This is a genomic window from Prevotella sp. OH937_COT-195, from assembly GCF_003932845.1.
Classification (GTDB): Bacteria; Bacteroidota; Bacteroidia; order Bacteroidales; family Bacteroidaceae; genus Prevotella.
The window spans coordinates 1-115,343 of the sequence record NZ_RQZH01000002.1 but is presented as its reverse complement, the minus strand read 5'-3'; the positions used below and the strand labels follow the sequence as shown (position 1 = coordinate 115,343).

Sequence of the window (115,343 nt, the reverse complement as noted above, 5' to 3'; positions counted from 1 at the left end):
TCCAAATTCGTAAAAATCGTACTTGACAAGAACTCAAAATATGCAGATCCGGCATTCAACACATCGGTGTCATGGTTTTTCCACGGACTGCCAAGCAAGGGTACGGCAGACAAACCGTCCATTATGCTATACAACAGCAGTTTTGCAGACTTCGCTTCTGTATCGTTGCCGATGTACAACGTTGACATCACCGGTATCATAAAGCGATACAACAACAGTTGGGAAGTGATAATACGCGACATTAAAGATGTTGTTCCGTCAACAATAAAGGAATAACGAAAGAAGATACGAAAAAAGTAATAAGGAAATAAAAAAACATCATAACATGAAAAAAATCATTTATTCTGTGATAATGCTCGCCATTGCGACATTCACAATGACAAGTTGCGAGGATGTTCCTGCGCCCTACGGTTTCCCCGAGGAGAACGGCAATAACGCGGAAACTCCATTGGATGAACCCACCGGATCCGGAACAGAAGCCGACCCGTACAACGTGGCTGCTGCACTAAAAATGATAAAAGCGATGTCAAAAGACGACATCAGTCCGGAGGTTTTCGTAAAAGGAAAGATTTCGTCTATCGACGGAGTGAACCTCCAATTCGGAAACGCAACATACAGTATATCTGACAATGGTACGACAAACAACCAGTTGGTGGTGTTCCGCGGATTGTTCCTCGGAGGCGAAAAATTCAAGAAAGAAGACCAAATAAAGGTTGGCGACGAGGTTATCATAAAAGGAAAGTGCAAGAATTTCAAAGGCAACACACCGGAGTTCGATGCAGGAAGCGTCATATTCTCGCTCAACGGTGAAAAGGCACAAAAGCCGGAGAAACCCAACACTAAGTTCGACCCGACAGGAACAGGTAAGATAAACGACCCGTACAACGTGGCGGCAGTGCTGCAAACTTTCTATGAAATAGAGTCCGGACAAGAGAGCGAAAATGAAATATATGTAAAAGGAAAGATTGTAGGGACACCACAAATAGACATCGCTCAATACGGAAATGCCACCTACAAAATTGCACAAGACGGCTCGGAAGACGATGACAAACTTGTTGTTTTCCGCGGTTTGGACATAGACAAAAAGAAGTTTACCGATGCCGCAAAGATTAAAGAAGGCGATGAAGTGGTTGTTTGCGGAAAGGTAACAAAGTATAACGGTGCGATACAGTTGGCAAAGAACAACTACCTCGTATCCATAAACGGCAGCCAAGGCTCCGGCATCAAGAAAACCATAGAGGGAAACATTCTCACAATCGACGATACGAGTTTGTCGGAGTTGGAAAACACCACTCCCGTAACAATCGATCTCGGGACTCAGGGCTGGGCTGACAAGCAGAATACGAACCTCAATATCGAGAACAGCGACTTCAGCATAACATTCGAAAAAGGAAACGGAGATTTCCCTCCAACTTACTACGAATCAACCAAGGGAGTGCGCATGTATGCCAAAAATCTTTTCAATATTAATGAGAAAACCCACAAAATCAAAAAAATTGTTTTGGAATGTGAGGCTAAAGAAGATAAGATATATACAGGGAATACGCAACTGACAGCCGTCAAAAAAGATAAAAAGATGACAGTATGCAACGAATTCTCTTCTACAAAAGGAGGCGATCAGTTGAGAGTGAAAAAGATTACCATAACATACGGTAAATAACAATCAAGACTTTTGCAATAAATAAGACACCGCATAACTCTTAACATGCAATAACCGCCATTAAACGATATGGGTTACGTTTAATGGCGGTTATTATATGCCGAGTAGCAAACCGTTATATATTCAAAAACAACTTCTCAATCTTACAATGCCCCCAAGACTCAAAATCGAAGTACAAAAACATACTCGTTTATTCTTGTTTTTTTAACCATGAAAAACAACGCAAAGCATGTATAATAATAAAAAATAAGTTGTAACTTTGCAGGCAAATACACTCTGATGAGAAAGAACACGTTGATATTTCTGTTACTCGGTGCTTTCATTTTTATGATGGCAGACACAAACGTGGTCATGTTCAAGGGTGTGAAGAAAGCATTGCGAGGCGACACATTATCCGTGGGAAACGTAATATCGGACACGACAAACACCGATACCGCCGAAACAGACTCGCTGCGTCTCGCAATAATGATGCACAACAAAATCGTAGACGACTCAATACGCCTCGACAGCATCAACCGACGAAAATCCAACGGCATAGATGCGCCGGTGAAATACTCGGCAAAAGACTCCCTCGTATATTACGCAAACACGCGCACTGCCCACTTGTACGGCTCGGCAGAAGTTAAGTATTCCAACATGGATCTTGCAGGAGAGAGGGTTTATGTCAACATGGACAGCAACACGATACATGCCAACGGTGTTGTAGATACTACCGGAGAATTAGAAGGAAAGCCGGTATTCAAAATGGGAGCCGACAAGTATGAGAGCGAACAAATGTCGTTCAATTTCAAGACAAGAAAGGGATTTGTGAGCAATGTATATTCGCAACAAGAAGACGGTTTCCTAAGAAGCGAACACTCAAAGCACGACTCCACGGGTGTGATATATATAGAACACGGACGATATACAACGTGCGACGAAGAACACCCCGATTTTTATATAGCACTCTCGAGAGCAAAGGTTCGTCCGGGAAAAGACGTGGTGTTCGGACCGGCTCATCTCGTGGTGTGCGACGTGCCGCTGCCACTTGCCATACCATACGGTTTCTTCCCATTCTCAAAGAAATATTCGAGCGGTTTCATAATGCCATCCTACGGCGACGAGAAAGCACGCGGTTTTTACCTCCGCGATGGCGGATACTACTTTGCCATAAACGACAAATGGGACTTAAAACTGCTTGGTGAGATTTACACAAAAGGCTCGTGGGGTATCAGCGCGGCATCAAACTACAACAAGCGATACAAGTACAGTGGCTCGATTTTCGTCAGTTATCAAGACACTAAGAACGGAGACAAAGGCACACCCGATTTCATCGAGCAAGAAAGTTTCAAGATACAGTGGAACCACAGACAAAACCCGAAAGCGAATCCTTTCAGCAATCTGTCGGCAAGCGTCAATTTCGCGACATCAAGTTTCGAACGCAACAATCTCAACTCGATATATAACCCCCAAAGCATGACACAGAGCACGCGTACATCATCGGTAAGTTGGAGCACGACATTTTCAAGCATAGGCATGTCGTTGAGCAGTACGATGAACATCAACCAAAACATGCGTGACTCCATGATTGACATGACATTGCCCGACCTCAACATATCCATTTCTCGTTTCTATCCATTCAAGCGGAAACACGCCGCGGGCAAAGAGCGGTGGTACGAGAAAATATCGATGAGTTACACGGGACAGTTGCGCAACTCAATTTCGACCAAAGAGAACAGACTGCTGCACTCGAACCTGATGAAAGACTGGCGCAACGGAATGAATCACAGCATTCCCATACAAGGCAGTTTCACACTATTCGACTATATCAACTTAAACCCTTCGTTGCACATAACCGACCGAATGTACACCAACAAGATAATGCGTTCGTGGGACAATCTGGCGCAGAGGGAAGTATGCGACACCGTAAACGCTTTCAGCAACCTGTACAACTGGAATTTCAGCATCAGTGCATCTACAAAATTATACGGTATGTTCGTACCATCGAAAAAGATATTCGGTGACAAGATAGTGGCGGTGCGACATGTATTCACTCCTACCGTAAGTTTCAGTTATTCGCCCGATTTCAGTGCTTCGCGCTACGGATATTACAAGACATATCAGAAGACCGATGCCAACGGAAACGTGTCGCTCGTGGAGTATTCACCTTTCCAAAACAACGTATTCGGCGTACCGGGAAAAGGAAAGATGGGGAGCATTTCTTTATCATTGGGCAACAACATCGAGATGAAAGTACGTTCCGACAAAGACAGTACGGGATATAAAAAACTCAGCATCATAGACGACTTAAGTCTCAACATGTCGTACAACATGGCGGCAAAGGAAAAACCTTGGAGCGACCTCGGCATGAACGTACGATTGAAATGGTGGAAAAACTACACGTTCAACGTCAACGCGCGCTTCGCAACATACGCATACGAACTCGACAAAGACGGACGCCCGTATGTCGGCAACCATACCGAATGGGGATACGGACGCTTCGGACGCTTCCAAGGCATGTCACAAAATTTCTCGTTCACGCTGACTCCCGAGAAACTCAAGAAACTTTTCGGAGGAGGAGATGACAACGAACAAGATTCGCAGGAAAACGAAGAAGAAACAGACACCGACATCGAGAGCAACATTGACGATGACATGGAACGAGGCAAACGCGGGGCAAAAAAGAAGAACGCAGGAAAGGCAGAGACCGACACCGACGGATACATGGCATTCTCGATGCCATGGTCACTCACCATTGGCTACGGCATAACCATGAGCGAAAATACCGCCGGCAAGTTCAATACCAAAACAATGCGCTACCCGTATAAGTTCACACAGACACTGAACCTTAGCGGAAATGTGCGCATAAGCGACGGATGGAACATCAGTTTCGCAAGCGGATACGATTTCGAGGCACACAAAATAAGCATGACCACGGCATCGCTATCTCGCGACCTGCATTGTTTCAACATGTCGTGTTCGGTGGTTCTCACACCATACGCAAGTTACAATTTCACGTTCAGATGCAATGCCGCAACGCTCACCGATGCACTGAAATATGACAAACGCTCGGGATATTCAAATGCAGTGCAATGGTATTGACAAAAAGATAAACATACTACAAACTGAAAAAGAACAGTCTTGAACTCATCAATAAAAAAAATGATATGGAAACAACAACAAGTGACAGCATCGTTATCATTCCAACTTACAATGAGAAAGAGAACATTGAGAAAATAATAAGGGCAGTTGCCGACCTTGACAAAGTGTTCCATATACTTGTCATAGACGACGGCTCGCCGGACGGCACGGCGGCGATAGTAAACTCACTGATTGAGAACGAGTTCGCAGGAAGACTGTTCATTATAGAACGCACGGGCAAACTCGGACTGGGAACCGCATACATCACAGGATTCAAATGGGCAATAGAACACAGATACGAATATGTCTTCGAAATGGACGCCGATTTCAGTCACGACCCAAAGGATTTGCCACGCCTTTACAGTGCATGTGCCGATGAAGGCTACGACCTCGCCATCGGCTCGCGATACATCAGCGGTGTGAATGTCGTAAACTGGCCGATCGGACGTGTTTTGATGAGTTATTTCGCATCGAAATATGTGCGTATCGTGACAGGATTCAACGTTCACGATACCACCGCAGGCTTCAAATGTTACAAACGCAGAGTGCTTGAAACAATAGAACTCGACAAAATACGATTCAAAGGTTACGGCTTTCAGATAGAAATGAAATACACCGCCCACAAAATCGGATTCCGAATAAAGGAAGTTCCGGTAATTTTCGTGAACCGCAGAGAGGGGGTATCAAAGATGAGCGGAGGCATATTCGGCGAGGCTTTCTTCGGAGTAATGAGACTGAGATGGGACGGTTGGACAAGGAAATATCCGCCACTACCAAAGAATTGAAACTTACGAGAACAACGACATGCTACATATATTATACTGCATCTATCAGATTTTGGTCTTCATACCACTGTTGATTGTATCAACAATCGTTACCGCCATTATCGTGATCGTCGGAACAATGGTGGGCAATGCCGAATATTGGGGATATTATCCGGGCAAGTGGTGGGGACGATTCGTTCTGTGGACACTGTTAATTCCGGTGAAAGTGGAGGGACGCGAAAACCTTAAAAAAGGACAGAGTTACGTTTTCGTTTCGAACCATCAAGGTTCGTTCGACATATTCATTATTTTCGGATATCTGTGTCGTAACTTCAAATGGATGATGAAACGGCAACTGAAAAAGATGCCGTTCGTGGGTTATGCCTGCGCCAAGAGCAACCAAATTTTTGTTGACAAGAGCGGACCGAGCAAGATAAAACAAACCTACGACAAGGCTCGCGACATACTGCGACACGGTACAAGTGTGGTGGTTTTCCCCGAAGGGGCACGAACATTCACCGGTCACATGGGAAAATTCAGGCGAGGCGCATTCATGCTTGCCGACGAGTTGGGACTGCCGGTGGCTCCCATTACCATAAACGGTTCTTTCAACATAATGCCACGTACCAAAGACTGGCATTTCGTTCGCTGGCATCGCCTGTCGCTCACCATTCACAAACCGATAGACCCGATAGGAAGTGGAGCCGATAACATCAACAATGCAATGGAAAAGAGTTATGACGCAATAATGTCTGCACTCGTACCTGAATACCAAGGATATGTGGCCAATCCCGACCAATAACCCCAAATCGACAGTTATAACCTACCCTGAAAGAAAACATATAATGAAATGACAGGACATGTTACTAACATAAATGCCACCCGATACCTCTGCAAAAGTAACTGATTTTTGCCGAGGTATCAAACTATTTATGCCATTTCTTACCCCCAACCGTCATATTGTTTGTGCTTGATCGTAGTGCAATTTCGCCGAATTTGCCGACCAATTTCGGCGGTTTTACTCACCAATTTAGCCGAAATTGCCAAACAGTTCCCATCTAATAATAAAAATGCTCTTTATCAATTTGTAACAGAACGTGTGTCAATAAAAATATATACAGATGACATCTTGCAGTTTTTTTAAAAAACTCTGCAAAACCAAATCTTAATATTAAACCCAAATCTGTCATTAGACCGCATTTGCTTAGATTTGCCATTGCCTTTACGCTTCCCAACTGCTTTAGCCCGCTTGCTGACATCTGCGCAGCCGTTTCATCCCGACGCAGCCCGCTACGCCTTCGATGAAACGGCTGCACATCTGCTCAACAATCGAACAAAATCGGTTGAGGGTTCTAATGACCGATTTGGGTTAAAATTAAGAAAGTAACTTATAATCATCAGTCATGGCGTTTGTGGCGAGATTGGTTTTGCAGAAATTTCAACCCGTGAAACATCCATTGTCATATTTGTACACATTCATTTCTTGCATTGTTTTTTCCAAGCAAGCGGAGTTATGCCGACCATTCTTTTGAATATCCTGTAAAAAGAACTTTCACTCGAAAAACCGGATTGTTTCCAAATTTCCGACAACGTAAGACTGTTGCCATAATCCTTCATGAGAATTTGTGCATGACTTACACGATACTGATTTATGAAGTCAGAAAAAGAAAGATGCAATTCGTTGTTTATGTAATTGGAAACATAGGAACGATTACTTCCAAGACGGACAACGAAATCTGACAAAGAGAAATTCTGCTGTCTGAATATTTCTTGATTCTCCATCAAATCAAAGATTTGAGCTTTGAGCAATTCTTTGGTGTCATCATTCATTTTTACCTTATTGCCCTGCCCTTTTTGTCTTTCTCTTTCATCTGCTTCCCTTAGTTCTTTATAGTAGTCGGCAGCGGTAAACCTCTGCCTGTAACCAACAAATCCCACAGAAAAAAGTAATATGCTGAACAGAATGGAAGGAATACAAATCATCCACCATTCTTTTATGAAGAACTCTCTGCCGAGAAAATTGGCGGTTACGGAAACACAAGCAAATATCAGTAATGTTACCAGTAATACTCTTACCGGCCACAATGTCTTCTCATCCGTGTCAGTATAGAAATTGCGAATCTGCTCGTCAAAACGTTTCAGTTTCTTATAACCGAAATAACATGCCGGAATAACTTGCAAAACATACAGCACTTTCATAACATACACCCTGTATATCTGCGCTTTAACCACCCATGACAAATCATGCCCGTGGGGTTCGTGAGTATAAAACTCGTGTATGACAAAACAGCAACGTGTTTCTTCGTCCATGAGAACATAAAGAAACATTGCCACAACAGATAATATCGCCGATGGCAACAATACTAAAAAATTGTGCCATGCAGACGGCTTCTCATCTGTAAGATTTGAAATGTAAAGGTAATAAAGAGGATAGCCGGCCAAAGTACAAAACGCATAAACAGCCTCTATACGAGCAAACAAAGAGTATTGATAGTTGAAATAAACGGCATGTGCAACATAGAGAATGCTACATAAAAAGAAAAACAACACAAGCAATCTTTGTGCATAATAAATTTTTCTATATCTTGCCGTGAAAGCAACAAGCCAACCAATACTTATTGTCAATGGCAAGATTGAAAAAAAAGTGTTAATCATAAATAAGACTGATTCCTCTAAAGTTTTTTTTGAAAAGCATTGCAAAGATAAAGCATTTTCTTGAAAAGTCTGCAAAAAATGACAAAAACATCTGCTATCATTCCGAAGTTTCTTTTCGTTCCAAAACTTCATTTCGTTCAATTATCACTTCCTCCATATTACTTTTTCAACAACCACTTTATACTCGTAAATAGCCTGTCAACTTTACAATTTTAATTTATGGAGCCCAATTGTAAGTGTTTTTTACGATTTGAGAGTCAAAATTTACGATTTAAGAGCAATAGAGATTGCGTCTTTGATTATTCACGTTTTTTAACTCTAAAGGGTTGGTTTTATTTTTAGTTTTTTATAATTTTGTTAAAACAAATACTAGTTTTAAACAACAAATTACATTTTATTTACTTTAATCGTTAAACATTTAAAAATAAGAATTATGAAAAAGTTGGTAGTTATTTTGACAATGATTGGTTTGGGTATAACTCAAGGTCATGCACAGTTTTATGTCGGAGGTTCTTTCGGTTTTACCAATAGTAAACTTTCCTTAGGTGAAGGTAGTGACGATTTAAGCGGTTCTTCGTTCAAAATTCTGCCGGAAGTCGGTTATCAGTATAGTGATGATCTCGCATTCGGTATAAGTACCGGCTATGTTAAAGGTTATGCAGCTTTCGGCTCATTTGATGTTACCGACATTAAGGCTTTTGGAAATGCGTTATTGAGTACGGCCGCAGATATTAGTGCGGACAATGATTTAGTGAACATCAAATGTCTGCGCGTGGCTCCTTATCTCCGCTATACGGTTTACAGGAACGGAGCTTTCGAATTTTTCTTTGACGGAGTGGTTGGTCTGAACGCAATTACTTTCGGTCAGAAGATCAGATCTCTCGGAGGAGACGAAGATTATGACGTAACAGCCATAGAATTCGGGGTAAAACCCGGTGTGGCTTTAAACGTAAGCAAAAACGTGAAACTTCTTGCGAAAATAGGTTCGCTTGGATACCAACACTTGTCAGTTAAAGACAACGATATATCTATATCACGATTTGGTCTTGATGTTGACGGAAACAATATGCTTCTTGGTGCGGTGGTTTATTTCTAAACCCTTTACCCCGTGAACAAATAAAGGTCTGTTCTCTTATTAAATGAAAGATTTTGTGAGAACAGACCTTTATTTGTCAATAAAGTTGGAGATATGGCGGAGGTTTCACCTTAATTATATATATACTTTTTTTATGAAAGTAAAAAAACTTATTCTGTCACTGCTTGTATTCTGCTTTACCCTGTCTGCACATTCACAGTCGCTCTCTGCATACCAAATCATAGAGAAAACACACAAGAACCGTGATCTGCAATCGTTCAAGAGTCAAGGCAAGATGACAATTCTGCGCCCTACTTGGAAAAGAGTTGTCGGTATCAAGACTTGGGTTAAGACACGAGACATGACATTGGTATTAATAACTGCTCCCGTAAAAGAAAAAGGATTGGCTTTTCTGAAAAGAGGAAATAATCTTTGGAACTGGCAACCTTCCATAGGACGTACAATAAAAATTTCTGCATCGGCATCCAATCAATCATGGATGGGAAGTGATTTTACAACGGACGATATTCTGAAATATGTTTCATTCATTGACGATTTTACTCATAAATTATTGGGTAAAGAAACATTTGATGGTGAGATATGTTACAAAGTACAACTCACACCCAAACCTAACAGCAGGATGGTATGGGGAAAAATCATCTCATGGATAAGTACGAAAGATTTCGTTGAAAGGAGAATAGAATATTATGACGATACCGGAAAATTAATGAGGAGTTGCGTTATGAGAAATGTGAAGACATTCAACGGTCACAAGGTACCAATGCTGATTGAAATCACACCCGCAAACAAAAAGGGACACAAAAGTATTCTTGAAATCACCGAATATACCCTTGTCGCATCTATGCAAGAGAGTTTCTTTTCCATACAAAATATAAAACGGCTGCACTGATGTTGAAACTGGCTTGGTTAAACATAAACAGGAACACACACCGAACGTTGATTACCATGACTTCGGTGTTGGTTGCCGTATTTTTCTGTATTATGCTTAATTCTGTCCATAAAGGTATATGGAACTCTTCCATCAACAGCATGTTGAAAATGACAGGCGGACATGTCGAGATTCACAAGAAAGAATTTGTACAAAGCAAATCAATAGATGACATCATGACAATGAACCGTGCAGCCATTGATTCTATAACCTTAATTCCGCATGTGCAAGGGGTTTTTCCCTGTCTTGAATCGTTTGTATTGATTTCCCACTCATCAGGAAACACAAGCAAAGGGGTTGCTCTGGTGGGCGTCGTACCAAAAGCGGAAAAGCAACGTTTGGGATTAGTAACAAAAATCATTGAAGGAAAAGGACTCACAGAAACGAACCGAGGCATTCTCATTGGAAAAAATCTTAGCGGGCAAATGAAAATAGGAGTCGGTGACAGTGTTATCATCATCGGGAAAGGCTATCACGGAACAAGTGCCGTAGGCATGCTCCCCATTTTGGGAATATTGGAAATACCTGTGGCAAACATCGATAAGAGTACCATTTTCACAAATTTGGAAATCGCACAAGAATTGTTTGGGGCACATAACGGATACAGCAGCATATATATCATGGCAGATCAAACGGATAACGTAGATGCAATCAAACGTAATATTGGAAAGATATTGCCGGCTGAAGAATATGAAATAACCGATTGGAGAACCAGTCTTGGCGACTTTATAGACTATTCCGACCTTACAGAAGCATTAGGGTTTGTCATCAAGTTTTTTCTTTATCTGCTCGTCGGATCTAATATATTGGGAACAATTATCATGCAGACAAATGAGAGAAAGCAAGAATTTTCAATGATGATTGCTCTTGGAATTTCACGTAAACGACTGTGTCTTTCATTATTTTACGAACTAATTATTATTGTTATGAGCAGTGTTTTGGTTGCTTCAATAATTAGTTTCATCATTGTGTACTATTTCAGCGGACATCCGATAACATTGTCGGGGGAAAGTGCAGACATATTGTTAAAATACAGTATCTGTCCCAAGATAACTTTGGCAATCAGCAAAGAACTATTCATTAACCAAATCCTAATGGTACTTTGCATCTGCATGGCTGTTATTATGTATCCAATATCAGTTATCCGACATCTAAAAGTCGATATGTGTCAAAATAAATTGTGATGAAATGAACGTAATCATCAAATTGGCTTGGAAAAATATATGGCGGAAGAAATGGCGCAGTATCCTGATGATAGGGTTCATCAGTATCGGAGTTTTTGCCGGCACATTCGTTGTGACATTCATAAACGGCTGGATGGAAAGCGGTATTGATGAGCATTTGCGAATGCAGACTGCACATCTGCAAATACACGCAAAAGGATATGATGACACAAACGACATAGGCAGATTCATGTATGAGAATGAGGTGGGAAAAGCGGTAAACAGCATCGAAGAAATAGCAGGAGTCTCTCACAGACTGAAGACCAATGCTCTGCTTACTACGGCGGAAACGAGTGTGGGACTTGTCTTAATAGGTGTAGATGCCGATAAAGAGAAAGAGGTTTCGGATATCCATAAAACCATAGAAAGAAATTTCGGAACATTTCTCGGCAACAGTGCGAACCACCCTGTCGTCATAAGTCGTTACACGGCACGGAAACTTAACGCCAATATAAATTCTAAAATAATCGTGACGTTCCAAGACTCAAATGGCGACATGCAGGAAATAATGCTAAGAGTGGGAGGTATATTCCATACCAACAGCAAAAGGTTTGACAACAACACTGCCTATGTGCTAAAAGGAGACTTGCTTCCTTATCTTTCGCTTCCGAAAACTGCTGCCCACGAAACAGCCATAGTATTAAAAAACTTCGACAAATGTGCGGTGACAAAAGACAGTCTTATGATGACATTGAAAGATTTCCGTATACAAAAATGGGACGAGGTGTACCCTTTGATGGAAGTGTTGTCCGCTTGGCGGGAAATATCCAACATTATTCTTATGGGCATATTCTTCACTGCCTTGGCATTCGGCATAATGAACTTTATGCTTATGTCTGTAATGGAAAGGGAAGAAGAATTGAAAATGCTGGTAAACATCGGTGTGAGTCATCGGCGCATCATATATATGATTTGGACGGAGACTCTGGCACTCGTGTCCACCGGAACAATGGTAGGAATCGTATTGTGTTTGATAATGGTAGGATGTTTCTCGGAGTCCGGTTTAGACATCTCATTTCTGCTAAACGACAACGTAAACTATGGATTCAGTCCGATCATTCACCCACAAATAACAGTCAACAATTTCATGGAGATTGTCATATTCGTATTCATCTCATGTTTATTTGCCTCGACAACTCCAATAAAGAAAGCAACAAGCAACCATAAAAAAAAGCAATGATCATGAAAGAAAACAATATTGCCAAGCCGTCCGTCATCGTTCAAACGCAAAATCTCTGCAAGGTGTTTCGCAACGGACTATCGGAAATCAAGGCTGCGGATCATGTGAATATCAACCTCAGGCAAGGAGAGTTCTCCGCCATAGTTGGACCGTCAGGGTCGGGAAAGACCACCTTGCTCAACTTAATTGGCGGACTTACCTTACCCTCTTCTGGAAAGATCTTGGTTAATGGAAAAGACATCGGAACGTTGAAAGACAAAGACTTGGTGGATTTCCGTCTTCACAACATCGGTTTCGTTTTCCAATCGTTCAACTTGATTCCCGTACTTACCGTAGAGGAGAACATCTCGTTTATCATGGAATTGCAGGGCATTGAAAAAAACAAACGCAAGCAACGCACCAACGAATTATTGGAACTGATCGGATTGAAAGACCGTGCGAAATCTCATCCGGCAACTCTGTCCGGAGGTCAAAAACAACGTGTTGCCGTGGCAAGAGCATTGGCATCGAAACCACTTTTTGTGCTGGCAGACGAACCAACGGCAAGTTTAGACGTCAAGGCAGCAGGAAAACTGCTTGACACTATGCAACTATTGAACGAACAAGAACACATCACATTCTTGTTTTCGACTCACGATCCTCGCGTTATGGAGAGGGCAAGGCGCATCATCACTATTGAAGACGGCCGTATAATCAAAGACGAATAAATATATGATGAGAAAAATTATCATGGCATGCCTGTTTTTCTTGCTTTGTTGTATCAAAGGAAAAACACAAGGTTTCAACATATCGGGATATGTTGACAATTATACCATGATAGTTGAAACCGACCCCAAAATAACAGACAGAACCTTATGGCAAAATATTACCCGGAATAAATTGAACGCAGAATGGAGGTTTAACGAGCATTTGCAAATAGAAGTGGGAATGAGAAATCATCTCATTTGTGGAAATGATGATGTGACAAAAGTATTTAAACAAGTGTTAAGAAAGAACGAAAACCTATTAAATTTGTCATGGCAAGCCATTGACAAAAAGGGAGTCATGGCAAATCTCGCATTAGAACGTTGCGTTTTACAATGGTCTGCCAACCAATGGGAGGTAAAGGTTGGACGACAACGAATAAACTGGGGACAGACATTTGTATGGAATCCCAACGATGTCTTCAGAACTTCTCCATTCGTTACTTTATACTATCCGGAATATTCCGGCTGCGATGCAATCCGAACAACATATTACCACAACGAAACAGCAAGAAGCGAATTGGCTGCATCCGTAGATTGTAAGGGAAAACCAACCGTGGCATTTCTTCACAACAACCATCTCGGAGAAACGGATTTTCAAGTTATGGGCGGTGTATATAAAGGCAACAGCATGGTGTTAGGCGGGGGACTGTCCACTTCGCTGAAGAATAGCAACATACGCATGGAAAGTTCTTATTTCCACAACTTCAAAGCCAAAGGAAGGAAAACAGACATAGTACAAATTGTCTTGGGAGCAGACAGAATATTTCCAAACAGCCTGACATTGCAAGGAGAGGTACTTTATACAAATAATGTTGTTAAAATCAATACCGAAGACATCTGGGAGCGTTCATTTTTAAAATATTCCGCAAGACAGTTGACAATTTCACATTGGAGTTTTGCCGGTAGCATTTATTATCCTTTCACGGCACAATGCTCCATCAAAGCCATTACAGGATATTGGCTTGATCATAGAGCAATTTATGCCGATTTGGAACTGAAATATCAAATCACACAAAATTTGCAAGTTTCTGCCATTGCACACACAGCCGACTATAACGACGACCCATTAAGGGTTGATGCACGTATGGGCACACTTCGATTGAAATGGAACTTTTAAACTATATTTACCAATGAAAATGAAAATGAACAAGATTACATTTACTCTTTTTTACCGAAACCGTTTAACTAGATGGCATCTGACAATGATTGCTGTCATGTTCCTTTTTTCGTGCGAGAACGATTCTTATATACCTCCTTTTGAGAAAGTGGAATACAATAAATTCGCAGATCAGTTGTTCGAGAAAGAAGTTAACTTGAAAGAGGACATAGAAAGGAACTTGCATGAGTTTGGAATAGAATCATGGGAAGAATTGTTATCCGGAAAAGAGAACGAATATAAGGACTTTAAATCAGGTATTGAAAAACTCGACCTTTTTCTTAAACTTGTACCTAAATATACAATACACGGAATCACTTACCATACAATCGATCCCAACGGAAATCCGGTATTGGCATCGGGAGTAATATATTATCCCAAACGTATTAAACCGAAAGGAGTCATCCTAATTTCACCAACATTAAAGACAAAAGGAGGATGCGGAACCGACATGCAGTTGGCTTACGAAGCATTCCCCGGATTAATCGGATATGTATGTATCATTCCCGATGGTATAGGATTGGGAACTACTTCTCATCTACCCATTGCTTTCATGCAACACGATAATACGGTACGAATAAGCATTGACATGCAAATTGCCACAAAAGAATTTCTGCACAACCACTATCGGTACGACATGCCGCAAGAGACTTTTCTTTTGGGCTATTCACTCGGAGGTCATGGTATATGGGGTGTAGCAAGATACTATCAACAACACCCGGAGTTAGGTTTCAGGACTAACCACATATTTGTCGGAGGGGGAGCCTACCAACCCGAACTTGCCATGGAGACAATTCTTAAATTCGACCACACACCATATGCCGTTGCTCCTTATATTATATGGTCTTTCGATCAATATGAAAATCTCGGTCTTGATTTTACACGTATTTTCAAAGGAAAACTATTAGGAGGAATGCCCGGATTATGCAATGGAGATAAAAGCATCATTTGGACTACGTCTTATCTTGGAACGGATGTCCATGAATACATGGCAGATGATTTTCTAAGTAACAAAGAAGATCCGCAAAAACATCTTATATTGGAAGTCTTGAAAAAGAACACAATTCCAAACGATTGGAAACCCGGAGCAAAAATACATCTTTACCATAGTTCTAACGATAGTATAGTCCCAACCATCTGCGGAGACCGATTAAACGATTATTTGAAATCGGTAAATGCCAATGTCACATACCATAAACTCGATCAAAGTCATTATGATTGCTTCATAAGCATGACATTAGACTTCTTCAATTTTTTGCGTACAAAGAAATAATACATTCTCTATTTTGCCACTCCTTTACGCAGCGTTATTACCACTACTTCCGGTTTCATTCCCAAGCGGAACGGAACGAAACCGCCTATGCCGGTTGTTACGAACAATGCGCGTCCGCTGTCATCTAAATACATTCCGTCGTATTCGTCATATACGATTGCCGCAGGCGATAGTCCCGCTACGCAAATCTGCCCCCCGTGAGTATGACCGCTCAGCGTTAGATTTGCCGTGGTACGCGGAAGTATTGTGCGTTGCCACGATGTGGGATTATGTTCCAGCATTATCGAAAATGCCCCCCGAGGCACACCCGTCATCGCTTTCTCCGGATTTGCATCGTATGTATCAGCATCATCGTTATCCATTCCAACAACGAATATACTCTCGCCATGTCGTGTCAAAACCGCATTCTCGTTAATTAGCAAACGCCACCCCATCTGTCGCTGACGGTTACGTGTCAACCGCTCGTTGCGCCTGCCTGTTACCGAATCCGAACGCAGATATTTATCGTTGTCGTGATTTCCGAGAACCGAAAACACACCGTCTTTGGCTTCCAGTTTAACAAGTATTGGCATTGCCGGAAGTAATTCGTCGGGATGCATATTCTGCAAATCTCCTACAAAAGCAATCATGTCTGCCCGCTGCTCATTAAGCGAATCTGCGACAACCCGCAAATGGTCGGTAGTTCCCCATATATAACTTCCGACGTGTGCATCGCTGAAAAGAGCTATGCGGTATCCATCGAACGATGCCGGCAAATGTTCGGAGAAATAATCAACGCGACGCACTTTCACTCCTCCGGTTCCAAAAAAAGAACCGTATATCACCACGAAAACAACCATCACGCTTAACACCACCCCTGCGATGCGTCCGCGATTACGCCTTACAATTCCTTTTCTTGCAAGGAAATCGCCAACTGCCGAGCAAATAGAAAACACTGTCAACGGAGCGAATATCAGACCGATAATAAGCAAATAGAGGAATAATATCCACGTTTCAAGCGGTGCGAAACTTTTCAGAACAGACAACCAAACCGTATATGCCAACATAACGATACATGGCAACCACCATGCCATGCGCCACATTATACGGCCACGCCATCGGTTTCTCATCATACCAAGGTCTATATAAAGGAATGGCAACACTATGAGAATGACAATCAATACGAAAACTCGTGCTATCATATTAATATGATGAGATGATAAGAATTAATGGGATTAAGAAAAAAAGGTGTATGCAACTATCTGAAAAGGATTTCTTCGCCTCTGTAATCAGAATCAAACACTCCTTTATTATATATATGATGCCCGTTGCAGAAAGTGTGTTCTACATGCCACGAGAAATTGCGCCCCTCCATCGGACTCCAGCCGCACTTGCTCTGTATCAGGTCTTTCTTTACCTGCCACGGTTCTCCGCGCCTCACTATTGCCACGTCTGCTTTCATTCCCGGACGCAGAAAACCGCGGTCGCGCACTTCGAACAGGCGTGCAGGTGCATGACACATCAATTCGACCACACGCTCTATCGTAAGAACTCCTTCGTCAACAAGTTGCAACATCGAAACCAACGAAAACTGTATCATTGGCATCCCCGATGCCGCACGAGCACATCCCCCCTCTTTGTCTGTCAACAGATGTGGTGCATGATCGGTGCCTACAATGGTTATTCTGCCATCTGTCAATGCTTTTCGGAGCGCATCTCGGTCAGTGCGCGATTTCACCGCCGGGTTGCACTTTATTGCCGTACCGAGGTGTAAGTAATCCTCTTCGGTAAACATGAGGTGTGCAATAACCGCTTCGGCGGTAATCCACGGATAGTCGGGAGTGAAGAGCGATAGTTCGCGGGCTGTCGTAAGATGTGCCACATGCAGGTGTGTGCCGTAACATCGAGCCAGTTCCACGGCAAACGACGTAGATGAATAACACGCCTCTGCAGAACGTATCTCGGGATGAAATGTCATGTCAGGATCTTCCCCATACCGTTCTTTTGCCATCGACATGTTGTGTGAAATCATTTCCGAATTTTCACAGTGTACCATTACAGGAAGTCTCGCTGTACTGAAAATCTTTTCCAATGCCGCTCCGTTGTCAACAAGCATGTTTCCCGTACTTGCTCCCATGAACAGTTTTATGCCGGGCACATGATGTCGGTCAAGGCTGTCGAACAGTCCGGCATTTTTGTTCGTTGCTCCGAAGAAGAAAGCATAGTTCACATGACTTGCCTTTGCTGCCAATTCTCGTTTCTGTTGAAGAGTTTCGAGAGTGGTGGTCTGCGGCACGGTGTTGGGCATGTCGAAGAACGATGTTACCCCGCCATACGCCGCTGCACGGCTCTCGCTTTCCATGTCGGCCTTTTGCGTAAGTCCCGGTTCGCGGAAATGTACATGGTCGTCTATTATTCCCGGCAGAGCCTTTGCCCCGTTGCAGTCAATTACCTCTGCATCGCACATATCCGGTACGTCACCATAAAATATCTCCTCTATACGGTCATTATCAATAAGGATTGAACCGCGTCGGCTCAATCCTTCATTTATCACATCGACATTCTTTATCAGTGTTCTGTATGCCATAAGTTTTATTTTTCGTTCCCCTCGGTTGTCGCAGGGCGTGCAAGGTCGTTTGGCGTAGGTGTTACCGGCAGCACGTTGTTTTCCACGGGCGGTGCGGCATTTTCGGTTCTTTCCACAAGGTTCTGTTGTTCTTGGAAAGCCTTGTACAAGTTTGCCACCTCTGCGTCCTGTTTGAACTCAATCGGAGCCTTTGTCATTATGTATTCTATCCACGACGGCAGTCCTTCCATTGCCCGCGAGTATAGCAAATTGGTCATCCACGACGGATACGGGTAGTTGTACGGATCTGTCTCGTATGACACCCTATATACGAAAGCCCAGGGGCCTATTACATTCTCAAAATTATTTGTTACCACGTTCGTGAAGAGAGTGTCTTTCCTATCGCTCAGCCCAAGCAACTTCGTGTACAACCGTTTCATTGTTTCCTGCTCGTCGTATCCTTCCATGATGCTTTGGTTCTGCTCGTGTTCCACGTCCATTACCATATCTTGCAGTCGGAAGAACGACTTCATGAAATTATCAAGAATATGGTTCAGTTCGGTGCCGCCCACTGTTGTCTGCGAGTTGTCAATCTTTACCGTTATGTCTCCGCTTTCAAGTACCAATGGTGTCACATATACATCGTCTATGAACAAGTTTACGATTCTTACCGAATCAAGATTACCATAGAACTTGAACTGCCCGTGTACCACGTCGCACGAGTCGATGTTTTCCTTTTGGCTGTTTCTTACGTTCTTCAGGTAAAGTTTTTTCCCATCGAGCATCTGCACACTCGACGTTCCTGTGATGTTGTAAGAGTTGGCGCACGAAACAAGCAGTGCCGTTGTCATCAAAGCGTAAAGGATCTTGTTCATTTGTTGTTCGTTATGATAAGCACGGCAAAAATACAATGTATTATTGAAGTAAAGAAAAATTTTTATGCTATTTAAAACATTTAGGGTGGCTTTTATAATTTTTTTGCCTCTTTGTCGAGTTCCGATGATATTCTGTGTGTTGTGTATAGTTCTATTACGGCTCCGACGAGCAATGCCACCACCCAGTTGTTGTGTATGTAATGAACGTACGCGTTATAGCCGTTGATGCCGTTTTCCATGAATTTTGGCAGCAGGAATTGGTGTGCATTCTCAACCATCAGCAGTGCCGCCGTCACGAAGAATATATTGCCTATCGTCATTATAGAGCGCAGGCGGCGTATCGTGAGGTTGTTTCCATGGTATGTTTGTCTCATCTGCATTGCCACGAATGCCCCTGTACCCACGAGCATTGTCCATGCCGCCGGCTTACGTATGGCAAAGACGTATGCCACTGCTGCCACCGCCATCAGTACGGCTCCTGCCACCATTATGATGCTCTCCGCCTTAGTCAGTTGTCTCATTTTCTCGTGTAAATAGTTGTTTGTCGTCCGAAAGTACGAAAATGTCCTCGTCGTCTGCTTTCATAAAATATCTCTCTCGTGCAATCTTCTCTATGGCCTTTGGGTTTGTCTCCAATTCCCGCAGTTGGTTCATGTTCTTTTCATATTGTCCGTTATACTCGTCAACCTGTTCTTTCAGGTCGTTTATCTTGCTTTCCAATCTTATTCTTTTTAGAAAACTGTTCTCGTCGAGTATCCCGACAACGAGTATTCCCACAACAATTACAATCCAATATTTGTTGTGTCCGAAGAATGCCACCACTGAGTTCAGTCTGTTGTTCATATTCGTATTTTGGTGGTTAAATTTACCATGAGAGTGCGGTTACTCGTTTCCGGCAAAGCGTTGCCATGCCAGTTGTTCGTATTTCGTACCCGGTTTCCCGTAGTTTGCGAATGGGTATATGCTTATGCCTCCGCGCGGAGTGAACATTCCCTTTACCTCTATGTATTTCGGATCCATCAATTTTATGAGGTCTTTCATTATCACGTTCACACAATCTTCGTGGAAATCGCCGTGGTTACGGAAACTGAAAAGATACAATTTCAGACTTTTGCTTTCCACCATTTTTTTGTCCGGAATGTATGTTATTCTGAGTTCGGCAAAATCCGGCTGTCCCGTAATTGGGCACAGCGTTGTGAACTCCGGGCAGTTGAATCTTACCCAGTAATCGTTTTCGGGGTGCTTGTTCTCAAAAGTCTCAAGCACTTCCGGGGCATAGTCGTCACAGTAGTTCGTCTTTGCCCCGAGTGCTTGCAGTCCTTCCTCCTTACGCGTATCGTTACTCATTGTCTCCTTATTTTTGCGACAAAGTTACAAACTATTTTCCTTTTTGCAAAATAAAGGGCTGTATATCATTTCTTTTTTTTGCGAACGAGCCTTTGCTTCCGAATCTTCCCTTTATTGTCGAGACACTGTCTTTTATTTCCGGAGCCATTCTCTTTTGCGATGGCAGGTACTCACCGTAATACGGACTCCAATCGAAACTTTCCCTCAATGACAGGCGGAACACTATTTCTTTGTTGGTGCCGTCGTCCATATATCCGGAGAAAAAGTTGTCTGTAAGCGTATATTCGTAGATATATACGGGCATGAAGTCCGTGTCGGCATAGCGCAGTTCTATTACTCCGTCCTTTACCCTCCATTCGAAATCGCTGTACCAATAATTGCCATAAGGGTTGTGAATGTCATAGTCCACCTCCGAACCGGTACCTCTTGTCAGACTGTACGGGTTGCTGTTGAACTGCATAACCGTGTGATAATCATCACCCGTAAGTCCCCAGCGATCCTCGTAATATGTGCTTATCCGCCCCTCCCATATCTTACATATCGTTCCGGAGAGATTGTCGGCAATAAAAACGTCTTCGCAAGAAGAGAATATCATCGTAGTCATTGCCATCATTACCATTGCTGCCATAGAAATAATCTTTTTCATAAAATTATGGTTTTAATTGTTTATTTGCTGCAAAGATAGTGCATTTTCACAACTTGCATGAAATAAATTCCCGAAAAGCGAGTAGGAATATCCATATCCGATTGGGGGATAACCCTATCTGCGACACCCGTTCGGCACAAGTTTTTTCAATAATAATTACTACCGCATTGTGTTCCCGACATACGGTTGGACATTAAGAATCAATTACTTGTATCTTCACGTTTGTTCTCAATCAGTACGTTGTATGAAAGAAAGAGTAATCGGGCAGCACAACCTACAACAGCCGGAAGAATGACAAAAACAAACGTGAAGACGCGTGTATAAAGGCATGTGCAAAAGTAATTCCGCGCGGAACCGTCCGTATATATATACTGCCAACATACATTTCGTCGCGAGTTAATGATAAGCATGTTTGGCATTAAACTGAAATTACTCGTCAATTTCGCCGAAATTGGTGAGTAAAACCGCCGAAATTGGTAGGTAAATTCGGCGAAATTGCAGTACGATAAAACACAAACAAGATGCCGTTTCGAGGTAACAAACAGTGTTAACAGTTCGATTTCTGTGCGAAAGTAACCAATTTTGCAGATTTCTCGCGTAAAGAAAAGTCAGAACATGGATACATTGTTTAAAATCAATTTCGGATAATCGTTTGGTTAAAAAAATATTTCAGACGCTTTTGTTCCATTCTACATTTATAAAATTTCATTTCCTTAAAAAAACTAAAACTACCCGCGAAATTTATAGTTTAATGTTTTTTTTCTTATCTTTGCAATTACAATTATTATGTAATAAATTACATGAGATAAAATGAAAACAGTTTACGAGTTTTCTGTCAAGGACAGAAAGGGCGGCATGGTGTCGCTGAAAGAGTATTCCAACGAAGTGTTATTAATTGTCAACACGGCAACACAATGCGGTTTCACGCCGCAATACGAAGAGCTGGAAAAACTCTACGAAAAATATCACGGACAAGGATTCGAGATTCTCGATTTCCCGTGTAACCAGTTCGGACAACAGGCTCCTGGTACGGACGAGAGCATTCACAGTTTCTGCAAACTGACGTACGGCACAGAGTTCCCGCGCTTCAAGAAACTGAAAGTAAACGGAGAAGATGCCGCACCGTTGTACAAATTCCTCAAAGAACAAAAGGGTTTTGCAGGTTGGGACATGTCGCACCCCATCGCACCGGTTCTCGACAAGATGCTCGGCGATGCAGACCCCGACTACAAAGAGAAATCGGACATAAAGTGGAATTTCACAAAGTTCCTTGTCAACAAGAAAGGCCGGGTGGTGGCACGCTTCGAACCGACTGAGAAGATAGAGAACATTGAGAAACAAATCGTGGAACTTCTTTAAGACAGAGGCAGTAAATCTTTTTTTCGTAAAACACAATTTAATAAAAATACCCGTCGGCAAGTTGTCTGAAAAGACAGGCTAAGGCGGGAACATGGATATATGAAACATACAAAATGCTTGATAGTGGGTAGCGGACCGGCAGGATATACCGCTGCCATATATGCAGGAAGAGCGAACCTCAGCCCTGTATTAGTCTGCGGAATGCAGATGGGCGGACAGTTGACACAGACAACCATTGTTGAGAATTTCCCGGGCTATCCCGACGGTGTCGATGCCAATCAAATGATGATGGAAATGCAACAGCAGGCAGAACGCTTCGGTGCAGAACTCGTACAAGGAACCGTAACAGACGTGGATTTCGGCAACAAGCCGGCAATTGTCACACTCGACGACGGAGAAAAAATCGAAGCCGACACGGTAATCGTGGCAACGGGGGCATCGGCAAAGTATCTCGGCTTGTCCGATGAGGAGAAATACAACGGGCGCGGAGTGTCGGCATGTGCCACCTGCGACGGATTCTTCTATCGAAAAAAGGTAACGGCAGTAGTGGGAGGAGGAGACACCGCATGCGAAGATGCACTCTATCTGTCGCAACTCTGCAGCAAGGTATATCTCGTGGTTCGCAAGCCTTTCCTGCGCGCCTCCAAGATAATGCAGGAGCGTGTCATGGCTGCCGAAAACATCGAAATCCTTTTTGAACACAACGCAACCGGACTATACGGAGAGAACGGAGTGGAGGGCATGCACGTCGTAAAACGCAAAGGCGAGACCGACGAACAGCATTACGATGTTGCGATAGACGGATTCTTCCTCGCAATAGGTCACAAACCGAACAGCGAAGTGTTCGGAAAATGGGTCGATACCGATGAGATAGGATATATCAAGACCATAGGTACGACGCAGCAGACACGCACACCGGGACTATTTGCCGCAGGCGACGTGTGCGACCCGACCTACCGTCAGGCAGTAGTGGCTGCGGGAACCGGCTGCAAGGCCGCACTTGAGGCGGAACGTTATCTGCAAACTCTCTGAAACGTTTTAAACGTTAATGGCTTGAACTTAAACCGAACGTAAAACAACTCCGACGTTCGGTTTAAGTTCAAATATTTGACGTCCTGTCTTTAACGTTCGGATCTTTGCGGCAACATTGAAGAAATGGAGATAAAAGACTTATTGGCAGAATATGCCAAATCGCGGCAGGTTTCCGCGTTGGCTCATATATTGGAAGACAAATCCTCGGAGAACGTTTTCCTGCAAGGCTTAATGGCTTCCGCCGCTCCGGTAATGTTCGCGGCGGCGGCAACGAAAGTTGGGAAAACAGTGCTTTTCATACTGCAAGATGCCGACGAGGCGGCTTATTTCTATAACGACTTGAAACAGATGATGGGAGCAGATCAGGTGTTCTTTTTCCCATCGTCATACCGGAGACAGGTAAAATACGGACAACGCGACCCGGCAAACGAGATTCTTCGTACCGAGGTACTTACAAAACTGCAGACTGCAACCGATACGCTGTACATCGTATCCGAACCGTCTGCCGTGGCAGAATTAGTGGTTTCCAAAAGAATACTCGACGAAAGGAGCATATCTCTCGGCGTGGGACAAACCGTGGACACGATGCAACTGAGACGCGAGATGCGCAATTTCGGTTTCTCCGAGGTGGATTATGTATATGAGCCGGGGCAGTTCGCCACACGAGGAAGCATCGTAGATGTGTTCAGTTACAGCAGCGAATACCCGTTCCGCATAGACTTTTTCGGAGACGAGATCGACTCCATACGCACATTCGAGGTAAAGAGCCAACTGTCGCGAGAACGCAAAGAAAAGATCAGGATAGTGCCGGAGATGGCAACACTGACCGATGAGAAAACACCATTCCTGCAATTCCTGCCGGAAGACACGGTAATCGCCATGAAAGATTTCATGTATGTAAGGGAGACGACAGACCGCATATATCGAGAAGGATTCTCGCAACAGGCAATGGCAGAGCGCATGGAAGGACTCACCGAGATGGAACAGGAAAGGCTCACAAAACAGATGAAAGCAGAACACGTGCTGTGTTCGGGGACACAGTTCACGGACGACGCATTGCATTTCAGGCGCATAGAGTTCGGCACAAAGCCCACCGGGACACCGCAGGTGACAATAAAATTCGACATCTCGCCACAACCGTTGCTGCACAAAAACTTCGATTTGCTGAAACAGACACTCGAAGACTATACCCTGAAAGGATACAAACTGTTCATACTCTCGGACAGCACCAAACAGCAGGAGAGACTGAAAGAAATTGTTTCCGACACTTTCGAACCGGTAAGTCCGACAATACACGAGGGATTTGCCGACAACTCCTTTAAAGTATGTTTGTTCACAGACCATCAGATTTTCGACCGATTCCATCGATACAGCCTTAAATCTGACGCGGCAAGGGCGGGAAAAATGGCACTTACCATGAAAGAATTGCAGGAGATGGAGATTGGGGACTTCGTGGTACATGTGGATTTCGGCGTGGGAAAATTTGCAGGATTGGTGCGTACACCCGTGGGACAAAGTTATCAAGAGGCCATACGCATCGTTTATCAGAATAACGACAAGATAGACGTGTCGATACACTCGCTATACAAAATCAGCAAATACCGCCGTCACGACACCGACCGACCACCGCGACTTTCCAATCTCGGAACAGGGGCGTGGGACAGAATGAAGGAGCGTACCAAAAAGAAAATAAAGGATATTGCGCGAGACCTTATAAAACTATACGCCGCACGACGGAGAGAGCGAGGACATGCCTTCGCGGCAGACTCGTTCATGCAGCACGAACTGGAGGCGAGTTTCCTGTACGAAGATACGCCGGACCAACTTAAAGCCACGAACGATGTGAAAGCCGATATGGAGGACACACGACCAATGGATCGGCTCGTGTGCGGAGACGTGGGATTCGGAAAAACCGAGGTGGCGGTACGCGCTGCATTCAAAGCAGCGTGCGACTCGAAACAAGTGGCGGTAATGGTGCCTACAACGGTATTGGCATACCAGCATTACCAGACGTTCAAAAAACGACTCAAAGGGATGCCCGTGAGAGTCGATTATCTGTCGAGGGCACGGTCGGCAAAGCAGGTGAAACAAGTGCTCGATGACTTGGAACAAGGGAAAATTGACATCATTATCGGCACGCACAAACTGATAGGAAAGACCGTAAAGTTCAAAGATCTCGGACTTCTCATAATCGACGAGGAGCAGAAATTCGGAGTGTCGGTAAAGGAGAAACTGCGAAAGATGAAAACCAACGTTGACACACTGACAATGAGTGCCACACCGATACCGCGCACGCTGCAGTTCTCGCTCATGGGGGCAAGAGACATGAGCATCATACAGACACCGCCGCCAAACCGTTTCCCTGTACAGACAGAGGTACACGCATTCGACAAAGACATTATCATCGATGCGATAAACTTCGAGATGAGCCGCAACGGACAGGTATTCTTTGTCAGCGACCGCATCAACACCCTGCCGGAAATGGCAAACCTCATAAACAGAAACATACCGGACGCACGCATGGCCACAGGGCACGGACAGATGAAACCGGAGGAACTCGAAAAGACTATAATGGGATTCATGAACTACGATTACGACGTGCTGTTATCTACAACCATCGTGGAGAACGGTATCGACATATCGAACGCGAATACCATAATAATAAACGATGCACACAGATTCGGACTGTCCGACCTGCACCAAATGCGGGGACGAGTGGGCAGAAGCAACAAAAAAGCGTTCTGCTACCTGCTCGCACCGCCGCTGTCATCGCTGTCGCAAGATGCAAGACGACGACTCGAAGCTCTCGAAACTTTCTCCGAACTGGGAAGCGGATTCAACCTATCGATGCAGGATCTCGACATAAGGGGAGCGGGAAACTTGCTCGGGGCGGAACAGAGTGGATTTATGGAGGATCTCGGATACGAGACTTACCAGAAAATACTTACCGAGGCAATGGTGGAACTGAGAGAGGAAGAAACTGAAACGGCAATGAAAGAAGAGGCAGAAGAAAGAGATGCGGGAAAAGTAAAAAGTACACACCGAGACACGACAAACGTCAACGGTAACGAGGGATACTGGGTGGCGGATTGCGCAATAGAAAGCGACCTCGAGATGTATTTCCCCGACACTTATGTGCCGTCATCTTCGGAACGTATGCTGCTTTACAGAGAACTCGACTTGATAAAAAACAACGATGACCTGAAACGATACCGTGCAAACCTTATCGACCGATTCGGGCCAATGCCCCGCGAGGGAGAAGAATTACTGCAAGTAGTGGCACTGAGAAGAGTTGGCAGACGATTGGGATGTGAAAAGGTAATGATGAAAAACGGACAGATGACACTATATTTCCCCGGGAACACCATGAGTCGCTATTTCCAAAGCCGTACATTCGGAAGGGTGATTGACTACATGGCAGAAAACACGGAGAGATGCCGACTGCGCGAAACACCGAGACGGTCAATGATAATATCCGAAGTAAAATCTGTGGGAGAAGCGGTCGATACTCTGCGTAAAATAGTTTCAGCGGGATAACAGAAATGAAGTGTCACACCGTGGCAATATAGGCATTGACAATACCCACAATCCGTAAATAAACAATCCGGCAGGAGTCATATATGTTCTCATAAACCAAATTGCCCAATTTGCACTGCAATTCCGCTTGTTTTACATCTTCGGAAGGAAAGAACGGGAGATAAAACTCTGCCGTTTTAACTCAAATCGGTCATTAGAACCCTCAACCGATTTTGTTCGATTGTCGAGCAGATGTCAACCGTTTTCATCGAAGGCGTAGCGGGCTACGTCGAGATGTAATGGCTGCGCAGATGGCAGCAAGCGGGCTAAAGCGGTTGAGGGTTCTAATGACCGATTTGGGATAAACAACCACGGTTGTTGTTTGTCACCACAACATTGACACTCATCGCATGTTCCACTTTTCACAGCATGTCGCAACTTCAACCTTCAGGTTATGACATCTGATGCGACAATGGTTAATTAAACATTTCGTAATCATAATTTATATTAAAAACAAGAGGACGAAATCTATTTGTAAAACAATAATTATCAACTTTGCACATTCATAATATTTTTAAAAAGATGATTGGCAAATATCGGTATATAAATAATAAATACCATATTGACAAGGTCTTAATGCCAACAACAAATGCCCGAGCCTCTGTATAAGCATTCCTCAATCAATTTGAGGTAAAGGAGAGAGGCATAAACAATATGAGAAAGAAAATTTTACTTTTTTACCGCAATGGCGATATTGTGGACGACCGGTGCAAAGGCACAGACGGATTACAAGTACGGTTTCGAGGGAAATGTGATTGCAGACGGATGGAGAGTGGAGACAACGAATAACTCGCAGACATGGAAACAGTATGGCAAACATGAAAATCTGACTCCACACGATGGAAATAAACAAATGCTTCTGGATAAGGAAAATTCCAAACAAGACGAAAGGCTCATCTCGCCGGCGATAAAAATCGAAGACAACGCCACCCTTACCTTTTGGAATCATATCTCCAACAGTTACAATCCCGGAAACGGTTCGCATTACAACGTGGAAATATCCACGGACAACGGAAAGACATGGACAGAACTGTGGCATGCTGCCGGTGGGAACGAATATGAGAGTGCGATAACGGTAAATCTCGGTGCATACGCGGGGAAAACCGTAAATATCTCATGGCGTGCATACGACGATAACGGATTCGGGCTTGGTTACGCATGGCTCATTGACGACATAACGGTTAGCGAAACAGAGTCTGCATGCGACGTGGTGTTGGAGAGTTACAAGGACAAAAAAGCAGAAGTCATCAATGTGGTAAAAGAGAAGTTGGGCATAGAATTGCAGGCTGCCGAAGAACTTGTGGAGAGTGCGCCATGCATATTGAAAAAGTTAACGACAATGAAAGATGCCAAGGCATTGGTCAATGCAATCAATACTGCAGGAGGAAAGGCGAAGATGGCACCGACGGGAATGTACGACCCCAAATTTGTCTCTCTGTTCGAAAGTTTCGAGGAAGATGCAATAGTACCGGAAGGATGGAGTGTTGTCGATGCAGACAATGACGGAAAGCAATGGGAAGTGATAAGAAAAGCGGACGGAGACTGGTTTGTTTCATTCTTCGGTGACAATGTAAACAGTAGTTTTTCATGGATAGGTAGTGCCTTAGATCCTGACAACTATTTAATCTCTCCGTTGCTTTCGGATGCCGCAGAGTTAAATTATTGGTTTTCCATGAATACCGAGGAGCCGGATCACTATAAGGTGCTCGCCTCCACGACCGGTAACGAAGTTGCCGATTTCACAGAAGTATTGGTAGACGAGAAACCGCAAGGATTGGTAAAAATAAACACCGAAGAACAATCGAAATGGTATGAGCGCACACTGCCGCTGCCTGCAGGAACAAAATATATTGCATTCAGACACTGTGAAAGTAAAGACAACAACTACATTCTGATTGACAATGTCAGAATAATAAAAGGTATTGTAACAGGAATAGAAACGCTGCCGGCAAATGAAAACACTGTCGTAAGGAAAGGTATATACAACATAAACGGCATGAAGATGTACGGTGAATGGGAAAAGATGCCGAAGGGTGTGTATGTGGTTGACGGCAAGAAAAAAGTGAAGAACTGATACGAACATGACGAGCGGGGCTGCAAGACACGTTTCCGTGCGTATAGACAATCAACAAGAACTCATTGATTTTATAAACAATAATGTCGGGAAACTGCATGCAGCCTCCCGACATTATTGTTGTTGTACTATTTATTCTGATGACTCGTGGCACGCAAACTTCGGCATATCTGATTAATCGCTCCGAACACTGTATGTCATCATGGCATTGATATTGAAATTCTTTCCGTTATAATTAACAAAGATCCCGTGATTTTCTTACTGTTTACTTTTAGCGAATACAGAGACACCGGCACTTGTAAACGGCACTCCTGCCTACATTACGATGACGGCAATAATAATCTTGGTACTTATTGTTTCATTATAATTCAAGGTTTGGAGGACGTGATATGATTGTCAGTCGCGTCGGAAAATGTCGCGTGTATATACCTTATCACGCACATCGTCGAGCAATGTGTCGTAACGGTTGGCAATGATTGCGTTGCTCATCTGCTTGAACTTTGCAAGGTCGTTGACAACCTTGCTGCCGAAGAATGTGCTTCCGTCGTCAATCGTCGGTTCGTAGATAATCACTTGTGCACCTTTGGCCTTTATACGCTTCATCACTCCCTGAATGCTCGACTGGCGGAAATTGTCGGAGTTGCTCTTCATTGTGAGACGATATACTCCCACAACCACCGAACGTTCTTCTGTCGGGCAGAAATCGCCTCGGTTGTAATAGTCGTAGTATCCCGCTTTCTTCAACACCCGGTCGGCAATGAAATCTTTACGTGTGCGGTTGCTCTCCACTATGGCCTCAATGAGGTTTTCCGGCACATCGCGGTAGTTTGCCAACAGTTGTTTGGTGTCTTTCGGCAGACAGTATCCGCCGTATCCGAACGACGGGTTGTTGTATTGGTCGCCTATGCGCGGGTCGAGACACACTCCTTTTATTATGGATGCCGTGTCGAGTCCTTTCATCTCGGCGTAAGTATCGAGTTCATTGAAGTAACTTACGCGCAGTGCGAGGTAGGTATTGGCAAACAGTTTTACCGCCTCTGCCTCCGTCAGTCCCATGAAAAGTGTTTCTATTTCCGGCTTCAACGCTCCTTCTTTCAACAGCGCGGCGAAATCGTGTGCCACACCGACAAGTCTTTCATCGTCCATTACGGTGCCTACGATGATGCGCGACGGATAAAGATTGTCGTACAAGGCGCGACTTTCACGAAGAAACTCCGGTGCAAATATTATATTATGTGAGTTGTATTTCTCGCGTACATGTTCACAGAATCCCACCGGAATGGTACTCTTTATCACCATTATGGCATCGGGATTTACCTTAAGCACCAGTTGTATAACCGTCTCTACTGCCGAAGTGTCGAAGAAATCCATCTGTGAGTCATAGTTGGTTGGTGTTGCAATAACCACATACTCGGCATCGCGGTAAGCTGCCTCGGCATCGCATGTGGCATGCAGACAGAGTTCTTTTGTGGCGAAGAAATCCTCCAATTCGCGGTCAACTATCGGCGACCGGCGGTTGTTTACCATATCCACTTTTTCGCTTACCACATCTACCGCGGTAACATCGTTGTGCTGAGCGAGCAGCGTTGCTATAGAAAGGCCGACGTATCCGGTGCCGGCAACTGCGATTTTTCTCATGTTTTTTGTTTTTACATTTTATGGAAATGAAATTTCAATTTGTCTGTTGCAAGTATCATTTTATTCGATTTCAGCATTTCGATTCTGTAAACCTGTTCGAATGTTTCGATGCCGAAAGGTGTCAGAAGGTTGGCATCATCGACAGGCGTATCCCCTTTGGGGCGGTCGTTTACGAACGGAGCATAGACTCGCAGCGTGATATTTGCATACTCAAAACGGAACAAGAAATCGTATAAATTATTGTCGCGGTCGCTCATGTTGATCAGTTTTGCCTGCACTCCCCAAAACAAACGTTTCTGTGACAAATCGCAGGTACCGCCGGTAGCAATCGTATCTACTGCCACGATATGCCAGTAACCGTCAAGTTTCCCATTGTCCGAAGTTTCAAACGTGCAGCCCGCAAGTATTGCCGATGCACAAAAAAGTGCCGACAGCATGAGTGTATGTATTATGTTTCTTTTCTTCATGTTTGTTTTCTATTTTATCAATCCTGTCTTGCTTATCGTAAACTGTACGCCATAGTTATGCCCCAACAGACTGCCCATATCGGCACCGAATGCACCCCGCACACTCCAACTTTCACGCATTTTGCCGAACTTGTATGTCGCTTCGGCAAGCACACTGACGTTGTGGCGCGGCTTGGTGTAAGGCGAGTTGTACGTCCCCAATCCTTCTTGATATGTCGCCATGACACGGTATGTGAGGTTATCGTTGGGTTTACCGCTCACTCCGAGGTGGAATGCCACGAAGCGGTTATCCTTAACTTCGATTATTCCATCGTTGTTGTATATTGGCGAGCGGTATAGCGGATTTCCCATTACCTGCCCCCAATGTTGCCATCCGGGGAAGATATGGTGGTTGTAGTAGTTGTCGCGACCGCTCACATGGTCTTTCAAAGAGGGGGTATGGTCATGATACAAAGGACCGCTCTGATATTTTGAATATACATATTCCAGCACCACGGCATTCAGCCATTTGTCGTATTTAGAATGTAAGTCTATGCCAAGCAGATGGTCTTTAAATTCATAAACGAAGAAATGCCTCTTCTTTTTCTTGTCCCATTCATCACCTGTTCCATAGCCGTCGTAGTCTAATTGAAACATTCCCGAATGATCCTCGAAATACTTGTCGGTGTAGATTCCGAGTCGCCATGTATCGGTATCATAATTTATTCGCAACAGCCACGAGCCCACGTTGTTTCCTTCATCATTACGATATACATTCTCGTCCGCATCTTTACCACCGGGAACAAAAGCATGCCAAAAAGCATCAAAGCCGGTGGAGTTCTTCAACACATCAAGGGTACCATCTTTTCTCGGTCTGTATCTTACGCCTCCAAACTGTGATGCCATCTCCAAACCGCCCTCTATCGACAAAGGTATGAAAGCATTTTCGTTGCCTACTTTCAAGTATCCTGCCTTGCTGTGATATAGCACATCGTCGGTGTATTGTTTTTTTCGTCGCGTGAAATCGTGCTGCCAATTATCATCAGTAAATTTACCATAGGCTATGTGTCCTTTAAAATGCAGCCATCCTAGGGTATGCGGTATTTCCCAATATTCGGGTAACGACAGTCTCACCTGTGGCACCGGACGTGCATTTATTCCGAATGTCTGCGACCCACTTGACAGCGTACCGTCTTTCATCTGCATTTCATGGTGCTTGCTCCCCACGGTGAGTGTGCCGTTAAGCCATCGCAATTCGGCGTATGCCTGCTGTACCACAAACTTGCTTGTGTAGTTGAACGGTACGACAACATCAATGCCGCAGCCCACTCCCCAGCGTTTTACAGAATCTATGCGGAGCGGTCTTTCCACTGAAGTCCGAATGTATCCGTTGTTACTTTCAAGACTGCTTAATCCGTATTTGTTGGCATTAAGCCATAGAGGTGTGGTATTCCGCGAGAAAGACCCTTGCGCTTCAATCCTATATTCCGGTTCATCTGTCTTTCCGGCTTTCGGCCTTCCCTCTTTTTTCTGAGACCAAGCGTTGACAGATGCTACCGCTAAAATCAATAGTATGAGTATGCTTTTATTCATAAATCCATAACAGACGGCTTCCGTCTTGATACCATTAACGTACATCGAACATTTTTAGTATCAATTCAACCCCCATACTTTTGTTGAAACATTCGCTTCGACCTTATTCTCAATATTGTCAGGCAAGTTGCAAAAGAAATCTATTCCCGTGAGTTGTTCCAGTTCGTCAATGCTCTTGACATACATCTTAAGGTTGTCACTTGTGTGGTCTTCAACGGTATTCTCCATCCAAAAACCTATTGCACGATACCCCATTGAGTTATGCAGCAGCAATGCGCAGAAAAAATATTTCGGCGCAATCAGTTTGCCTTTAATGCGCTTTATAATGTAATTCTCATTATCAATCGTTCCGCCTTTACACACATATAGTATGTCTTTATCGTTCGAGGGAGTCCACGCCTTGCGTATTCTGCTTTCGAGTTTTTGCCATATTCCCGCATTAAATTTATTATATTGCGGTTGCATGTTGCTAAGATAGAAAGTTTGTTTGTTGGCCTCTTTTGAGTATTGTCGGTCGGCCGATGGACATACATGTCCGTGGTCGAAGCCCGAACCATAGAAATAATCACCTTCGAGATAGTAACCTTTCTCTTCAAGAACAGGATCGTACGGATAGCCGTGCTGTGTGTCATACCGTCCTGCATTTCCTTTGTATCCCTTACGCATTTGGTAACACGACCACCGTTGCGATTTCTTTTCGATGTCCCACTCCAAAGCAAAGTTCACTCCGTATGCATCGTTTGTCTTGTGTACCACTACGAAATTCTTGCCTGCATCTTTAAGTCGGGGGAACTCAAGTCTCGTTATCTCAGATGGTTTTCCTGCGCTCACTATATTCTTGTTCTCATTGCGACCGTCTTCGTTTCCTCCCTGTGTGTTGTCGTCTGTTTCGCTTCCGCATCCCGACAACATGATGACAGCAATTACTATGAAGGTGAATATTTTATTCATGTAGAACGTTCTTTTTGTTCGTTAAAAGCAAGACGCACCAGAGTGTATATGCAACTACACCCTGACGCGTCCTTATATCTTTCCCTATATATAATATAGGATATACTTATTTCTTGGAAGTGCTCTTTGAATAACGGCTCATGAAGCGGTCCACACGACCTGCTGTATCAACGAGCTTACTCTTACCGGTATAGAACGGGTGCGATGTACTTGAGATTTCCAACTTTACCAAAGGGTAGGTTTCTCCTTCAAATTCCACAGTCTCATTAGTCTTGCATGTGGATTTTGAAAGGAACATATCGCCGTTGGACATATCTTTGAATACGACGGGGCGATAATTTTCCGGATGAATACCTTTTTTCATTTCTTTTTAATTGTTATTTTGTTTGTAATTAATTGTCTTGTACGTTTATGATACGTTCGGGCTGCAAAATTACTAATAATTCTACAGTCTGCCAAACATTTACCATCTTTTTTTGAAATGCCACGATAAATTGACCCGATTGTAGAGTCCAACAGCAAATGCAAAATTATCATATCTTTTTGAAGAACTCTGTTCCGAAGATTGAAAAGTTCATTTTTTCCATTGGACTTTTATTTAAACCCAAATCGGTCATTAGAACCCTCAACCGATTTTGTTCGATTGTTGAGCGGATGTACAGCCGTTTCATCGAAGGCGTAGCGGGCTGCGTCGAGATGTAATGGCTGCTCAGATGTCAGCAAGCGGGCTAAAGCGGTAGGGAAGCGTAACGGCAATAGCAAATCTAAGCAAATGCGGTCTAATGACAGATTTGGGGTAAATTCTTCCATATACTCATAAATTCTCTTGTACGCAAATTTACTAAAATCAAATACTTATTTAAAGTAAAGTAACATATTAATCGAACATATTGCGCCATTGACGGAAGCGTATAAGCCCTTCCCTGCCGAACTTGGCAATCGAGCGTTCCGCCTCATCCAAGGTTTTCTCGTATTCGAGATGCGTCTTCGAAAAGAATTTGTCGGCATAGCACACCAATATTTCCTCCGTTGTCTCCGGGAGGAACGACAGGTGAGGCAGCGGTATGTTGCGCGACACTATCTCTTCAAGCGAGAGTCCCGCACCGGTGTGCCGCTCGCATACCCTTGCATGTCTCGGAAATCCTTCGTCACGCAACAGATCGGCTCCGATATGCCCGTGACATATATAAGGCTCGGTGCCGCGACATTCTATGCCGGGAGCATCACAGCGGAATATGCCTATGTCGTGAAGCATGGCAGCCTCCTCCACAAACCGTTTGTCAATGTCAAGTTCGGGGTGTGCATCCGCAATTCTCAATGCCTTGTCTGCCACTGCGCGACTATGTACGACAAGTATATGCCGCAAAGCATTGTCATCGCCGTAATATTTGTTTATTATAGCCTGATAGTCCATGCCTGCAAAGATAATGATTATTTGTCAGAAATCCCTCATGCGACAATCTTTTCCATGCCGATAAATATGTTTCTTGTCGATTGCAAATGTTATCATCAAGGAATCATTATTTTATCCGCGCATAACATTAAAAGCCATGTCATGCCGGCGAGAAACCATATTACAAGTACGGATACGGCTCGACAAAAAGAAAAGCAAATACTGACGAAAGAACAGGTCGGGCAACTCAATGTCAAAATTCGGACAGTGTGTTACGGTGATGAAATATATAATGGAGAGTAAAAGTTCTCACAAAGTAGGAAAGTACGCTTGCCATGAATAAATTTGAGGGCATGTCGAAAAATAAACATCGGCATACCCTCAAATTCTGTTCACGACCACACCTTACTTCTTACTTGAGAAATCGGTGTAAAACTTCCTACTCGTGATCTCGCTCAACGTATGCAAGAGTCTGACCTTTGCTTACCTTTGCTCCTTGTTTTGCCACAACCTCGACAAGTTTTCCGCCAAGAGCTGCCGGTATGGTCTCAATCTCACCCCACGGTGTCTGTATGTAGCAGAACGGCTGTCCTTCGTTGTAGTGCTGACCGATGAACGGTTCCACACATGGTGCACACTCGCCGTCGCCGTTGAATTCGTAGAAAATCTGTCCCTTCACCGGAGCCACCAGTGCGTCGGCCTTTGCATGCTTGAATGCTGAAAGTTCCTCCGGCGAGAGCGAAGAACCAAGTTTTGCGTCCTTTGCTTTCTGCAAGTCGGCAAGCATACGTTTCTTTGCTATGCCGCTCTTGAAATCACGATACTGCTCCGGATGCATTGCAAGTTCGTACAATTCTTCGTCGTCCTTGCCATAATCCCATCCGTTCTCGTCCATCTCTTTGCGGAAATCGTCGAGTGCGTTCGGTATGAGGGTGTGCGGGTCGGCAGTGGTAAACTCGCGTCCTTGCTTTGCAGCGAGTTCCTTGAGTTCGGGTGCAATCTCTCCGGGTATTCTTCCCGACTTGCCCAATATCATTCCCCACATCGACTCGTCCATCATCACGAAACGTCCCTTTCCTTGCTCAATGGTAAGCAGGTTCATAAGCGCGATGTTCTTGGTATATTGCGAGAACGGCGTAACGAGTGGCGGATAACCCACGCGCGGCCATACATAAGCCACCTCGTCGAAGAGTTTCACGAGCAGTTCGTCTGTCGAATATTCGGGCAACCCTTTCTTGACACGTATGGAGTTTATTGTGCGGTGCATGCCTGCAAGGTCTGCCATCATCGAGCCCATCATACCTCCGGGGAGTCCGCAGCCGAGCAGCAGCGACGACATGTGCTTGTTTCCCGGATTTATGAAATATCCGAGCCAGTCGTCTATGAATTCTTGCGTGAGCGAACGTGCCTGCATGTACGAGTTCATATTTATCTCTTTCACCTCGAAGCCCTCGTTCTTCAACATCGACTGCACCGAGATGATGTCCGGGTGAACCTTGCCCCACGACAGCGGTTCGATGGCAGTGTCTATTACGTCTCCTCCATTGTTGCACACTTCGAGTATGCTTGCCATCGAGAGACCCGGTCCCGAGTGTCCGTGATACTGTATTATCACGTCGGGATGTTTAGTCTTGATAGACTTTGTAAGCGCACCGAGCATTGCCGGCTGACCGATTCCTGCCATGTCTTTGAGGCAAATTTCTTCTGCTCCTGCGGCTATTAGTTCGTCTGCGATGTCCGTATAATATTCCACCGTATGCACTGGACTTGTCGTGATACAGAGCGTTGCCTGCGGTGTCATTCCGGCAGCCTTTGCCCACTTTATCGATGGTATTATGTTGCGGGTATCGTTAAGTCCGCAGAATATTCTCGGTATATCTACGCCTTGTGCGTGTTTCACCTTGTATTGTAGTTCGCGAACATCGTCCGGCACGGGGTACATTCTCAGTGCGTTTAGTCCGCGGTCGAGCATGTGTGTCTTTATTCCCACCTCGTTGAAAGGCTTACAAAAAGCCCTCACCGCATCGTTAGGGTTCTCGCCCGCCAGCAGATTTACCTGCTCGAAAGCACCACCGTTGGTTTCCACGCGGTCGAATACGCCCATGTCTATTATGGCGGGTGCTATTCTTTCCAACTGATCCTTTCGTGGCTGGAACTTGCCCGAACTCTGCCACATGTCTCTATATACGAGACTAAATTGGATTTTTTTCTTCATAGCTATTGATTTGAGTGTAATAAAAACTTTAATGTGTTTTGTACATAAATTCTAATTGCAAAAGTAACGTTTTTTTTTCAATAAACTAACGTTTAGCCGAAAAAAATATTTTTTTCGCTGCAAAAAAACAAAAGAAAGTAGAAACAACAACCTGCGCGTTATTATTTTTTCTGCTTCTTCATTGCATCACTTGTCGCAGCGACTCTTTCTCCCCCACTATCCATACTATGTCACCTTTTTTGAAAACATAGTCCGGTGTAGGTTCAAGTAGATTTTCCTCGCCGCACTCCAAGCCCACCACCATACAATTGAATCGGTCTCGTATGCCGCTTTCCATGAGTGTCTTTCCCACGAACTTGCTTGTCCCGGTTATTACTATCTGCCTCAGTTTCATCTCCCGTTTCTCTATCTCGGGGTCTCCGCAGAACATTTCCTCGCCGATGGCATCTCCCAAAGCTTTGAGTTGTTCATCGTTACCGATTGCCTGAATGTTGTCGGAGGGGTAAATGATTGTTGTTCCCGATGGTATGTTAATGCGCTGCTTGCCTCGCAGTATGCTGCTCACATGTACTCCGAAACGATTGCGCAGTTGCAGTTCTTGCAGTGTTTTTCCAGCCCAAAGAGACCCTTCCGGAATCTCGAAGTTGCCTATATGTATGTCACGGTCAAGCAGATGCCCCTCGTAGAGCGGCTTGCGCTGCCCGCTTACCTGTGCCTTGATGTCGCGCGAGCGCAAATTCTGAATGAAGAGTCGTTCGAGCCTTATACTCCTGTGTTTGAGTCTGCGAGACAGAGCCATGAGTATTACCATTACCACGGCAAGCGTAATGATGAGTGCATTGGCGAAACGCGAAAGATAATTGATGATGTAGAATATGAACGATGCCGCGAATGCAGTACGCACAAGAACGGTGAACATCAGCGGAAAACGATTTAGTCGGCTGCCACTCCACAGCAGTTTCATTTCCTCTCTGTGGTTTTCATTCATCACTATCGACCGCAGGAAGGGAGATATTAGCAGCACCGTAAGCACGCCCGTTATGGCATTTGCATACCAGTGCAGTTCCCACCCTGGCAACATCTTGCGCATGAAAGGAAGCACAAAGGTAAACATAAGTGCGATTACGGCTGCCGACAGTATGCCGTATATTACCATTGTGCGCAGCATTGCGCCGAGCAATGTGCGCCACATGCTTTTCTCTCCGCTCGATGGGTGACTCAGAGTGATGCGGTTCAGTGTGCGTATCCATTTCTTAGGCATGTGTCTCTCCACTTTGTTATACACCGGTCCCGATGCACGTATCATGTAAGGTGTAAGGAAAGTAGTTATCACACTCACAGCAACCACCACCGGATAGATGAATTTGCCGGTAACGCCGAGTGTCAATCCGAGCGATGCGATGATAAACGAAAACTCGCCTATCTGTGCCATTGAGAAACCACATTGCATTGCCGATTTAAGTGTCTGTCCGCTTATCAAGAATCCGAATGTGCCAAAGATTGCCTGCCCCGCGAGTATGGTGACCACGAGCAATATTATGGGCAGGGCATAGTCTGCCAATATACGTGGTTCGACGAGCATGCCGACAGACACGAAGAATATCGCGCCGAACAGGTTTTTTACCGGTTCTACGAGTTTTATTATCTTGTCAGCCTCGATTGTCTCGGCGAGAATACTGCCCATGACAAATGCTCCGAAAGCACTTGAGAAACCCACGCCGGCACTTATCACCGCCATGGCACAGCACAATCCCAATGCCACGATGAGGAGTGTCTCGTTGTTGATGAGTCGCCGCATGGAGCGCAAAAATAGCGGAATGACAAATATGCCCACCACAAACCAAAGCACGAGGAAGAATCCTATCTTCATCACAGAGCCGAGCATGCGGCTGCCGTCGGGATTGTTTCCGCCGGCAATGGTACTAAGCATTACCATCATCACAATGGCAAGAATGTCCTCGAGTATGAGAACGCTCATAACCAAACCCGCAAATCGTTGCTGCCGCAATCCCAAGTCGCTGAACGCCTTGTATATGATGGTTGTGGAACTCATTGCGAGCATACCGCCGAGGAATATGCAGTCCATCTTGCTCCAACCCATTATTTTGCCCATGGTAACACCCAGTATTATCATGGAAAACACAATGGTAACGGTGGCAATGACGGGCAGCATGCCCATCTTTAGTATTTTCTTGAAAGAGAAATCCAGCCCGAGAGAAAACAAAAGAAACATCACACCGATGTCCGCCCACGTCTTGATGTCGGCTTGGTCAACAACGGACATGGTATAGGGCATGTGTGGCGACACGACAAACCCCGCCACCACATATCCCAGTACCAACGGTTGCTTCAGTTTTTTGAACAGCAACGTCACGATGCCCGCCACCACAAGTATCAGCGCGAGATCTTTTATCAATCCGGGAACTTCTTCCATTTAAAACCTACATGTACAAATATAAATTCTCGACCTGCTGTTTGCAGGTGTCAATTCAATGATTGAATTCAGACGTTATTTCGCAAATCTTCACGATAACCTGCATGGCCTTCTCCATTACCTGAATGCTCACAAATTCGTACGGACCGTGGAAATTCACGCCACCGGTAAAGATATTGGGGCAAGGCAACCCTTTGAACGACAGTTGTGCGCCGTCGGTGCCACCTCGGATAGGCTCCACTTTCGGCGGTACGCCGCACTCCTGCATTGCCTTCAGCACAATATCTATGACATGCATGTTGGGGTCTATCTTCTCTTTCATGTTGTAATATTGGTCGTTTACCACTGCGGTAACGGTACCCTCGCCGTATTTCTCGTCCATCTTCTCGGCACAACGCACGAAAAACTGTTTGCGATCTTCGAAGCGGTCGCGGTCATGGTCGCGTATGATATAATTCATCTTGGCTTCCTCTATGCCCGACTCTATTCCGAGCAAGTGATAGAAACCTTCATATCCTTCTGTTTCCTCGGGCGTTTCTTCCGCCGGCAACATGGCCGCAAACTCTGTGGCAAGGCGGTTGGCATTTATCATCTTTCCCTTGGCATATCCCGGATGCACGCTCACTCCCTTTATCACTACCTTGCCCGATGCGGCATTGAAATTCTCGAATTCAAGGTCGCCGAGGTCGCCTCCGTCAATGGTATATGCCCATTCACAGCCGAATTTTTCCACATCAAAGTGATGCGCACCTTTCCCGATTTCCTCGTCCGGATTGAAGCCCACGCGTATCTTGCCGTGCTTTATTTCCTTGTGGTCGCGCAGGTAACACATTGCATGTACTATCTCGGCGATGCCAGCCTTGTCGTCTGCACCGAGAAGGGTTGTTCCGTCGGTAACGATTAGGTCTTCACCAATGTGGTTCAGCAGTTCCGGGAATTTCTTCGGACTGCTTATTATGCCCGGCGACAACTCAATGTCCGTACCGTCGTAGTTTCTCACTATGCTCGCCTTGACACCCGCCCCGCTACAATCGGGACTGGTGTCGTAATGGCTTATAAAACCAATGGTGGGTATCTCATCGTTGGTGTTTGCAGGCAGTGTGGCATAGATATACCCCATGTCGTCCATCTCCACTTCTTCAAGCCCTTCTCTTTCGAGTTCTTCTTTCAGGTATTTGGCAAAAATAAGTTGTTTCGACGTGCTTGGCACTGTCTCGCTTTCCTCGCTCGACTGTGTGTCGAACTTGGTGTAGTTAATGAAACGTTCTTGTATATTCATTTTCGTAGTATAGATTAAAAGTCATTGAATTAAAAAAAACAATTTTCGCAATCCGGAACATGTGACTCCGCTGGGACTCAAACCCAGGACCTTCGGAACCGGAATCCGACGCTCTATTCAACTAAGCTACGGAGCCAAATGTTGCGCAAAGGTACATTTTTTCGCCATTATATCAAAATTATTCCATTCTTTTTTCAACTTTCATCTCTCATTTATGTCTTTTTAAAAAAAATATTATTAACTTTGCGAAGAGATACAAAACAATACGATTAACTAATGAAAACATTAAAAACATGACTATGAGAAAAAGAATTTTCAGCATTTTAATCGCCTTTGTGGCGACAATGTGCATGCAGACGATTATGGCACAACCCAAAACAATAAAAGTGAGATTCCGCGGAAGCAGTCCCAACATCAACGACTTCGTGACGAGTTATGCACGTGCAGATACAGGCAACAGAGATTTTGCCACTTTTGCAGAGGAGGTTGTAAAAGGCACACACGGTTACGCCTACACAAAGATAGTGAGTGACAAGAAAAACGGATATGCATCGTTCGAGATGGAGAGCGGAAAGGACAATTCTGTGAACAAGTTGGAGATGTGCTACTGGAATTGCGCCGACAAAAAGACTAAAATCGTTGCCGTGAACGTTCTGTCGCTCTACGGTGAGAGTATTGACGAATGCATTATAACGTTCTACCGGTACGACAATGCCACTCGCGTGATGAAAAAAATCAAGGCTCCTTTCGACCGGAAAGTGCGACCGGTGGATTTCACCAACAAGGACAGGACGCGCCCGTCACGGATAGAAGCCGCAAAGACGGTACGCAACGAGGACGCGAACGCGTGGGCACCGATATTCACCCTGCCGCAGAACGGCAAGGACATCGAAATAACGATTGCCGACGGTTCCCAGCTTACACTCTCAGAAAGACAATGGATAAAATACAAATGGAACGGCAACGGGTTCAGGCTCACGATAGTGGAATAATAAGTTATAATAAAACACGATGATGAAAAAAACAATATTTCTATTGTTAGTGCTTATGCCGTTATGCGCCATGGCACAGCAATTGCTGTCAGACAAAAACATGTACTGGACAAACGGAGATGTTTTCTTCGTTCTTTCAAAGCATGAAATAAGAGCCGACATGTATGTAGGCATGGGCGGCACACTGAACGAAGGAGGAACATTTTTCGGTCTGCAAAACACCGGAAACAGTTACAAACTCGTGGAAACAAACTATGGACTGTCTAACGATTCGGAGACTTACATGTATGGTCAGACACTTTTCTTTGATAAAAAAAATATCACGGCAAACTTGAAAACCATCAAAGGGAAACGTTATCTGCTGTTTTATGAAAAAGGCAAATTGTTAGATGTTTACCACGAAGAGAACGAAACCACGAACTACGGCAAGCAGAATGGATTGTACGGACTGGAAGAATCTCTCATACGGAAAATCTTTCTCGCCGGAGAATACATCGATTCTAAAGGCGGTTTGGTTACATTCGCCGTAAACGAACAAAAGGTACACGGACTGCGCGGAGGGTGGAAAGAATATGTCATTGACGCACCTCGCAATTTTCCTTTAAACAATATTCGGTTAGACGAAACAACGACATACGAAGTAAATCATGAAGACGACGGACTTATGCTTACAGAATATTATACCGGCGAAGAGGATTTTGAAGAGTGGAAACAGACCGGAAACACGATAAAACTGTACCATGTGTTGCCAAACCGCATGCAGGGCACGGCCGGCAAAACATCGCGTTTCGATTTCGCAAGCAAAGAAGTTTTATATAGTTCGATATTGGGTGGTTTCACGAAAAAAGAGTTGCGCCTGATGCGAAACGAGATTTACGCCCGTCACGGCTACCGGTTCTCTTCTCCTGACATGAATGAGTATTTCTCACAGTGCCCGTGGTACTCGCCGCGCGGAGACAACAATGCCGCAACGGCAGAATTGACCGAGGTGGAAAAAATCAACGTGCAACTAATCAAGAAAATGGAAAAGACTCCGCAATACTGACACATACAGAAAACAAAACAGCCGAAATCGTTTTCCAAAACAGGCGGTTTTACATTTCAAATTGGGCGAAATTGTTTATCAATTCCGCCCAATATGCTTCACAAACGAACATGTCATACGCACCGAAACATTTTCTACGGGCGGATTGTGAAAGACAAATGCCTGAAAAACAACACCGATAATGGCATTCACGGCGTTTCCCGATTGCAACGAACATACTTGTATCGGGAAAATAAAAATATATAAAAAAGCAATCGGGATTAAACAAACGGCGACTTTTATCATCGAAAGTAACATACAAAAAGGGATAAAACGGCGAGACAAGACTACTGTTATCCCCTGCGGACAAGATTATAAACTATGGTATCAAGAATGATTGTCATTGTCGTGGTTGCTGCATGCACCGCCATTGTCGCACCGGCACAGAACCGGAAAATCACGGGAAAGATTATTGACAACGAAACAAAAGAGGCTGTGATGCAGACCACCATTCAACTGCTTGACAGCGACTCCGTGTTCGTAACCGGAGCAATTACTGACGAGAACGGCGAGTTCTGCATGGAAGCACACGGCGAAGGAGTGTTCATACTTAAAGTATCGAACATAGGATATGCCGTAATGACAAAGACGATTAACATGCCGAGAGAGAGGGACTTGGCACTCGGCACGCTGCAAATTAAACCCGACGCGGTGATGCTGGCGGGAGTAACGGCAACCGGACAGGCAAAGAAAGTGGTACTGAGAGAAGACACTTTCGTATATAACGCCAATGCTTTCCGCACACCGGAAGGCTCTGTGGTGGAAGAACTTGTAAAACGACTGCCCGGTGCAGAAATATCCGAAGACGGGAAGATTACCATAAACGGAAAGGAAATAAAGAAAATAAAAGTTGACGGCAAAGAGTTTATGACGGGCGACACGGAGACAGCATTGAAGAATCTTCCAACCTCGATAATCAACAACATAAAGGTTTACGACGAGAAAAGCGACATGGCGAGAATGACGGGAATCGACGACGGAAACGAGGAAATGGTACTCGATTTCGGCATTAAGCCCGGAATGAACAAAGGGACAATGGCGAATATAGACCTCGGAGCAGGAAACCACAACCGATACTCGGAACGAATGATGGGGGGATTTTTCAATGATAAGATGCAAGCAATGGTCTTCGGGAATTTCAACAACAACAATGACAGAGGATTTCCGGGCGGCGGCGGAAGAGGAAGATTCGGCAACGTAAAAAACGGATTGAACACAAAGAAGATGCTGGGGGCAAATTTCAACTACGAGGAAAAAGACAAATTGAAAATAGACGGGCACATGAGATGGAATCACTCCGATAATGACACACGTGCAGAACAGTCGGCAGAGTATTTCAACGGGGGGCGTTCGTCTTTTTCTAACAGTCTGAATCAAAGTTACTCGAGACGCGACAAATGGGTGTTCAGAATGAAATTGGAATGGAAACCGGACTCCATGACGACGCTTATGTTCCGACCCGAATTGTCAACGACGACAAACGACAAGAAAGGAACGGGATTGTCGGCAAACTATTCGGAAGACCCGTTCATTATGCATACATCGCCACTCGATGCGCATAACATGGAAAAAATGGCGGAGGAGGGAATAATTATAAGTACAAACGGCAAAAACTTCATTTCGTTCGACAAACAGAAATATGCCGGCGGAACGGTATTGGCAAGCCGGAAACTGAACGACAAGGGACGAAACATAACAATTGAGACAGAGGCTTCATACTGCAACAATGCGAACAATGGCCTGTCACTCACAAACACGCACCTGTATAAGATGAAGAACACGGCAGGGACCGACTCCGCTTACCAGACAAACCGCTACAACACAATACCGGTCAAGTCGTACAAATACAGCGTGCATGCCACATACAGCGAGCCGATATTCCGAAAGACATACATACAACTGGGCTACAAGTTCGGATACGGGCATGACAAGAGCAACCGCTCGACATTTGATTTCAGCAACATGGGAGAGAAATTCTTTGAAGGACTGGCACCTGCCTACCGCGGATGGGGAGAGTACTTTAAAAGACTCGACAACCCTTTAGGCTCCTATCTCGACAAAGACCTGAGCAGAGCGTCCGACTATCGGAGTTATATCCACGAACTTCAACTTACATTCCGCATGGTAAGGGAAAAATATCAGATGAGCGCCGGGGTAATGCTGCAACCGCAGCGCACCAACTACAAGCAGGATTTTCGTGGCATAAACATCGACACCACACGGACGGTTGTGAACTTTTCGCCGACGTTCGACTTGAAATATAACTTCAGCAAAGTGTCGCGATTGCGCATAACATATAAAGGAGTTGCGACGCAACCTTCCATGACAGACCTCCTCGACATTACAGACGACAGCGACCCGATGAACATAATACGAGGCACCCCCGGACTGAAACCGGAATTCACGCACAGCATGCAACTGTTTTACAACAACTACATACAGCGGCATCAACGTGCAATAATGACTTTTGCAAACTATAACAATACGCGAAATGCTGTAAGCCGAACCATGACATACGATGAAAAGAGCGGCGCGAGAATATATCGTCCGGAGAATGTCAACGGCAATTGGAACGTCACCGCGGGGCTGATGTTAAACACGGCAATTGATTCCGCAGGTTGTTTCAACATTAATACGTTTACCTTGTTCAGACACAACAACCATGTGGGAAATGTCACCATGGGAACAGGCACGGCATCAATGAGGAACACAACGCGCACGACGGGAATGACAGAGCGACTGGGAATGAGTTTCCGCAACTCGTGGATAGAGGTGGAACTGAACGGCTCTTTAAACTATACACATGCCCGAAATCTGCTGCAGAAACGGAACAACCTTGACACATGGCACTTCGGATATGGCATAAATTCCACCGTTTTTCTGCCATGGGGAACATCAATATCCACCGACTTGCACGAACAGAGCCGCCGGGGATATAACGACAAGGCAATGAACACCAACGAATTGATATGGAACGCACAGATAAGCCAAGGTTTCCTAAAAAATGATGCACTGACGGTAATGCTCCAATTCTACGACATTCTGCACCAACAAAGTTCGTTCGCCCGGACATTCAACGCCATGATGCGCAGCGACACGCGGTATAACAACATCAACAGTTATGCCATGTTGCATGTAACTTACCGCCTAAACGTATTCGGAGGACAAGACAACGGAATATACGGTGACCACGGACGATTCCGCGGCAGGGAGCATGGCAGAGGTTTCAGAGGCAGGAGATAAAAAGACAAGCGGCGCAAGAGGAAAATTCCCTGCGCCGCTTTATATCGTAAAGTTACATCAAATCACTCCGTTGTATACAACTCTTTGATTTCTTTCTCGATGACACCGGGAAAATGTTTCATCTCGAGAACGTGAATCTTTGCCTCTATGTCCCCAACCGTGTCCGACGGAGTGAGCGCCACCTTGAACTGTGCCACAATCTCGCCTCCGTCGCAAACGTTGCTCACGCGGTGAACGGTAATTCCCGTCTCGGTGTCTCCCGCCGCCTTTACAGCCTCGTGGACGTGATGCCCGTACATGCCTTTTCCGCCATGTTTCGGCAGCAACGAGGGATGAATGTTTAGTATCCTGCCATCATACTTGTCTATAAGATATTCCGGAACCATTAGCAGAAAACCGGCAAGAACTATATGGTCAATCGAGTGCTTCTGCAGCAACGGCAACACGTTTTGCGCCCCGGCAAACTCTGCCCTGCCGACAATGGCGGTGTCGACCCCGAGATTTTTTGCACGCGTCAGTGCGTATGCGTCGGGACGGTTGCTTACCACAAGTTTCACACGAGCCACTTTCGAATTATGAAAATGGCGTATAATGTTCTCACAGTTTGTTCCGTTTCCGGAAACGAAAATTGCAATGTTCTTCATGTTCGGTCAATGGTTTGTTGTCATTTAGTCGTCAAAGTCGAAATCATCGTTAAAATCGTCGAAGCCGAACATTGCCGGATCCACAAATGCGTCCATGGCACGGCGGTCTTTCTTTGTCGGTCTTCCGGTACCTCTCGCACGGTCAACGAACCCGCTTATACGGCTCATTTCAAGTATTTCGTATTGCTTCGGGTCGGTTACATTCTCGTAAATGTCCGGCAAAAGTTTCGCTCCCACGCGCTGTTCGATACACTTCAGTACCCGAAACGAGTAAGTAACCGGCGGTTTTTTCACACTTACCGTCTCGCCGGTCTTTATCATTCTCGACGGCTTAACGTTTGTTCCGTTCATCGTCACACGCCCGTTTTTGCAGGCATCTGCCGCCACCGAGCGCGTCTTGAATATGCGGGCAGCCCACAGCCACTTGTCGAGACGTGCCGTTTCCGCCCCCATGTTCTGTCCGTCGGCATACCCCTTGCCTTTTGTCTGTTGCATATTGTTTTTCCTTTCCATTATCTTACAAATGGGTGACCAATATTAATTAGCCGTATATCTGTGTTTGTTTTTCAGTCATTCCGTTGCATGTAAGAAAGAGTGTGCACCTCACACAACCGAAGACAGACCGTGCAATGAAGAAAAAGAGACGTAAGGATACCGGTAAAGTAAAGGTTTACAAAACCGTACTTTCATACTATACGATTGATTTCGAACACCTACTCATCGGAAGGTTCGGAGGCATCGGCGGCAGGTTTCGAAACGGGTTTCTTCTTGTTGAACCGGTTCATGGTAATGTCGATGCCGGCAAGTACGAAACTCTTAATCTCTTCAACCGCCACCTCCATCTGCGGTTCGAGAACCTTCATTTCGTCGTCTGTATATCTACCGAGCACCCAATCCACCTGTCCTCCGCGTGGAAAGTCATTGCCTATGCCCACCCTGAGACGTGCATAGTCCTGCCCTATGAGTTGCTGTATATGCCCCAAACCGTTGTGTCCGCCGTTGCTGCCGTTACCTTTCAGTCGCAGCGTGCCGAGCGGCAGTGCCATCTCGTCAACCACAACGAGCAGTCTTGTTTGGTCGATGTTCTCCTTGTTGAGCCAGTATCTCACGGCATTGCCGCTCAGATTCATAAACGTGGTGGGTTTCAGCAATATCAACTTTCGCCCTTTCAGCGATGTTTCTGCCACATATCCGTAGCGTTTGTCGCTGAAAATGACATTGGACGCCTTGGCAAAAGCGTCCAATATCATAAATCCTGTGTTATGGCGGGTTCCGGCGTATTCATCACCCGGATTTCCCAATCCTACTATCAAGTATTTATCCATCTGCCTATCAAAATCCTGCTTTTGTCGTTTTCAAATACAGGTTTCTCAGGAGGCGGCGGGCGGTCTGCCTTTTATTCGGCAGCAGCCTCTTCCTCGTTATTAGTACTTGCGGCGTTGCTCTTGCGCGTAGCCTTGATTGTGCAGACAACAACTTCTTTGCTTGTCGCCATCTCGAGACCCTCAAAACTGAGGTCGCCTACCTTGATGCTCTTGCCGATTGTCATGTTTGTAACATCGATGTCGAGCGTTTCGGGAATGTCCTTGTATTTTGCACGAACATCCAACTTACGCACAATGAGGCTCATACGACCACCGTCGCGCACACCTTGTGCCAGTCCGTTCAGTTTAACAGGTATGCCGATGGTAATGAGTTTCTCGTCATTGATTGCGAAGAAGTCAACGTGCATCACCGCGTCGGTTACCGGATGGAACTGCAGTTCTTTCATTATTGCAAGGTGTTTCTCGCCGTCTATGTCAAGGTTTATCACATAGATGTGCGGAGTATATACAACTTTGCGCAGTTCTGACATTGAAACCGCGAATGCCAAAGCTTTCGGAAGACCGTTCTCGTCTTTTGCCTCTCCGTAGAGATTGCAGGGAACGAGTCCTTCTTTTCTCAACAATTTCGTAGCCTTCTTGCCAAGGTCGCCACGCTTATGACCTGTCAAATTAATTTCTTTCATAAATGTGTTACTCTAAATTAAGTTGTTAATTAATACATGCTCTTAATTCGCCATTACACGAGAAAACCTCAAACGACGCGTTTGAAAAAGCGGTGCAAAGGTATCACTTTTTAACGAAACCGCCAAGTTTTCTATTAAAATTCCTATAAAAAACAAGGCTTTTCTTGCACAAAATAACTTTTTTGCATACCTTTGCCCAAAATAATGATGCACATAAGACGTTAATCCAAATACGGAATTACATATATGATAAACAGAGAACTCATAAGAAACAAGGTAGTCCAGTTAACCTACGCATACTATCAAAACGGCAATCGGAACATGGATAACGCAGAGAAAGAACTGCTCTTCAGCCTGTCAAAGGCATACGACATGTATAACATGCTGCTCTCACTGATAGTTGCCATTACGAACGAAGCACGCAGACAGAACGAGATAGAAACCGCAAGGGCAGAGAGAGAAGGACGGGAAGTGCCGTCGCAGAAATTCTGCAACAACAAGTTCGAGATACAACTGGAAAGCAACAAGATGCTTTTGGAGTTCGTGGAAAGCAAAAAGACAACATGGAAAGACGAGATTGACACTGTAAGAAAACTTCTGTCGCATATTGAACAAAGCGCGATATACAAGGAATATATGGCCAACCCGGAAGAGGAGGAATATGATGTCGACCGGGAGTTGTGGAGAAAAATATACCGCACACTCATCATGGACAACACCGACCTCGATTCTTTCTTCGAGGAGAAGAGCATATATTGGAACGACGACAAAGACATCGTCGACACTTTCGTGCTGAAAACAATAAAACGCTTCGACCCGAAAAACGGGAAAAACCAAGAACTGTTGCCGGAATACAAGGACTACGAAGACAAGGATTTCGCAAGGAAATTGTTCCGCGCGACGATACTTAATGCCGACCAATACCAACGGTACATGAGCGAGACATCGCGTAACTGGGATTTCTCCCGACTGGCATACATGGACGTGGTAATAATGCAAATAGCAATAGCAGAGATGGCAACATTCCCCAACATACCCATAAACGTTACGATAAACGAATACGTCGAACTTGCAAAGGCATACAGCACACCGCGCAGTTTCGGGTATATAAACGGAATGCTTGATGCCATAGCACGCTATATAATTGACACGGGAAAGGTGATAAAGGCAATAAGACCGGCAACGGTAAATGCCGAAACGAAAGACAGAGACACCGATAACGAAGAGGAGAAAACGGAAGAAATATAACATAAAGAAATTAACAACGAAATAATAAAAAAGAAAAATGACAACGACAATGCTTTTAGATGCCGCACAACAGGGACAAGGCGGCGGCTGGACAATGATTTTGATGCTGGTCGTAATATTCGTAATAATGTGGTTTTTTATGATAAGACCGCAGCAGAAACAGCAGAAAAAACTACGCGAATTCCAAAACTCGCTCGAAGAAGGAGCAAAAGTTGTAGTGGGAGGAGGCATTCACGGAATAGTGAAACGCATAGACAACAACGACAACATAATAGAAGTGGAGATAGCAAAGGGTACGGTTATCCGTGTAGATCGTGCGCAAGTCTTTGCCGACAATACGGCAGCGGCTTCCGCAACGCAGAAATAACTCCACACACATACCGGCAATGAGAAAAGACGAGGGAAGGAAAACATTCCGCAAAATAAGGGACTTCTTGTTCAAAATAGTGAACAAGGAGTCCCTTATTTTCTTGTTCTTCCTCGTAACAAGCGGAGCCTTTTGGGGGCTGCTCGCAATGAACGAAGACACCGACCAAGAAATTCTCGTGCCGATAAGGCTGACAAACGTGCCGAAAAACGTGGTCATCACCACAAACACAGAGGACACACTGCGCGTCAACGTGCGCGACAAAGGCTTCCTCGTGATGGGATATGTGTACGGGAACAAGATAAATCCGATTGAAATAGACTTCTCAAAATACATGAACGAGAAGCGCAGCAGCACCATAGGAACTGCCGACCTGCAAAGAATGGTTTACCAAAACTTGTTCAAATCGACCAAGATAACGGGAATGAGACCGGACAAGTTGGACATTGTTTACACATACGGGCGGAGCAAGAAAGTGCCGGTAAGAATGAGCGGAAAGATTGACCCGGGAGAAAGCCTTTATCTCGCAAACGTAAAGTTTTGGCCGGACAGCGTATTGATATACGCCTCCGACGAACTGCTCGACAGCATAAAAGAAGCGTTTACAGTGCCGATATACCTACAGAATTTTACCGACACCGTGATACGAGACATAGCACTGAAACGGATATACGGGGTGAAATACATACCGAACAAAGTGAAAATCGGACTTTACTCGGACATTATGACAGAGCAAAGACTCGAAGTTCCCATAACGGCCATCAACATGCCGACCGGTAAGGTGTTGCGCACTTTCCCACAAAGAGTGAAAGTTATATTCGTCACAGGAGCCAGCATGTACCGTTCGATACGCCCGACAAGTTTCAAAGTGGTGGCAGACTACAACGACATAACGGCAAATCCGTCTGACAAATGCACCATAAGACTCGTTGCCGTGCCACACGGGGTAAGGAACGCAAGACCTGAAATAGACAAGGTTGACTATCTCATCGAAGAACAATGAAGACGGCTGTAACGGGTGGAATAGGAAGCGGGAAGAGTTATGTCTGCCGACTACTGCGAGAACAGGGCATGGAGATTTACGACTGCGACAACGCAGCCAAGAGACTTATGCGCACTTCGGAAGAAATAAAGGAGAAGTTGAAACGTCTCGTAGGCAACGAAGTTTACAACAACGGAGAACTCAACAAACCGATACTCGCACAGTTCCTGCTCGCCGGCGAAGAGAACAAAAAGGCGGTGAACGCAATAGTACATCCCGCAGTGGCACGCGATTTCGAAGAATCGGGAATTGAATGGATGGAATGTGCAATACTGTTCGAGAGCGGATTCGACCGCCTCGTTGACCGTATAATATGCGTGACGGCTCCACGCGAACTGCGTATGGAACGCATAATGGCACGCGACGGAATAACGCGCCGCAAGGCCGAACAGTGGATTGGCTGCCAAATGAGTCAGGAGGAAATTGCCCGTCGCAGCCACATCATAGTCAACAACGACGGGTCGCCGCTACTTCCGCAACTCGTCGGAATGCGATTTGTACCCTCAACGAACCCTCTGGAAAATCTCTGATAAAATCACATAAAAATCAAAGAACACCCAATAATAATAAATAATACGACAATAACATGCAACAGACAATCCTATCAATCGCCGGAAAGCCCGGTCTTTACAAATTAGTATCGCGCGGACGCGCCAACCTCATAGTAGAAACCCTCGACGAAACACACAGACGCATACCGGCTTTCGCAACCGACCGTGTTACGAGTCTTGCCGACATAGCAATGTTCACCGATGCCGAGGACGTTCCTCTTATGACAATCCTCGCCTCGCTGCGTGACAAAGAGCAGGGCAAGGAGGTGTCGATAAACTACAAGAAAGCATTGAGCAAAGAACTCAGAGAATACTTTGCCGAGATACTTCCCGACTTCGACCGCGAACGCGTTCACGACAACGACATCAAAAAACTGTTCCAGTGGTACAACATACTCATCAAGAACGGAATAACAGACTTTGAATCGGAAATGAAACCGACCGAGGGCGACAACATAGACGACCGCAAGGAGCAGGAGTAAAACTCCGTAACACACTGCCGTATATTCCCTTCGCGGAATCAAAACAGGCGAAATTGCAATGTAATTTGGGCGAAATTGGAAAGTAAAACAGGCGAAATTGCTTTTCAATTTCGCCTGTTTTGCATCACGCCGGAAACGCATCGTGCCTTACACCGGTGTCATATCGCACCTCTGCAAACTGTCAATCTACCATTACATAGAAGCCGTAGTATTCGCGTTTTATGAGTTTGTTTCCCTTTACGGTGAACGTTCCGCAGTTGGTATGTTCGGGTGCTGTGTCAACATACCACAATCGCAAGTTCCCATTATACTCCTCTGCCATTACAATGCTCATGCCAGGATAGTCGCCTTCCATATCAACTGCCCACTGCGCATCTCCGTATTCGTCGTATATGGTCTGCTCCATTTCGCCCAGAACCACACCGTCGGGGGTAGTCACCGCCTGCATTGCGAAAGCCTTTTTGCCATTGTCGGTGAAAAATACCGTATAGTAACGGTATTTCCCTCCGTCTGCCTCTCCGTTCAGCCGTGCTTTTCTCACCTTCTTGCCCGTGCGCTTTTCTATCTCGCGTTTTGCGTCTTTTGTCATCTGCTTGTCTGCATATTTGTCTCCTTCTTGGAAAGCATAGTATTTACAATCCACAAGTTTGTGCGTCTTAAGATAATCCTCCGGCAATGCCATGCCAACATTGTATTTCTCGTCATAGTGTCCGGTGCCGCTCTTGAAACACACATACTGCATTTGTTCGTCGCGCTCGCTGCCCTTCCTGCCTAATGCCAGCGTCCCTTCGTTACCCTTGTCAAAGTTGCACGACACATAATCTATCGTTCTCCTCTTTCCCGCACACACCACCATGGTATATCGTTTTTTGTTGCTCTTGAGCATCCGTACGAAAGCCTCAACCTCCTTACGTCCACGTTCGTTTTCAGCCTCCTGCTTCTCTTCCGAAAGTGCGTAAAAGTCGTCTCCGCTCAGTTGCGACGACGGGATATAGCCCAACGGGGCATACCAATAAGATGTCCCGTATTCGTTGAAAACCAACAACGGCAGGTCCGCAAGGTTCTCTTTGTCCGTCATTTCCGGTGTTAAGTCCTTCTTTTCCGTGTTGGTTGCGATGCTGTCCGAAAGACTTTTACCGAGTATTTCGTCCTTTTTCTTTTTCAAATCCTCCGTACACGATGAAATAATAATCAGCGACAAAAATACCAAAATAGCCTTTGTCATACTGAATAAGGTTGCCTTTGTCATACTAAATAAAGTTTTTTAAGATGGAAATATGTATATAATTAATTCACAAAGATAAGCATTTATGTTTGTACGACAATGCAGAAAAATGCTTTTAATATTGATTAACTCTGCATATACGTCATTTTTTCGGCGAATATATTTATCTTTGCAACCGATTATGATGAATATTGTATATATCGTCTTTGGCATTGTGATGGTTCTTTGGGGAGCCGGAAAACTTACCGACGGGGCAACGTCCGTTGCATCTAGAATGAACATTCCGCCAATTATCATAGGTCTCACCGTAGTGGCGATGGGTACGTCAATGCCGGAGTTTTTCGTAAGTTTCGTGTCGGCAATGAAAGGAACGGGCAACCTTGCCGCGGGCAATGTCGTGGGCAGCAACATCTTCAACAGCATGCTTATTGTGGGAATAACGGCATTGGTGGTTCCCATGGCAATATCCAAATCAACGGTCAAGAAGGACATTCCTTTTACCGTACTCGCCTCGGCATTGCTCGTGCTCATGGGCATCGACGGCAACATATCTCGTCTCGATGCCGCGATGCTCTTTGCGGTGTTCATCGCGTTCATGGCATATACAGTGCAATCGGCAAGAAAAGGCGGCAACAACGGAGACGCTGAAAACATGAAAGAAATACCGATGTGGCGTGCCACGGCTTTTATCTTGCTCGGACTGGCATGCCTCATCGTGGGCAGCAACATATTTGTTGACGGTGCCACGAAAGTGGCTTCGCTGCTCGGAATGAGCGAGGCGGTAATCGGTCTGACAATAGTTGCCGGCGGCACGTCGCTGCCCGAATTGGCAACAAGTGTCGTGGCTGCACGCAAGGGGCAATGTGCCATTGCGATGGGCAACGTCATCGGCAGCAACGTGTTTAACATACTCATGATAATAGGCATAACGGGAGTAATCAATCCTATGGAAATACAGGGAATCTCGTGGCTCGACCTCACGGTAATGCTGCTCAGCATGGTAATCTTGTGGCTGTTCTCATTTACCAAATACACCGTGGCTCGGTGGGAAGGCGGACTGATCGTTGCCATGTTCGCCGGATATATGTCATGGTTGGTAATGCATGCAGTATGATAATTAAATTGGTATCAAATAATAAAACTTAAAAGAACATGAAAAGAATTGCTTTTTTTATAATTACAGCGTTAGTCGCAACATTGGCAGAGGCACAGGTTGGAAAAGTTGCCGATTCTGCAGTAACAGAAGTTAACAAGACAAATTTAAGCCGGACTTGGCAAAACCGGTATGACGCAATAGAGAAACGCGTAGGCGAAATAGGCAAGCAGTACGAGGCTTTTTCGAAAGGCGATGCCGACAAGGAGAAAATAAAACAACTCACAGACGAGTACTATGCAGAAATCGAAAAACTCGTTGAACTTGCAAAAGATGTGGTAAAAGACGGCAGCGATCAGGAAATGGCAAAGAAACTTGTGGGCGAGGTTGGCGAAATGGTTGAATATGAAGACCTGCTCGTTCTCATGCCGAAAGAGGCATCATACTATAACGCGCCGGAACTTGCCAACTTGCGAAAACGCATGGAGATGATGGCTCTGCGTGCCCCGGGCGTGACATATACCGACCTGAAAATGCAGGATCTCAACGGGAAAGAGCGCAACTTGTCGGAGTGGTGCGGCAAAGGAAACTATGTTCTTGTTGATTTCTGGGCAAGTTGGTGTCGCCCATGCCGCGAAGAGATGCCGAACGTGGTGGAAGCATACAAACGTCATCATGACAAGGGATTCGACGTGGTGGGTGTTTCGTTCGATGCCAACAAGGCTGCATGGGAAAAGGCAGTAAGCGACCTCGGCATGGCATGGCACCACATAAGCGACCTGAAAGGCTGGGAATGTGCCGCTGCTCCGATATACGGCATACAGAGTATCCCGTCAAACATACTCGTCGGTCCGGACGGAAAAATCGTCGCAGCCGACCTGCGTGCAGAAGCACTTCTCGAAAAACTCGCGGAAATATACAAAGATTAGTCCCGACAAAATATTATTTAATCACCAATAATCCTCCGTAAAAAAACAGCAAGTCGCAAAAAATAACAGCAATGCTCCCCTCCCCTTTCCTACAAGATCTCGCCGCGGCTATCGACAAATGTGCCCCCGACCGCATCTTTGTCCTAACGGACGAGAATACCGCCAAGCACTGCCTGCCATTGATAAATTGTCTCCCCGCTTTATGCGGTGCGCACAACATAGTGGTGGGACAGGGAGAGAATAACAAGGACATCAACGCTCTTGCAGCAATATGGCAGAACCTTTGCAACAACGGTGCGACACGCCGCTCGTTGCTGATAAACCTCGGCGGAGGAATGATAACCGACCTCGGGGGATTTGCCGCTGCAACATTCAAACGGGGCATCGATTTCATAAACATCCCCACTACGCTGCTCGCAATGGTTGATGCCGGAGTGGGAGGAAAGACGGGGATTAACTTCAACGGACTGAAGAACGAGGTGGGCGTATTCAGAAATGCCCGATTCGTGCTGACAAACACGGATTTCCTGAAAACTCTCGACGAAAAGAACATTCGCTCGGGATATGCAGAGATGCTGAAACACGGACTGACAGGCACAACAGAACAATGGGCTGAACTGCTCGAATACGACCTCGCACGGCACGATACGGATTTGCTACGAGACATGGTAAGCGCATCGGTGGAAGTGAAAATACGCATCGTTGAGAAAGACCCGCAAGAGCGAGGCTTGCGAAAGGCTCTCAATCTGGGACACACCGTGGGGCATGCACTGGAGTCTTTCACCATGACCGGCGGCAAACCGATACCACATGGTTATGCAGTGGCATACGGACTGGTGTGCGAATTGTATCTCTGCGTGATAAAAACGGGCTTCCCGACAGAAAAGATGAGGCAAACCGTGAACTTCATAAAAGAGTACTACGGACAAATGCCGATGACATGCAACGACTATGACGATTTGCTGTCATTGATGCGTCACGATAAAAAGAACGTCGGAGGAAAAATGAATTTCACACTACTCGCAGACATCGGGGACATACGCATTGACCAAAATGCTACCGATGAGGAGATAAGAGAGGCTTTGGATTTCTATCGAGAGGGGTGTTGATAAAATGAAAAATAAAGGTAGGAAGCAAAAACATGTCAATTAACATAGTATTTTTGCTTCCTACCTTTATTTTTTAAACTTACCGGCAATCCGTATTGCAAAACTTTGCATTCATCTTTCGAGATTGTTGTTTTGTATATTACATGATGCCGACTTACGGGGTACGCCATGTTTTATCTTACATGCTGTAGCGTTCCATGTTCCTTATTTGAAAATTACTTTACTGCCATTCTTTATGTATATGCCCTTATGCGGAGTTGCCACACGAACACCTTGAAGATTGTGGTATGTGTCATTTTCAACTGTCTCGGAGACAACGGTGGCAATTCCCGTGGTCTCGTCGAAAGCGATGAACGAAGGTTTTGCACCCGATGCGCCGGTAATCTTTAAATAACCCTTCCCCGCCTGAAGATAATTCTGGAGCATGTAGAAGCCGATACCGTTGCTGCCGTTACCGAGAACATAAATGTCGGTAGATGTTTCGCCGCCGGTCATACCTGCAACCAAAGCGTCTGTACAACCGAGCATCTTGTTTCTGGAAAGCGGTGCAACGCCGCTCGTGCGCTTCAGTGTTATGGTGCCGGTGCCCTTCAACAATACAGCCGCACCTTTCGGAACTCTCGCCACCTCCTCGGCGGTAATCTTATGCGAGGCGGCTTCCGTTATCTGGTATGCCTTTATACCTTCTGTCTGCGAGAAGTCGATGTCGCTTGTGGCAACCCATGTCAGGTAACCTGTATCGCCGAACGTGAGATTTATCTCGTGAGAAGAAGAGGGAGTGTTTACTACGAGTTCGTAATTGCCGCTGAATGTTGTTTTCGGGTCTGTGGCAGTAATTGTCACAATGCCGGGAGAAAGAATGTCAATTATATTATTGCCATGGAACTTAACTTTCGTATCATCACTGCTTGTATAAACAAGTGTGTCCTCGGTTCCTTCAACAACAGCCTCCTGCTTATTATAGTTGTCACCGAATGTTATTTCTTCGGAAGCATTCGCGAAAGAAATCGTTACATCTTTTATCTTACGGTAAATCTGAATTAAAGGAAAGTTATTTGTAATATTGTAACTTGAGAATAAAGAAGACTTTGTGTTATATTTAATCACACGACTGTTTCCTTTGAATTTAACCGTTGCATCATTTCCGGCAAATGTAATTGATGCTTTGGCGTTGTCATCGGCATTCTCGGTGGTTTTCAAATGATTGCTTGTTCCTTTTGACGTAGAATTAAGGTAGCCGTCAATCGTTTTGAAAGTCCATTCGCCGGTTTTACCACCAAGCAATATTGCTGTTACACCGGCAGATGTTTTTTCAGATACTTTTATAATATTCTTGTCTTCCGCATTGATGTAAGAAACAGTTGTCCTACCATAGTTGTATGCTTTTTTAGGTCCCATTGCCGCCGGTAAAGTCCCTTCTCCTTGATAAACGAATATAAGTTTGTCTCCGTTCTTCAACGTTGAAGCATCCGTAACTATCTCGTATATTCCTTTTGAAGATGGCTTTTCCTCGATGATGAGGGTGTAAGACGCCGATGCCTGAAGGTATGCATCGGTCTCTGCCGCCATTGCCTTGACGGTGGTTCGCCCCACGGCAAGTGCTTTTATCAGTCCCGTATTGTCAACGGTCGCTATGTTTTCGTTTTCAACAGAATAGGAAACTTCGCCATCGCCGGAATTTGTCAACTCCGGACCTGTCGTCTCATCGCCTTTGAAAACATGGAAACCATCGTATACAAATTCAAAATTCGGTGTACCTTTTGCAACGACAAGTTTGTATGATGCAGAACCCGCAGCGTAGATGGCGGTAGACATTGTCGATACCTTGATAATTGTCTCGCCGGCCTTATGCAATGTTATTATGCCGTTGTTATTGATCGTTGCCACATCAATGTTGCTGCTCTCGTATGTTTTTCCACCGTCACTCTTTGTCGTCAATTCCTGCAATGTGTAAGGAATGCCAATGGTGGCATTCTGTGTTTCCTCGGCAAAACTGTTCTCGGGGTCTTCTGTTCCTTGTAAAGGATCTGTCGAGTATGTAACGGCAACAGACTTTACATATAGTGCCTTCTTGGCACTTTCCTGTTCAAGTTTTACTACAATCTCTCCTGTACCGCTGCCTTCAAAAGTATATGGGGCATTATCTTTTGTCAAGTTGTGTTCGCTGCCAAAGAGAACTCCGCCAACGGTAACATTTATTTTTGCCTTAGTTTTAGACGCGCCCGAAGCATTAACGACTATTTTTGTTATGTTACCGCTGATGTCTGAAGTGGTTAGTTTCAAATAACTCACGGCTCTTTTAGATGTTCCATAATGAATACCTTTAGAACTATCATGCTTAGATTCCGGTGCATCGGAAGTAATAGTCCATTTCGCATCATCATCAGCCATGCCGCTGCCATTACATTCTATGGTAAAAGTAAGTGTACTTGTCTTTTCTTCTGCATAGGCATTAAAAACAAAAACAACCATGAGCAGTACAAGTATTGTTTTAAGGTAAAAATTATGTTTCATATTTTGTTTTGATTAAAACGTTATCAAGCATTCTGTCTTGTTTGCAAAGTTATCAATAATATTCGAGTTTAACAAGTAGCATAATACTTAATTCTTATAATGTATCCAATTTTAAACGGGTGTTAAAAATTAATCGCCTGTATATTTATGTTTGTTTTTCACTCACTGCGTTATATGGTAGAATGAGAGCGGAGGGCAGAAAGACTGAAAATAGTCGGCGGAAAGACTAAAAAGAGAAGTGAATAAAAGGCATACATAAGTATATAATTAATTTTGAATACTTACCTTGGAAGCCATTTAATTCATGTAATTTTACGAACTGTTTTCATACCAGAAAACAATGTTAAAGATAGTTGCAACAATAACAATTAAATGTTTTATATATATCTTTGCAATTAATTTAATAACTATAAAAACAAAAATAAGAGCATGGGATTTTTAGATTTTCTTAGTGGGAACAAATCGAAGGATATCACGTTCCGAACATTGCCGAAAAACATTGACGAACTGAAAGTTATGCCGCAGGCCGGACTTACGGACGAGTTTGAGGTTGCCGCACTTGTAGTTGCCGCCTTATGCCGTTACGAGGAAAGCATCGAGGACTCGCTTGAGATGCTGAACTTTCTCAAAGGACCAAGTCCGCTATGCAATATGGACGTGCAGTTTCTGCGCGACCGGCTTTACGGCAAGACATACAAAACACGCTCTTTCCTTGCCGGAGCAACACCGAACAACGGATACACGCCTTCGGTTCCGTTTACCGTAAAAGTATCAAGCAATCCGCATTCCTATGTCGAAACGCTGGCAACACTTTATCTGCATTCCGGCGGTGCAGACAGTCCGCGCCCAATAAGTCTTCGCAAAAAACCAAGTACGGGACAATGGTTTGTTACACAGTTTAGTTTCCTTGCAGACATAAGACTGCCGGTAGAAGAAAATCCGTGGGCTTGATTCCACAGAAAAGAAATATGTTTAGATTATATACAATGAATAGGGAGAGTTAAGGAAAAACATTTCCAAACTCTCCCTACTCTCTCAATTCCTGTTTTTCTCAATTCATAAAAATCTCCTCACAAAAGCGATACGGAATAAAGATAGACAAGTGCTGCGGGTAATGCCATGAGCGAAGAGTCGAAACGGTCGAGCATTCCACCATGACCGGGGAGGATGTTTCCACTGTCCTTTATTCCGAAAGTACGCTTGAAAAGACTCTCCACAAGATCGCCCCATGTGCCGAACACAACGACTACAAGCCCAAGTCCGAGCCATACGGGCAGCGTAAGAGAACTCTCACCCGCAACACCTCCGGTGAAATACCATACAACTGCGGCCGCAATCAACACGAATATGCCACCGCCGATACTTCCTTCCCAACTCTTTGCCGGTGAGACACGCGGGAAAAGTTTGTGCTTGCCGAAGAGCGAACCGCAACAATATGCACCGGTGTCGCTGACCCAAAGAAATATGAAAATGCTCAACGGAATAATTGTACTGAACACAATGGTTCCGTTGCTTTGCTGAGTAAAGGCAAGGGCATTAAGCGTTGAAAACGGCAATGCGACATACATCTGTGACAACATTGTATATGCCCAGTTGTTTACCGGATTCTTGGCACGCATGTATAGTTCGCTTATGAAAAGATACACTACGGTAAGCAGGTACGGCACGAACACCGCACTCGTGGCAACAAAGCCGCTGACATATCCTGCCATTGCCAAAAACAGATAAACACCGCCAACCGTACAGATGAAACGGTTGACACTGACAGTCGCTTGTTCATTGACCAAACCTGTGAATTCCCACACCGTTAGTCCCGTGACAATGGCGAAAAGAAACACCATTGTGACAGGACTGAGGAAGCAAGTAACTATTGCCGTAACGAAAAAAACTCCCGTTATTGCTCTAACAATCAGATTTTTCATTGTCGCTCTCCTTCTCTGTTATTTCTGTTGCAGGATGTTCGGAAACCACAGATGTCGTCGTGTCTTCAGTATCTTGCATAATCTCAGACGAACGACTTGCCCATGGACGTTTGCCGAAAATTTCCTCTACGTCCTCGGCAAAAATAACTTCTCGGTCTATCAGCAACTGCGCCAATTTGTTATGTCCTTCCTTGTGTTCCGTCAGTATTTGCTTGGCACGTTCGTACTGTCCGGCTATAAGTTTCATTACCTCATCGTCCATGACCTGCGCCGTCGTCTCGGAATAAGGTTTATGGAAATTATATTCCTGATTGTTGTAATAGCAAACATTGGGCAGTTTGTCGCTCATTCCTGCGTATGCAATCATGGAGTAAGAGGTCTTGGTAACGCGCTCAAGGTCGTTCATCGCACCGGTGGAAATCTGACCGATAAACAAATCTTCGGCCGCACGTCCTCCCAACAAAGCACAAATCTCGTCGAGCATCTGTTCCTTTGTCGTTATCTGACGTTCCTCGGGCATATACCATGCAGCCCCGAGTGCACGTCCGCGAGGTACTATGGTAACCTTCACAAGTGGATTGGCATGCTCGCAGAACCATGAGATTGTGGCATGTCCGGCCTCATGTATAGCAATGGAGCGTTTCTCATGTGCCGTAAGCACCTTGGTTTTCTTCTCCAATCCGCCTATGATGCGGTCAACGGCATCGAGAAAATCCTGTTTTTCCACTACTTTCTTGTCGTGGCGTGCTGCAATAAGGGCTGCCTCGTTGCACACGTTTGCGATGTCGGCTCCCGAGAATCCCGGAGTTTGACGTGCCAACTGGTCTATGTCGAGATTGCGATCTATCTTTATCGGCTTAAGATGAACCATGAAAATGGCACGCCGCTCGTTGAGATCGGGCAGGTCAACATTTATCTGACGGTCGAATCGTCCGGCACGAAGCAGTGCCGAGTCCAGCATGTCCACACGGTTCGTTGCGGCAAGTATAATTACCCCGCTGTTAGTCCCGAAGCCGTCCATTTCTGTCAATAAGGCATTCAGGGTGTTCTCTCGCTCGTCGTTTCCTCCCATTGAGGGATTCTTTGAGCGCGCCCTTCCCACTGCGTCTATCTCGTCAATGAATATTATGGACGGCGCTTTTTCTTTTGCCTGCCGGAATAGATCGCGCACCCTGCTGGCACCAACACCGACAAACATCTCCACGAAATCGGAGCCGGACATTGAGAAGAACGGCACACCTGCCTCACCGGCAACAGCCTTGGCAAGCAGTGTCTTGCCCGTTCCCGGAGGTCCGACGAGCAATGCTCCCTTAGGAATCTTGCCTCCGAGGTCGGTATATTTCTTCGGGTTTTTAAGGAACTCGACTATTTCCTGAACCTCCTGTTTAGCACCTTCCTGCCCTGCCACGTCCTTGAACGTAACATTTATATCCCCTCCTTTTTCATACATCCTTGCTTTGCTCTTACCCACCGAGAACACTCCCGACGAGCCGGAACCTCCGCTCATGCGCCTCATTATGAAAATCCAAATTACAATGAGGATGATAAAAGGAGCGAAATTTATGAGTATATTCATAAAACCGCTGTCCTTGCGGTTTTGATAGTCGAGTTGTCCTTTGAATTTTCCACTTTCTTTTGCGGCATTGATAAATTCTTCCACCTTATCAGTACTTCCATATTGCACTTCAAGATAAGGATTTTTCCCCACCTTGTCGGTACCCGACTTGAATATCTGCCTGACATGTTCGGGCTTGACATACATCTTAAGTATGTTGTCACTCTTGTTCACCTCCACTTTCTGTGCGTATCCGCTGTTTACATAGACCTTGAACTCATCATACGTGGCAGTCTTGTTCATGCTGCCTCCTATGGAATCGCCGCCCGAGAGGTAAAAAGCAACAAGAGCCAACAATATGAGTATGTAAATCCAACTCATGTTGAACTTCGGCATCTTCGGTAGGTTATTATTGTCTTTTTCCATTTCTTTTCTACGGTAAACTTACCTGTTTTTTTTACTTAAAAATAAATACTGTTCACCCTGTCAATTCGCATATTTCACTCCAGATGTCAGTCAATGTCAGGGATATTCACTACTCCTGCGTCTTCCCAGAGTCGATCGATATTATAAAACTCTCGTGCATCGGGCAGAAAGATATGTACCATTACATCTATATAGTCCATGGCAATCCATTGTGCCTGTTGCTCTCCGACCACTCGGACAGGCTTTTCACCGGCTTTATCTCGTGCCGTGTCTTCCACAGAATCCATTATTGCAGCGACCTGTGTCGGCGAGTTGCCTGAACAAATCACGAAATAGTTACAGATTGCTCCGTCTATTCCCTGCATATCCACTACTACAATATCTTTTCCTTTCTTTTCTTGTATTCCTTGAGTAATTACTTCTACAAGTTGCTTTGTCATTGTCATTTACGTTGTCAAATAATATTTTTCTTATGCTCTGTGTCATTTCACAAAACGTTATGCAAAGGTACATCTTATAATCGTAAAACAATTAATATTGCATGTTAATTTGATATTTTTTAGAAAAAAGTGGATAAAAGTGCTTGTCTTTAAAAAAAAAGATGTACCTTTGCACCCGCAATACGGGTGATACCCTTTGTGTGGGCAAATTACAATGTTGTCATCCGGTTGTTTTTAAAGATTGGGGTATGGTGTAATGGTAACACTACAGATTCTGGTCCTGTCATTCTTGGTTCGAGTCCGAGTACCCCAACAAAAGGCATCTTTCTCACATCGGGAAAGATGCTTTTTTTATATCATTGTCAAACAAAAATCCCCACAAACATTTCTGTTTGCAGGGATTTTGCATGTCTTTTTACGACCGAATCATTCCTTGTCGCGATTCTCTGCGTCAATGGTTTTTATCTTTTGGCGCACAAGTTCGCACTCATCTTTCAGTTTCTGCACCTTGCGATTCATCTCATCAATGAGCGAGTTGCCTTTTTTCGATGCCGCGTTAAGGAATCCGAGGTTGTTCTCGTAGGTTTGTATCTCCTGTTTCAGTCCGTCATAACGCCGCATAAGTCGTGCGCGTTCACTGTCGAGAGTCCCTTCCCCACGCTCTGCCATGCTACGCACCGAACTGCGGAAATTGTCAAGACGGCGGCGGTTTGCACTGATATTCAATTCTTTGAATATACGGTCGAGAACCTCGCGATATTCATTATACAATTTGTCTTTCTCCTTGAAAGGCACATGTCCGATGCTGTTATACTCTTCGGTAAGTTGATGCACCTTGTCCTTTGCATCGTCTCCGGGCTCTTCGAGCATAGCCTTCAACTTTTCTATGATGTCACGCTTCTTTCCAAGGTTTTCCTTTTCAGCCTGCCGTGTTCCCGATGTTGCCTCGTTGCGAGCCTCGAAAAACTTGTTGCATGCTGCGAGGAAATCGTTCCACAGTTGGTCTCCGATTTTCTTCGACACCGTTCCTATTGTCTTCCACTCTTTCTGCAATGCTATCAGTTTGTCACCCGTTGTTTTCCAATCGGTGCTGTCCTGCAATGCCTGTGCTTGTTCTACGAGTGCCCGTTTCTTCTCGGCATTTTCTCCCATCTGCTGTTTCAATTCCTTGAAATACTCTGCTTTTCTTCCAAAGAAATCATCGCATGCTTTGCGGAATCGTTCGAAGATTTTCACGTTCATCTTCTGTGGTGCAAAGCCTATGGTTTTCCACTCTTTCTGTATTTCTATTATCTCCTTGGTATTCTTGTCCCAATCCGAAGCCTTTTTGTTTTCCCTTTTCGCAATCTCCTCTACTTTCTCGCAGAGTGCGGTCTTGCGCACAAGGTTCTCCTCCTCTTTCGCACGCACATCGTCATAATGCTTTTGGTGCTTCTTGTTTATTACGGTCGAAGCCGCTTTGAAACGTATCCACAAATCCTCTCGCAACTCCTTTGCCACCGGTCCCGTTTCACGGTATTCCTGATGCAGGTTTTGCAGTTGGTGGAATGCACTTATCACGTCTTCTTCCTCGGCAAGTTTCTCTGCCGCCTCGCATAGCAGTGTCTTTTTCTCGAGGTTTTTCTTGAAATCGTATTCACGTGCCTCGCTGTTCAGTTTCAACAAGTCGTAAAACTGTTCCACATATAGTTGATAACTGCGCCACAGTTCGTTCGACTTGTCTGCCGGCACGAGTTTAATCTCTTTCCACTCCTGCTGCAGTTGTTTGAATTGCTGATACGATTTATTGGCTTCCTCCGGCGATGTTGCCATTGCCTTGACTTTCTCTATTATCTCCAGTTTTTTCTTCAGGTTTTCCTGTTTTTCTTCTTCTTGTCGCAGGAAAATCTTTGAGCGTTTTTCCTTTACGAGCGTCATCTCGCTTTTGAAGACTTCCTCATCGTCATCAGGTACTATCTGATATTTCTCGGGATCGCCTCCGCTCTCGAGATATTCTTTCAGGCCGGCCTCACGTTCCGCCTTGTGCAGTTTGTAGAATGCAGACTTCAATGCCTCGACCTCTTCCTTGACCGGTGCTTCTTCGCCATGAGCAATCTCTTTGAGTCGTTCTATTACTTCTTTTTTAGTTTCATAGACTTTCGGTGCTTGCTCTTGCTGTTTTGTTTCTTCATTCTGAACCTCGGCGATGTCTCCCACCGCCTCTCCGTTCACTACTTCAGTCGTGTTATCGACCGCCATTTCTTCTGTCCTTGTCTGCTCCAAGGCGTTCTCTTGAGAGTCTAACATGTAACTTTTTTTAGTTAATGATTCGAGTTTTTCTATTTCTTTTAGTAAAGTATTCGATATAATTCGCCGTGCGAAATTACGTCTTTTATTTTAAATAACCTAAGAAAAAAGAGTTTTTTTTCACTTTTCGCAATCAAACGAGCCTTCTCCACCTCAAAACTGCCCACGAGCCAAAGGATACGAGAACCGAAATTGCAAGTGCGACGACAAATCCCACGGGGCTGTTTTCCATGCCGTTGATGAGGTTCATGCCGAAAAGCGACGCCACGAGTGTGGGGAACATCATAACAATCGTTACCACGGTAAGCGTACGCATCACAGTGTTCATGTTGTTATTGATGATGCTCGAATATGTTTCCATTGTCGATTCGAGTATGTCCGAATATATGTTCGTGGTTTCGCGAGCCTGACTCATCTCGATGTTAACGTCTTCGATGAGGTCTGCATCGAGTTCATCAACCTGCAGTTTAAACTTCAATTTCTGCATGAGATTCTCGTTCCCGCGTATCGAGGTAATGAAATATGTCAGAGAGTCCTGCAGTCTGCTCAACCCTATGAGAGACTCGTTATCAACACCTTTGTCGAGGTCCTGCTTGGCACGTTCTATTATATTGTTTATCTGTTTCAGTCGTTTCAGATACCATACTGCCGACGACAGGAACAGTCTGAATATCATATCCACATAGTCGGTAAATCCGGAGCCTCGCCGCTGGTGGAAACTGATGAAATCGAGCATCATGTTTGTCTCGTAGTAACAAACCGTTATCGTAACGTCGCGTTTGTGTATTATGCCGAGCGGCACGGTTGTGAACGGCGTACGGGAGCGCACTTCCTTGACATAAGGAATACGCAGAATTATGAGCATCCAACCATCGTCGTACTCGTAGCGTGCGCGCTCGTCGGTATCGCTGATGTCGGTTATAAAATAATCGGGAATGCCGAACTTTTCCTCCAGTTGGCGTTGATCTTCGTCTGTCGGACATGTAACCTGCGTCCAACAATTCGGCTGCCACTCTGCCAATGGTTTCAGGCAACCTGTTGTGTTCCAATATTTCTTCATTTTCCTAATCCTTCAATGATTTTCTTGGCGAAGGATTAGCCCCGCGGAAGTGGTAATCCTCTGCCTACGATAAATTCTCGTTGTTTTCCGCCGGGTAGTCGTCCATGCTGTCGTTGCTTTAAGTTAATATTGGCGCACATGCCATTTAAATTATTATTAATAAATAATGGTATAATGCGCAATTTGCGGTTGCAAAGTTAGTGTTTTTTTTTATAATACAAGCATTATCATTTATTTTTTTACAAAAAACGTTGCGTTTCTAAATGGAATCTTCAACATGGTAAGGACTACGAACTGCGGCTGAAAGAGTATTTTGGTTTTCACCTTTATGGATTGTCGGTCGAAGATTGTGGAGGACAGATACAGGTGCAAGTGTTCTATGAGGATTTCAAGCACATTGATACAGTGCGCCGTGAACTGACACAGATGATGCCCGAAGTGGAGTTTGTCAAGATACGCCGTGGCTTTACCCATTCGGCAGAACGAATGGTACTCTGCCGAATGCACGATGAAGACCCTCGTCACCCTGTACCCACCATCTATGTGAAGCGCGGAAAGACTCTCGTGGAAGCATCGCTCCGCGACATTGTACTGGCAGAACTGGTGCAATTGGAACTCGATGATGATGACGAGATAACCTATACCGACACAGAGCGGAATGTACCTTGTGACGATTACCTGTCTCAGAACGCATACGATTGAGTTTGAAGAAAACTTTTCACTCCCTATTTGGCGACAGATAGGGAGTTTCTTTCTGTCATGCAAAATGGTGCGATTAAAAAACTTTGAAAAATATTTGCAAGTTAAAATATATATACACCTTTGTGGTCAAAGAAGTAAAAATAAGGCTACAACAATGGAAAAAATTAAAGTTTCTACAGACACTCTTTATAAATATCTCAAGGAGCATAATTTCACGTTTTTGGTATTGTCAAAATACATGGAGGTAAGCAATGGAAACATGATGGGCTGCTTTTTACATATACCAAATAGACTCGGTAAGCCGCTGACATTCTCTTCATCTATTATTAAGAAGATGAATAAAGCCATTGAACGGGTAGCCGATGATATGCGTAAATGCGTTCTTGTGTTTGGAAGCGATGAAACATTCACCAATCAACGCGGAAAAACTTACGACCCCGGACTTATAAAACCTATAAGTCAGGGAATAGGGAAGTTTTTCAAACTGCGTGGCATGACAGAAAGACTGTTGGGATGGAATCTTGCAAAATATAGCCTTACATTATCGTCTCCAAAATCAAAAATATATGGCAATATCACGCGCGACGATGCCGACCGGCTAAATGCCGAACTCCTTGCCATTGCAGGAGTGCTGTCGAGTTACGAGGTAGTGGCTGGCGATGAACTTTCTGTGGCTCAATCCATAACAGAACCTACAATGGAATTGCGGCAGCCCGCTGAAGAAGCGGATAACGGCGTGCCGGTATCTGAAACGGAATATACGCTTGACGATTTGTACCGTGCGTTTGGCGAGGAGAAGAAAGCGAGTGCTGCGCGTCTGCGTTACGCGCTTGAGCGTAAGGGTGTCACCACTCTTCAGGAGTTTGCCTCGCTGTCCACCGGTCAACTGTTAGACATGGAAGGCGTTGGTAGCGGCACGCTTGGGCTGATTCATAAGGCGTTCAAAAAAATGGGCGTGCGTTGGTGATGCAGTTATTAATGGTTTGCGTGTGCGCGCGAACCATAGAATACTGAATATTAACTACTTCCGCTACCGAATGTAATTATTGTCGGTTGTCGGAAACAATATATTCACATATTAATGATGTTTCTTTGAAGCGAAAAGATTTCTTTGTTTGTGTGAAACAAAATAACCTTTTCGCTTTTGTTTTATTGTATATCTAACTTAAAACGTTTCCAAAAGGTTTATAAACCGCTTTTTTTCAAAACTCTTAAACGATCCCGCGCATCGCTGGGCGTGTGGGGGGTGCCATAGGTATGTGGCGTACTGTATATATGCTGCGTGTATGTGTATGTGAATGTGAATGTGTATATGTGTGTGTGGTCTCGCACCAAGGAAGTCTTCATTGTCGGCTTGCAGTTCTTCGAGATTTGTTGGCGAGAAGTTTGTCAGCGATATTTCCATCTTGTCTGAAACCATTACGCCTGGCTCCCTCCACAACATTCTGCTTTGCCGGGAATCATTGGGAATTGCGGAGATTAAAAGTCGTGGAGTTACGGAAACATTTTGGGATTCTTGGGAAATTCCGGTTTGTCCCGGTAAGATCCCAAGAATCCCATTAAAAAACGGCCTTAGCCCATAAGTAAAGAGGCTGTTACTTAACCGGTATTTCTTCAAGCACCTTCTTCAGCAATGCCCAGAAAGGTTCTGCCGTTTTCCAAAGGGTGCGTTCGGTGGTTGTATGCGGAGAGCGAACGGTAGGACCGAGGCTTACCACATCAAGGTGTGGATACTTGCCAAGGATTATCGAACACTCCAAACCGGCGTGATCCACCTGTATAATACCGTCCTCACCGTTCAATTCCTTATATACACGCAGCATAAGCGCGAGTATCTCAGAGTCGGGATTAGGATCCCAGCCGCCGTAACTGCCGCCTGTCTCCACCTTCATGCCCGCCATGCAGAGACAACTCTCGATGGTCTTTACGACATAATCTTTCATGTCTTCACGGCTCGAGCGTGCAAGAATCTTTATTGAGGCCTCGCCTCCTTCAATGTCTATTATTGCAAGGTTTGAACTTGTCTCAACCACATCGGGATATGAGGGAATCATGCGGATAACGCCGTCGTGGCATGCATATATTGCATTAACGAGATTATCCTGCAATTCTACCGGAACTTGCATCGCCGGAGTTTCAATGTCTTCTGCGAAGAACTCCACTCCGTTAGTTTCTATCGTCTTGAACTCGTCGATATATCTTTCTTTCCATTCTTCAACCAGTTCCTTTGCCGCCTCAACATTCTCTTTCGGCAATGTAATCACCACTTCGGCCTTGAACGGAATGGCGTTGCGCATGTTTCCGCCGTGCCATGTTGCAAGACGGGCATCGCATTTCTCTATCGCCTCGCGTACGAAACGTACCATCTGCTTGTTGGCATTGGCTCTGCCCTCATGTATTTCGAGACCCGAGTGACCGCCGCGGAAACCTTTCAGCGTAACGCGTAATGCGGCATCAGCCTTGTCTGTTTCCACTTCCTTATATCCGAGCGTACCGGTAATGTCGATACCGCCCGCGCTGCCGATGACAAACTTGCCCCATGTTTCCGAGTCGAGATTGAGCAGGATGTCGCCCTGAAGTTCGCCTGCGGGCAGTGCGTTAGCACCAACCATTCCGGTCTCTTCGTCTGCGGTGATGAGTGCGTCTATGGGACCGTGCTTCAATGTTTTGTCCTCCATGACAGCCATTATTGCAGCCACTCCGAGACCGTCATCGGCACCCAGTGTGGTGTTGTTGGCCTTGACCCACTCACCGTCTATCCACGGTTCTATCGGGTCGGTCTCAAAATTATGCTTGCTGTCAGGAGATTTCTGCGGCACCATGTCCATGTGAGCCTGCAGGATTATGCCTTTGCGGTTTTCCATTCCCTCGGTTGCCGGTTTGCGCATAACTATATTGCCTGCGGGATCTTTGAAAGCCTCCACTCCGGCTTCCTTTGCGAAATCGAGCAAGAATTTCTCTATTTTCTCAAGATGTCCCGAAGGACGTGGAACTTGCGTAAGTGCATAGAAATTTTTCCAGATGCACTGCGGTTTAAGGTTTAAGATTTCATTCATGGTTGCTATATGTATATAAATTTAAAGTTTCGACCGCAAAGATATAAAAAAACTTCGCCACCGCCAAATCTTTTAACCACAAATTTCCGTATTCCGTTGATTTGCGCTACCTTTGCACGCGGATACGGATATGGCAGAACAAAAGAAAATCATGTCGGGGGCGGTAAAAATCGCAATGCCCGCAGTATTGGGAGCGGCGATACTCTATTGGATGTACCGCGATTTCGATTTCGGGAGCATAAAGGACGTGATGCTCCACGAAATGGATTGGACGTGGATGATTCTGTCGATGCCGTTCGGAGTGCTTGCACAGATGTTTCGCGGGTGGCGGTGGCAACAGTCACTGAAACCCCTTGGCGAGAATCCCCGCATGTCTACCTGCATCAACAGTATATTTATGAGTTATGCGGCATCGCTCGTGATACCGCGCATCGGCGAATTCACTCGCTGCGGAGTACTGCGGCAGTACGATGGAGTGTCGTTCCCGAAAGCACTTGGCACCGTTGTCACTGAGCGTGCCATAGACACGTTGCTCGTACTTGCCATTACCTCACTTACGCTACTGTGGCAGATAGGTTTGTTCGGAACATTTTTTGAGAAAACCGGCACGGGAATCGACTCTATACTATCCGATTTCTCACTTGAAGGTTACCTCGTAACAGCCGTATGCACCGTGGCAGTGGCAGTCTTGCTCCACCTGCTGCTGCGCCGCCTGAGCATATATAATAAGGTTCGCTCCACCATCGGCGGCATTTGGCAGGGTGTGATGTCGTTGCGCGGCGTGCGCAACAAGCCTCTGTTTGCATTCTATACGCTTGCGATATGGGGATGTTATTTTCTACACTACTATCTCACCTTTTTCTGTTTCGATGCCACTGCCCGCCTCGGCATGTCGTGCGCTCTTGTTACGTTCATCGTCGGCTCGATTGCGGTAATCGTGCCAACGCCCAACGGTGCCGGTTCGTGGCATTTCGCAGTGAAAACAATGCTCATTCTGTATGGCGTTGCAGACAGACAGGCTCTCTATTTCGTACTAATCGTACACACGCTTCAAACAATGTTGGTGGTACTGCTCGGCATATATGCTTGGACAATGCAGTCGTTTAAGAAAAAAATCACTGCCGGCATACAAGAAACTGCCAAGTGACACGTTTGTCGCAAAATAACAAAACAGGCGGAATTGCATGGCAAATTCGCCTGTTTTGGTTTTCAAATCGGGCGAAATCGTTTATTGTTACATTGTAAAATGCCAAACGTAACATGTCATTCCGAATGAGTGAGCGTGATGTACAAGAATTGAGAACACGAGCATGCCCGTTTTTTCAGTGCGTATTCTTTCGGAGCAATGAAAGCATTATACGCGCTGTCTCTTCGGGTGCGTTGTTTTGACCAAGTACGTTTTCCACGTACTCGTACCCGCTCAACATTGTTTCCCGGGCATCACCGCCGGGCAGTATTGACTGCAACCGGGCACGAAGGTTGTCCTCCGTAAAAGAGTCGGCCACAAGTTCCGGAACGACTTCTCTGCCTGCAATAAGATTTACGAGAGACACGTACGGCACCTTTATGACTTTCTTTCGCAACCAGCCGATAATTTTATGCAACGGTGTCTCGTAGCACACCACCTGCGGTACATGGAAAAGTGCGGTTTCGAGTGTTGCCGTTCCGCTCGTCACCAATGCCGCATCTGCGTGCATTAAGAGTGCGAACGTGTCATTATTAACAAATTTAACATGGCAATCGCACACAAAGCGGTCATAATAGTCGCGGTCTATGCCCGGTGCACCGGCGAGCACCAATTGATAGTCATGCGAATGCTCGCATGCCACTTTCAACATCATCGGGAGATTATCTTTTATCTCCTGTTTTCTGCTACCTGCCAAAAGTGCTATGATCGGACGCTTGTCAAGGTCGTATCTTGCCCGGAACCCTTCGGGAGTCTCATCGTATCGGCTTCGGAATTTGCCAACCTCGGCAGCCGTCGGGTTTCCCACATAATGTATCGGATAGTTGTGCCTGCCCTCGAAAAAATCCTTTTCGAAAGGCAGTATCGAGAACAGTTGATCCACATCGCGCCTTATGTTCTTTATCCTGTACTCTTTCCATGCCCACAGTTTCGGTGCAATATAATAGTATATTGGGATGTCCGAATGTCGTCGTACATATTTCGCAATATCAAGGTTGAATCCGGGGTAATCGACAAGAATCAAGACATCCGGATTCCAGTTGATCACATCGTGCCTGCATCTCTTCATGTTCATTGCTATTGCAGGCAGATGCAACAAAACCGGAACGAAACCCATGTATGCCATGTCGCGATAATGGCGCACACGCGTCCCTCCCACTCCTGTCATGTTGTCGCCTCCGAGGAAGCGGAAATCAGCCTCCGGGTCTCGGTCGCTCAATGCCTGCATAAGATGCGAAGCATGCAGGTCGCCGCTTGCCTCGCCCACTATGATGTAGTATTTCATGGCCTGCGTATATTCCGTTTTGTCAAATTCTCTGTATTAAATCCGCTCCCGCATCCTTGCAGAGTGCTTCACACAGGGAAATCCCACTCACCCATGCGCTCAATCATCGGATAGTTGGTAACATCAATCTGCGTAGGTGTTATCGCCACATATCCATGCTGCAATGCCCAACTGTCGGTATCCTCGGCATCCGGCTCGTCGTTGGAATATCTGCCTACCATCCAGAAATATTCGTAACCTCGCGGATGCAGACAGCGAACAGTTTCATTATTCCACGTCCCCTTAGCCATTCGGCACACCTTTACTCCGTTATATTTATTCACTACGGGGAAGTTGATGTTGAGACACACACCTGCGGGAAGCCCCTCTCCAAGTACCCTTTGGGTGACATAGCGCACCACCGGAATCATCAACGAGAAATCGGCATCCAAGTCATGGTCGCACAGCGAGAATGCCACCGAAGGGATATATTTCATGCAACCCTCAAGTGTTACTCCCATCGTACCCGAATAATGAGTGTTTACCGAGGCGTTGTCGCCATGGTTTATGCCCCCTATAATCATGTCGGGGCGGCGTGTCAGAATATTTCCGAGTGCCATTTTCACGCAGTCAACGGGTGTACCGTTGCACGACCACACCTGCAAGCCCTCCTCCTCGTGTCTCTTTTCGAGCCTCAGCGACAATGTTCCCGAGAACGCGCACGAGAAGCCCGAGCGTGCCGAATCCGGAGCGCATACAACGATTTCGGCAATGTCGCGTATCATTTCCACGAGGCTTGCGAGTCCTTTCGAACTATAGCCGTCATCATTTGAAATAAGTATTAACGGTCTGTTATTTTTCATAAAAAAATCAATCTTTCGGTGCAAAAGTAGTAAAAAAACACCATTTTACAAATTTTTTATATATCTTTGCAAGATATTTTAGGACGTGACGCTCGTGAAAAGTCAGAAGATTGTTTTTGACACGGGCAACGAAACCTTCCGAGGATTATTACCAAGGAAAACAAAGACGTTTAAGTCATTTAGGAAACAAAAGAACAGTAAAAAAGAAATGGGAAAAATCATAGCATTGGCCAACCAGAAAGGTGGCGTGGGCAAGACCACAACAAGCATCAATCTGGCAGCATCGCTCGCCACTCTCGAGAAAAAGGTGCTCATCGTTGACGCAGACCCTCAGGCAAATGCGTCAAGCGGACTGGGTGTTGACCTCAACGAGGTGGAATGCTCGCTGTACGAATGTATCATTGACGGAGCCGACGTTCGCGATGCAATGTACACCACGGATATTGAGACACTCGACATAATACCGAGTCACATAGACCTCGTAGGGGCGGAGATAGAGATGCTCAACCTTTCGCAACGCGAACGTGTAATAAAGAAAATTCTTGACCCGATAAAGGATGATTACGATTATATCCTCATAGACTGCTCGCCGTCGCTGGGACTTATAACGGTAAATGCTCTCACGGCCGCCGACTCGGTAATTATCCCGGTGCAGTGCGAATATTTTGCACTAGAGGGAATAAGCAAACTTTTGAATACAATAAGAATTATAAAAAGCAAACTTAATCCGCAGTTGGAAATCGAGGGTTTCCTGCTCACGATGTACGACAGTCGCCTCCGATTGGCAAGACAGATATACGACGAGGTTAAGCGACATTTCCAGGAATTGGTGTTCAAAACCGTCATTCAACGCAACGTGAAGTTGTCGGAAGCACCGAGCCACGGTCTGCCCGTTATTCTATACGACGCAGAATCCACCGGAACCAAAAACCACCTTGCGCTGGCAAAGGAAATAATAAACAAGAATTAATCATGGCAGTAAGAAAAAAATACAGTGCCTCGGGGCACAGCGCACTTGGCAGAGGATTGGACGCACTTATCTCAACCGAAGAGGTAAGAACGCAGGGCTCGTCAACAATATGCGAAGTACCCACATCGCAGATTGAAGCAAACCCAAACCAACCGCGACGCGATTTCGACCAAGAGTCGCTGCAAGAATTGGCACAGAGCATCAAGGAAATTGGCATCGTAAGTCCAATAACGCTGCGTAAAATGAGCGATGAGCGATACCAGATAATTGCAGGCGAACGACGGTGGAGGGCATCGCAAATGGCAGGGCTGCATGCTCTGCCGGCATACATACGCACAACGAGCGATGAGAATGTAATGGAAATGGCACTCGTGGAGAACATTCAACGAGAAGATTTGAACTCCATAGAGATTGCACTTGCATACCAGCACTTGCTCGAAAACACCGGCATGACACAGGAGAAAGTGGCAGAACGAGTGGGAAAGAGTCGCACAGCCGTAACCAACCATTTGCGACTGCTGAAACTGCCCGCACAGGTACAGATGGCTCTTCAGAAGAAAGAGATTGACATGGGGCATGCACGCGCACTGCTTTCAATAGACAGTCCGTCGCAGCAGATACGAATGTTCCGCGACATTCAGAAGAACGGATACTCGGTGAGACAGGTGGAAAGTCTTGTCAAACGGATGAGAAACGGCGAAGAGGAGGCTGCGAAAGTAACGTCGGGGAAAAAGACATCGATGCCGGAAGAGTATGCACCGATGCGCGACAAACTGGCCGAACTTTTCAACAGCAAAGTGGAAGTGACATGCTCTGCCGGCGGGAAAGGAAAGATAACAATACCTTTCGGCAACGGAGAAGAATTGGAATGGATAATGAGTGTGTTCGACAAAATGAAATAGCAACAGCCGTGAGAGCACTGCCGAGCAATATATACAGGATTGTGGCGGCGGCGGTTATGGCCGTCGCATGTTTCGCGACCGATGCCAAAGCACAGGTGGAGACCGACAGCACGTTCATCTTCAACTTTGCAAACGAACAGGAAATGGAGTTAACAGCGACAGAAGACGGCAACGAGGTTGTCATCGCAGACACTGCCTTAACAACAGAAAAAATTCCACGTGCCGCCGAAAGGCGCAACAGGGACAAGGCAAAGCGCGAAAAGAAAGATTGGGAAAAATGGCGACCGGAACCGAAGAAAGCCTTATGGCTGTCTATCGTGCTTCCCGGCGCAGGCCAGATATACAACCGTAAATACTGGAAACTGCCAATTGTGTATGGTGGATTCATCGGTTGCATATATGCCATGCGGTGGAACAACATGATGTATGACGACTACTCGCAGGCATACATTGATCTTACAGACAACGACCCGCAAACCCAGAGTTACAACAAGTTTCTGCATCTTGGGGCTACCATCACTCCCGAAAACAAGGCGAGATACGAGAACCTTTTCAAAAATAGAAAAGACTATTACCACCGCTATCGCGACCTTAGTTTTTTCATTCTCGTGGGCGTTTATGCCCTCTCGGTAATCGATGCATACGTAGATGCATCGCTGTCGGAGTTCGACATATCACCGGATTTGAGCATGAGAATCGAACCGGCAGTGATGAAAAGCAACGGGTACGGGAACCCGCTAAAGTCGGCAGCGATAGGACTTAACTGTTCGCTGACTTTCTGACACTAACCATTTGAAAATAATAAAATAAACGACAGATATGAAGAAAAGACTTTTTTTTACTATTGCCGCAATGTTTACCGTCACATTCTCAGCATTCGCTCAATATGACGATGAATACGAAATCGTTGTTACCGATGCCAACGGACAGCGACAAGAGATAGACATACCCGAAGCAATGACGTTCGAGGTGGACAGCATGCTTAATCTGTATTATTCCAAGACGTTCCTTGCAGACGACGAAAACTGCATAACGAGCAGCAGCGACCCGGAGTTCAGCGAGCAAGAATACATCGACCGACTCAACCGACTGCCATACGTAATACCGATGCCCTACAACGAGATTGTAAGGAAATTCATCGACCGATATACCAAGTCGGGACGTCGTTCGGTGGGATATATGATAGCAGCGATGAATTTATACACACCGATATTCGAACAGGCACTCGAAACTTTCGGTGTTCCACTCGAGATGAAGTATCTGCCCGTGGTAGAGTCGGGGCTCAACCCGTCGGCCGTTTCACACGCAGGGGCAGCCGGATTGTGGCAGTTTATGATTCAGCCGGGCAAACGCTACGGACTGCGCATCAACTCGCTCGTCGATGACCGACGCGATCCCATCAAGTCTTCGTATGCCGCAGCCGAACTGCTGAGCGACCTGTACCAGGTTTTCGGAGACTGGCATCTCGCATTGGCAGCATACAACTGCGGACCGGAAAACGTGAACCGCGCAATACACCGAGCCGGAGGCAGCAAGGACTATTGGACAATTTACCAATATCTGCCACGCGAAACACGAGGTTATGTGCCGGCATTCATCGCAGCAAACTATGTGATGAACTATTACTGCGAACACAATATATGTCCCATGCGCTCGACACTGCCCGAGAAAGCCGACACCGTAATGGTTGACCGTGATGTGAGTTTCAAAACCATTTCGGAATTTTGCGACATTTCAATCGAACAACTCAGAGCATTGAACCCGCAGTACAGGCGAGACATTGTGAACGGAAGCAGCGAACCGTCGGCTATCAGCATGCCAACGGCAGCAGTGCTGTTGTTCATCGATAATCAACAAAAGATATATGCACAGTCGTCAAACGTCACTTTCTCTGACAATGCAGATTCGTACTCCTATACCGAACCGAGGCAGTATCAGTCACAGACGGCAAGCAACGGATATACGAGGAAATCGTACACCGAACCGCAACAAGGATATACCACAACGAGAAAATCATACTCGGGAAGCACCGGCAACTCATACGGCAAGGGTAGGAACAGTTACAGAAACAGTCGGGGAAAAATTACAAAGAACCGCTACTCGTCGGCAAAAGAACAAGGTAAAGCATCAAAGAAACACAGAAAAAACGGCAAAAGAGGCTCGAAAAACTCGACACGCCGCCGTCAAACAACACAGAGTGTTACCATACGACAAGGCGAAACTCTGTCCGGACTCGCTCGCAAACACGGAACAACCGTAAAAAAACTTCAGCAAATTAACGGAATAAAAGGCTCGAACATACGAGCCGGCAAGAAAATAAGGGTGAAATAAAAACCCGAAAATATAAAGGTGTGGACATGCAAAAGCCGGTGCATGTTCATACCTTATATTATATAGTTCATACCTTATATTATATATATGTACGATAGAAAAACAAAAACTTCACACTAACCGTCATAAGATAGAAACAGAAGATACTATGGAAGAGCAGGACAAGAAAGACATCACACGCGAAGAAGCGGAAGAGAAACTCGTGAACGATGCGTTCAGGAAACTGTTGGACAGTTACCTCGCATCGCGACACCGCAAGAAAGTGGATATAATCACCAAGGCATTCAACTTCGCAAAACAGGCACACAAAGGAGTTCGCCGACTGTCTGGCGAACCTTACATAATGCACCCCATTGCCGTGGCACACATAGCATGCGAGGAAATGGGACTCGGCTCAACGAGCATCTGCTCATCACTACTGCACGACGTGGTCGAAGATACAGACTACACGGTAGAGGATATTGAGAACATCTTCGGGAAAAAAATAGCACAAATCGTTGACGGTCTGACAAAAATATCCGGCGGAATATTCGGTGATCAAGCATCGGCACAGGCAGAGAATTTCAAGAAATTGCTGCTAACCATGAGCGACGACATCAGGGTTATACTGATAAAGATATGCGACCGCATGCACAACATGAGAACACTCGAAAGTCAGCCGGCAAACAAACAATACAAGATTGCAGGAGAAACACTGTACATATACGCACCACTCGCCAACCGACTGGGACTGAACAAGATAAAGACAGAACTCGAAAATCTCAGTTTTAAGTTCGAACATCCGGAAGAGTACCGGTATATAATGAACAAACTCCAAATGAGCAGCGTGAAACGAGACAAACTGTTCGAGAAATTCACGGCTCCGATAAGGGAGAAACTCATGGAAATGGGCATAAAGCATGAGATAAAGGCAAGAGTGAAAAGCCCATATTCCATCTGGAACAAAATGCAGACCAAACATGTGGCATTCGATGAAATATACGACATACTCGCAGTGCGTATAATATTCAGTCCGGACAAAAGAGAAAACGAAATAAACGAATGTTTCAACATATACGTTGCAATAAGCAAACTATACAAGGCGCACCCGGGACGACTGCGCGACTGGCTCAGCCACCCGAAAGCAAACGGATATCAGGCACTGCACGTCACACTGATGTCAAAAATGGGACAATGGATAGAGGTGCAGATAAGAAGCGACCGTATGAACGAAATTGCAGAGCAGGGATTTGCGGCGCACTGGAAATACAAAGACGGAGGAGGAGAATATACCGAAGACGAGAGCGAGTTAAACGATCTGTTGAGAACAATAAAAGAAATTCTCGATAACCCGCAACCGAATGCAATGGATTTCCTCGACGCGATTAAGATGAATCTATTCGCAACCGAAATATTCGTCTTCACTCCCAAAGGTGAGATAAAGACCATGCCGGCAGGATGTACCGCACTCGATTTCGCTTTTCAGATACACACTTTCCTCGGAAGTCACTGCATAGGGGCAAAGGTAAACCATAAATTAGTTCCGCTCAGCCATAAACTTCAAAGCGGAGACCAAGTAGAGATACTTACGAGCAACTCTCAACACGTTGACCCGCAGTGGATAAATTTTGTGGAAACGGCAAAGGCAAAGAACAAAATTCTTTCCATACTGCGACGCGAAGGGCGTGAGATACAGAAAAAAGGTGAGAAGGTATTGACAGAATTCCTGAAGAGATACGACATGGAACCTACTCTTTCGGTATTAGACAAACTATGCGAACTGCACGAGGTACAAAAACACGAAACACTATTCCAAGAACTCGGGAACAAGAAAATAATACTCGGCGAACAAGACATTGACGTTCTGCAAGGCAAGAAAAAAAAGCAGGGAAGCAGCGGCTGGAGGAGATATGTGCCGTTCCTCGGAAGCAAGGGGAAAACGGCTATGAAACAAGTGGAGGCCGGTAACAACGGCACACTGATTGTCGTGCCGAAGGACATGAACCGCAAGAAACCCATATTCGTAACCGACGAAAACATATCGCAGTATATCTTTAAAGATTGCTGCCACTCAATTCCAGGAGACGACATTCTCGGTTTCATCACAAGCGACAATCACATTGAGATACACAAACGCTCATGTCTCGTAGCATCGAAACTGAAATCAAGTTACGGCAACCGTATCCTCGATGCAAAATGGAAGATGCGTAAGGTGCTGTTCTTCGAGGCCGAAATAAAGATTAGAGGAATAGACCGTGTCGGAATACTTAACGATGTCACACAAGTACTGTCATCGCAGTTCGGCGTCAGCGTACGTAAAATCACCGCATGCTGTGAGGAAAGCATATTCGAAGGCAGGTTGGAACTTCGCGTACACGACCGCGAAGATGTACACACAATAATGAACAGACTGAAAAAGATTGACGGACTGAAAGAGGTCAGCGAGACTAATTAAACCGCTACATTTGAAATTAAAAGACTGTAAATAAGTCATCTGAAATAAAGTCAAAGGTTGAAAGCAAGTCTATTTAAATGAACATTGATTTGCTTTCAACCTTCAACTTTTTAACTTACAGGCAATCAATCTTACCAAGCCTTATATTTATACATCGAGAGCGTAACATTTGTGGTTTCCTCTTCTTCCTCTTCAAGATCCATCTCTGCGGGTTTTGCCAACGCTTCTCCGTTGTCACCATCAATAGAACCATTATTTATCGGACTGAATACCAATCCCTCCCCCATCAGTTCCGGGTATTCCACTACACCGATTTCCGGTGCAGTGTATGCTTTATTTTTCATATTATATCATTTTATGTTCATTATTCGGAAATGACTTTCATGCCATTTTTGATATAAAAGAATTGGCATTCCGTTATCTTGCATCACTTACTTTATATGTAGCGAAATCCGAATATTTCTTTTCTCCGATTGCAATCGTTTCTCTCCCCGAAGCATTCAGATATACGAATAGTACCATAAAAGAAACTATTACCATCTTAAAATAGTAATTGTTTTAATGATAATATTTTGTAATAATGTATGTATTTGTTTTTAAAGAATAATACCATGCCGGTAGTTACGTCAGGTAATCGAGTTGTCGTTTCAGTTCTTTCAAATCATCGCGCACACGGATAAGACGCTCAAGTGCCTGCGTACTGCTATCCACGTTTTTCTTGTTCTGTTGCAACATCTTTCTCGCCGCCGCAAGTTTGAACCCTCGCACTTTCACGAGATTATATATAAGGCGCAGTTGTTCGATTTCCTTGTCGGCATATTGGCGCACGCGGTTACCCGTGGTCTTCGGCTTAATCTGCGGGAACTCGGTTTCCCAATATCGCAACAAACTATCCGTGACACCGAACATCTCGGCCACTTCCTTAATCGAATAGTACAGTTTCTTGGGTTTCTCGTTCTTTAATGGCATTTTTTCTTAATTGCTATTTCTTTACATATCTCCGTCATACTGTTTTGCATGCAGGATATTTCCTGCAAATATACAAAATAATTTGCAATATGAAACGAATACCGCAAGATTTTTATTAATTTTGCACCCAAATTTCAGAAATAACAAACAGGATTTAAGTAAAATACAATTTATATGATGACAGCAAACGAAATCCGCGACTCGTTCAAGAAATTCTTCGAGTCGAAAGGTCACGCTATAGTTGCGTCGGCACCCATGGTGGTGAAAGACGACCCCACATTGATGTTCACCAACGCAGGCATGAACCAATGGAAAGACATTATCCTCGGAACACACGAGCCGGAACCGCGCCGCCGTGCCAACTCGCAGAAGTGCCTGCGCGTGAGCGGAAAGCACAACGATTTGGAGGAAGTCGGCCATGACACATACCACCACACCATGTTCGAGATGCTCGGCAACTGGTCGTTCGGCGATTATTTCAAAGAAGGTGCCATAGACATGGCATGGGAATATCTCGTAGAAGTGTTGCACCTAAACCCCGAAGACCTCTATGTAACGGTATTCGAAGGTTCGCCCGAAGAGAATATCCCTCGCGACGACGAGGCTGCCAGTTTCTGGAGCAAGCATCTCCCCGCCGACCATATCATCAACGGCAACAAGCACGACAACTTTTGGGAGATGGGCGACACCGGACCCTGCGGACCGTGTTCGGAAATACATCTCGACTCACGCACTGCCGATGAAAAGGCGAAAGTGCCCGGACACGAGCTCGTCAACAAAGACAACCCGCAGGTAATCGAGATTTGGAACCTCGTCTTCATGCAGTTCAACCGCAAGACAGACGGCTCGCTTGAGAAACTCGCCATGAACGTAATAGACACCGGAATGGGTTTCGAGCGTCTCGTGAGAGCATTACAGGGCAAGAACTCCAACTACGACACCGATGTATTCCTGCCCATGATACGCGAGATAGAGAAACTTACGGGAATAAAGTACGAGGGGGAGAATGCGGAAGATGACAGTCCGGCATCGGGCAAGGAATGCTCTGTGAAAAAATCGGACGCGGTTCAAACATCAACCTCATCCAACCAATCAACCGTTGCCATGCGTGTAATTGCCGACCACATACGTGCCGTGAGTTTCTCAATCGCCGACGGACAATTGCCCGGAAATGCGAAAGCAGGCTATGTGATACGCCGCATACTGCGCCGGGCGGTGCGTTACGCATACACTTTCCTCGGACAGAAAGAGGCGTTTCTCTTCAAACTCGTGCCGATGCTCGTACACGAGATGGGCGACGCATATCCGGAACTTAAAGCACAACGCGAACTCATAACTCGTGTCATAAAGGAAGAGGAAGACTCGTTCCTGCGAACTCTCGACAAGGGTATAAGCATGCTCAACAGCGCAATGGATGATATGAGGAGTGCCGGAAAAAGCGAACTCGACGGGGCGCAGGCTTTCAAATTGTTCGACACCTACGGTTTCCCACTCGATTTGACCGAACTGATATGCCGCGAGAATGGTTTCTCCGTAGATGCGAAACGTTTCGACGAAGATATGAAAAAGCAGAAAGAACGCGCAAGGAATGCCGCGGTCGTAGAGAACGGCGACTGGATTTCGGTGGGCGAAGCAGATGCCGGCATCGAACAGAAATTCGTAGGCTACGACTATACCGAACACGAATGCCGCATCATTCGCTACCGCAAGGTTACACAGAAGAAAAACTCTTTCTACGAACTTGTACTCGATAACACTCCTTTCTACGGAGAGATGGGCGGACAGGTGGGCGACCAAGGCGTTCTCGTGAGCGAAGAAGAAACGGTGCAGATAACAGACACCAAGCGCGAGAACAACCAGTCGGTACACATCGTCAAGGAACTGCCCAAAAACATTGAGGCAGCATTCATGGCATGCGTAGATACCGACAAGCGCGAAGCATGTGCAGCAAACCACAGTGCAACACACCTTCTCGACTACGCTCTAAAGAAGGTGTTGGGCGACCATGTGGAACAGAAAGGCTCGTTCGTTAGCCCCGACACACTGCGCTTCGACTTTTCGCACTTCCAGAAAACCACCGACGAGGAACTGCGACGGGTGGAACGCATGATCAACGACATGATACGCCAAAACATCGGTCTCGAGGAATTCCGCGACACTCCGATAGAAGAGGCACGCAAAATGGGTGCCGTTGCCCTCTTCGGAGAGAAATACGGCGATAAGGTAAGAGTGGTAAAATTCGGACCGAGCGTGGAGTTCTGTGGTGGAATTCACGCACGAGCCACGGGCAGCATAGGCATGTTCAAGATTATTGGCGAGGCAAGCGTGGCTGCGGGAATACGTCGCATAGAAGCCAAGACCGGTAAAGAATGCGAGGAGTTGATATATGGTCTTGAAGACGGCATGCGTGCACTAAAAGCAATGTTCAACAACGCCAAAGATCTCAAAGGCACCATACAGAAATATATTGGCGAACACGACGAACTGAAAAAGCAGGTGGACAAATTCGTTGCCGAAACCATAGAAAGATTGAAAGACAAACTCCTCGAGAGTCCGCGGGTCATCAACGGCGTAAAGGTGTATTCTTCCGTACTTCCCATAAAACCCGAGCAAGCCAAGGATCTTGTCTTCAAGGTACGCGCGGCAGAGCCTTCGCATTCGCTCTGCGTGGTGGGAAGTGTTTATGAAAACCGCCCGATGCTAAATGTCATGTTGAGCGAAGATCTCGTTAAGGAGAACGGCATGAACGCCGGACAATTGGTACGCGAGGCTGCCAAACTGATTCAAGGCGGCGGCGGCGGACAACCACACTTTGCATCGGCAGGAGGCAAGAACCCCGACGGCATCAGCGCGGCAGTGGACAAAGTAATTGAACTGGCTGCTCTTTAAACCCAAATCTGTCATTAGACCGCATTTGCTTAGATTTACTATTGCCATTACGCTTCCCGACTGCTTTAGCCCGCTTGCTGACATCTGCACAGCCATTACATCTCGACGTAGCCCGCTACGCCTTAGATGAAACGGCTGCACATCCGCTCAACAATCGAACAAAATCGGTTGAGGGTTCTAATGACAGATTTGGGTTAAAGGCATAATATAAAAGGCACGGGAAGCAATGATGATTTTGCTTCCCGTGCTTTTTTGTCATGCAATATGGCGTGTTCTGTAATTTATCATCGCTTTATACTCGTAAACAACCTGTCTGCCCGACAAAGTAAATTTACGAAATACACCATACATGTTTGTCTCCCCTACTTTTAATCTGCCAAGGTTGCCATAATCTTTGCCTCGAGTTCTTCGCAAAGTTCGGGATTGTCGGCGAGCAGTTTCTTTACGGCATCGCGCCCCTGACCCAGTTTTGCATTGTCGTAAGAGTACCACGAACCGCTCTTTTGCAGTATGCCGTAATCCACTCCGAGATCGACAATCTCTCCTACCTTGGAGATTCCGTTTCCGAAAGTTATCTCGAACTCCGCCTTGCGGAACGGAGGAGCCACCTTGTTCTTCACCACTTTCACCCGCACTTGGTTGCCAATCACCTCATCGCCATCCTTTATGCTGGTGACGCGACGTATGTCGAGACGCACCGAAGAGTAGAATTTCAGCGCGTTTCCTCCCGTAGTCGTCTCGGGACTGCCAAACGTTACGCCTATCTTCTCGCGCAGTTGGTTGATGAAAATACATGTGGTGTTTGTCTTGGCGATGGTACTCGTGAGTTTCCGCAGAGCCTGACTCATAAGTCGTGCCTGCAGTCCCACCACGTTGTCGCCCATACCTCCCTCAATCTCTTTCTTTGGTGTGAGAGCCGCAACCGAGTCTATCACAAGAATGTCTATGGCAGACGACGAGATGAGTTGGTCGGCAATCTGCAGTGCCTGCTCGCCATTGTCGGGTTGCGAAATCCACAAGTTGTCCACATCAACCCCCAGCCGCTGCGCATAGAAACGGTCGAACGCATGTTCGGCATCTATGAATGCCGCTATGCCTCCTTGTTTCTGCGCCTCGGCAATGGCATGAATGGCGAGTGTGGTCTTACCCGACGATTCAGGTCCGTATATCTCGATGACGCGCCCCCTCGGGTAACCTCCAACTCCGAGTGCGACATTCAGTCCGATGCTTCCCGTCGGAATAACCTCCACGTTCTCCACCTGTTCGTCTCCGAGTTTCATTATCGACCCTTTCCCGAAGTCTTTTTCTATCTTTGTCATTGCCGCCTGCAATGCTTTCATCTTCTCGTTTTGCGGATTCACGGCACCCGCTTCTTCTGCTTTCTTTGCCATATTGTCATTACATAAATATTGTTATCCTCCTTCCCTTTGAAATATTACAGTTCCAAATCTCCGTCAAACACCTCGTTCCAAGGCAGTCCTTGTTTGTTGAGTTGTTCCATGAACGGATCCGGGTCGAACTCCTCTACGTTCCACACTCCGGGCTTGCGCCATATTCCTTTCACGAACATCATTGCCCCAATCATAGCCGGTACGCCCGTGGTGTAACTCACGCCCTGCATTCCGGTCTCGTTGTATGCCGCTTGATGCGAGCAGTTGTTATACACATAGTATGTTCTTTCTTTTCCGTCTTTCATGCCTTTTATGCGGCAGCCTATAGATGTCTCGCCGTCGTAGTTCTCGCCAAGATCCTGCGGGTTGGGCAGCACCGCTTTCAAGAATTGCAACGGTACGATTTTCACGCGTGCCGTTTTCCCCGTTCCGTCTGCCAGCGGAGCCTCGTATTCTATCTCGTCTATGCGGCTCATTCCGAGGTTCTCGATAACGTCGAGATATGTGAGATACTGCTGTCCGAAAGTCATCCAGAAGCGTGCCGTTTTAATTGTCGGGTAATTCTTCACAAGCGACTCCAACTCCTCGTGGTGCATTAGGTATGATTCTCTCGGACCTATGTTGGGATAGTTGAGCGGCTTGTGTATGCTCAGCGGTTCGGTCTCTATCCATTCGCCGTCCTTGTAGTACAGTCCTTTCTGCGTTATCTCGCGAATGTTAATCTCCGGATTGAAATTCGTTGCGAATGCCTTATGATGGTTTCCTGCGTTGCAATCCACTATGTCCAGTTGTGTTATCTCATCGAAATGGTGCTTTGCGGCATACGCCGTGTATATCCCGCTTACTCCGGGGTCGAACCCGCAACCGAGTATCGCGCACAGCCCCGCCTGCTCGAAAAGTTCTTTGTATGCCCACTGCCACGAATATTCGAAATGCGCTTCGTCCTTCGGCTCATAGTTTGCTGTGTCGAGATAGTTGCAGCCACATGCCAGACATGCGTCCATTATTGTCAGGTCTTGGTACGGCAGTGCGAGGTTTATCACCAATTCGGGCTTGAAACCGTTGAACAAAGTCTTGAGTTGTTCCACATCGTCGGCATCCACCTGTGCCGTGGTCACGTTCAACGGTGCCGGTTTTGTTTCGAGGACATAATGCGTCTGCCCGTCTTTTTCCTGTTTATTCTCGATGTTCAGTCCTGAACGCGTTGCCAAATCCTCCACCAGTTTGTCGCATTTTTCCTTGCGTCGGCTGGCAATCATAAACTCGGTAAACACATCCGTGTTCTGCGCAATCTTGAAAGCAGCCACCGTGGCCACGCCTCCTGCGCCAATCATAAGTATTCTACTCATATCCTTTTCTTGTTTGTTTTCCGATAGTCCGGGTGCGGGAGGCATTCGGTGTGCCTGCCGTCGTCTATTTGCTGCAAAGTTATTATAATTCGTTGAAAATACAAAACAAAAGCATCTATTTTTGAATTGTGCCACGAATATTCTCTCCGCATCGTGCCGCTCCTGCCCGCACCGTCTGCATTTCTTTGTCACCCGTCACCCCGTAACAAGCCTTCCGTTATTCAATTTCGGCGGTTTTACTCACCAATTTCGCCGAAATAAGTCTGCAAATCAGGCGATTTTCCTTGGTAATCAATAACTGAAAAATGGATAAGAACAAACAGATTGGGGATAAAGCAAAGTCTGTCGTCATTTTATTAATCTTTTATAGAAATCTTCTTTGTAGGCATTACCAATACCTATTTCATGTTTCCCGATAAACACATCGTTGCTGTCGAACGATTCTATCTTATCTAAGTTCACAACATAGGACTTGTTGATACGGAAAAAGACAGACCGGGGTAAAAGTTCGTGTATGGTGCGCAGATACATTTTGGTAATGATGCGACGGTCTCCCGTTTGTATTATTACATAGTCTTTCAATCCCTCTATGAACAGTATGTCGTCATATCTGACCTTGTAATATCTACGCTCCGACTTTACAAAAAAGAAATCGACATCAGCCTCCACAGTTTCTTTCTCTGCATTTACGAGCAGGGTATGATAGTTACAAACCTTCTCCACGGCTTTATGGAAACGTTGTTCCTCTATGGGCTTGACGAGGTAGTCTGTGGCATTTACTTCGTAACTGTCCAACGCATATTCGGAATAGGCAGTGGTAAATACGACAAGTGTTTGCGACGGTATTTTGCGAGCAAAATCGATCCCGTTTGTTCCGGGCATTTCAATGTCGAGAAAAATCAAATCCACAGAATTACACCTCATGTACTCGGCCGCAGATTCTGCAGATTCAAAATTACCGACAAGTTCCAGTACGGGATTCTTGTACACGAGTCTTTCCAATCCTTCACGGGCAATGGGTTCATCATCGATGATGATACATTTTACGGGGTCACACATAAGTTTACGATATATTTATTTTCTTGTTCTGCAACAGACAACGTATATTTCTTTCCGAACAACAGTTCCAGTCTGCGTTTAACATTCTTCAACCCAAGCCCTCCGCAACCATTAGGTTTGCGACCCTCTGTCTTGGTGTTCTCACATCGGAAATACAATCGGTTCCCGGAAACGGAAAACATGATATGTATGTTTGCACTCCCTTTGACATTCGCACTATGTTTAACCGCATTTTCAACAAAAGGGATAAACAGTAACGGATACATGGAAATACTTTCCACTATGCCGTCCGTGCAAATCTCATAATTAAGACTTTCGCGACGAGTACTTTCCAATTCGAGATAATTGCGCAAAAAAGAGATTTCATTCCTCATCAAAACTTTTTCTTGCGATGATTCGTACAACTGATATTTCAACAAACCTCCAAGTCGTAAAAGGATGCCATGCGCCAACTGCGGTTCTTGTTCTGCTTTTATGTTGGCGTTGTTGAGCGTATTGAAAAGAAAATGCGGATTTATCTGGTTTTTTAATTGTTGCAATTCTGCTTCCGCCATCGTCTTTTCTTGTTCGGCCATTAGACGACTGTTTTCCATCCAATTTCGGAATAGCGGAAAAACGGAAATAGACAAGATGATCAACCCCAATGACAGCATATTTCCTGCAATGTTAAGAAAAAGTGGTATAAGTCCTTGATTTTCGGAAATATCATACAATATGTTTTGTGCGGAAATAATGACCATCATAAATAAAACAACGCACAAACTCATGGAAATGACATAACCGAAAAGTTTATTCCGCAACAGAAAAAGTGGAACAAGCAGACGGTTGTTGATATATACTGCAATGGCAAAAACGCCTAAATATATCAACCATTCATAAAGCCTCGCATTTGCAAATCTACTGCATACATTGTCGTTGTTATAGACCATCTCCACTGTCAAAACCACAATGACACAGAGCAATAACAAGTATCCGGTCTTCCGAAAACCTCCTGTTTCGATTTTTATTCCAATCGTTTTGTTTATCTCTTTCAACAATGTCATTTCTTTATTTACATTTAATAATTAGAACTTTGTCAGAAAATCAATCGTAAAATTTATAGTCTTATAAATAGGAATTCCTAAACTTTTCGATGAGTAATATATCCCTTTTCCTAATTCATTATAGTATTAAAAGTTTTCTGACTTTTCGAGATGGCGGAAATACGCTTATTCGTTTTCGGAGGATCACCGTTGTCAGTCAAGATACATACAAGCATATCGGTATGTACTTCAATCCCAATCTTAATTTTTGTCTGTCCGTTTTTTGACAAATCAGACAAATATTCCTCCATGAACGATAACAATGTCAATGGAGGAATGAAACATATACGTGTGTCACGTTGACAAGATATTGAAAATTCAGCGATAGTATCATGTTCTTTCTCCAACTCTAGATAGTCGGTTAGAAACCTTATTTCAGAATTTAACAGCACTAACATATCGTTGCATTCATATAAACGATAGCGTATTATTCGGCTCAATGTCAATAGTTGTGGAGACACTTTTGCCGGGGCAGTCATACAGAGTGCTGTGATATTACTCAGTTTATCCAAAAGATATTTTGTGCCGATATTGCTCTTCAATCTCTCTAAATCAGTGGTTATCTTCCGGGTTTCGAGTTGTTCCATTTTCTCTGTGGCATGAATCCAATGTTTATAGAAGATGATTACGGTAATGCTCGTTACCGACAATGTCAATACCGAGAAATCGGAAAAAAAATCAATAACCTTATTACGTCCGTCGAGAAAAAAGGAATATGAATGGAGAGGTATTTTATACTCAACATGAACGTAATACTCCGAAACGATGTCTGCTGTTACTACTGCGAAAATTGCAGCAAGAAGACTAAAAGTGTATTGTACATACTTTCCCGTCAACAACAGTCTTGGAAAGAAAAAAAACATGTTAAGATATATCATTGACAGATAAACCGCCATATATGCAAATATAATACCGCAAATATACACGTCCCGAATTTGTTCTCCATAGGTAATGAAGACATGGTTTGCAGAGATGACGCCTACGGAAACGACAAGTACGAAATGGCGACTCCATTTGTATCTCTTCTCCATAAGGAAATCATACAATATACTTTGTTTCTTTTTCTCTTGCATACATATATACTGTCACTCTTTTCCCAAATCTTCCATTATCTCAAAGCACAATACATCTACATTTTTTGCATCAGTGTGCAGAAAAGAAACATTGGAAAGGATAATGACTCCATTCTTTTTATTTATATCAAATACCATAGAGGAAGAAAAACCACCCGTACCGCCATTATGCCAGTACAATTCATTTTCGTTGTTTGTTTTTACGATATGCCACCCAAGTGCCATGCTTAGTTTGTCGTTTACCTTGAAAGTAGGTTTTCTTGTAATTGCAAGTTCTTTGTTATCCATATCGAATTGGGCTTCCAAGAAACATGCCAAATCATTTGCAGAAGAAAGGATACCGCCTGAGCCTAAAAATACATCCGAGTCCCATATCCAGTTACCCACAGGAACGCCTGTACGGCTTATTCCATAGACAAGACCGTTTTCCACCAACCTTGCGTCCGTATATGAATTGTTCATTTTATACTTTCTGAAAATTTTACCGGAAATGAGTTCTGCGAAACCGCATTTTTCCATACGGCATAGCGTGTAGCCCAGCAAACCGGTTCCAAAATTTGAATATAGATATTCCGGCTTATTCGGGTTGCAACACAATTGCAACTGATTTCTGAGATAATGTTCTAATTCGGAATAACCATATCTTTGGAAAGGATTTTTCCACTCCGCTTTCGTACTGTCTGCCAAAAACTCAGAAATATCCAAATTCGCAGGATATTCTTCCATTCCGGATGTATGATTTGACAAACTTCCAAAAGTTATTCGAACATTATCCTTAAAAGGGTAAGGGTAAAACTTGTTTATGTCGTCTGTCATTTTTATTTTTCTTTCAAGTATTGCATCGGCAAGCAATGTTGCCGTAAAGATTTTCGAGATTGAGCCGATTTCGAAAACCTTATCTTTATTCTCGGTATTTCTAATCGTATCATTTTGCTTTATTATCCCATAAAAGCGAGATTTCCCATTTTCTATGAACGCGATGGACATCTGGGTTCCATTGGGAAAACTCTTTGTTTTTTCAAATATCTTATGAATCTGATTTTCTTTCAAATCAGTTAATTCATTTACGACATCTTGCGAAAACGTCACTCCATGTCCGAACAGGCTTATCAACAGGAATAATGTGAACTTTGTTGTCATATAATCTTATAATATGTTAAACGTTATGTTTGGGCATTTATTGTAGTCCGTATCGTATGCCTATTGAGAAATAGGGGGATACACCGAAATGCGGATAATCGTCTTTGCTACTGAAAAAAGCTTTCAATGTCCGCGAACGGAAATAAGTTTCTCTTGATGCTACAATTCCTCCGACAATAGGGATAAAAAAGTTTTTCCCTATTTTAAACTCTGGTTGAATACCAATATAACCATATTGCATCACAAAATATTTATTATTTCCGTTTTCTCCTACTGCAGCCATTAGTCCTTTGGATTCTGCAAGTATCCCCAATTTGAAATTCTTGCTAAATTGTGTACCGATTTCTGCTTTGAATGTATTATACATGGATAATTTAAATTTGTACTTTCCCTCTATTTTCCAATCCATATATAAAGAAGGAAATATCATCGGATAGCCAAGTGCATTATTCAACGCAACACCGGCTCCCCAATCAAAATTCTTGTTTACATGTCTGATAAATAAGACACCTCCTTGTCCGAGAAACGAACTGCCTGAGACTTTATTCAAATCGGCAGTGTATATCCCGGCTCCCAAAATGGCAAGTACAGACCATTTCTCATTAAGTGGGCGCATATGCATCATTCCCAATTGGGCATTCATAAGTTCTTTCACTGTAAAATATCGTGGCATTTCTTTATTATTCATAGAAGCGTATGTACCATCCAAAGTAACAATCCAAGCCGTCAACTTGCCATTTCTATCTTCTTTTACAGATAAGGGAAGTTTCACCGAACCTTCGAAAGTATGCAAATCCCCTTTTCCACCAATTCTATTACCTTTTTCATCTTTGTATGCAGATGCAGAAATATATTCCGACTTTAATTGAATTTGAGCAGATATATTCACTCCTCCCGATAGGAGGAACAATATAAAAACACATACTATAATTATTCTTTGCTCCATAACGGTATTTATTTTGACGCAAAGATATAGTATAAAATAACATGGGGCGGGGAAAAATAGACAAACAGCAGGTTTTCAACATACGAAACGATATTGTCAGATTCCATTTACAGTAATTTGCCATCCCATCAAATACATTGATAAAATCATCTTATGTTGTGGAATATGGATATGATTACGGTATCTGCAAATATAATTTAATCAAAATTACATCGGTTTATTATAATAATATATCACATATATAATAATGTGTACTTTTATTCGTTATTTAAAAAGAGACAGTATTCATGCAGATATTGAAAGAACATAAGAAAAAACGTGTTCTAAATTGTTGCTCACTGTCACTCATAAATAAGGGATTTGTAAAAAACGTTGCAAGGAAGACATCCATAAAAACAAATCCCGACATAGTAAGATAAGAAAATCTTCAATATATAATTATAAAAACGGAGAAATTACTTTTCTTAATTGCATTTATCAGAATTTCTTATATGAAACAGGAAAACGAAGAAATAAACAAATGGATAGAACTTTACTCTGGTTCTTTGCTGAACAGAGCCTTGTCGATGGTGGCAGATAAAAATGATGCAATGGACTTGGTACAGGATACTTTTATGTCCGCTTCATCTTCCTATAATAATTTTAAGAGACAATGTACACCGTTGTCTTGGTTGCATAATATCTTGAAAAATAAAATATCCGACTTCTACCGAATACAATATCGCAATCCGGAAGTTGTCAGTATGTCGTTGTTCTTTGATTCATCGGGATCGTGGACAGACAATTCCGTACTTAACGAATGGCCTCAGAATTCAGATAATCCGGAAGCAGACAGTACGCTATTAGACACTTTGGACAGATGTATAGAACATCTTCCAAATCAATGGAGGATTACAGTAAAACGATATTACATTGAACAAAAAAAAGCCGACAAGGTTTGTCATGAATTAGGCATAGCCTCGACAAATCTTTGGAAAATACTTCAGCGCAGTCGCATGCAGTTAAGAAAATGTATTGAATTAAATTGGTTTGACACGTTATGAAAGCATTGTTCGGAAAATTGATCCATCTCCTTATCATGCCGTGCAGTCGTGTGCCATTGTTGATTGAACAACGAAATGCCGGTAAGCTTCCTCTTATTGCAAGGATGCGCCTTAATGCACACCTGTTAGTTTGTAAATGGTGTGCTGCTTATGTGGAAAAAGTTGAGCGAATAGATAAGTTGCTAACAAAAAAATATGAAGAAGAAAAATCTTTTGAAGACACTGAAATACAATCTTTTAAAGATAACATCAAAAAAAAATAAACTCATAATCTCATTCTGCTTGTCATGATTTTCTGATTTTTCCGACTATATAAGCGGAAAGCCTTCTGTGGCTTCTAATAATTAACAGGAAATCAGAGTAACTAAAGAAAAGATTGACAAGATGAATGCAGGAAAACAATCATTTCCTTTTGGAGGAACAATTCAAATTGGGAATTATATAACCCTTTTAGGATTTGCCGCCATTCTTATTTGTATTGGAGTATTTAAGTTTACTCAAACGGATGCAGCAGCCATTAAGCCCTTTACAGAATATAATCTTCTCTTTTGGGGAATATATGAGACATTGGGGATACAAACTATTTCTTATTTTACCGGAATAGTAGAAATCTTAATGGCTTTTTTGATTCTTCTGTCAATCAAATATCATTTCCAAAAACAACATACTCTATTAGGAGTAATATCTATATTATTCGCAACACTCGGTCTTTTATTTTCCACTATATATATGTGGCTGATAAAAGAGGGGGTAATTACAACAGATTTATTTATTCTTAAAAATATCGGATATATCGGTTTCGGTATAGTAATGTTTCGCATACTTCAAAATAAAAACATTCCTTTAATTTTGAGAAACAATAAAGAAAACATGTGTTTAAATACGTATGTTTTGAAATATAGGACATGGGGAATATGAGATAAATATAATGGAAATAGATGAAAAATAGACTCTATTAATTATTAATTTAAAAAAAACAGAAAATGAAAAAGAATCTTTTAAAAGCCGGTTTTCCGGTAATTGCTTTGGTGGCGACATCTGTGTTGTTTTCTTGTAGTAAGAATGAAGACATGGGGAATCCCATGAATAACGACACACGTACTTTTATGATTGAGAATATCGTTACTCCAAAGTTGTTTGTGGAGAGCGGTACATTCAAAGGGGTTGGAAGCAAAGAGATAAATCTTCCTATTATTTTACCCGGACAAAGTATTGATTTTAAGTTTAGTGCCGGTAAAAATCAAGCATTGATGTTTGTCACCATGTATGGCAAATCCAAAGATTGGTTTTTTGCATCAGAACAACCCGGCATAAAACTTTTCGACAAGCAAGGGAAGGCTATTACAGGAGATGTTTCTTCGCAAGTAAAATTATGGGATAACGGAACAATAAACGATAAGACCGGTTCACCGGAATCTAACCCTATTAAGGAAGTTAATGGTGTGGATGCTTCCAAACTTATGCAATTGACATTGGCATACGAAGAATCTACTTCAGAGTTTACGCTTACTCTCAAAAACATTTCTGCCGGAACAAAAAATGAGACTCCTTTTTCTCCCGGTGTATGGGCGGTTTCTACATTTGACGGAAGCAAACTTCTTGCAGAAAAGCCATTCTTTTCTCCCGGAGAAAAAAGCAATCCGGAAATCAGCGACATAGCACAGAAAGGAAATGTGGACAAATTGAAAGCAAAAGTTGAAGCCAACACGGGTATAATCACGGGAATATCTCCTGTACTTCTCGTAGTATATCAAGGTGCGAAAAATCCTGTTTATGAACTGAACAAAAAAGATCCCGGATTAGGACTGAAAGAACTTTCACAGAAAGGAAATACAAGTAAGCTGAAAGAAAGTCTGAAAAAGATGAAAGGAGTTAAGGAGGTTTATATAGTAGGAAACTCTCCGATTGGTCCCGGTAAAAAAGAGATGGTACGATATAAGGCAGAAGAAGGCGATTTGTTGGCTTATGTTTCCATGTTCGGCTTTTCAAACGACTGGTTTTATGCCAATGAGAAACCCGTTTCAGCATTGTCAAAAGGCAATATAACGAAAAGTACCGGTTTGTTTGATTCGGGAACCGGTGTGGATCAATTTCCCGGAGCAGGAAACAGACAAGCGCTTTTTGGAGGAATGCCACAGGCAGAAGATAAGCCTATTACCAAAGTTGGCAACACATTTCCGGTACCTTCTGTTGAGAATGTGTTGAGAATAACGATAAAATAAGAGGAGGTTTCCTCGAAAAAACAAGCGGATTGGGCATATTTCGTCTTTGCCCGATCCGCTTTTGTTTTATTCCTCCTATTGTATATTGAACTGAATAATATAATACCATATCCAACCATCGAAGAAACGGGATAAAGGCATGAGACAATTAAAGAAACATTTTAAAATCCACAAATAATTTAACGCGAGTTATACGAACTCAAAACAACAGACGAACTATGTACATATAATTATTTGTACATAGATACACGGTTTCTTCGGAGAGTAGAAATATACAGTCCGTGAGTCCGGCAGGTTTAGTACTAATTTATCGAAATGCCCATGCGTGAATGTTCCACACACTGTGTTTTTCATCTTTTAACCCAAATCGGTCATTAGACCGCATTTGCTTAGATTTGCCATTGCCGTTACGTTTCCCAACTACTTTAGCCCGCTTGCTGACATCTGCGCAGCCATTACATCTCGACGCAGCCCGCTACGCCTTCGATGAAACGGCTGCACATCTGCCCAACAATCGAACAAAAGCGGTTGAGGGTTCTAATGACCGATTTGGGTTTAATTGGCAGTTTCCACGGAACGAAGATGTTTATCAGTCCAATTCCGTCCCCTTTATTCCGAGTGCGCTCATCAACGAGTAACCCAGTATTTCTTGTCGGAAATTTCCGCCGGGCATCGGCTGCATGGCAAAAAGCGTGATGCGCTTATCGTCGCCGATGGCGGTAAGAGCACGTCTCAGGCTGTCGTAAATATCGCTTCGCTCACAGTCAGGTATCACCATGATGCGTTTTACTTCTTTCCTTCCTGCGGCAATCTGCACCATCTCAAGCATCATGTCGTCCTTGTTCGAAAAGTCCGGCACTTCCACTGCCGTCATGACAAACTCTCCGAGATTGTCGTTGAATGCCTTTCCGTTGATTTCGTCATCATAATCGGCAGGCAAAAAATTCTCCATGACTTTCTTTCCCACATCGTGCAACAAAACGATTTGCGTCTCGCCATTTCCCTCACGCACTCCGCCGTCGAGTGCAATGCAGTCTATCCACCTTGCAAGGTCGGCTTGCGGCACGCGTCTCATCAGCATACGTTCGAAATTTACTATGAGATCGAAAGCCACTCTGTCAACATAGTCTGCATCTACTATGATTACGTTCTCGCTCCATTTTTCACTTCTCAATTCTTCATTCATAGATGCAAAGTTAGTTTTTTTGTCACAAATGGCAAAATATTAAAGTGTATTTCGTAACTTTGCAGAAACATTACTTGCCCTAACAGATATTAACATGAAAATGAACTCATTCGTAAAACATAATTTCAAACGCGCGGTGACGGTGGCAGCGATGCTTGCCGCGGTGATGTTTGCGGCAGCGCAGCCGGGACAGTTGAAGGCTTTCAGAGGCGAGGTAAAAGACGGGTACGACTTTTGGCTGTATGTTCCGGGCGATTATTCTGAAACACTCGATGAAACTCCGGTACTCATATTTCTGCATGGAGCGAGCCTATGCGGCAGCGACATGAACCGCTCGCGACGCTATGGTCCGCTGCACGCGCTGAAAATGGGGCGCGACATACGAGCCATGATCATCACTCCGCAGAACCCCGGGGGAGCGTGGAAGCCGCATAAGATAAATAATGTTCTTGAGTGGGTGGAGGACAATTTCCCGATGGACAACAACCGGGTGTATGTCCTCGGAATGAGTCTCGGCGGCTATGGCACAATGGATTTCTGCGGTACATACCCCGAGAAGGTCGCTGCGGGAATGGCATTATGCGGCGGTTGCTCGCTGAAAGACGTGCAGGGATTAGGCGACCTGCCGTTCTGGATAATACACGGAACGGGCGACCGCGCAGTGGGAATTGAGCAATCCAAACACGTGGTGCGGGCATTGCAACAATCCGGCAATGACAACATGCTGCGGTTCGATTGGTTAACCGGAGCCAGCCACGGAGCACTCGCACGCATCTTCTACCTCGAGAAAACATATCAATGGCTGTTCTCACACAGCATGTTGGATAAAAGACGACATGCAAACATGGCTGTCGACATATCAAATGCCGACCTGAAAAACGCTTACCGCAACATGAACCGAGATCAAATATTGTACGAGGAAGTGTATGAGATAATATATTAAATGTTCAAAATTAATTGATAATTTTCCGGAGCATACATGTTTGTTTAAAACTAAACATTGTACCTTTGCAAATTGTTTGACAATTAACATTGTATGGAAATGACAACATTATCATTGGTCATCGTCATTGTTTTCATTACGAGCTATTTCTTCATCGCCATCGAAAGCGTGACGAGAGTGAACAAAGCAGCGGTGGCATTGCTGATGTTCGTGGCATGCTGGACTCTTTTTATGATAGATCCTTCGCAGTATCTGCCTGCCGCGGCGGGCGAAAGTATAGGCAATATGGTGGGCAGCGAGATGGAACGACACTTGGGAAGTACATCTACGACACTGTTTTTCCTCATGGGAGCGATGACGATAGTTGAACTGGTTGACCAAAACGGGGGATTCAATTTCGTGCGTGACTGGGTAAAGACACGTCATAAGAGGATACTTCTGTGGCGCGTTGCATTCCTAACGTTTTTGCTATCGGCCATTCTCGACAACCTCACCACGAGCATAGTAATGATAATGATTCTGCGTAAACTTATTCCAGAACAGAACGACCGCTTCAAATATGCGGCACTCGTCATTATAGCCGCCAATTCCGGAGGGGCTTTCTCTCCCATCGGCGACGTTACTACCATAATGCTGTGGAACAAAGGCGTGATAACCGCCGCGGGTGTAATGACGGAATTGTTGTTGCCGTCGCTCGTGTCAATGGTGGTACCTGCATACATCATATCGCTCTCGCTGAAAGGTACTATGGACATTTCTGAAATACGGAAAGATAATACCGATGACGAAGATCTTACCACCGGACAGCGCAAAGCGGTTTTCTACATCGGTGTGGGAGGACTTGTTTTCGTACCGATATTCAAGATTCTGACACATCTTCCGCCGTTCGTGGGCATACTTCTTGTACTCGGACTGCTGTGGACCATTACCGAGATATTCTACCGAAAACTGCCGGAAACGAACAACAACCGGAAAGGAACGATGAAGCGCGTCATAACAATGCTGAAACGTATAGACATGTCAACGATTCTTTTCTTTCTCGGAATACTCATGTCGGTGGCATGTCTTGAAACAATCGGGGTGCTGACGCAAATGGGACACGGACTGAACGACACCTTCAACAGCAATCACTATGCCGTTACGGGCATCATCGGCGTACTGTCGTCCATCGTAGATAACGTGCCGTTGGTGGCAGGTTGCATGGGCATGTATCCCGTAGAGGCTGCCGGCAACATGGCTGTCGATGGCATCTTCTGGCAACTTTTGGCCTACTGTGCCGGTGTGGGCGGTTCGATACTCATCGTGGGCAGTGCCGCAGGTGTTGTGGTAATGGGATTGGAAAAAATATCGTTCGGCTGGTACATGAAACATATATCTTGGATTGCCTTTGCCGGTTATATCGCCGGAATGTTGTGTTATCGGGCAGAACATTTATTGTTATTCTGACGTATTGCTCCACCTCTTGCCCTGTCCTGATAATTCGAAATGGTTACATTGCAATCCTTATGCAGGATAAATCGTATCGGTCAACAAACAATTAAACCCAAATCTGTCATTAAACCGCATTTTCTTAGATTTGCCATTGCCGTTACGCTTCCCAACTGCTTTAGCCCGCTTGCTGACATCTGCGAAGCCATTACATCTCGACGCAGCCCGCTACGCCTTCGATGAAACGGATGCACATCTGCTCAACAATCGAACAAAAGCGGTTGAGGGTTCTAATGACCGATTTGGGTTAAATTTATTCTTTATTGGAAATATGCCGCCGAAAGATATAAGTTTCTCGAATTTTATTTGTACTTTTGCCATGCATGTGTGAGATTTATTTGACTTCTTATTGCAGCACTAAGTTAAGTAAGATTTCCCACATGGCAAAATTCCGGGCGACTCACTGTTGCTCGGGAAATTGTAAAAACATTTAAATCAAAGTGTTGCGGAATTAAGGATAACAATGAAACCAACTTTATTACTCCTCGCGGCAGGAATGGGAAGCCGATACGGCGGACTGAAACAACTTGACGGTCTCGGCCCGAACGGCGAGACAATAATGGACTACAGCATATACGATGCCATCAAAGCCGGCTTCGGCAAGATAGTATTCGTAATCCGCAAGGACTTCGAACAGGAGTTCCGCGACAAGGTGCTGAGCAAGTACGAAGGACACATCCCCGCCGAATTGGTTTTCCAGAGCCTCGACTCATTGCCCGAAGGATTCTGCGTACCGGAAGGACGCGAGAAACCATGGGGGACAAACCATGCCATACTGATGGGCAAAAACGTAATCGACGAGCCGTTTTGCGTAATAAACTGCGACGACTTTTACAATCGCGATGCATTCATGGTAATGGGGCGTTTCCTAAGCAACCTTCCCGAGGGAGCAAAGAACGACTATGCCATGGTGGGGTTCCGCGTAGGCAATACCTTGTCGGAAAACGGCACGGTGGCACGCGGAGTATGTTCGAAAGACGACAACGGCAACCTCGCCACGGTAGTGGAACGCACCGAGATAAAACGCATAGACGGTGCAGTAAAATATAAAGACGAACAGGGTGAATGGGTATCCATAGACGACAACACACCGGTATCGATGAACATGTGGGGCTTCACGCCGGACTATTTCGAATATAGCGAGGTATGTTTCAAGGAGTTTCTCGGCGACAAGAATAACATGGAGAACCTGAAATCGGAGTTTTTCATACCGATGATGGTAAACAAACTAATAGTGGAAGGTACTGCATCGGTACGCGTACTCGACACCACGTCCAAATGGTTCGGGGTTACCTATGCCGCCGACCGCCAAGGAACGGTTGACCGCATAGACGCACTCATAAAAGAAGGGGTATATCCCAATAAGTTGTTCTGATGTTCCCATGTCCCCACGGGAACAACAACATCATTACAACAATGTCAATGCAGTAGGTAGCCTATAATTTAAGCAACGTCGTATATTGCTGTCATAAACGGAAGCGGAACAACGAGAAGTTCACGCTTCCGTATGCTCTGTGCTGCGAAAAATGGCGATTGGAGGAGAAATCATGCTTCTCTCCATGCTCAAAAACGAATATTCCGCCATCGTTCAACAAACCGCTCTCCATCACTATTTCGGGAATGTCGGCCAATCGTTCCAACGAATACGGCGGGTCTGCAAAAATCAAGTCGAATTTCTGCCGGCACGATTTGACAAATCGGAACACGTCGCCGCGGATTGCTATGCAGTTCTCGTCGCCTATTTTCTTCAAACACTGCTTAATGAAAGCATGATGTTCCCTGTCTGCCTCCACGCTGACCACTTGAGCGCATCCCCTCGACAGCAGTTCGAGCGAGATGCTTCCCGTACCCGAGAAGAGGTCGAGAGCCACAGCCCCTTCAAAATCTATAATTCCCGTTAGCACATTAAAGATATTCTCTTTGGCAAAATCTGTTGTCGGTCTTGCCTTGAAAGAGCGTGGAATATCAAAATGTCGCCCTTTATATTTTCCTGTAATTACACGCAAAGCGGATTGAGTTATATTTTTATATTAAAACATTAATCGTGAAACAAAACACCGGTTTCCTCCTTATCTCTATCGGTCATTACCAATCCCCGGTTGCCAACAATTCATCGTCTTACCCTCTTCCTTTCAGGTAAAGTGTCATAAGGTCGTACGGCAAACCCTCAATCTGAGTTATCGGTGCACGGTTGAAATCGCCCGAGAGGTTAATCCTATAAACATTCTTCAGGAATTTTCGCAGTTGTTCCATCATCTCTTCCCTCTCCGGTATGTCTCCCACAAGGTGTAGTTCGTCTCGCCCTTGGTTAAGTGCCAGTTGCTGCCATACCGCCAGAATGAAGAATACACTGTCGTGCGAGTTTGTCCCGTCAAAGGTATTAACAAAACGGAAACGGTTCTCCGAGAAACTGAACAGCGACAGTTGCTTGTCATAGAAGTAAGCATACAGTTTGCGTTGCATTCCGGCATAACTGCGTTGGTGCATATAGTTCCACACCGGCTGGCATACGGGGCACCACTTGGCATCGGCAAAATGGTCATCGACAACCGTCTTCAAATCCTTGTTGAGTGCGAAAAGTGCCACGGAATCGAGTTGTGTAAGAACCGAAGACATTGTAATGTCATTCTCATGCTCAAGAATGGCATGGTTGAAAATCATCGTCTTTTCCTTTATACGAAAATGTTCTATGGGTACAATTATCACCGGTGTACTCACCATTACCAATGCCTTTGTCCACCCTTTTTGCAGCAACGGTTCGTTAACAAACGCCTCTCGCAGGTTTGCCGCCGTTGATATTCCGTTCTTTACCGGATATTGCACATACGTTATCTGTCCTGCCTCGTCTGTATCGGGAACCGAGAACGACATCGTGTTGCGGCTCACGCGTATTGTAAGCCTCGGGCTTTTCGTCGTCTTCTCTGTTTTTTCTGCATTCTCGGCAACTTTTCCCTCATTTATATCATGTTCTTCAACCATCACTATTTAAACATTTATTGATGTATAATCACTGTTCACAGAACTATTCCCAATTACCTTTATTGTCATTAGGTTGTGTCAGGTCGCCTATTTTCAGCCCCGGGTATCGTGCCTCTGCATCGGCGCGTTCCACCTGTGCCGCAATCTCGTGGACATCGAGTCCTGCGAGATATTCGTCATAACGTGCCCCGCACTCCATTATGGGCACAATTCGTCCCGACTGCATTTTCACCATGCCCACTACCGTTTGGAAACGCCTTCCGTTGCCGCCGGGTATCATCTGTCGCCCTTCTTTCAGCAGTTTCAGAGTCACCAACGTGTCAAGATTGGCAGTATAACACCCCGCCGCCCTGCGGTAGTTCTCCTCGGCGGCACGTATCTCCGCCAGTCGTTGCTTCACTTCACGTTCCCGTTCCTCCATCTTTTTGGCAAAAGACAAGGGACGGCTCACGCTCCACACCACTGCCACGCCGAGCATGATAGCCACTGCGGCAAGCGCGAAATTATTATTTATGAGGGCATGCCTTTTTCCCATTTATTTATTACTTTTGCAGTCGTGTGATGCAAAATTACGCAAATAATTTGATTTGGCAACGTTTTATATCTAAAAACTGATGATAAAGGATATTTTCACAGACGAGACATGCCGTGCTTTCGGCTTCACCCCGACGGCGGAACAGGCTGCCGCAATCGATGTGTTCGGCAACTTCGCCACATGTCGCGACAGCCATAGCGCGATGATACTGCGCGGTTCGGCGGGCACGGGCAAGACCACTCTCGCCGGTGCCGTGGTGAGAGCATTGATAAGTTTGCGGCAGAAAGTTGTGCTCATGGCACCAACCGGACGTGCCGCCAAAGTATTCTCGCTCAACGCCGGCTGTGAGGCATATACCATTCATCGCCGCATATACCGCCAAAAAACATATACGGGCGAGGATACCGGTTTCTCGCTCAATTTCAACAAACATCGCAACGCACTTTTCATTGTCGATGAGGCTTCGATGATTCCCTCTGGAAACGGTTCTTCGGGCATATTCGGAAGCGGACGATTGCTCGACGATCTCATGCAGCATGTATATGGAGGAGAGCAATGCCGGTTGATGCTAATCGGCGACAAAGCGCAGTTGCCGCCCGTTGGCGAGACCGAATCACCGGCACTATCGCCGCAGGTAATCGAAGAATACGGCATGAGAGTGTTCCTTGCCGACTTGAACGAGGTGGTACGACAGAGTGCCGAGTCCGGAATATTGTGGAATGCAACGGCGATACGCAATATGATAACACACGACGAGATGACACAACTGCCGCGCATAACATTGGGGATTTTCCCCGACATTCACCGCGTTCCGGGCAACGAACTAATAGAGCAACTCGGAACTTCGTATTCCACGGTGGGAATCGATGAAACGATGGTGGTGGTGAGGAGCAACAAAAAGGCGAACATATATAACAACGGCATCCGCACCATGATACTCGGACGGGAGGAGCCGCTAACATCGGGAGACTTGCTGATGGTTGTAAAGAACAACTATCATTGGACGGAATCAAAGGAGACCGAAAACGACGACGGGCATAACATGACTTTCCTTGCCAACGGAGACCGCATGATGGTAAACAGGGTTCGCAACATACGGGAACTTTATGGATTTACCTTTGCCGACGCACAGATGGTTTTCCCCGATTACGACGACTACGAGATAGAAGCCACCGTACTGCTCGACACGTTGCAGGCAGAAGCACCGGCACTGACACGCGAGCAGAGCGAATCTCTATTTAATGCCGTTATGGACGACTATGCCGATGTTCCGCTGAAGAGCGAGCGACTGAAACGTGTGCGCGAAGACCGTTTTTTCAATGCCTTACAAATAAAATATGCATATTCCGTGACATGCCACAAAGCGCAGGGCGGACAATGGGGGCATGTATATATCGACCAAGGATACATGACCGATGACATGCTGTCGCCGGAATATATACACTGGTTATATACCGCTTTCACACGAGCCACCGAACAACTTTTCCTCGTCAACTGGCCCAAGGAACAGGAAACGACATCTCTTGATTGAATTAAAATAAAACGTATTTGACTTGTCTTACAGGCTTATTTTAAGTAATGTAAATGATTATCCGCAATCGTACCACAAAAAAATGGTTTGCCCTGACGGGTGGGTCAATTTTTATATCATCTTACAAAATATTTGAAAAATTATTTGACGGTTATAATCAAAATGATTACCTTTACAGAGCGTTTATAAAATAGTAGTAATATGAAGTTATTTGAGTTCAATAAGTATTTTCCCGACGAAGCGGCCTGCAGGCGGGCTTTCAGGGAAATGAGAGACAAGGAGGGCGTAGTGTACCAGCCTGCGCCTCAAAAGAAGTTGTCTGGTTAGAGAGTAAGCAGCAGTACCAGTGCAAGCATTGCCGCCACTGCACGATGCTCCGCAGCGGCACGGTAATGCACGGGAGCAAGTTGCCATTCATGTATTGGTTTATTGCCATGCACTTGCTGACTGCCACAAAGAAAACCATATCGGCGGCTGAGTTACAGCGTCAGTTAGTCCACAAACGCTATCAGCCCATTTGGGAGTTGATGCACAAGTTGCGCTCCGTGATGGGCAAACGCGATGACAAGTACACGCTGAAAGGAATGATTGAACTGGACGAGGGGTTCTGCTCCACCGAGGTGTCTCTTGAAAAGAAAAGCGAGAAGCTGAAAGCCGGTGCCGGCAGTCAGCTAAAGTCAAAGGTGTTGGTGATAGCCGAGAATAAGGATGAGGAACAGCCCAAGAAAGGACAGAAGCCCAAGAGCGTCAAGCATATCAAAATGATTGTGGTGCCTGATGCAAAAGCCAAGACGATTGACGAACTGGCGGCAAAGCATATAGAAAAGGAGAGTGTGATTACGACTGATAACAGCAAGTCGCACATACACTTCAAGGATATGTTCACCGAGCACAAGTCACATGTGATTGACCCGAAGGACATTGGCAAGGTGCTGCCGTGGGTGCATATCGCCATCGCCAACTCAAAGACGCAGCTGACCGACATGTACCACGGTGTGAAGCCGGAGTTCCTACAGGAGTATCTGAACGAGTTCTGCTACAAGTTCAACCGCCGATACTTCGGCGAGGACTTGTTTGGTCGTCCAGTGATGATTGTAGCCTCGTACCGCACGGACTTTGAACACCGGATTTACAATAAGAATGCTACATAAATTCATGTGTGTAATGTTTGTTGCTTATTAAAAAAAACGAGATATTTTTTAAATAACGAAATTAATTATTTAAATTTTGAGCAGATATTTTTAATAACGAATATATGAATAGTTTTCATGCGGGCGACTATGTGAGTCAAGGATGGTACAATAGTTATATGCCCAACACCATCAATCGAGATTGGGTCATCAACGACATGGAAATCGTCAATTTGCTTAGTAAGGCGGACAGAGTTGTTGGCAGGCTTGACATGTTCTCTGAGTATGTGCCAAACATTGATTTGTTCATAAGCATGCACGTTTACAAAGAAGCGACCAAATCTTCAAACATCGAAGGAACGCAAACTAAAATAGAAGAAGCCCTGCTGGATGAAGAGGAAGTCCCCTTGGACAAGCGTGATGAATGGGCTGAAGTGCAAAATTACACCCAAGCGATGAATCAGGCAATACAGAGGTTGAACACACTTCCGTTGTCATCACGTCTTATTAGGGAAACTCACAAAATCTTGATGAGTGGTGTAAGGGGTGAGAATAAATTTCCGGGTGAATTTAGAACATCCCAGAATTGGATAGGAGGAGCAAGCCCTGCCGATGCGGTATTTGTACCCCCTGTATTTGAAGAGGTGCCGAATCTTATTTCTGATATAGAAGAATTTATACACAATCCAGTTTGTGACCTTCCGGACCTTATAAAAATTGCCTTAATACATTATCAGTTTGAGACAATACATCCTTTCAGTGATGGAAATGGACGTGTCGGCAGACTGCTAATTACACTCTATTTGGTAAGCAAAGGCATTCTGAAGCGTCCAATACTCTATCTTTCAGATTTCCTTGAGAGCCATAGGCGTAGTTACTACGACAAAATTATGGGGGTAAGGTTTGGGGATGACGTTGCAAGTTGGACTAAATTCTTTCTTGAAGGTGTCATTGAAACCGCAGCAAAAGGTACAGATGCTCTTAATGACATTATGAATCTTCAAAGGGAATATGAGGAAGAAATCAAAGGAATGGGTAGCCGTTCTGCTAACGCTCTGAAAATAATAGATACGATGTATAAAAATCCATTTATCGACATAACCAAAGCATCCCTCGTGATAGGGCAGTCGTTCCCGACCGCGAGAACGCTTATAGAAGAAATGGCAAGTAGAAACATCCTGCAAGAGATAACAGGCAGTAAGCGTGGAAAAAAATATGTACTCTCAAAATACATAAACATTTTTATGAAATAATGCAATGACTTCTAAAAGACAATTCAACACCATCGGGGAACTGCTGGAAGCACTCTCTCCTTACATATCGGCCCGCGCCTTGGCACGCATCGTAGGCATGAACGAGAGCCAAATGCTGCAATACAAAGCGGGCATCAAGAAAATTAGTCCGGCAAACATTGCATGCATCAATGAAAAATTGCGTACCTTTGCGGTCAAACTTCAAGAGTTTATTCAGAAGGACGCGTGAGCGTCATACTATTTTATAAATGCAACGACAGCCAGCGTGGTTCTCCCAGGCTGGCTTTTTATATTGCCCTTTATTATAGAAAGAAATTTCATATCTTTGCACTATTAAACACATAAAGCAAACAAAGGTATGGCAAAGAAGAAAAACATAGTCAATCTGGAAGCAGGAAGGTACAAAACATCTATGATAGAGTTTCTCGGACACGACACGGTGAAGATGGCTTACGATGCTTCTATTATGGCCATAGAAGATGCACAGCATTTTTCAAATGAGGTGCGCACAAAAGCTTTACAGACTGCAGGGTTGTTGATGAGTCTCTGCATGGGAGTTCTTGCGGCATACTGCGTCATGCCCACAGCAATTGTAAGGGTAGTTTTTGCCGTGATTGACATTGTGCTCGCCCTATCGCTTTACCGCTTACTCCATTTTATAATTTTCAGAAAAGAAAATGCCATGCGAGGTAACGTACAATCAAACATGTTTGGCGAGAAAATGATAGAGAGGATGAAACATATCGACACAAAATACCGCCCCACTTTTCTCCTGGCCTCACAGTTGAAAGGCAAAGAGAAGGCGGCAGTAAATCTAAACGTACAAACAGAACAATGCAGCGACGCTATGAGCAAATTATATGGGCTACACTTATCTTACTATCTGTCATATTCGGCATTGCCATTGCTTTCGTTTTTACTTCCCCTGTTGGCTGGTGTGCTTAATTGGATCTATGCGCGTCGTGTCTGTAGCTGGCATTTCAGGAACATCATAATCCACATCATAATCCCCGTTGGAAAAACTGATTATTCTACTCATTCCATACTATTTTAATGTAACGATACTGCAAAGGTACTGATTTAAAATCAGGCTGCCATGTATGGTATCCCATTTTTTGGTGGCACAATTGCGGATAATCATATAATGTAACATGATGACAGTCCATGTGACCGTTAATTGTTGGATTAGCCATTCTGAGGCAGGAACCATACGTATGGCAATTTGGAGTTTGAACTCCGTGACAAACAGGCAGATTTTCCGCTTCTACGCACGCCTGTAACAATCCGGACATGGTTGCTTGCTTTTTCGAAAGAAAAATTTTCGTTCCGCCCCAATCCCCGACACTCAAACATTTACCTGCAAATGCCTCATCTCGTGACCTCCCCACATCGTTTCGTCAACACACCTGAAACCAAGCGAGTTATACAGCCGCTCCGCCGAGGGATTGCCTTTGTCTACGAGGAGTCCTACGGCGGGAAGCCGTATCTCGCGCGCACGTTCCATCGACGAGCGAAGCAATGCCGTGGCAATGCCGCGATTACGGTATTCACCAAGCACGCAAAGACTGTCAATATATAGTTCGCCCACCTGCGTCTCGTCGTCCATCCGCGAGAAATCGCGCCCCAAATGTTCGCGAGCTGCGGCAATGAACGCCTCGCGAAGAGGGCGCAGCAAAGCACCGTCGTAGCACACAAGGATGCCTGCCACTTTACCGCCAACGTCTGCCACCATGGTGTTACGATAACTGTATTGCGACCGTTCCATCTCAACCAACTCGCTCATCATACGGTGAAAATCGGCAAGCGTGTGCCCCTCACCGGCAAAATTCTGACAGCACTCGTGGTTCATCGCCTCCATTATCATCGTAGCAACGAGCCGTGCCTCATCCTTGCGGGCAACTCTTATCACAGTTTCTTCTATCACAAATAAAATATTAAGTCAACGATTAACACTGTTTGTTACTTGTTCCGAGAAATAAATATCCGATGTGCAAAAATAAGATAAAAAGACAGAAGACGCAAACTTAAACTTAATTTTATTTTCCGCTAAATACGTTTCAATACGGAACACCAGACAAAATCGCCGAAATTGCAGACCAAAATCGCCTGAATTGTAATACAAAACCGCCGAAATTGTGCTGCAAGACCGTCGGAACAAGAAGGCGTATATATACCCGAGCCACATTATACGAGATGTAAAACCGGCAACAAAACGTTTGTCCTACCTCGTCGCCAAACTTCCACCGGCTTGCAGTCCGCAAAGAGAGACTTACAACCGAGAAGTCGTTTATCGATGTATTTGTTTGCAGTTTCTGATGCAAACGACATTATCACAATATCAAAAACGGAGAATTTGTGGACGAAATCGCGGCGAGTGAATATTCGGAATCGTAGAATTACGGGCACGAATTATTGGTGGAATATTTTGTGTTGTGTCCATTTTACAGTATCTTTGCAGTCACTATGCGCATAGAAATACTTAAAGACGAAGAGGCTTCGATGCTGGAAAACCTGATTGTACAGTCGGAAAAAATAGTTGTATGCAGCCATCAGAATCCGGACGGAGATGCCATCGGCTCGTGTCTCGGGCTGACAGAATATTTGAACAGGCGAGGGAAAGAGCCGATGATTGCAGTTCCCGACGCTTTCCCCGATTTCCTGCACTGGCTGCCAAACTCACAAACGATAGTGAGATTCGACAAGCACAAGGATACCGTGGAAGCCGCATTGGCGGATGCCGGACTGGTGTTCTGTCTCGATTTCAACCGTGCCGACCGACTTGGTGCGGAAATGGGAAAGTTGCTCGATGCCTCGCCTGCAAAGAAAATAATGATAGACCACCATCCGGATCCCGACATGGACACGGCACTCTGCATATCGCATCCGGAGATGAGCAGCACCTGCGAACTGCTGTTCCGCGTGGAATGGCAACTCGGGGGATTCGAAGATATGACTAAAAAGGGAGCCGTACCGATATATTGCGGCATGATGACAGACACGGGAGGATTTACGTTCAACTCGTCGAAGCCGGAAATATTCTTCATCGTAAGTCAACTATTGACAAAAGGGTTCGACAAGGACAAGATATACCGCAACGTGTTCCACAATTACAGCGATTGGCGAATGCGCCTCATGGGATATGTTCTATACCAAAAGATGCGCGTGTCGCACGAAAGTGGGGCTGCCTATTTCACATTGTCGAAACAAGACATGAAGCGGTTTCACTTCATAAAAGGCGACGCAGAAGGTTTCGTAAATCTGCCGTTGCAGATAAGAGGCATAACCCTCTCAATATCGCTGCGCGAAGACACCGAACACGAGAATCTCTTTTGGGTAAGTCTGCGCTCGGTGGGAGACGTGGCATGCAACAAGATTGCCGAACGGTATTTCAACGGCGGAGGACACCCTAACGCATCGGGCGGACGACTGTATTGCACACTTGAAGAGGCGGAAAAGGTTGTGCTTGAGGCAATAGGAAGTTTGGGGAACAAACAAGAACCCGAAAAAAAGATTGCCCAGACAAGAGATAAAGCGAGATTTATTGAAAAGAAATGATAGACAGGCCTACGATAGATAGAATAATTGAGACGGCAGACATCGTGGAAGTGGTGTCCGAATTCGTGTCGTTGAGGAAATCGGGAGCAAACTATAAAGGTCTCTGCCCGTTCCACAACGAGCGTACTCCGTCGTTCTATGTATCGCCGGCGCGCGGCATCTGCAAATGTTTCTCGTGCGGCAAAGGAGGCAACCCCGTCGGATTTGTCATGGAACACGAGCAGATGACATATCCCGAAGCACTGCGATGGCTCGCCAAGAAATACGGCATAGAGATAAAAGAACGCGAACTCTCTGACGAGGAAAAGAAGCAGGAGAGCGACCGGGAGTCGATGTTCATCGTTAACGAATGGGCTGCCGGATACTTCGAAGATTTGCTGCACAACAGCGAAGACGGTATGGCAATAGGCATGCAGTATTTCCGCAGTCGCGGATTCAGAGACGACACGATAAGCCGATTCCGACTCGGATACTCTGCGGCAGACCGCGAGGCACTGCCACAAACCGCAATACAGAAGGGGTACAAAGAAGAGTTTCTGCTAAAAACAGGAGTCTGCTACAAGCGGGAGAACGACGGAGGACTGACAGACCGCTTTGCAGGACGGGTGATATTCCCATGGATAGGCATCAGCGGAAAGGTAGTGGCATTCGGCGGAAGAAAACTTGATCAGGCAACGAAAGGGATACAACAGAAATATGTGAACTCGCCCGACAGCGAGATTTACCACAAAGAACAGCAACTGTACGGCATATTCCAAGCCAAGAAAGCAATAGCGAAAGAGAACTGCGTGTATATGGTAGAGGGGTACACCGACGTAATATCGATGCACCAAAGCGGCATAGAGAACGTGGTGGCAAACTCGGGTACGGCACTGTCGGTGCATCAGATACGCATATTGCGGCGGTTCACACCGAACGTGGTTTTGCTATACGACGGCGACGAGGCAGGCATCCATGCCGCCATTCGCGGAACAGACATGATGCTTGCAGAGGGAATGAACATAAAGGTTCTGCTGCTGCCGGACGGCGACGACCCTGACAGTTTCGCAAGAAAACACACTGCAAAGGATTTCAGAGAATATGTCGTACAAAACCAAAAGGATTTCATAGAGTTCAAGACAGACCTCTTGATACGCGGAGTGAGCGACCCGATAAAACGTGCCGAGGCGGTTAACTCCATCATACAGAGCATAAGCATGATAAAGGATCAGATTGTGCGCGCGACGTACATCAACCTTTGCGTACACCGGCTCGGCATAAACGAACCCACCATTATATCTACGCTCAACAAGTTTATACGAAGCAACATGGAGGGCGAGAGGAAGAGGACGCAGACCGTAAATGCCGATAATGCCGCACTATCGATGACGCAGTCGCTCGTACCGGCATCTCCGCAAGCGCAGTCGGACATCGTGGAGAAAATGATTGCACAACTGATTGTAAATCACGGAGGGGACATCTTGTACCGGAACGTGCAAACGGAAGACGGAGAAACGATAGACATGCGCGTGGCACAATACATCGGTTACGACCTCGGGCAGGACGACATACGACTTAAAAACCCGGTATATGCACGCATTCTCGACGAGGCTGCGGAGCATTGCAACGAACCGGATTTCAATTCGGAGCAGTATTTTACACAACATACCGATGTGGAACTGAGCAATGCGGCAACGCAAATGCTAATGGACGTGCCACTCGCAAAGAGTCTGCAAATAACAAAGGACGAGGAAACGCTGATTAACGACACGAACCATCTGCTGCTCGACCTGCGGAAGGTGTATATAGAGGAACGGCTGGGACAACTGAAAGCGGAAATATCAAAGGCCGCAGGAGACAACGACACACTGCGCACGCTTATGGCAGAATATGCCGAAGCACAGATTATACGAAACAAAATAGCAAAGGAACTGGGTAACGAAATAGTGACATGACACGGGTTTCCCAAATATAAACATTTAAATTTAAACATAGGATGTACTACATAAAAAAGACACTTGAAATATCGGCGGCACACCGCCTCACGCTCGACTACGAGAGCAAATGTACGGCGATGCACGGTCATAACTGGATTATAACGGTGTATTGCCGTGCCGAGGAACTCGACCATAACGGCATGGTGACAGATTTCTCGATAATAAAGACAAAAGTGAAGAGCGTACTCGACCATAAGGTAATAAACGATGTGCTGCCATGCAACCCCACTGCCGAGAACATTGCACGATGGATATGCGACCAAGTACCGCACTGTTATCGTGTTGATGTGCAGGAAAGCAGAGGCAATGTGGCATCATACGAAAGATAGTTGCGATGTATAGAATAAACGACATTTTCTCCTCACTGCAAGGCGAGGGACACAACACGGGGCGCGCGGCAACATTCGTGAGATTTGCCGGATGCAACCTCAGATGTTCGTTCTGCGACACCGACTTCTCGGAATACAGCGAGATGACGGCAGGAGAGATTGTCGATGCCGTCGCGAAACATCCCGCCCGTTTCGTGGTTCTCACAGGCGGAGAACCGTCATTGCAGACAGACGACACACTCGTAAACGCACTGCACGAGGCAGGGTTCACCATAGCCATGGAGACGAACGGAACGAGGAGATGCCCCGAAGGGATAGACTGGGTTACCGTATCGCCGAAAAAAATGCTGCATGAAACAGGCAATCTTGATGACATGGAAAAATACGAGGACGCGCTGAGACGTGCCAACGAGATAAAGATAGTGTTCGACGGAGAGCATGATCCGGAAGATTTCCTGCCTTCATCGTTCAACACTCCCACTCCTCTGCTATACCTGCAACCATGCGACACCGGCGACACGAATCGCAACAAAGAGATATTGAGCAAATGCATAGCATACATTATGTCGCACCCAAAGTGGCGACTGTCGCTGCAAACGCATAAATTGGCAAACTTCAAATGACAAACTTAGGCATCATTTTCCTGATATACAATGTCGTATTTGTAATACCGGCAATATTCGCAGTGCTGCTCGACAACAGGCAGCCGGCAAAGGCCGTGTCATGGATTTTGGTGCTTGTGTTTCTGCCGGTGATAGGTTTTCTGTTGTATTTCTTCTTCGGACAGAATATAAGGAAAGAGCATCTCATAAACCAAAAGAGCCTCGACCAACTTACCAAACGGACGATGGTGGAGTTTGTTACACAGCGAGACCTGCGCCTGCCGGAGAAACACTCTCCGCTGATAAACCAATTCATAGAAAGCAACTGGTCGCTGCCTTTCAAGAACAACGATGTAGAGATATTCACACAAGGCAGCCAATTTTTCCTGTCGTTATTATACAATATAGGGCAGGCACGGCATCATGTACACATAGAGACGTATATAATAGAAGACGATGAGATGGGGAACCTCATTGCCGACGCACTCATCGACTGTGCGGCTCGCGGCATCGAGGTGCGCCTGATATACGACTATGTGGGCAGTTGGCACGTTCCCAAAAGATTCTTCCGCCGAATGACAGACGCCGGAGTGAAAGTGTACCCGTTTCTGCCGGTTTATTTCCCGGTGCTCACGAGCAAGGTGAACTACCGCAACCACCGCAAGATAATAGTAATAGACGGCGAGACGGCATACATCGGGGGCATGAACATTGCAACACGATATACGAAAAACTGGCGCGACACACACTTGTTGGTGCGCGGCGGAGTGGTGAACGCCATACAACGGGCATTCCTGATAGATTGGTATTTCGTGTCGCAAATGTTGATAACAGGTCTGCGTTACTATCCCGAACCAAAAGTGAAAGTCAGCAACAACTGCATTGCACAACTCGTAACGGGAAGTCCCGTATCGCCCGACCCCACCATAATGCAGGGCTATGTGCGCATAATAGTGGAGGCAAGGAATTATATATATATGGAGACACCGTATTTCCTTCCCACCGAAACGATAATGTTCGCGCTGCACACTGCCACCAATGCAGGAGTGGATGTGAGACTTATGGTGCCTATGAAGAGTGATGCAAAGGTGGTGGAATGGGCAAGTCGCTCATACGTTCTGCAAGCCATAGATGCCGGCGTAAAAGTGTTTGCATACACGAAAATGTTCAACCACAGCAAGATACTCGTAGTTGACGACACACTTTGCACATGCGGTTCTACCAACATCGACTTTCGCTCGTTCGAGAACAACTTCGAGTCTAACATCTTTTTCTATGACGAAGACACGGCGAAACGAATGAAGCAAGTGTTCCTCGACGACTTGAAACACTGCATATCCACGTCGGAACTGAAATATACACACCGTCCTTCATACATACAAAGACTGTGGGAGTCGCTCGTAAGACTGCTCTCTCCGCTGCTGTGAAACATGCACATGGCAATGTTTAACCCAAATCTGTCATTAGACCGCATTTGCTTAGATTTGCCATTGCCGTTACGCTTCCCGACTGCTTTAGCCCGCTTGCTGACATCTGCGCAG

At 45.1% G+C, this 115,343-nt stretch carries 105 protein-coding genes, 2 tRNA genes and 1 pseudogene (1 of these 108 running past the window's edge); 59 read left to right on the top strand and 49 right to left on the bottom strand.

The window, feature by feature from the left end:
• From EII32_RS01575 to EII32_RS12010, 6 genes are all read left to right on the top strand, one after another.
• Positions 1 to 276 carry the final stretch of a DUF5689 domain-containing protein gene (locus tag EII32_RS01575; protein ID WP_125233707.1) on the top strand. The gene continues 654 nt to the left of window position 1, outside the view, so 276 of the gene's 930 nt are visible here — the last part of the coding sequence; its start codon lies off the left edge, out of view; its stop codon occupies positions 274 to 276.
• Positions 277 to 325: 49 nt separating this feature from the next.
• Complete coding sequence (locus EII32_RS01570; protein ID WP_125233706.1) at positions 326 to 1,660, top strand: OB-fold nucleic acid binding domain-containing protein; 1,335 nt, start codon at positions 326 to 328, stop codon at positions 1,658 to 1,660.
• A 279-nt stretch (positions 1,661 to 1,939) separates the two neighbouring features.
• Positions 1,940 to 4,741, top strand: coding sequence for a putative LPS assembly protein LptD (locus EII32_RS01565; protein ID WP_125233705.1), 2,802 nt, complete (start codon positions 1,940 to 1,942; stop codon positions 4,739 to 4,741).
• 65 nt (positions 4,742 to 4,806) lie between these two features.
• The gene (locus tag EII32_RS01560; protein WP_125233704.1) at positions 4,807 to 5,565 is read left to right on the top strand and encodes a polyprenol monophosphomannose synthase; all 759 of its coding nucleotides are present in this window, start codon (positions 4,807 to 4,809) and stop codon (positions 5,563 to 5,565) included.
• A gap of 19 nt (positions 5,566 to 5,584) precedes the next feature.
• The gene (locus EII32_RS01555; RefSeq protein ID WP_125233703.1) at positions 5,585 to 6,346 is read left to right on the top strand and encodes a lysophospholipid acyltransferase family protein; all 762 of its coding nucleotides are present in this window, start codon (positions 5,585 to 5,587) and stop codon (positions 6,344 to 6,346) included.
• A gap of 408 nt (positions 6,347 to 6,754) precedes the next feature.
• Positions 6,755 to 6,931 carry a hypothetical protein gene (locus EII32_RS12010; RefSeq protein ID WP_158611097.1) on the top strand — a complete coding sequence of 59 codons (177 nt, stop codon included), beginning with the start codon at positions 6,755 to 6,757 and terminating at the stop codon, positions 6,929 to 6,931.
• 89 nt (positions 6,932 to 7,020) lie between these two features.
• On the opposite strand, the gene EII32_RS01550 is transcribed toward EII32_RS12010, so the two are convergent.
• Positions 7,021 to 8,175: a helix-turn-helix domain-containing protein gene (locus EII32_RS01550; RefSeq protein WP_158611096.1), complete on the bottom strand. Its 1,155-nt coding sequence runs from the start codon at positions 8,173 to 8,175 to the stop codon at positions 7,021 to 7,023.
• 457 nt (positions 8,176 to 8,632) lie between these two features.
• Here EII32_RS01550 and EII32_RS01545 point away from each other — a divergent pair, with 457 nt between their 5' ends.
• From EII32_RS01545 to EII32_RS01515, 7 genes are all read left to right on the top strand, one after another.
• A complete protein-coding gene (locus EII32_RS01545; protein WP_125233701.1) occupies positions 8,633 to 9,295 on the top strand; it encodes an outer membrane beta-barrel protein in 663 nt (220 codons plus the stop codon).
• Between the two features lie 133 nt (positions 9,296 to 9,428).
• Positions 9,429 to 10,184, top strand: coding sequence for an outer membrane lipoprotein-sorting protein (locus EII32_RS01540; protein ID WP_158611095.1), 756 nt, complete (start codon positions 9,429 to 9,431; stop codon positions 10,182 to 10,184).
• Positions 10,184 to 11,407 carry an ABC transporter permease gene (locus EII32_RS01535; RefSeq protein ID WP_125233699.1) on the top strand — a complete coding sequence of 408 codons (1,224 nt, stop codon included), beginning with the start codon at positions 10,184 to 10,186 and terminating at the stop codon, positions 11,405 to 11,407. Before EII32_RS01540 ends, EII32_RS01535 begins: the two co-directional genes overlap by 1 nt.
• A gap of 4 nt (positions 11,408 to 11,411) precedes the next feature.
• On the top strand, positions 11,412 to 12,626 hold the full coding sequence (locus EII32_RS01530) for an ABC transporter permease (protein WP_125233698.1): 1,215 nt from the start codon (positions 11,412 to 11,414) through the stop codon (positions 12,624 to 12,626).
• A 2-nt stretch (positions 12,627 to 12,628) separates the two neighbouring features.
• The gene (locus EII32_RS01525; protein ID WP_125233697.1) at positions 12,629 to 13,333 is read left to right on the top strand and encodes an ABC transporter ATP-binding protein; all 705 of its coding nucleotides are present in this window, start codon (positions 12,629 to 12,631) and stop codon (positions 13,331 to 13,333) included.
• Positions 13,334 to 13,337: 4 nt separating this feature from the next.
• Positions 13,338 to 14,489: a hypothetical protein gene (locus tag EII32_RS01520; protein ID WP_125233696.1), complete on the top strand. Its 1,152-nt coding sequence runs from the start codon at positions 13,338 to 13,340 to the stop codon at positions 14,487 to 14,489.
• A gap of 25 nt (positions 14,490 to 14,514) precedes the next feature.
• Entirely contained in the window at positions 14,515 to 15,801 is a 1,287-nt protein-coding gene (locus EII32_RS01515; RefSeq protein ID WP_125233695.1) for a hypothetical protein, read from the top strand.
• A gap of 8 nt (positions 15,802 to 15,809) precedes the next feature.
• Here the strand turns inward: EII32_RS01515 and EII32_RS01510 are convergent, their stop codons facing one another.
• The 7 genes from EII32_RS01510 to EII32_RS01480 form a co-directional block, all read right to left on the bottom strand.
• Positions 15,810 to 16,982: a metallophosphoesterase gene (locus EII32_RS01510; RefSeq protein ID WP_125233694.1), complete on the bottom strand. Its 1,173-nt coding sequence runs from the start codon at positions 16,980 to 16,982 to the stop codon at positions 15,810 to 15,812.
• A gap of 56 nt (positions 16,983 to 17,038) precedes the next feature.
• The gene (locus EII32_RS01505) at positions 17,039 to 18,367 is read right to left on the bottom strand and encodes a dihydroorotase (RefSeq protein WP_125233693.1); all 1,329 of its coding nucleotides are present in this window, start codon (positions 18,365 to 18,367) and stop codon (positions 17,039 to 17,041) included.
• Between the two features lie 5 nt (positions 18,368 to 18,372).
• On the bottom strand, positions 18,373 to 19,221 hold the full coding sequence (locus tag EII32_RS01500; RefSeq protein WP_125233692.1) for a DUF4369 domain-containing protein: 849 nt from the start codon (positions 19,219 to 19,221) through the stop codon (positions 18,373 to 18,375).
• 92 nt (positions 19,222 to 19,313) lie between these two features.
• Positions 19,314 to 19,742: a hypothetical protein gene (locus EII32_RS01495; protein WP_125233691.1), complete on the bottom strand. Its 429-nt coding sequence runs from the start codon at positions 19,740 to 19,742 to the stop codon at positions 19,314 to 19,316.
• Positions 19,726 to 20,064, bottom strand: coding sequence for an FtsB family cell division protein (locus EII32_RS01490; protein WP_125233690.1), 339 nt, complete (start codon positions 20,062 to 20,064; stop codon positions 19,726 to 19,728). Before EII32_RS01490 ends, EII32_RS01495 begins: the two co-directional genes overlap by 17 nt.
• 39 nt (positions 20,065 to 20,103) lie before the next feature.
• On the bottom strand, positions 20,104 to 20,568 hold the full coding sequence (gene queF / locus EII32_RS01485; RefSeq protein WP_125233689.1) for a preQ(1) synthase: 465 nt from the start codon (positions 20,566 to 20,568) through the stop codon (positions 20,104 to 20,106).
• A 31-nt stretch (positions 20,569 to 20,599) separates the two neighbouring features.
• Positions 20,600 to 21,214: a hypothetical protein gene (locus EII32_RS01480; RefSeq protein ID WP_125233688.1), complete on the bottom strand. Its 615-nt coding sequence runs from the start codon at positions 21,212 to 21,214 to the stop codon at positions 20,600 to 20,602.
• A gap of 810 nt (positions 21,215 to 22,024) precedes the next feature.
• Here EII32_RS01480 and EII32_RS01475 point away from each other — a divergent pair.
• From EII32_RS01475 to mfd, 3 genes are all read left to right on the top strand, one after another.
• Positions 22,025 to 22,573, top strand: coding sequence for a glutathione peroxidase (locus EII32_RS01475; RefSeq protein WP_125233687.1), 549 nt, complete (start codon positions 22,025 to 22,027; stop codon positions 22,571 to 22,573).
• Between the two features lie 99 nt (positions 22,574 to 22,672).
• The gene (trxB, locus tag EII32_RS01470) at positions 22,673 to 23,605 is read left to right on the top strand and encodes a thioredoxin-disulfide reductase (RefSeq protein ID WP_125233686.1); all 933 of its coding nucleotides are present in this window, start codon (positions 22,673 to 22,675) and stop codon (positions 23,603 to 23,605) included.
• Positions 23,606 to 23,728: 123 nt separating this feature from the next.
• Complete coding sequence (gene mfd, locus EII32_RS01465) at positions 23,729 to 27,142, top strand: transcription-repair coupling factor (RefSeq protein WP_125233685.1); 3,414 nt, start codon at positions 23,729 to 23,731, stop codon at positions 27,140 to 27,142.
• 234 nt (positions 27,143 to 27,376) lie between these two features.
• Here the strand turns inward: mfd and EII32_RS12005 are convergent, their stop codons facing one another.
• Positions 27,377 to 27,565, bottom strand: coding sequence for a hypothetical protein (locus tag EII32_RS12005; protein WP_158611094.1), 189 nt, complete (start codon positions 27,563 to 27,565; stop codon positions 27,377 to 27,379).
• A 301-nt stretch (positions 27,566 to 27,866) separates the two neighbouring features.
• Here EII32_RS12005 and EII32_RS01460 point away from each other — a divergent pair, with 301 nt between their 5' ends.
• Positions 27,867 to 29,255 carry a L7/L12-related protein gene (locus tag EII32_RS01460; protein WP_125233684.1) on the top strand — a complete coding sequence of 463 codons (1,389 nt, stop codon included), beginning with the start codon at positions 27,867 to 27,869 and terminating at the stop codon, positions 29,253 to 29,255.
• Between the two features lie 396 nt (positions 29,256 to 29,651).
• On the opposite strand, the gene EII32_RS01455 is transcribed toward EII32_RS01460, so the two are convergent.
• From EII32_RS01455 to EII32_RS01405, 11 genes are all read right to left on the bottom strand, one after another.
• On the bottom strand, positions 29,652 to 30,893 hold the full coding sequence (locus tag EII32_RS01455) for a nucleotide sugar dehydrogenase (protein ID WP_125233683.1): 1,242 nt from the start codon (positions 30,891 to 30,893) through the stop codon (positions 29,652 to 29,654).
• A gap of 11 nt (positions 30,894 to 30,904) precedes the next feature.
• Entirely contained in the window at positions 30,905 to 31,360 is a 456-nt protein-coding gene (locus EII32_RS01450) for a lipocalin-like domain-containing protein (RefSeq protein WP_125233682.1), read from the bottom strand.
• Positions 31,361 to 31,369: 9 nt separating this feature from the next.
• Positions 31,370 to 32,932, bottom strand: coding sequence for a capsule assembly Wzi family protein (locus EII32_RS01445; RefSeq protein WP_125233681.1), 1,563 nt, complete (start codon positions 32,930 to 32,932; stop codon positions 31,370 to 31,372).
• A gap of 60 nt (positions 32,933 to 32,992) precedes the next feature.
• Positions 32,993 to 33,883, bottom strand: coding sequence for a DNA/RNA non-specific endonuclease (locus EII32_RS01440; protein WP_125233680.1), 891 nt, complete (start codon positions 33,881 to 33,883; stop codon positions 32,993 to 32,995).
• Between the two features lie 106 nt (positions 33,884 to 33,989).
• Positions 33,990 to 34,247 (bottom strand): type B 50S ribosomal protein L31, encoded by a 258-nt coding sequence (locus EII32_RS01435; RefSeq protein WP_125233679.1) that lies wholly within the window; start codon positions 34,245 to 34,247, stop codon positions 33,990 to 33,992.
• Positions 34,248 to 34,477: 230 nt separating this feature from the next.
• Entirely contained in the window at positions 34,478 to 34,693 is a 216-nt protein-coding gene (locus tag EII32_RS01430; RefSeq protein WP_125233678.1) for a hypothetical protein, read from the bottom strand.
• A gap of 67 nt (positions 34,694 to 34,760) precedes the next feature.
• Positions 34,761 to 35,297, bottom strand: a complete 537-nt coding sequence (locus EII32_RS01425) for an HD domain-containing protein (RefSeq protein WP_125233677.1) — start codon at positions 35,295 to 35,297, stop codon at positions 34,761 to 34,763.
• A 418-nt stretch (positions 35,298 to 35,715) separates the two neighbouring features.
• Positions 35,716 to 37,491 (bottom strand): oxaloacetate decarboxylase, encoded by a 1,776-nt coding sequence (locus EII32_RS01420; protein ID WP_125233676.1) that lies wholly within the window; start codon positions 37,489 to 37,491, stop codon positions 35,716 to 35,718.
• 178 nt (positions 37,492 to 37,669) lie between these two features.
• On the bottom strand, positions 37,670 to 39,925 hold the full coding sequence (locus EII32_RS01415; RefSeq protein WP_125233675.1) for a cation:proton antiporter: 2,256 nt from the start codon (positions 39,923 to 39,925) through the stop codon (positions 37,670 to 37,672).
• A gap of 55 nt (positions 39,926 to 39,980) precedes the next feature.
• Positions 39,981 to 41,204 carry a peptidase T gene (gene pepT, locus EII32_RS01410; protein WP_125233674.1) on the bottom strand — a complete coding sequence of 408 codons (1,224 nt, stop codon included), beginning with the start codon at positions 41,202 to 41,204 and terminating at the stop codon, positions 39,981 to 39,983.
• A gap of 62 nt (positions 41,205 to 41,266) precedes the next feature.
• Positions 41,267 to 41,340: transfer RNA gene (locus EII32_RS01405), tRNA-Arg, on the bottom strand.
• Positions 41,341 to 41,503: 163 nt separating this feature from the next.
• Here EII32_RS01405 and EII32_RS01400 point away from each other — a divergent pair.
• From EII32_RS01400 to EII32_RS01390, 3 genes are all read left to right on the top strand, one after another.
• Complete coding sequence (locus EII32_RS01400) at positions 41,504 to 42,196, top strand: hypothetical protein (protein WP_125233673.1); 693 nt, start codon at positions 41,504 to 41,506, stop codon at positions 42,194 to 42,196.
• Positions 42,197 to 42,215: 19 nt separating this feature from the next.
• Entirely contained in the window at positions 42,216 to 43,241 is a 1,026-nt protein-coding gene (locus EII32_RS12350) for a YARHG domain-containing protein (RefSeq protein WP_199741374.1), read from the top strand.
• A gap of 360 nt (positions 43,242 to 43,601) precedes the next feature.
• Positions 43,602 to 46,523, top strand: a complete 2,922-nt coding sequence (locus EII32_RS01390; protein ID WP_233582279.1) for an outer membrane beta-barrel protein — start codon at positions 43,602 to 43,604, stop codon at positions 46,521 to 46,523.
• Between the two features lie 62 nt (positions 46,524 to 46,585).
• Here the strand turns inward: EII32_RS01390 and purN are convergent, their stop codons facing one another.
• The 4 genes from purN to EII32_RS01370 form a co-directional block, all read right to left on the bottom strand.
• Positions 46,586 to 47,167: a phosphoribosylglycinamide formyltransferase gene (gene purN / locus EII32_RS01385; protein WP_125233672.1), complete on the bottom strand. Its 582-nt coding sequence runs from the start codon at positions 47,165 to 47,167 to the stop codon at positions 46,586 to 46,588.
• A gap of 24 nt (positions 47,168 to 47,191) precedes the next feature.
• Positions 47,192 to 47,662 (bottom strand): RNA-binding S4 domain-containing protein, encoded by a 471-nt coding sequence (locus EII32_RS01380; protein WP_233582278.1) that lies wholly within the window; start codon positions 47,660 to 47,662, stop codon positions 47,192 to 47,194.
• A gap of 218 nt (positions 47,663 to 47,880) precedes the next feature.
• Positions 47,881 to 48,492 (bottom strand): aminoacyl-tRNA hydrolase, encoded by a 612-nt coding sequence (pth, locus tag EII32_RS01375; RefSeq protein ID WP_125233671.1) that lies wholly within the window; start codon positions 48,490 to 48,492, stop codon positions 47,881 to 47,883.
• 71 nt (positions 48,493 to 48,563) lie between these two features.
• On the bottom strand, positions 48,564 to 49,175 hold the full coding sequence (locus EII32_RS01370; protein ID WP_125233670.1) for a 50S ribosomal protein L25/general stress protein Ctc: 612 nt from the start codon (positions 49,173 to 49,175) through the stop codon (positions 48,564 to 48,566).
• Positions 49,176 to 49,421: 246 nt separating this feature from the next.
• On the opposite strand from EII32_RS01370, the gene nusB reads away from it, so the two are divergent.
• The 5 genes from nusB to EII32_RS01345 are packed head-to-tail and all read left to right on the top strand — an operon-like array spanning position 49,422 to position 52,865.
• Positions 49,422 to 50,423: a transcription antitermination factor NusB gene (nusB, locus tag EII32_RS01365; RefSeq protein WP_125233669.1), complete on the top strand. Its 1,002-nt coding sequence runs from the start codon at positions 49,422 to 49,424 to the stop codon at positions 50,421 to 50,423.
• A 37-nt stretch (positions 50,424 to 50,460) separates the two neighbouring features.
• A complete protein-coding gene (yajC, locus tag EII32_RS01360) occupies positions 50,461 to 50,790 on the top strand; it encodes a preprotein translocase subunit YajC (RefSeq protein WP_125233668.1) in 330 nt (109 codons plus the stop codon).
• A gap of 19 nt (positions 50,791 to 50,809) precedes the next feature.
• Positions 50,810 to 51,793, top strand: coding sequence for a CdaR family protein (locus EII32_RS01355; protein WP_125233667.1), 984 nt, complete (start codon positions 50,810 to 50,812; stop codon positions 51,791 to 51,793).
• Positions 51,790 to 52,362: a dephospho-CoA kinase gene (gene coaE, locus EII32_RS01350; RefSeq protein ID WP_125233666.1), complete on the top strand. Its 573-nt coding sequence runs from the start codon at positions 51,790 to 51,792 to the stop codon at positions 52,360 to 52,362. Before EII32_RS01355 ends, coaE begins: the two co-directional genes overlap by 4 nt.
• Positions 52,363 to 52,418: 56 nt before the next feature.
• Complete coding sequence (locus EII32_RS01345; protein ID WP_125233665.1) at positions 52,419 to 52,865, top strand: DUF5606 domain-containing protein; 447 nt, start codon at positions 52,419 to 52,421, stop codon at positions 52,863 to 52,865.
• A gap of 181 nt (positions 52,866 to 53,046) precedes the next feature.
• On the opposite strand, the gene EII32_RS01340 is transcribed toward EII32_RS01345, so the two are convergent.
• Positions 53,047 to 54,114, bottom strand: a complete 1,068-nt coding sequence (locus tag EII32_RS01340) for a hypothetical protein (RefSeq protein ID WP_125233664.1) — start codon at positions 54,112 to 54,114, stop codon at positions 53,047 to 53,049.
• Positions 54,115 to 54,268: 154 nt separating this feature from the next.
• Here EII32_RS01340 and EII32_RS01335 point away from each other — a divergent pair, with 154 nt between their 5' ends.
• From EII32_RS01335 to aroB, 3 genes are all read left to right on the top strand, one after another.
• Positions 54,269 to 55,204: a calcium/sodium antiporter gene (locus EII32_RS01335; protein ID WP_125233803.1), complete on the top strand. Its 936-nt coding sequence runs from the start codon at positions 54,269 to 54,271 to the stop codon at positions 55,202 to 55,204.
• Positions 55,205 to 55,242: 38 nt separating this feature from the next.
• Complete coding sequence (locus EII32_RS01330; RefSeq protein WP_233582277.1) at positions 55,243 to 56,112, top strand: TlpA disulfide reductase family protein; 870 nt, start codon at positions 55,243 to 55,245, stop codon at positions 56,110 to 56,112.
• 71 nt (positions 56,113 to 56,183) lie between these two features.
• On the top strand, positions 56,184 to 57,221 hold the full coding sequence (gene aroB, locus EII32_RS01325) for a 3-dehydroquinate synthase (protein WP_125233663.1): 1,038 nt from the start codon (positions 56,184 to 56,186) through the stop codon (positions 57,219 to 57,221).
• Between the two features lie 204 nt (positions 57,222 to 57,425).
• Here the strand turns inward: aroB and EII32_RS01320 are convergent, their stop codons facing one another.
• Positions 57,426 to 59,735, bottom strand: coding sequence for an Ig-like domain-containing protein (locus tag EII32_RS01320; protein WP_125233662.1), 2,310 nt, complete (start codon positions 59,733 to 59,735; stop codon positions 57,426 to 57,428).
• Between the two features lie 429 nt (positions 59,736 to 60,164).
• Between EII32_RS01320 and EII32_RS01315 the strand changes: the two genes are divergently transcribed.
• Positions 60,165 to 60,686 (top strand): DUF6935 domain-containing protein, encoded by a 522-nt coding sequence (locus EII32_RS01315; RefSeq protein WP_125233661.1) that lies wholly within the window; start codon positions 60,165 to 60,167, stop codon positions 60,684 to 60,686.
• 119 nt (positions 60,687 to 60,805) lie between these two features.
• On the opposite strand, the gene EII32_RS01310 is transcribed toward EII32_RS01315, so the two are convergent.
• The 3 genes from EII32_RS01310 to rsfS all read right to left on the bottom strand — a co-directional run bounded on the left by EII32_RS01310 (position 60,806) and on the right by rsfS (position 64,084).
• A complete protein-coding gene (locus EII32_RS01310) occupies positions 60,806 to 61,657 on the bottom strand; it encodes a phosphatidate cytidylyltransferase (protein WP_125233660.1) in 852 nt (283 codons plus the stop codon).
• The gene (gene ftsH, locus EII32_RS01305; protein ID WP_125233659.1) at positions 61,638 to 63,638 is read right to left on the bottom strand and encodes an ATP-dependent zinc metalloprotease FtsH; all 2,001 of its coding nucleotides are present in this window, start codon (positions 63,636 to 63,638) and stop codon (positions 61,638 to 61,640) included. The genes EII32_RS01310 and ftsH overlap by 20 nt, the downstream gene beginning before the upstream one ends.
• Before the next feature lie 86 nt (positions 63,639 to 63,724).
• Positions 63,725 to 64,084 (bottom strand): ribosome silencing factor, encoded by a 360-nt coding sequence (gene rsfS / locus EII32_RS01300; RefSeq protein WP_125233658.1) that lies wholly within the window; start codon positions 64,082 to 64,084, stop codon positions 63,725 to 63,727.
• A 236-nt stretch (positions 64,085 to 64,320) separates the two neighbouring features.
• Here rsfS and EII32_RS01295 point away from each other — a divergent pair.
• A tRNA-Gln gene (locus tag EII32_RS01295) sits at positions 64,321 to 64,391 on the top strand.
• Positions 64,392 to 64,504: 113 nt separating this feature from the next.
• On the opposite strand, the gene EII32_RS01290 is transcribed toward EII32_RS01295, so the two are convergent.
• Both EII32_RS01290 and EII32_RS01285 read right to left on the bottom strand, forming a co-directional pair.
• A complete protein-coding gene (locus EII32_RS01290; protein ID WP_125233657.1) occupies positions 64,505 to 66,364 on the bottom strand; it encodes a DUF349 domain-containing protein in 1,860 nt (619 codons plus the stop codon).
• A gap of 133 nt (positions 66,365 to 66,497) precedes the next feature.
• Entirely contained in the window at positions 66,498 to 67,424 is a 927-nt protein-coding gene (locus tag EII32_RS01285; protein ID WP_125233656.1) for a magnesium transporter CorA family protein, read from the bottom strand.
• A 333-nt stretch (positions 67,425 to 67,757) separates the two neighbouring features.
• Here EII32_RS01285 and EII32_RS01280 point away from each other — a divergent pair, with 333 nt between their 5' ends.
• Positions 67,758 to 68,126 carry a hypothetical protein gene (locus tag EII32_RS01280; RefSeq protein WP_125233655.1) on the top strand — a complete coding sequence of 123 codons (369 nt, stop codon included), beginning with the start codon at positions 67,758 to 67,760 and terminating at the stop codon, positions 68,124 to 68,126.
• Between the two features lie 154 nt (positions 68,127 to 68,280).
• Positions 68,281 to 69,093, top strand: coding sequence for a DNA-directed RNA polymerase subunit alpha (locus EII32_RS01275; protein WP_125233654.1), 813 nt, complete (start codon positions 68,281 to 68,283; stop codon positions 69,091 to 69,093).
• Between the two features lie 198 nt (positions 69,094 to 69,291).
• Here EII32_RS01275 and EII32_RS01270 read toward each other — a convergent pair whose 3' ends face one another.
• Both EII32_RS01270 and EII32_RS01265 read right to left on the bottom strand, forming a co-directional pair.
• Entirely contained in the window at positions 69,292 to 69,570 is a 279-nt protein-coding gene (locus tag EII32_RS01270) for a hypothetical protein (protein WP_125233653.1), read from the bottom strand.
• A gap of 151 nt (positions 69,571 to 69,721) precedes the next feature.
• The gene (locus EII32_RS01265; protein ID WP_125233652.1) at positions 69,722 to 71,182 is read right to left on the bottom strand and encodes an aminoacyl-histidine dipeptidase; all 1,461 of its coding nucleotides are present in this window, start codon (positions 71,180 to 71,182) and stop codon (positions 69,722 to 69,724) included.
• Between the two features lie 130 nt (positions 71,183 to 71,312).
• Between EII32_RS01265 and EII32_RS01260 the strand changes: the two genes are divergently transcribed.
• Positions 71,313 to 72,329 carry a lysylphosphatidylglycerol synthase transmembrane domain-containing protein gene (locus tag EII32_RS01260; protein WP_125233651.1) on the top strand — a complete coding sequence of 339 codons (1,017 nt, stop codon included), beginning with the start codon at positions 71,313 to 71,315 and terminating at the stop codon, positions 72,327 to 72,329.
• 175 nt (positions 72,330 to 72,504) lie between these two features.
• Here EII32_RS01260 and lpxB read toward each other — a convergent pair whose 3' ends face one another.
• On the bottom strand, positions 72,505 to 73,653 hold the full coding sequence (gene lpxB / locus EII32_RS01255) for a lipid-A-disaccharide synthase (RefSeq protein ID WP_125233650.1): 1,149 nt from the start codon (positions 73,651 to 73,653) through the stop codon (positions 72,505 to 72,507).
• A 68-nt stretch (positions 73,654 to 73,721) separates the two neighbouring features.
• A complete protein-coding gene (surE, locus tag EII32_RS01250) occupies positions 73,722 to 74,495 on the bottom strand; it encodes a 5'/3'-nucleotidase SurE (protein ID WP_125233649.1) in 774 nt (257 codons plus the stop codon).
• Positions 74,496 to 74,703: 208 nt separating this feature from the next.
• On the opposite strand from surE, the gene EII32_RS01245 reads away from it, so the two are divergent.
• From EII32_RS01245 to EII32_RS01225, 5 genes are all read left to right on the top strand, one after another.
• The gene (locus tag EII32_RS01245) at positions 74,704 to 75,465 is read left to right on the top strand and encodes a ParA family protein (protein WP_125233648.1); all 762 of its coding nucleotides are present in this window, start codon (positions 74,704 to 74,706) and stop codon (positions 75,463 to 75,465) included.
• A 2-nt stretch (positions 75,466 to 75,467) separates the two neighbouring features.
• A complete protein-coding gene (locus EII32_RS01240) occupies positions 75,468 to 76,367 on the top strand; it encodes a ParB/RepB/Spo0J family partition protein (protein WP_125233647.1) in 900 nt (299 codons plus the stop codon).
• 143 nt (positions 76,368 to 76,510) lie between these two features.
• Positions 76,511 to 77,149: a DUF5683 domain-containing protein gene (locus tag EII32_RS01235; protein WP_233582285.1), complete on the top strand. Its 639-nt coding sequence runs from the start codon at positions 76,511 to 76,513 to the stop codon at positions 77,147 to 77,149.
• 37 nt (positions 77,150 to 77,186) lie between these two features.
• Positions 77,187 to 78,698, top strand: a complete 1,512-nt coding sequence (locus tag EII32_RS01230; RefSeq protein WP_233582276.1) for a lytic transglycosylase domain-containing protein — start codon at positions 77,187 to 77,189, stop codon at positions 78,696 to 78,698.
• Between the two features lie 148 nt (positions 78,699 to 78,846).
• Positions 78,847 to 81,132 carry a RelA/SpoT family protein gene (locus EII32_RS01225; RefSeq protein WP_125233646.1) on the top strand — a complete coding sequence of 762 codons (2,286 nt, stop codon included), beginning with the start codon at positions 78,847 to 78,849 and terminating at the stop codon, positions 81,130 to 81,132.
• Positions 81,133 to 81,263: 131 nt separating this feature from the next.
• Here EII32_RS01225 and EII32_RS01220 read toward each other — a convergent pair whose 3' ends face one another.
• A complete protein-coding gene (locus EII32_RS01220) occupies positions 81,264 to 81,476 on the bottom strand; it encodes a hypothetical protein (protein WP_125233645.1) in 213 nt (70 codons plus the stop codon).
• A gap of 277 nt (positions 81,477 to 81,753) precedes the next feature.
• A complete protein-coding gene (locus tag EII32_RS01215; RefSeq protein ID WP_125233644.1) occupies positions 81,754 to 82,101 on the bottom strand; it encodes a MerR family transcriptional regulator in 348 nt (115 codons plus the stop codon).
• A gap of 174 nt (positions 82,102 to 82,275) precedes the next feature.
• Here EII32_RS01215 and alaS point away from each other — a divergent pair, with 174 nt between their 5' ends.
• Together alaS and EII32_RS12000 are read left to right on the top strand one after the other, a co-directional pair.
• The gene (gene alaS, locus EII32_RS01210) at positions 82,276 to 84,990 is read left to right on the top strand and encodes an alanine--tRNA ligase (protein WP_125233643.1); all 2,715 of its coding nucleotides are present in this window, start codon (positions 82,276 to 82,278) and stop codon (positions 84,988 to 84,990) included.
• A gap of 41 nt (positions 84,991 to 85,031) precedes the next feature.
• On the top strand, positions 85,032 to 85,196 hold the full coding sequence (locus tag EII32_RS12000) for a hypothetical protein (RefSeq protein ID WP_158611093.1): 165 nt from the start codon (positions 85,032 to 85,034) through the stop codon (positions 85,194 to 85,196).
• A gap of 162 nt (positions 85,197 to 85,358) precedes the next feature.
• On the opposite strand, the gene recA is transcribed toward EII32_RS12000, so the two are convergent.
• The 7 genes from recA to EII32_RS01175 form a co-directional block, all read right to left on the bottom strand.
• Entirely contained in the window at positions 85,359 to 86,381 is a 1,023-nt protein-coding gene (gene recA / locus EII32_RS01205; RefSeq protein WP_125233642.1) for a recombinase RecA, read from the bottom strand.
• A 44-nt stretch (positions 86,382 to 86,425) separates the two neighbouring features.
• Complete coding sequence (locus EII32_RS01200) at positions 86,426 to 87,715, bottom strand: saccharopine dehydrogenase family protein (protein WP_410524555.1); 1,290 nt, start codon at positions 87,713 to 87,715, stop codon at positions 86,426 to 86,428.
• Between the two features lie 363 nt (positions 87,716 to 88,078).
• On the bottom strand, positions 88,079 to 88,789 hold the full coding sequence (locus EII32_RS01195; protein WP_125233640.1) for a LytR/AlgR family response regulator transcription factor: 711 nt from the start codon (positions 88,787 to 88,789) through the stop codon (positions 88,079 to 88,081).
• Positions 88,774 to 89,832: a sensor histidine kinase gene (locus EII32_RS01190; protein WP_125233639.1), complete on the bottom strand. Its 1,059-nt coding sequence runs from the start codon at positions 89,830 to 89,832 to the stop codon at positions 88,774 to 88,776. The genes EII32_RS01195 and EII32_RS01190 overlap by 16 nt, the downstream gene beginning before the upstream one ends.
• Before the next feature lie 110 nt (positions 89,833 to 89,942).
• A complete protein-coding gene (locus EII32_RS01185; RefSeq protein WP_125233638.1) occupies positions 89,943 to 90,944 on the bottom strand; it encodes a histidine kinase in 1,002 nt (333 codons plus the stop codon).
• Between the two features lie 12 nt (positions 90,945 to 90,956).
• Complete coding sequence (locus EII32_RS01180; RefSeq protein ID WP_233582275.1) at positions 90,957 to 91,994, bottom strand: serine hydrolase domain-containing protein; 1,038 nt, start codon at positions 91,992 to 91,994, stop codon at positions 90,957 to 90,959.
• A 127-nt stretch (positions 91,995 to 92,121) separates the two neighbouring features.
• Positions 92,122 to 93,030, bottom strand: a complete 909-nt coding sequence (locus EII32_RS01175; protein WP_125233636.1) for a DUF6268 family outer membrane beta-barrel protein — start codon at positions 93,028 to 93,030, stop codon at positions 92,122 to 92,124.
• A 491-nt stretch (positions 93,031 to 93,521) separates the two neighbouring features.
• Between EII32_RS01175 and EII32_RS01170 the strand changes: the two genes are divergently transcribed.
• The 5 genes from EII32_RS01170 (at position 93,522) to EII32_RS01150 (ending at position 96,933) form a co-directional block, all read left to right on the top strand.
• Positions 93,522 to 94,073 (top strand): sigma-70 family RNA polymerase sigma factor, encoded by a 552-nt coding sequence (locus tag EII32_RS01170; RefSeq protein WP_125233635.1) that lies wholly within the window; start codon positions 93,522 to 93,524, stop codon positions 94,071 to 94,073.
• Positions 94,070 to 94,336, top strand: coding sequence for a hypothetical protein (locus tag EII32_RS01165; RefSeq protein WP_125233634.1), 267 nt, complete (start codon positions 94,070 to 94,072; stop codon positions 94,334 to 94,336). The genes EII32_RS01170 and EII32_RS01165 overlap by 4 nt, the downstream gene beginning before the upstream one ends.
• 121 nt (positions 94,337 to 94,457) lie before the next feature.
• The gene (locus tag EII32_RS01160; RefSeq protein ID WP_125233633.1) at positions 94,458 to 94,991 is read left to right on the top strand and encodes a DUF417 family protein; all 534 of its coding nucleotides are present in this window, start codon (positions 94,458 to 94,460) and stop codon (positions 94,989 to 94,991) included.
• A 65-nt stretch (positions 94,992 to 95,056) separates the two neighbouring features.
• Entirely contained in the window at positions 95,057 to 96,295 is a 1,239-nt protein-coding gene (locus EII32_RS01155) for a spondin domain-containing protein (RefSeq protein WP_125233632.1), read from the top strand.
• 395 nt (positions 96,296 to 96,690) lie between these two features.
• Positions 96,691 to 96,933, top strand: a complete 243-nt coding sequence (locus tag EII32_RS01150) for a hypothetical protein (RefSeq protein WP_125233631.1) — start codon at positions 96,691 to 96,693, stop codon at positions 96,931 to 96,933.
• Here the strand turns inward: EII32_RS01150 and EII32_RS01145 are convergent.
• Positions 96,885 to 97,481: a DUF6621 family protein gene (locus tag EII32_RS01145; RefSeq protein WP_125233630.1), complete on the bottom strand. Its 597-nt coding sequence runs from the start codon at positions 97,479 to 97,481 to the stop codon at positions 96,885 to 96,887. The genes EII32_RS01150 and EII32_RS01145 overlap by 49 nt on opposite strands.
• Positions 97,482 to 97,581: 100 nt before the next feature.
• Here EII32_RS01145 and EII32_RS01140 point away from each other — a divergent pair, with 100 nt between their 5' ends.
• The 4 genes from EII32_RS01140 (at position 97,582) to EII32_RS01125 (ending at position 101,287) form a co-directional block, all read left to right on the top strand.
• Positions 97,582 to 98,424, top strand: a complete 843-nt coding sequence (locus EII32_RS01140; RefSeq protein WP_410524551.1) for a phospholipase — start codon at positions 97,582 to 97,584, stop codon at positions 98,422 to 98,424.
• 99 nt (positions 98,425 to 98,523) lie between these two features.
• The gene (gene nhaD, locus EII32_RS01135) at positions 98,524 to 99,870 is read left to right on the top strand and encodes a sodium:proton antiporter NhaD (protein ID WP_125233629.1); all 1,347 of its coding nucleotides are present in this window, start codon (positions 98,524 to 98,526) and stop codon (positions 99,868 to 99,870) included.
• A 130-nt stretch (positions 99,871 to 100,000) separates the two neighbouring features.
• On the top strand, positions 100,001 to 100,243 hold the full coding sequence (locus EII32_RS01130; RefSeq protein ID WP_125233628.1) for a hypothetical protein: 243 nt from the start codon (positions 100,001 to 100,003) through the stop codon (positions 100,241 to 100,243).
• A 132-nt stretch (positions 100,244 to 100,375) separates the two neighbouring features.
• Complete coding sequence (locus tag EII32_RS01125; protein ID WP_125233627.1) at positions 100,376 to 101,287, top strand: nucleotidyltransferase; 912 nt, start codon at positions 100,376 to 100,378, stop codon at positions 101,285 to 101,287.
• A 91-nt stretch (positions 101,288 to 101,378) separates the two neighbouring features.
• Here EII32_RS01125 and EII32_RS01120 read toward each other — a convergent pair whose 3' ends face one another.
• The 3 genes from EII32_RS01120 to EII32_RS01110 all read right to left on the bottom strand — a co-directional run bounded on the left by EII32_RS01120 (position 101,379) and on the right by EII32_RS01110 (position 103,426).
• Positions 101,379 to 101,918: an RsmD family RNA methyltransferase gene (locus tag EII32_RS01120; RefSeq protein ID WP_125233626.1), complete on the bottom strand. Its 540-nt coding sequence runs from the start codon at positions 101,916 to 101,918 to the stop codon at positions 101,379 to 101,381.
• 112 nt (positions 101,919 to 102,030) lie between these two features.
• Positions 102,031 to 102,891, bottom strand: a complete 861-nt coding sequence (locus EII32_RS01115) for a DUF3822 family protein (RefSeq protein ID WP_125233625.1) — start codon at positions 102,889 to 102,891, stop codon at positions 102,031 to 102,033.
• Between the two features lie 43 nt (positions 102,892 to 102,934).
• On the bottom strand, positions 102,935 to 103,426 hold the full coding sequence (locus tag EII32_RS01110) for a hypothetical protein (protein ID WP_125233624.1): 492 nt from the start codon (positions 103,424 to 103,426) through the stop codon (positions 102,935 to 102,937).
• A 79-nt stretch (positions 103,427 to 103,505) separates the two neighbouring features.
• On the opposite strand from EII32_RS01110, the gene EII32_RS01105 reads away from it, so the two are divergent.
• From EII32_RS01105 to EII32_RS01085, 5 genes and pseudogenes are all read left to right on the top strand, one after another.
• Positions 103,506 to 104,957 carry an ATP-dependent RecD-like DNA helicase gene (locus tag EII32_RS01105; RefSeq protein ID WP_125233623.1) on the top strand — a complete coding sequence of 484 codons (1,452 nt, stop codon included), beginning with the start codon at positions 103,506 to 103,508 and terminating at the stop codon, positions 104,955 to 104,957.
• Positions 104,958 to 105,158: 201 nt separating this feature from the next.
• Positions 105,159 to 106,108, top strand: a pseudogene (locus EII32_RS01100) (IS1595 family transposase).
• A 104-nt stretch (positions 106,109 to 106,212) separates the two neighbouring features.
• Positions 106,213 to 107,340, top strand: a complete 1,128-nt coding sequence (locus tag EII32_RS01095; RefSeq protein WP_125233622.1) for a Fic family protein — start codon at positions 106,213 to 106,215, stop codon at positions 107,338 to 107,340.
• Between the two features lie 4 nt (positions 107,341 to 107,344).
• Positions 107,345 to 107,569, top strand: a complete 225-nt coding sequence (locus EII32_RS01090) for a hypothetical protein (protein ID WP_125233621.1) — start codon at positions 107,345 to 107,347, stop codon at positions 107,567 to 107,569.
• 129 nt (positions 107,570 to 107,698) lie between these two features.
• Entirely contained in the window at positions 107,699 to 108,394 is a 696-nt protein-coding gene (locus EII32_RS01085) for a hypothetical protein (RefSeq protein ID WP_125233620.1), read from the top strand.
• Positions 108,395 to 108,685: 291 nt separating this feature from the next.
• Here EII32_RS01085 and EII32_RS01080 read toward each other — a convergent pair whose 3' ends face one another.
• Positions 108,686 to 109,249: a GNAT family N-acetyltransferase gene (locus EII32_RS01080; RefSeq protein ID WP_233582274.1), complete on the bottom strand. Its 564-nt coding sequence runs from the start codon at positions 109,247 to 109,249 to the stop codon at positions 108,686 to 108,688.
• A 554-nt stretch (positions 109,250 to 109,803) separates the two neighbouring features.
• Between EII32_RS01080 and EII32_RS01075 the strand changes: the two genes are divergently transcribed.
• The 5 genes from EII32_RS01075 to cls are packed head-to-tail and all read left to right on the top strand — an operon-like array spanning position 109,804 to position 115,229.
• A complete protein-coding gene (locus EII32_RS01075; RefSeq protein WP_125233619.1) occupies positions 109,804 to 110,895 on the top strand; it encodes a DHH family phosphoesterase in 1,092 nt (363 codons plus the stop codon).
• The gene (dnaG, locus tag EII32_RS01070; protein WP_125233618.1) at positions 110,892 to 112,829 is read left to right on the top strand and encodes a DNA primase; all 1,938 of its coding nucleotides are present in this window, start codon (positions 110,892 to 110,894) and stop codon (positions 112,827 to 112,829) included. Before EII32_RS01075 ends, dnaG begins: the two co-directional genes overlap by 4 nt.
• Positions 112,830 to 112,870: 41 nt before the next feature.
• Positions 112,871 to 113,200, top strand: a complete 330-nt coding sequence (locus tag EII32_RS01065; protein ID WP_125233617.1) for a 6-pyruvoyl trahydropterin synthase family protein — start codon at positions 112,871 to 112,873, stop codon at positions 113,198 to 113,200.
• A 5-nt stretch (positions 113,201 to 113,205) separates the two neighbouring features.
• Positions 113,206 to 113,823, top strand: coding sequence for a 7-carboxy-7-deazaguanine synthase QueE (locus EII32_RS01060; protein WP_125233616.1), 618 nt, complete (start codon positions 113,206 to 113,208; stop codon positions 113,821 to 113,823).
• Positions 113,820 to 115,229, top strand: coding sequence for a cardiolipin synthase (gene cls / locus EII32_RS01055; RefSeq protein ID WP_125233615.1), 1,410 nt, complete (start codon positions 113,820 to 113,822; stop codon positions 115,227 to 115,229). The genes EII32_RS01060 and cls overlap by 4 nt, the downstream gene beginning before the upstream one ends.
• The last annotated feature ends 114 nt before the right edge of the window (positions 115,230 to 115,343 follow it).

Excerpts from the sequence above, each read along its gene's own strand:
- EII32_RS01165 (WP_125233634.1), top strand. The coding sequence starts at position 94,070 with ATGAAAGCATTGTTCGGAAAATTGATCCATCTCCTTATCATGCCGTGC.
- pepT (WP_125233674.1), bottom strand. The coding sequence starts at position 41,204 with ATGAATATACAAGAACGTTTCATTAACTACACCAAGTTCGACACACAG.
- aroB (WP_125233663.1), top strand. The coding sequence starts at position 56,184 with ATGCTCCCCTCCCCTTTCCTACAAGATCTCGCCGCGGCTATCGACAAA.
- EII32_RS01155 (WP_125233632.1), top strand. The coding sequence starts at position 95,057 with ATGAAAAAGAATCTTTTAAAAGCCGGTTTTCCGGTAATTGCTTTGGTG.
- EII32_RS01275 (WP_125233654.1), top strand. The coding sequence starts at position 68,281 with ATGGAAAAAATTAAAGTTTCTACAGACACTCTTTATAAATATCTCAAG.
- EII32_RS01075 (WP_125233619.1), top strand. The coding sequence starts at position 109,804 with ATGCGCATAGAAATACTTAAAGACGAAGAGGCTTCGATGCTGGAAAAC.
- EII32_RS01310 (WP_125233660.1), bottom strand. The coding sequence starts at position 61,657 with ATGAAAAATCTGATTGTTAGAGCAATAACGGGAGTTTTTTTCGTTACG.
- EII32_RS01230 (WP_233582276.1), top strand. The coding sequence starts at position 77,187 with ATGAAGAAAAGACTTTTTTTTACTATTGCCGCAATGTTTACCGTCACA.
- EII32_RS01530 (WP_125233698.1), top strand. The coding sequence starts at position 11,412 with ATGAACGTAATCATCAAATTGGCTTGGAAAAATATATGGCGGAAGAAA.
- cls (WP_125233615.1), top strand. The coding sequence starts at position 113,820 with ATGACAAACTTAGGCATCATTTTCCTGATATACAATGTCGTATTTGTA.
- EII32_RS01200 (WP_410524555.1), bottom strand. The coding sequence starts at position 87,715 with ATGATTGGCGCAGGAGGCGTGGCCACGGTGGCTGCTTTCAAGATTGCG.
- yajC (WP_125233668.1), top strand. The coding sequence starts at position 50,461 with ATGACAACGACAATGCTTTTAGATGCCGCACAACAGGGACAAGGCGGC.
- EII32_RS01570 (WP_125233706.1), top strand. The coding sequence starts at position 326 with ATGAAAAAAATCATTTATTCTGTGATAATGCTCGCCATTGCGACATTC.
- purN (WP_125233672.1), bottom strand. The coding sequence starts at position 47,167 with ATGAAGAACATTGCAATTTTCGTTTCCGGAAACGGAACAAACTGTGAG.
- queF (WP_125233689.1), bottom strand. The coding sequence starts at position 20,568 with ATGAGTAACGATACGCGTAAGGAGGAAGGACTGCAAGCACTCGGGGCA.
- EII32_RS01430 (WP_125233678.1), bottom strand. The coding sequence starts at position 34,693 with ATGGAAGAATTTACCCCAAATCTGTCATTAGACCGCATTTGCTTAGAT.
- EII32_RS01060 (WP_125233616.1), top strand. The coding sequence starts at position 113,206 with ATGTATAGAATAAACGACATTTTCTCCTCACTGCAAGGCGAGGGACAC.
- EII32_RS01085 (WP_125233620.1), top strand. The coding sequence starts at position 107,699 with ATGGCAAAGAAGAAAAACATAGTCAATCTGGAAGCAGGAAGGTACAAA.
- EII32_RS01555 (WP_125233703.1), top strand. The coding sequence starts at position 5,585 with ATGCTACATATATTATACTGCATCTATCAGATTTTGGTCTTCATACCA.
- EII32_RS01435 (WP_125233679.1), bottom strand. The coding sequence starts at position 34,247 with ATGAAAAAAGGTATTCATCCGGAAAATTATCGCCCCGTCGTATTCAAA.
- EII32_RS01115 (WP_125233625.1), bottom strand. The coding sequence starts at position 102,891 with ATGGTTGAAGAACATGATATAAATGAGGGAAAAGTTGCCGAGAATGCA.
- pth (WP_125233671.1), bottom strand. The coding sequence starts at position 48,492 with ATGGATAAATACTTGATAGTAGGATTGGGAAATCCGGGTGATGAATAC.
- EII32_RS01110 (WP_125233624.1), bottom strand. The coding sequence starts at position 103,426 with ATGGGAAAAAGGCATGCCCTCATAAATAATAATTTCGCGCTTGCCGCA.
- EII32_RS01345 (WP_125233665.1), top strand. The coding sequence starts at position 52,419 with ATGCAACAGACAATCCTATCAATCGCCGGAAAGCCCGGTCTTTACAAA.
- EII32_RS01160 (WP_125233633.1), top strand. The coding sequence starts at position 94,458 with ATGAATGCAGGAAAACAATCATTTCCTTTTGGAGGAACAATTCAAATT.
- EII32_RS01525 (WP_125233697.1), top strand. The coding sequence starts at position 12,629 with ATGAAAGAAAACAATATTGCCAAGCCGTCCGTCATCGTTCAAACGCAA.
- EII32_RS01390 (WP_233582279.1), top strand. The coding sequence starts at position 43,602 with ATGGTATCAAGAATGATTGTCATTGTCGTGGTTGCTGCATGCACCGCC.
- EII32_RS01215 (WP_125233644.1), bottom strand. The coding sequence starts at position 82,101 with ATGCCATTAAAGAACGAGAAACCCAAGAAACTGTACTATTCGATTAAG.
- EII32_RS01420 (WP_125233676.1), bottom strand. The coding sequence starts at position 37,491 with ATGAAGAAAAAAATCCAATTTAGTCTCGTATATAGAGACATGTGGCAG.
- EII32_RS01415 (WP_125233675.1), bottom strand. The coding sequence starts at position 39,925 with ATGGAAGAAGTTCCCGGATTGATAAAAGATCTCGCGCTGATACTTGTG.
- EII32_RS01440 (WP_125233680.1), bottom strand. The coding sequence starts at position 33,883 with ATGAATAAAATATTCACCTTCATAGTAATTGCTGTCATCATGTTGTCG.
- EII32_RS01095 (WP_125233622.1), top strand. The coding sequence starts at position 106,213 with ATGAATAGTTTTCATGCGGGCGACTATGTGAGTCAAGGATGGTACAAT.
- EII32_RS01340 (WP_125233664.1), bottom strand. The coding sequence starts at position 54,114 with ATGACAAAGGCAACCTTATTCAGTATGACAAAGGCTATTTTGGTATTT.
- EII32_RS01535 (WP_125233699.1), top strand. The coding sequence starts at position 10,184 with ATGTTGAAACTGGCTTGGTTAAACATAAACAGGAACACACACCGAACG.
- nusB (WP_125233669.1), top strand. The coding sequence starts at position 49,422 with ATGATAAACAGAGAACTCATAAGAAACAAGGTAGTCCAGTTAACCTAC.
- EII32_RS01505 (WP_125233693.1), bottom strand. The coding sequence starts at position 18,367 with ATGGCATACAGAACACTGATAAAGAATGTCGATGTGATAAATGAAGGA.
- EII32_RS01475 (WP_125233687.1), top strand. The coding sequence starts at position 22,025 with ATGAAAACAGTTTACGAGTTTTCTGTCAAGGACAGAAAGGGCGGCATG.
- EII32_RS01370 (WP_125233670.1), bottom strand. The coding sequence starts at position 49,175 with ATGAAAGAAATTAATTTGACAGGTCATAAGCGTGGCGACCTTGGCAAG.
- dnaG (WP_125233618.1), top strand. The coding sequence starts at position 110,892 with ATGATAGACAGGCCTACGATAGATAGAATAATTGAGACGGCAGACATC.
- EII32_RS01515 (WP_125233695.1), top strand. The coding sequence starts at position 14,515 with ATGAACAAGATTACATTTACTCTTTTTTACCGAAACCGTTTAACTAGA.
- EII32_RS01455 (WP_125233683.1), bottom strand. The coding sequence starts at position 30,893 with ATGAGAAAAATCGCAGTTGCCGGCACCGGATACGTCGGCCTTTCTATA.
- EII32_RS01190 (WP_125233639.1), bottom strand. The coding sequence starts at position 89,832 with ATGACATTGTTGAAAGAGATAAACAAAACGATTGGAATAAAAATCGAA.
- EII32_RS01355 (WP_125233667.1), top strand. The coding sequence starts at position 50,810 with ATGAGAAAAGACGAGGGAAGGAAAACATTCCGCAAAATAAGGGACTTC.
- EII32_RS01235 (WP_233582285.1), top strand. The coding sequence starts at position 76,511 with ATGGAGTTAACAGCGACAGAAGACGGCAACGAGGTTGTCATCGCAGAC.
- EII32_RS01330 (WP_233582277.1), top strand. The coding sequence starts at position 55,243 with ATGAAAAGAATTGCTTTTTTTATAATTACAGCGTTAGTCGCAACATTG.
- EII32_RS01220 (WP_125233645.1), bottom strand. The coding sequence starts at position 81,476 with ATGAAAAATAAAGCATACACTGCACCGGAAATCGGTGTAGTGGAATAC.
- EII32_RS01290 (WP_125233657.1), bottom strand. The coding sequence starts at position 66,364 with ATGTTAGACTCTCAAGAGAACGCCTTGGAGCAGACAAGGACAGAAGAA.
- alaS (WP_125233643.1), top strand. The coding sequence starts at position 82,276 with ATGATGACAGCAAACGAAATCCGCGACTCGTTCAAGAAATTCTTCGAG.
- EII32_RS01450 (WP_125233682.1), bottom strand. The coding sequence starts at position 31,360 with ATGAAGAAAAGAAACATAATACATACACTCATGCTGTCGGCACTTTTT.
- EII32_RS12350 (WP_199741374.1), top strand. The coding sequence starts at position 42,216 with ATGATGAAAAAAACAATATTTCTATTGTTAGTGCTTATGCCGTTATGC.
- EII32_RS01425 (WP_125233677.1), bottom strand. The coding sequence starts at position 35,297 with ATGGACTATCAGGCTATAATAAACAAATATTACGGCGATGACAATGCT.
- EII32_RS01260 (WP_125233651.1), top strand. The coding sequence starts at position 71,313 with ATGGCAGAACAAAAGAAAATCATGTCGGGGGCGGTAAAAATCGCAATG.
- EII32_RS01490 (WP_125233690.1), bottom strand. The coding sequence starts at position 20,064 with ATGAACAACAGACTGAACTCAGTGGTGGCATTCTTCGGACACAACAAA.
- EII32_RS01270 (WP_125233653.1), bottom strand. The coding sequence starts at position 69,570 with ATGTTGTGGAGGGAGCCAGGCGTAATGGTTTCAGACAAGATGGAAATA.
- EII32_RS01540 (WP_158611095.1), top strand. The coding sequence starts at position 9,429 with ATGAAAGTAAAAAAACTTATTCTGTCACTGCTTGTATTCTGCTTTACC.
- EII32_RS01265 (WP_125233652.1), bottom strand. The coding sequence starts at position 71,182 with ATGAATGAAATCTTAAACCTTAAACCGCAGTGCATCTGGAAAAATTTC.
- EII32_RS01245 (WP_125233648.1), top strand. The coding sequence starts at position 74,704 with ATGGGAAAAATCATAGCATTGGCCAACCAGAAAGGTGGCGTGGGCAAG.
- EII32_RS01495 (WP_125233691.1), bottom strand. The coding sequence starts at position 19,742 with ATGAGACAACTGACTAAGGCGGAGAGCATCATAATGGTGGCAGGAGCC.
- EII32_RS01315 (WP_125233661.1), top strand. The coding sequence starts at position 60,165 with ATGGGATTTTTAGATTTTCTTAGTGGGAACAAATCGAAGGATATCACG.
- EII32_RS01445 (WP_125233681.1), bottom strand. The coding sequence starts at position 32,932 with ATGAATAAAAGCATACTCATACTATTGATTTTAGCGGTAGCATCTGTC.
- nhaD (WP_125233629.1), top strand. The coding sequence starts at position 98,524 with ATGACAACATTATCATTGGTCATCGTCATTGTTTTCATTACGAGCTAT.
- EII32_RS01145 (WP_125233630.1), bottom strand. The coding sequence starts at position 97,481 with ATGAATGAAGAATTGAGAAGTGAAAAATGGAGCGAGAACGTAATCATA.
- EII32_RS01170 (WP_125233635.1), top strand. The coding sequence starts at position 93,522 with ATGAAACAGGAAAACGAAGAAATAAACAAATGGATAGAACTTTACTCT.
- EII32_RS01560 (WP_125233704.1), top strand. The coding sequence starts at position 4,807 with ATGGAAACAACAACAAGTGACAGCATCGTTATCATTCCAACTTACAAT.
- EII32_RS01500 (WP_125233692.1), bottom strand. The coding sequence starts at position 19,221 with ATGAACAAGATCCTTTACGCTTTGATGACAACGGCACTGCTTGTTTCG.
- trxB (WP_125233686.1), top strand. The coding sequence starts at position 22,673 with ATGAAACATACAAAATGCTTGATAGTGGGTAGCGGACCGGCAGGATAT.
- EII32_RS01140 (WP_410524551.1), top strand. The coding sequence starts at position 97,582 with ATGAACTCATTCGTAAAACATAATTTCAAACGCGCGGTGACGGTGGCA.
- EII32_RS01380 (WP_233582278.1), bottom strand. The coding sequence starts at position 47,662 with ATGCAACAGACAAAAGGCAAGGGGTATGCCGACGGACAGAACATGGGG.
- EII32_RS01195 (WP_125233640.1), bottom strand. The coding sequence starts at position 88,789 with ATGTGTGACCCCGTAAAATGTATCATCATCGATGATGAACCCATTGCC.
- EII32_RS01460 (WP_125233684.1), top strand. The coding sequence starts at position 27,867 with ATGGCGATATTGTGGACGACCGGTGCAAAGGCACAGACGGATTACAAG.
- EII32_RS01065 (WP_125233617.1), top strand. The coding sequence starts at position 112,871 with ATGTACTACATAAAAAAGACACTTGAAATATCGGCGGCACACCGCCTC.
- mfd (WP_125233685.1), top strand. The coding sequence starts at position 23,729 with ATGGAGATAAAAGACTTATTGGCAGAATATGCCAAATCGCGGCAGGTT.
- EII32_RS01480 (WP_125233688.1), bottom strand. The coding sequence starts at position 21,214 with ATGAAAAAGATTATTTCTATGGCAGCAATGGTAATGATGGCAATGACT.
- EII32_RS01175 (WP_125233636.1), bottom strand. The coding sequence starts at position 93,030 with ATGGAGCAAAGAATAATTATAGTATGTGTTTTTATATTGTTCCTCCTA.
- EII32_RS01225 (WP_125233646.1), top strand. The coding sequence starts at position 78,847 with ATGGAAGAGCAGGACAAGAAAGACATCACACGCGAAGAAGCGGAAGAG.
- EII32_RS01320 (WP_125233662.1), bottom strand. The coding sequence starts at position 59,735 with ATGAAACATAATTTTTACCTTAAAACAATACTTGTACTGCTCATGGTT.
- lpxB (WP_125233650.1), bottom strand. The coding sequence starts at position 73,653 with ATGAAATACTACATCATAGTGGGCGAGGCAAGCGGCGACCTGCATGCT.
- EII32_RS01185 (WP_125233638.1), bottom strand. The coding sequence starts at position 90,944 with ATGCAAGAGAAAAAGAAACAAAGTATATTGTATGATTTCCTTATGGAG.
- EII32_RS01285 (WP_125233656.1), bottom strand. The coding sequence starts at position 67,424 with ATGAAGAAATATTGGAACACAACAGGTTGCCTGAAACCATTGGCAGAG.
- rsfS (WP_125233658.1), bottom strand. The coding sequence starts at position 64,084 with ATGACAATGACAAAGCAACTTGTAGAAGTAATTACTCAAGGAATACAA.
- EII32_RS01565 (WP_125233705.1), top strand. The coding sequence starts at position 1,940 with ATGAGAAAGAACACGTTGATATTTCTGTTACTCGGTGCTTTCATTTTT.
- EII32_RS01400 (WP_125233673.1), top strand. The coding sequence starts at position 41,504 with ATGAGAAAAAGAATTTTCAGCATTTTAATCGCCTTTGTGGCGACAATG.
- EII32_RS01240 (WP_125233647.1), top strand. The coding sequence starts at position 75,468 with ATGGCAGTAAGAAAAAAATACAGTGCCTCGGGGCACAGCGCACTTGGC.
- recA (WP_125233642.1), bottom strand. The coding sequence starts at position 86,381 with ATGGCAAAGAAAGCAGAAGAAGCGGGTGCCGTGAATCCGCAAAACGAG.
- ftsH (WP_125233659.1), bottom strand. The coding sequence starts at position 63,638 with ATGGAAAAAGACAATAATAACCTACCGAAGATGCCGAAGTTCAACATG.
- coaE (WP_125233666.1), top strand. The coding sequence starts at position 51,790 with ATGAAGACGGCTGTAACGGGTGGAATAGGAAGCGGGAAGAGTTATGTC.
- surE (WP_125233649.1), bottom strand. The coding sequence starts at position 74,495 with ATGAAAAATAACAGACCGTTAATACTTATTTCAAATGATGACGGCTAT.
- EII32_RS01125 (WP_125233627.1), top strand. The coding sequence starts at position 100,376 with ATGAAACCAACTTTATTACTCCTCGCGGCAGGAATGGGAAGCCGATAC.
- EII32_RS01520 (WP_125233696.1), top strand. The coding sequence starts at position 13,338 with ATGATGAGAAAAATTATCATGGCATGCCTGTTTTTCTTGCTTTGTTGT.
- EII32_RS01545 (WP_125233701.1), top strand. The coding sequence starts at position 8,633 with ATGAAAAAGTTGGTAGTTATTTTGACAATGATTGGTTTGGGTATAACT.
- EII32_RS01510 (WP_125233694.1), bottom strand. The coding sequence starts at position 16,982 with ATGATAGCACGAGTTTTCGTATTGATTGTCATTCTCATAGTGTTGCCA.
- EII32_RS01105 (WP_125233623.1), top strand. The coding sequence starts at position 103,506 with ATGATAAAGGATATTTTCACAGACGAGACATGCCGTGCTTTCGGCTTC.
- EII32_RS01090 (WP_125233621.1), top strand. The coding sequence starts at position 107,345 with ATGACTTCTAAAAGACAATTCAACACCATCGGGGAACTGCTGGAAGCA.